The sequence below is a fragment of the Phenylobacterium immobile (ATCC 35973) genome (genome assembly GCF_001375595.1).
GTDB lineage: Bacteria > Pseudomonadota > Alphaproteobacteria > Caulobacterales > Caulobacteraceae > Phenylobacterium > Phenylobacterium immobile.
In genome coordinates, this window is sequence record NZ_CVJQ01000001.1 from 2,357,887 (window position 1) to 2,470,266 (window position 112,380).

102 protein-coding genes and 1 other annotated feature (2 of these 103 cut by a window edge) are annotated in these 112,380 nt (G+C 67.5%); of the genes, 50 read left to right on the forward strand and 52 right to left on the reverse strand.

The window, feature by feature from the left end; all coding sequences use genetic code 11:
- The 3 genes from BN1313_RS11575 to BN1313_RS11590 form a co-directional block, all read left to right on the forward strand.
- Positions 1 to 304: the end of a universal stress protein gene (locus BN1313_RS11575; protein ID WP_245620235.1), read on the forward strand. Its footprint begins 458 nt before the window's first position; the window shows 304 of its 762 coding nt (coding positions 459–762); the start codon falls outside the window, past its left edge; the stop codon is at positions 302 to 304.
- Positions 305 to 2,035: 1,731 nt separating this feature from the next.
- Positions 2,036 to 2,089, forward strand: a sequence feature (sul1 is cis-regulatory element that is thought to sense ions involved in sulfur or methionine metabolism; They are found in Alphaproteobacteria).
- A gap of 64 nt (positions 2,090 to 2,153) precedes the next feature.
- The gene (locus BN1313_RS11585; protein ID WP_091740654.1) at positions 2,154 to 3,638 is read left to right on the forward strand and encodes a SulP family inorganic anion transporter; all 1,485 of its coding nucleotides are present in this window, start codon (positions 2,154 to 2,156) and stop codon (positions 3,636 to 3,638) included.
- A 475-nt stretch (positions 3,639 to 4,113) separates the two neighbouring features.
- Complete coding sequence (locus BN1313_RS11590; protein ID WP_245620175.1) at positions 4,114 to 4,665, forward strand: hypothetical protein; 552 nt, start codon at positions 4,114 to 4,116, stop codon at positions 4,663 to 4,665.
- An 11-nt stretch (positions 4,666 to 4,676) separates the two neighbouring features.
- On the opposite strand, the gene BN1313_RS11595 is transcribed toward BN1313_RS11590, so the two are convergent.
- Entirely contained in the window at positions 4,677 to 5,429 is a 753-nt protein-coding gene (locus tag BN1313_RS11595) for a helix-turn-helix domain-containing protein (RefSeq protein ID WP_091740657.1), read from the reverse strand.
- A gap of 286 nt (positions 5,430 to 5,715) precedes the next feature.
- Between BN1313_RS11595 and BN1313_RS11600 the strand changes: the two genes are divergently transcribed.
- From BN1313_RS11600 to BN1313_RS16600, 3 genes are read left to right on the forward strand one after another with little or no spacing between them, the layout of a single operon-like run.
- Entirely contained in the window at positions 5,716 to 6,000 is a 285-nt protein-coding gene (locus tag BN1313_RS11600; protein WP_218054355.1) for an antitoxin Xre/MbcA/ParS toxin-binding domain-containing protein, read from the forward strand.
- The gene (locus BN1313_RS11605) at positions 5,997 to 6,515 is read left to right on the forward strand and encodes an RES family NAD+ phosphorylase (protein ID WP_091740660.1); all 519 of its coding nucleotides are present in this window, start codon (positions 5,997 to 5,999) and stop codon (positions 6,513 to 6,515) included. The genes BN1313_RS11600 and BN1313_RS11605 overlap by 4 nt, the downstream gene beginning before the upstream one ends.
- Positions 6,516 to 6,519: 4 nt before the next feature.
- The gene (locus BN1313_RS16600; RefSeq protein ID WP_176695982.1) at positions 6,520 to 6,687 is read left to right on the forward strand and encodes a hypothetical protein; all 168 of its coding nucleotides are present in this window, start codon (positions 6,520 to 6,522) and stop codon (positions 6,685 to 6,687) included.
- A 454-nt stretch (positions 6,688 to 7,141) separates the two neighbouring features.
- Here the strand turns inward: BN1313_RS16600 and BN1313_RS11610 are convergent, their stop codons facing one another.
- Positions 7,142 to 7,546: an OsmC family protein gene (locus BN1313_RS11610; protein WP_091740663.1), complete on the reverse strand. Its 405-nt coding sequence runs from the start codon at positions 7,544 to 7,546 to the stop codon at positions 7,142 to 7,144.
- Positions 7,547 to 7,651: 105 nt separating this feature from the next.
- Complete coding sequence (locus tag BN1313_RS11615; RefSeq protein ID WP_091740666.1) at positions 7,652 to 8,020, reverse strand: c-type cytochrome; 369 nt, start codon at positions 8,018 to 8,020, stop codon at positions 7,652 to 7,654.
- 231 nt (positions 8,021 to 8,251) lie between these two features.
- On the opposite strand from BN1313_RS11615, the gene BN1313_RS11620 reads away from it, so the two are divergent.
- Positions 8,252 to 8,689, forward strand: a complete 438-nt coding sequence (locus tag BN1313_RS11620) for a universal stress protein (protein WP_091740669.1) — start codon at positions 8,252 to 8,254, stop codon at positions 8,687 to 8,689.
- Positions 8,690 to 9,027: 338 nt separating this feature from the next.
- Entirely contained in the window at positions 9,028 to 9,240 is a 213-nt protein-coding gene (locus tag BN1313_RS17115) for a hypothetical protein (RefSeq protein ID WP_425415035.1), read from the forward strand.
- Between the two features lie 25 nt (positions 9,241 to 9,265).
- On the opposite strand, the gene BN1313_RS11630 is transcribed toward BN1313_RS17115, so the two are convergent.
- Positions 9,266 to 9,574 (reverse strand): hypothetical protein, encoded by a 309-nt coding sequence (locus BN1313_RS11630; RefSeq protein ID WP_091740675.1) that lies wholly within the window; start codon positions 9,572 to 9,574, stop codon positions 9,266 to 9,268.
- 182 nt (positions 9,575 to 9,756) lie between these two features.
- Between BN1313_RS11630 and BN1313_RS11635 the strand changes: the two genes are divergently transcribed.
- Together BN1313_RS11635 and BN1313_RS11640 are read left to right on the forward strand one after the other, a co-directional pair.
- Positions 9,757 to 10,014, forward strand: a complete 258-nt coding sequence (locus BN1313_RS11635) for a hypothetical protein (RefSeq protein WP_141653131.1) — start codon at positions 9,757 to 9,759, stop codon at positions 10,012 to 10,014.
- A gap of 58 nt (positions 10,015 to 10,072) precedes the next feature.
- Positions 10,073 to 11,035 (forward strand): type-X family DNA polymerase, encoded by a 963-nt coding sequence (locus BN1313_RS11640; RefSeq protein WP_176695984.1) that lies wholly within the window; start codon positions 10,073 to 10,075, stop codon positions 11,033 to 11,035.
- A 49-nt stretch (positions 11,036 to 11,084) separates the two neighbouring features.
- On the opposite strand, the gene BN1313_RS11645 is transcribed toward BN1313_RS11640, so the two are convergent.
- From BN1313_RS11645 to BN1313_RS11670, 6 genes are all read right to left on the reverse strand, one after another.
- Entirely contained in the window at positions 11,085 to 11,537 is a 453-nt protein-coding gene (locus BN1313_RS11645) for a pyridoxamine 5'-phosphate oxidase family protein (protein ID WP_091740682.1), read from the reverse strand.
- A 241-nt stretch (positions 11,538 to 11,778) separates the two neighbouring features.
- Positions 11,779 to 12,354: a nitroreductase family protein gene (locus tag BN1313_RS11650; protein ID WP_091740685.1), complete on the reverse strand. Its 576-nt coding sequence runs from the start codon at positions 12,352 to 12,354 to the stop codon at positions 11,779 to 11,781.
- Positions 12,355 to 12,444: 90 nt separating this feature from the next.
- Positions 12,445 to 12,915, reverse strand: coding sequence for an Hsp20/alpha crystallin family protein (locus tag BN1313_RS11655; protein WP_091740688.1), 471 nt, complete (start codon positions 12,913 to 12,915; stop codon positions 12,445 to 12,447).
- A gap of 148 nt (positions 12,916 to 13,063) precedes the next feature.
- Positions 13,064 to 14,083 carry a zinc-dependent alcohol dehydrogenase family protein gene (locus tag BN1313_RS11660; protein WP_245620177.1) on the reverse strand — a complete coding sequence of 340 codons (1,020 nt, stop codon included), beginning with the start codon at positions 14,081 to 14,083 and terminating at the stop codon, positions 13,064 to 13,066.
- A gap of 13 nt (positions 14,084 to 14,096) precedes the next feature.
- Positions 14,097 to 14,558 (reverse strand): host attachment protein, encoded by a 462-nt coding sequence (locus BN1313_RS11665; protein ID WP_091740695.1) that lies wholly within the window; start codon positions 14,556 to 14,558, stop codon positions 14,097 to 14,099.
- A gap of 16 nt (positions 14,559 to 14,574) precedes the next feature.
- On the reverse strand, positions 14,575 to 15,012 hold the full coding sequence (locus tag BN1313_RS11670; RefSeq protein ID WP_091740698.1) for a DUF2267 domain-containing protein: 438 nt from the start codon (positions 15,010 to 15,012) through the stop codon (positions 14,575 to 14,577).
- A 51-nt stretch (positions 15,013 to 15,063) separates the two neighbouring features.
- Here BN1313_RS11670 and BN1313_RS11675 point away from each other — a divergent pair, with 51 nt between their 5' ends.
- A complete protein-coding gene (locus BN1313_RS11675; RefSeq protein WP_091740701.1) occupies positions 15,064 to 15,243 on the forward strand; it encodes a hypothetical protein in 180 nt (59 codons plus the stop codon).
- Between the two features lie 372 nt (positions 15,244 to 15,615).
- Positions 15,616 to 16,263, forward strand: a complete 648-nt coding sequence (locus BN1313_RS11680) for a BON domain-containing protein (protein ID WP_091740704.1) — start codon at positions 15,616 to 15,618, stop codon at positions 16,261 to 16,263.
- Positions 16,264 to 16,909: 646 nt separating this feature from the next.
- On the opposite strand, the gene BN1313_RS11690 is transcribed toward BN1313_RS11680, so the two are convergent.
- From BN1313_RS11690 to BN1313_RS11740, 12 genes are all read right to left on the reverse strand, one after another.
- On the reverse strand, positions 16,910 to 18,124 hold the full coding sequence (locus tag BN1313_RS11690; RefSeq protein ID WP_176695985.1) for an efflux RND transporter periplasmic adaptor subunit: 1,215 nt from the start codon (positions 18,122 to 18,124) through the stop codon (positions 16,910 to 16,912).
- 4 nt (positions 18,125 to 18,128) lie between these two features.
- Positions 18,129 to 20,504 carry an ABC transporter permease gene (locus tag BN1313_RS11695; RefSeq protein WP_091740713.1) on the reverse strand — a complete coding sequence of 792 codons (2,376 nt, stop codon included), beginning with the start codon at positions 20,502 to 20,504 and terminating at the stop codon, positions 18,129 to 18,131.
- A gap of 5 nt (positions 20,505 to 20,509) precedes the next feature.
- Positions 20,510 to 21,301 carry an ABC transporter ATP-binding protein gene (locus tag BN1313_RS11700; protein WP_091740716.1) on the reverse strand — a complete coding sequence of 264 codons (792 nt, stop codon included), beginning with the start codon at positions 21,299 to 21,301 and terminating at the stop codon, positions 20,510 to 20,512.
- A 124-nt stretch (positions 21,302 to 21,425) separates the two neighbouring features.
- Positions 21,426 to 22,253: a zinc-binding dehydrogenase gene (locus tag BN1313_RS11705; protein WP_218054356.1), complete on the reverse strand. Its 828-nt coding sequence runs from the start codon at positions 22,251 to 22,253 to the stop codon at positions 21,426 to 21,428.
- Entirely contained in the window at positions 22,250 to 22,492 is a 243-nt protein-coding gene (locus tag BN1313_RS16760; protein WP_245620236.1) for an alcohol dehydrogenase catalytic domain-containing protein, read from the reverse strand. The genes BN1313_RS11705 and BN1313_RS16760 overlap by 4 nt, the downstream gene beginning before the upstream one ends.
- Before the next feature lie 55 nt (positions 22,493 to 22,547).
- A complete protein-coding gene (locus tag BN1313_RS11710) occupies positions 22,548 to 25,103 on the reverse strand; it encodes a cation-translocating P-type ATPase (protein WP_091740719.1) in 2,556 nt (851 codons plus the stop codon).
- Complete coding sequence (locus tag BN1313_RS11715; protein WP_091740722.1) at positions 25,076 to 25,402, reverse strand: universal stress protein; 327 nt, start codon at positions 25,400 to 25,402, stop codon at positions 25,076 to 25,078. Before BN1313_RS11715 ends, BN1313_RS11710 begins: the two co-directional genes overlap by 28 nt.
- Positions 25,403 to 25,704: 302 nt before the next feature.
- Entirely contained in the window at positions 25,705 to 26,262 is a 558-nt protein-coding gene (locus BN1313_RS11720) for a cytochrome b (RefSeq protein ID WP_091740725.1), read from the reverse strand.
- Between the two features lie 125 nt (positions 26,263 to 26,387).
- Positions 26,388 to 27,653, reverse strand: coding sequence for a TolC family outer membrane protein (locus tag BN1313_RS11725; RefSeq protein WP_245620178.1), 1,266 nt, complete (start codon positions 27,651 to 27,653; stop codon positions 26,388 to 26,390).
- Positions 27,650 to 27,853, reverse strand: a complete 204-nt coding sequence (locus BN1313_RS11730) for a YgaP family membrane protein (RefSeq protein WP_091740727.1) — start codon at positions 27,851 to 27,853, stop codon at positions 27,650 to 27,652. Before BN1313_RS11730 ends, BN1313_RS11725 begins: the two co-directional genes overlap by 4 nt.
- Positions 27,854 to 27,855: 2 nt before the next feature.
- Entirely contained in the window at positions 27,856 to 28,317 is a 462-nt protein-coding gene (locus BN1313_RS11735; RefSeq protein WP_091740730.1) for a thioredoxin domain-containing protein, read from the reverse strand.
- Between the two features lie 3 nt (positions 28,318 to 28,320).
- Positions 28,321 to 29,601, reverse strand: a complete 1,281-nt coding sequence (locus BN1313_RS11740; protein WP_091740733.1) for an NAD(P)/FAD-dependent oxidoreductase — start codon at positions 29,599 to 29,601, stop codon at positions 28,321 to 28,323.
- 159 nt (positions 29,602 to 29,760) lie between these two features.
- Between BN1313_RS11740 and BN1313_RS11745 the strand changes: the two genes are divergently transcribed.
- From BN1313_RS11745 to BN1313_RS11775, 7 genes are all read left to right on the forward strand, one after another.
- Positions 29,761 to 30,081, forward strand: a complete 321-nt coding sequence (locus BN1313_RS11745; protein WP_091740739.1) for an ArsR/SmtB family transcription factor — start codon at positions 29,761 to 29,763, stop codon at positions 30,079 to 30,081.
- Positions 30,082 to 30,093: 12 nt separating this feature from the next.
- Positions 30,094 to 30,423: a rhodanese-like domain-containing protein gene (locus tag BN1313_RS11750; RefSeq protein WP_091740744.1), complete on the forward strand. Its 330-nt coding sequence runs from the start codon at positions 30,094 to 30,096 to the stop codon at positions 30,421 to 30,423.
- Between the two features lie 35 nt (positions 30,424 to 30,458).
- The gene (locus BN1313_RS11755; RefSeq protein ID WP_091740747.1) at positions 30,459 to 31,490 is read left to right on the forward strand and encodes an efflux RND transporter periplasmic adaptor subunit; all 1,032 of its coding nucleotides are present in this window, start codon (positions 30,459 to 30,461) and stop codon (positions 31,488 to 31,490) included.
- Entirely contained in the window at positions 31,487 to 34,699 is a 3,213-nt protein-coding gene (locus BN1313_RS11760; RefSeq protein WP_091740750.1) for an efflux RND transporter permease subunit, read from the forward strand. Before BN1313_RS11755 ends, BN1313_RS11760 begins: the two co-directional genes overlap by 4 nt.
- 1 nt (position 34,700) lies before the next feature.
- On the forward strand, positions 34,701 to 35,180 hold the full coding sequence (locus BN1313_RS11765) for a Dps family protein (protein ID WP_218054358.1): 480 nt from the start codon (positions 34,701 to 34,703) through the stop codon (positions 35,178 to 35,180).
- Positions 35,181 to 35,378: 198 nt separating this feature from the next.
- Entirely contained in the window at positions 35,379 to 35,594 is a 216-nt protein-coding gene (locus BN1313_RS11770) for a carboxymuconolactone decarboxylase family protein (protein WP_245620179.1), read from the forward strand.
- A gap of 136 nt (positions 35,595 to 35,730) precedes the next feature.
- Positions 35,731 to 36,087 (forward strand): ArsR/SmtB family transcription factor, encoded by a 357-nt coding sequence (locus tag BN1313_RS11775; protein ID WP_091740753.1) that lies wholly within the window; start codon positions 35,731 to 35,733, stop codon positions 36,085 to 36,087.
- 67 nt (positions 36,088 to 36,154) lie between these two features.
- On the opposite strand, the gene cydX is transcribed toward BN1313_RS11775, so the two are convergent.
- From cydX to BN1313_RS11790, 3 genes are read right to left on the reverse strand one after another with little or no spacing between them, the layout of a single operon-like run.
- Complete coding sequence (gene cydX / locus BN1313_RS11780; RefSeq protein ID WP_091740756.1) at positions 36,155 to 36,274, reverse strand: cytochrome bd-I oxidase subunit CydX; 120 nt, start codon at positions 36,272 to 36,274, stop codon at positions 36,155 to 36,157.
- A gap of 12 nt (positions 36,275 to 36,286) precedes the next feature.
- Positions 36,287 to 37,435: a cytochrome d ubiquinol oxidase subunit II gene (gene cydB, locus BN1313_RS11785; RefSeq protein WP_091740759.1), complete on the reverse strand. Its 1,149-nt coding sequence runs from the start codon at positions 37,433 to 37,435 to the stop codon at positions 36,287 to 36,289.
- A gap of 11 nt (positions 37,436 to 37,446) precedes the next feature.
- Positions 37,447 to 39,009 (reverse strand): cytochrome ubiquinol oxidase subunit I, encoded by a 1,563-nt coding sequence (locus BN1313_RS11790; protein ID WP_091740763.1) that lies wholly within the window; start codon positions 39,007 to 39,009, stop codon positions 37,447 to 37,449.
- Positions 39,010 to 39,110: 101 nt separating this feature from the next.
- On the opposite strand from BN1313_RS11790, the gene cydD reads away from it, so the two are divergent.
- Together cydD and BN1313_RS11800 are read left to right on the forward strand one after the other, a co-directional pair.
- The gene (cydD, locus tag BN1313_RS11795; RefSeq protein ID WP_091740784.1) at positions 39,111 to 40,739 is read left to right on the forward strand and encodes a thiol reductant ABC exporter subunit CydD; all 1,629 of its coding nucleotides are present in this window, start codon (positions 39,111 to 39,113) and stop codon (positions 40,737 to 40,739) included.
- A complete protein-coding gene (locus tag BN1313_RS11800; protein ID WP_091740787.1) occupies positions 40,736 to 42,331 on the forward strand; it encodes an ATP-binding cassette domain-containing protein in 1,596 nt (531 codons plus the stop codon). Before cydD ends, BN1313_RS11800 begins: the two co-directional genes overlap by 4 nt.
- Here the strand turns inward: BN1313_RS11800 and BN1313_RS11805 are convergent.
- Positions 42,326 to 43,099 carry a sulfite exporter TauE/SafE family protein gene (locus tag BN1313_RS11805; RefSeq protein WP_091740789.1) on the reverse strand — a complete coding sequence of 258 codons (774 nt, stop codon included), beginning with the start codon at positions 43,097 to 43,099 and terminating at the stop codon, positions 42,326 to 42,328. The two genes, BN1313_RS11800 and BN1313_RS11805, sit on opposite strands and share 6 nt — an antisense overlap.
- An 82-nt stretch (positions 43,100 to 43,181) precedes the next feature.
- Between BN1313_RS11805 and BN1313_RS11810 the strand changes: the two genes are divergently transcribed.
- The 11 genes from BN1313_RS11810 (at position 43,182) to BN1313_RS11850 (ending at position 55,736) form a co-directional block, all read left to right on the forward strand.
- A complete protein-coding gene (locus tag BN1313_RS11810) occupies positions 43,182 to 44,126 on the forward strand; it encodes an MBL fold metallo-hydrolase (protein ID WP_245620180.1) in 945 nt (314 codons plus the stop codon).
- Positions 44,127 to 44,661: 535 nt separating this feature from the next.
- Positions 44,662 to 45,003, forward strand: a complete 342-nt coding sequence (locus BN1313_RS11815) for an SDR family oxidoreductase (RefSeq protein WP_091740796.1) — start codon at positions 44,662 to 44,664, stop codon at positions 45,001 to 45,003.
- An 11-nt stretch (positions 45,004 to 45,014) separates the two neighbouring features.
- Entirely contained in the window at positions 45,015 to 45,974 is a 960-nt protein-coding gene (locus BN1313_RS11820) for a bifunctional enoyl-CoA hydratase/phosphate acetyltransferase (protein ID WP_091740799.1), read from the forward strand.
- On the forward strand, positions 45,971 to 47,164 hold the full coding sequence (locus BN1313_RS11825) for an acetate/propionate family kinase (protein WP_091740802.1): 1,194 nt from the start codon (positions 45,971 to 45,973) through the stop codon (positions 47,162 to 47,164). The genes BN1313_RS11820 and BN1313_RS11825 overlap by 4 nt, the downstream gene beginning before the upstream one ends.
- A gap of 360 nt (positions 47,165 to 47,524) precedes the next feature.
- Positions 47,525 to 47,659, forward strand: a complete 135-nt coding sequence (locus BN1313_RS16985; RefSeq protein ID WP_281176479.1) for a hypothetical protein — start codon at positions 47,525 to 47,527, stop codon at positions 47,657 to 47,659.
- Between the two features lie 246 nt (positions 47,660 to 47,905).
- Entirely contained in the window at positions 47,906 to 47,992 is an 87-nt protein-coding gene (locus BN1313_RS17120) for a potassium-transporting ATPase subunit F (RefSeq protein WP_141653158.1), read from the forward strand.
- The gene (gene kdpA, locus BN1313_RS11830) at positions 47,992 to 49,701 is read left to right on the forward strand and encodes a potassium-transporting ATPase subunit KdpA (RefSeq protein WP_091740805.1); all 1,710 of its coding nucleotides are present in this window, start codon (positions 47,992 to 47,994) and stop codon (positions 49,699 to 49,701) included. Before BN1313_RS17120 ends, kdpA begins: the two co-directional genes overlap by 1 nt.
- 26 nt (positions 49,702 to 49,727) lie before the next feature.
- Positions 49,728 to 51,779: a potassium-transporting ATPase subunit KdpB gene (gene kdpB / locus BN1313_RS11835; protein WP_245620181.1), complete on the forward strand. Its 2,052-nt coding sequence runs from the start codon at positions 49,728 to 49,730 to the stop codon at positions 51,777 to 51,779.
- 8 nt (positions 51,780 to 51,787) lie between these two features.
- The gene (gene kdpC / locus BN1313_RS11840; protein ID WP_091740811.1) at positions 51,788 to 52,378 is read left to right on the forward strand and encodes a potassium-transporting ATPase subunit KdpC; all 591 of its coding nucleotides are present in this window, start codon (positions 51,788 to 51,790) and stop codon (positions 52,376 to 52,378) included.
- Positions 52,375 to 55,047, forward strand: coding sequence for a sensor histidine kinase (locus BN1313_RS11845; protein WP_091740814.1), 2,673 nt, complete (start codon positions 52,375 to 52,377; stop codon positions 55,045 to 55,047). Before kdpC ends, BN1313_RS11845 begins: the two co-directional genes overlap by 4 nt.
- Positions 55,044 to 55,736: a response regulator gene (locus BN1313_RS11850; RefSeq protein ID WP_091740817.1), complete on the forward strand. Its 693-nt coding sequence runs from the start codon at positions 55,044 to 55,046 to the stop codon at positions 55,734 to 55,736. Before BN1313_RS11845 ends, BN1313_RS11850 begins: the two co-directional genes overlap by 4 nt.
- Before the next feature lie 29 nt (positions 55,737 to 55,765).
- Here BN1313_RS11850 and BN1313_RS11855 read toward each other — a convergent pair whose 3' ends face one another.
- Entirely contained in the window at positions 55,766 to 56,437 is a 672-nt protein-coding gene (locus tag BN1313_RS11855) for an alpha/beta hydrolase (protein ID WP_091740820.1), read from the reverse strand.
- 61 nt (positions 56,438 to 56,498) lie between these two features.
- Positions 56,499 to 57,059 carry an ester cyclase gene (locus tag BN1313_RS11860; protein WP_218054359.1) on the reverse strand — a complete coding sequence of 187 codons (561 nt, stop codon included), beginning with the start codon at positions 57,057 to 57,059 and terminating at the stop codon, positions 56,499 to 56,501.
- Positions 57,060 to 57,186: 127 nt separating this feature from the next.
- On the opposite strand from BN1313_RS11860, the gene BN1313_RS11865 reads away from it, so the two are divergent.
- On the forward strand, positions 57,187 to 58,110 hold the full coding sequence (locus tag BN1313_RS11865) for a LysR family transcriptional regulator (RefSeq protein ID WP_176695986.1): 924 nt from the start codon (positions 57,187 to 57,189) through the stop codon (positions 58,108 to 58,110).
- On the opposite strand, the gene BN1313_RS11870 is transcribed toward BN1313_RS11865, so the two are convergent.
- Positions 58,107 to 59,006, reverse strand: coding sequence for a LysR family transcriptional regulator (locus tag BN1313_RS11870; protein ID WP_176695987.1), 900 nt, complete (start codon positions 59,004 to 59,006; stop codon positions 58,107 to 58,109). The two genes, BN1313_RS11865 and BN1313_RS11870, sit on opposite strands and share 4 nt — an antisense overlap.
- 172 nt (positions 59,007 to 59,178) lie before the next feature.
- Between BN1313_RS11870 and BN1313_RS11875 the strand changes: the two genes are divergently transcribed.
- The 5 genes from BN1313_RS11875 (at position 59,179) to BN1313_RS11895 (ending at position 66,067) form a co-directional block, all read left to right on the forward strand.
- Positions 59,179 to 60,324: an NAD(P)-dependent alcohol dehydrogenase gene (locus tag BN1313_RS11875; RefSeq protein WP_091740831.1), complete on the forward strand. Its 1,146-nt coding sequence runs from the start codon at positions 59,179 to 59,181 to the stop codon at positions 60,322 to 60,324.
- Between the two features lie 30 nt (positions 60,325 to 60,354).
- Positions 60,355 to 61,806, forward strand: a complete 1,452-nt coding sequence (locus BN1313_RS11880) for an aldehyde dehydrogenase (RefSeq protein WP_091740834.1) — start codon at positions 60,355 to 60,357, stop codon at positions 61,804 to 61,806.
- Between the two features lie 94 nt (positions 61,807 to 61,900).
- Complete coding sequence (locus tag BN1313_RS11885; RefSeq protein WP_176695988.1) at positions 61,901 to 63,346, forward strand: efflux transporter outer membrane subunit; 1,446 nt, start codon at positions 61,901 to 61,903, stop codon at positions 63,344 to 63,346.
- Between the two features lie 10 nt (positions 63,347 to 63,356).
- Positions 63,357 to 64,541, forward strand: a complete 1,185-nt coding sequence (locus tag BN1313_RS11890) for an HlyD/EmrA/EmrK family protein (RefSeq protein WP_091740840.1) — start codon at positions 63,357 to 63,359, stop codon at positions 64,539 to 64,541.
- The gene (locus BN1313_RS11895) at positions 64,538 to 66,067 is read left to right on the forward strand and encodes an MFS transporter (RefSeq protein WP_091740843.1); all 1,530 of its coding nucleotides are present in this window, start codon (positions 64,538 to 64,540) and stop codon (positions 66,065 to 66,067) included. Before BN1313_RS11890 ends, BN1313_RS11895 begins: the two co-directional genes overlap by 4 nt.
- Before the next feature lie 31 nt (positions 66,068 to 66,098).
- On the opposite strand, the gene BN1313_RS11900 is transcribed toward BN1313_RS11895, so the two are convergent.
- The 5 genes from BN1313_RS11900 to BN1313_RS11920 form a co-directional block, all read right to left on the reverse strand.
- On the reverse strand, positions 66,099 to 67,016 hold the full coding sequence (locus BN1313_RS11900; protein WP_091740846.1) for a copper resistance protein B: 918 nt from the start codon (positions 67,014 to 67,016) through the stop codon (positions 66,099 to 66,101).
- Positions 67,013 to 68,722 (reverse strand): copper resistance system multicopper oxidase, encoded by a 1,710-nt coding sequence (locus BN1313_RS11905; protein ID WP_091740849.1) that lies wholly within the window; start codon positions 68,720 to 68,722, stop codon positions 67,013 to 67,015. The genes BN1313_RS11900 and BN1313_RS11905 overlap by 4 nt, the downstream gene beginning before the upstream one ends.
- Positions 68,723 to 68,909: 187 nt before the next feature.
- Entirely contained in the window at positions 68,910 to 70,025 is a 1,116-nt protein-coding gene (locus BN1313_RS11910; RefSeq protein WP_091740853.1) for a glycerophosphodiester phosphodiesterase, read from the reverse strand.
- Positions 70,026 to 70,066: 41 nt separating this feature from the next.
- On the reverse strand, positions 70,067 to 70,657 hold the full coding sequence (locus tag BN1313_RS11915; protein WP_091740856.1) for a GNAT family N-acetyltransferase: 591 nt from the start codon (positions 70,655 to 70,657) through the stop codon (positions 70,067 to 70,069).
- Between the two features lie 45 nt (positions 70,658 to 70,702).
- The gene (locus BN1313_RS11920) at positions 70,703 to 71,113 is read right to left on the reverse strand and encodes a VOC family protein (RefSeq protein WP_091740859.1); all 411 of its coding nucleotides are present in this window, start codon (positions 71,111 to 71,113) and stop codon (positions 70,703 to 70,705) included.
- Between the two features lie 78 nt (positions 71,114 to 71,191).
- On the opposite strand from BN1313_RS11920, the gene BN1313_RS11925 reads away from it, so the two are divergent.
- Complete coding sequence (locus BN1313_RS11925) at positions 71,192 to 72,118, forward strand: LysR substrate-binding domain-containing protein (RefSeq protein ID WP_091740863.1); 927 nt, start codon at positions 71,192 to 71,194, stop codon at positions 72,116 to 72,118.
- Here BN1313_RS11925 and BN1313_RS11930 read toward each other — a convergent pair.
- The 3 genes from BN1313_RS11930 to BN1313_RS11940 all read right to left on the reverse strand — a co-directional run bounded on the left by BN1313_RS11930 (position 72,115) and on the right by BN1313_RS11940 (position 77,324).
- Positions 72,115 to 73,053, reverse strand: coding sequence for an IS481 family transposase (locus BN1313_RS11930; RefSeq protein WP_091737313.1), 939 nt, complete (start codon positions 73,051 to 73,053; stop codon positions 72,115 to 72,117). The genes BN1313_RS11925 and BN1313_RS11930 overlap by 4 nt on opposite strands.
- A gap of 87 nt (positions 73,054 to 73,140) precedes the next feature.
- Entirely contained in the window at positions 73,141 to 74,826 is a 1,686-nt protein-coding gene (locus tag BN1313_RS11935) for an alkaline phosphatase D family protein (protein ID WP_091740866.1), read from the reverse strand.
- 8 nt (positions 74,827 to 74,834) lie between these two features.
- Positions 74,835 to 77,324, reverse strand: coding sequence for a TonB-dependent receptor (locus BN1313_RS11940; protein ID WP_091740869.1), 2,490 nt, complete (start codon positions 77,322 to 77,324; stop codon positions 74,835 to 74,837).
- Positions 77,325 to 77,540: 216 nt separating this feature from the next.
- On the opposite strand from BN1313_RS11940, the gene BN1313_RS11945 reads away from it, so the two are divergent.
- The 3 genes from BN1313_RS11945 (at position 77,541) to BN1313_RS11955 (ending at position 82,592) form a co-directional block, all read left to right on the forward strand.
- Positions 77,541 to 80,114, forward strand: a complete 2,574-nt coding sequence (locus BN1313_RS11945; protein WP_141653134.1) for a GAF domain-containing protein — start codon at positions 77,541 to 77,543, stop codon at positions 80,112 to 80,114.
- 187 nt (positions 80,115 to 80,301) lie between these two features.
- A complete protein-coding gene (locus tag BN1313_RS11950) occupies positions 80,302 to 80,997 on the forward strand; it encodes a carbonic anhydrase (RefSeq protein ID WP_176695989.1) in 696 nt (231 codons plus the stop codon).
- Positions 80,994 to 82,592, forward strand: coding sequence for a SulP family inorganic anion transporter (locus BN1313_RS11955; RefSeq protein ID WP_245620182.1), 1,599 nt, complete (start codon positions 80,994 to 80,996; stop codon positions 82,590 to 82,592). The genes BN1313_RS11950 and BN1313_RS11955 overlap by 4 nt, the downstream gene beginning before the upstream one ends.
- 57 nt (positions 82,593 to 82,649) lie before the next feature.
- On the opposite strand, the gene BN1313_RS11960 is transcribed toward BN1313_RS11955, so the two are convergent.
- The 9 genes from BN1313_RS11960 to BN1313_RS12000 form a co-directional block, all read right to left on the reverse strand.
- Positions 82,650 to 83,987 (reverse strand): CitMHS family transporter, encoded by a 1,338-nt coding sequence (locus BN1313_RS11960; protein ID WP_091740875.1) that lies wholly within the window; start codon positions 83,985 to 83,987, stop codon positions 82,650 to 82,652.
- Between the two features lie 85 nt (positions 83,988 to 84,072).
- Positions 84,073 to 84,666 (reverse strand): TetR/AcrR family transcriptional regulator, encoded by a 594-nt coding sequence (locus BN1313_RS11965; RefSeq protein ID WP_091740878.1) that lies wholly within the window; start codon positions 84,664 to 84,666, stop codon positions 84,073 to 84,075.
- 6 nt (positions 84,667 to 84,672) lie between these two features.
- Complete coding sequence (locus BN1313_RS11970; protein ID WP_091740881.1) at positions 84,673 to 85,812, reverse strand: ABC transporter permease; 1,140 nt, start codon at positions 85,810 to 85,812, stop codon at positions 84,673 to 84,675.
- The gene (locus BN1313_RS11975) at positions 85,809 to 86,729 is read right to left on the reverse strand and encodes an ABC transporter ATP-binding protein (RefSeq protein ID WP_091740884.1); all 921 of its coding nucleotides are present in this window, start codon (positions 86,727 to 86,729) and stop codon (positions 85,809 to 85,811) included. The genes BN1313_RS11970 and BN1313_RS11975 overlap by 4 nt, the downstream gene beginning before the upstream one ends.
- A complete protein-coding gene (locus tag BN1313_RS11980) occupies positions 86,726 to 87,688 on the reverse strand; it encodes an HlyD family secretion protein (RefSeq protein ID WP_091740887.1) in 963 nt (320 codons plus the stop codon). The genes BN1313_RS11975 and BN1313_RS11980 overlap by 4 nt, the downstream gene beginning before the upstream one ends.
- Positions 87,685 to 89,106 (reverse strand): efflux transporter outer membrane subunit, encoded by a 1,422-nt coding sequence (locus BN1313_RS11985; protein ID WP_176695990.1) that lies wholly within the window; start codon positions 89,104 to 89,106, stop codon positions 87,685 to 87,687. Before BN1313_RS11985 ends, BN1313_RS11980 begins: the two co-directional genes overlap by 4 nt.
- A 103-nt stretch (positions 89,107 to 89,209) precedes the next feature.
- Entirely contained in the window at positions 89,210 to 90,421 is a 1,212-nt protein-coding gene (locus tag BN1313_RS11990) for a dipeptidase (protein ID WP_218054360.1), read from the reverse strand.
- A gap of 51 nt (positions 90,422 to 90,472) precedes the next feature.
- Positions 90,473 to 90,973: a GAF domain-containing protein gene (locus BN1313_RS11995; RefSeq protein WP_091740897.1), complete on the reverse strand. Its 501-nt coding sequence runs from the start codon at positions 90,971 to 90,973 to the stop codon at positions 90,473 to 90,475.
- A gap of 8 nt (positions 90,974 to 90,981) precedes the next feature.
- Positions 90,982 to 92,658 (reverse strand): acyl-CoA dehydrogenase family protein, encoded by a 1,677-nt coding sequence (locus BN1313_RS12000; protein ID WP_091740900.1) that lies wholly within the window; start codon positions 92,656 to 92,658, stop codon positions 90,982 to 90,984.
- Positions 92,659 to 92,846: 188 nt separating this feature from the next.
- On the opposite strand from BN1313_RS12000, the gene BN1313_RS12005 reads away from it, so the two are divergent.
- The 8 genes from BN1313_RS12005 to paoC all read left to right on the forward strand — a co-directional run bounded on the left by BN1313_RS12005 (position 92,847) and on the right by paoC (position 103,024).
- A complete protein-coding gene (locus tag BN1313_RS12005; protein ID WP_245620183.1) occupies positions 92,847 to 94,430 on the forward strand; it encodes a flavin monoamine oxidase family protein in 1,584 nt (527 codons plus the stop codon).
- Between the two features lie 12 nt (positions 94,431 to 94,442).
- Positions 94,443 to 94,838 (forward strand): c-type cytochrome, encoded by a 396-nt coding sequence (locus BN1313_RS12010; protein ID WP_091740903.1) that lies wholly within the window; start codon positions 94,443 to 94,445, stop codon positions 94,836 to 94,838.
- Positions 94,839 to 94,925: 87 nt separating this feature from the next.
- Positions 94,926 to 95,864 carry an IS481 family transposase gene (locus tag BN1313_RS12015; protein ID WP_091740906.1) on the forward strand — a complete coding sequence of 313 codons (939 nt, stop codon included), beginning with the start codon at positions 94,926 to 94,928 and terminating at the stop codon, positions 95,862 to 95,864.
- A 156-nt stretch (positions 95,865 to 96,020) separates the two neighbouring features.
- Positions 96,021 to 98,543 (forward strand): TonB-dependent receptor, encoded by a 2,523-nt coding sequence (locus tag BN1313_RS12020; protein WP_091740909.1) that lies wholly within the window; start codon positions 96,021 to 96,023, stop codon positions 98,541 to 98,543.
- Positions 98,544 to 98,567: 24 nt separating this feature from the next.
- On the forward strand, positions 98,568 to 99,152 hold the full coding sequence (locus BN1313_RS12025; protein ID WP_091740912.1) for a glutathione S-transferase N-terminal domain-containing protein: 585 nt from the start codon (positions 98,568 to 98,570) through the stop codon (positions 99,150 to 99,152).
- A 98-nt stretch (positions 99,153 to 99,250) separates the two neighbouring features.
- The gene (gene paoA, locus BN1313_RS12030) at positions 99,251 to 99,889 is read left to right on the forward strand and encodes an aldehyde dehydrogenase iron-sulfur subunit PaoA (RefSeq protein ID WP_091740915.1); all 639 of its coding nucleotides are present in this window, start codon (positions 99,251 to 99,253) and stop codon (positions 99,887 to 99,889) included.
- On the forward strand, positions 99,886 to 100,836 hold the full coding sequence (locus BN1313_RS12035) for an FAD binding domain-containing protein (RefSeq protein ID WP_091740918.1): 951 nt from the start codon (positions 99,886 to 99,888) through the stop codon (positions 100,834 to 100,836). The genes paoA and BN1313_RS12035 overlap by 4 nt, the downstream gene beginning before the upstream one ends.
- A 4-nt stretch (positions 100,837 to 100,840) precedes the next feature.
- Positions 100,841 to 103,024 carry an aldehyde oxidoreductase molybdenum-binding subunit PaoC gene (paoC, locus tag BN1313_RS12040; RefSeq protein WP_091740921.1) on the forward strand — a complete coding sequence of 728 codons (2,184 nt, stop codon included), beginning with the start codon at positions 100,841 to 100,843 and terminating at the stop codon, positions 103,022 to 103,024.
- Positions 103,025 to 103,089: 65 nt separating this feature from the next.
- On the opposite strand, the gene BN1313_RS12045 is transcribed toward paoC, so the two are convergent.
- The 6 genes from BN1313_RS12045 to BN1313_RS12070 form a co-directional block, all read right to left on the reverse strand.
- Positions 103,090 to 104,520, reverse strand: a complete 1,431-nt coding sequence (locus BN1313_RS12045; protein WP_091740924.1) for a TolC family protein — start codon at positions 104,518 to 104,520, stop codon at positions 103,090 to 103,092.
- Positions 104,517 to 105,581 carry an efflux RND transporter periplasmic adaptor subunit gene (locus tag BN1313_RS12050; RefSeq protein ID WP_091740928.1) on the reverse strand — a complete coding sequence of 355 codons (1,065 nt, stop codon included), beginning with the start codon at positions 105,579 to 105,581 and terminating at the stop codon, positions 104,517 to 104,519. The genes BN1313_RS12045 and BN1313_RS12050 overlap by 4 nt, the downstream gene beginning before the upstream one ends.
- Positions 105,565 to 107,259: an ABC transporter transmembrane domain-containing protein gene (locus tag BN1313_RS12055; RefSeq protein WP_091740931.1), complete on the reverse strand. Its 1,695-nt coding sequence runs from the start codon at positions 107,257 to 107,259 to the stop codon at positions 105,565 to 105,567. The genes BN1313_RS12050 and BN1313_RS12055 overlap by 17 nt, the downstream gene beginning before the upstream one ends.
- Positions 107,260 to 107,347: 88 nt before the next feature.
- A complete protein-coding gene (locus BN1313_RS12060) occupies positions 107,348 to 108,247 on the reverse strand; it encodes a hydrogen peroxide-inducible genes activator (protein WP_218054361.1) in 900 nt (299 codons plus the stop codon).
- Positions 108,248 to 108,450: 203 nt separating this feature from the next.
- Entirely contained in the window at positions 108,451 to 109,860 is a 1,410-nt protein-coding gene (locus tag BN1313_RS12065) for an FAD-binding oxidoreductase (RefSeq protein ID WP_091740934.1), read from the reverse strand.
- 27 nt (positions 109,861 to 109,887) lie between these two features.
- Positions 109,888 to 112,380, reverse strand: the 3' portion of a protein-coding gene (locus BN1313_RS12070; protein WP_141653135.1) for a TonB-dependent receptor. The gene runs 222 nt beyond the window's last position; the window shows 2,493 of its 2,715 coding nt (coding positions 223–2,715); the start codon falls outside the window, past its right edge; the stop codon is at positions 109,888 to 109,890.

Genomic DNA, 112,380 nt, shown 5'->3' on the forward strand with positions numbered 1-112,380 from the left:
ACTGGTGGCGACCCACAGGGGCCTGCACAGGCTTGCGATCGACCTCATCGTGACGGCGCGAGATGGCGAGGATCCAGCTCCAAAGATGGCGTGGGCCCGGCGTGCATTGGCCGCGCGCGATGCCGACGTCTTCGCCATGCAGGCGAACGGCCCCGATGATGCTGCGGCGCGCTACATCGGGGAGAAAGGAGCGGACCTGATCATCATCTCACGGGCCGTCCTGGCGCCGGATCCAGAGGCGCGCCTCGGGCGCATCGAGGAAGGAGCGGTCTGGGGCTGGCGGACGCCCGTCTTGGTCTGCTGAAGCGCTGGAACGCCCGTCTTGGTCTGCTGAAGCGCCGGAAAATGGGTCTGACGAAACCACGCTGCCGGAGGCCTCAAGGAGCGTCCGATAGCCTCCGGTTCCGATGAGGAGGCCTGGGCGCAGAACCGCAACGCTCACACCGTGCTTGTAGACGCCGTGGGCCGGGGCTGGTAACGCTCACTCCTGAGCAGTGCTTTGAAATGCGCTGCGCACTGCGGATGAGCACTGCGCGACTCGCATCGCTGGCGGGGCTCGCCGAAAGGACGGTCGTAAAGTTCGAGGGCCATGAGGTGTGTGCGAGACCCGGCACGATCATAGCCCTGCGTAAGGCCTTGCTGACCGCGGCGTGCGCGAATTCTGCCGCCGCCTAATACACCGACTGTTCTCCTGCGCGCGCCAAACCGCATAGCGCCCTAGCTTAGGTCGTCGAGCACCGCGCGGGCAAGACGTCCCTCCACAGGGGTTCTCCGGGGCGTCTCAAGGCTGTCTAGGCGCGTCCTGCGTCAGGTGTGAGCCAGCCTAAAACGCGATCACGCAATACGATCCAACAGCGTCGAAAAAGTATCCCAGTGTCGTCAATAAACGCTCTCCAGGATTCCCGAAGCCGGTCCATCGGGGAGGGAACTGGCGAAATGGACGCAGGAGGCGCGTCGTGCGCCGGCAGTGCTCCCGCCGCCTCGCTGATGTCGGTGGGCTCACCGCTGGTCATGAGGGAAACTGTCTCCGTGATGAAGTCGGCCTGGGTGACGTTTCCGATGGCCAACCGATCACCTTTGATCTTGATCTGCTGAGTGAGCAGCCCGGTTATCACGACCCTTTGCGGGCTATTCGCTCGGGCACGCGGGATCGAGATGTAGACCGGACCGCCTGAATTCCCCGCAAAAACGGAGAAGTCCAGCATGTAGGTCGGGTATTTGTCGGCGGGCGATAGCGGAAAAGACGCCACTTTGCCTGCGCGAAGGATAGGAAAGCCGGCAGCATTGGCTGCAAAGCCCCGTGGATATCCGAGAGCCACCGGCGGCGACGGCCAAATCTTCCTGAGAGCCCGGTCTGATGCCGCCGGTCTGATCAATCGGCGGGCGATCTTGAGAACTCTCTGAAGGGGCGTCTGCGGGCGCGCTCGGTTGGGGTGCTGCATATTTTGGTTTGCTGGCGCACGACGCGAGGCTGAGCGCAGCCAGGAGAGCTGCCCCGCAGGGGAGTGCAATGTTCTTCATGTGCTGTCCTTGGGAGGCGATCTTCGGTTTCCGGAGTTCGGTCGCCGAACATACCGCCCGCCAACAGGAGGCGCGGTTGTGTTCTCGTGTTCCCTGCTGCACGAGGCTACGCCCGTCACGCGGGGGACGCGCTACGCCTTCCTGCCGTTTCTCTATGACGACGAGGGAGCCCGGATCAGACAGGAAAACTTGCATTCCTTGGAACCCGCGCCCCCTGCGACGGACGCCGCCGAGGACTGACGCGTAGGTTGGTATTTCGTGGCCCCGTGAGCGGCTCCAGAAGTATGCTCCTGACGCCTACAGACCAAACACCTTCATGCTGGCGTCAAGCATGCCCTCATTCCATGAGGAATGTCGCCGGCTCGTCGGCCTGCCATGACGTGCCGGCGAAGGCGAGCAGAGGCGCGAGTGCCGCGCGGCCAATTGATCCAGACGCTGGCCAGCGCGCACCTGAGGGACGTTAGATGCCCCAACCGCTTGCTTTGCATCTCGTATTGCCAGATGAGGGAGCACGTTTGGACCTGCCGTGCGCGGGTGGCTATCCTGAGCGCCTATCCCTCGGGAAACCTCAGTTCGCTTATCGATCGCCGCCGAGCATCGGCAAGCGGCTGTTTTGATGTCTGTTTTCCGCAATGTCTGTCTTTGCTTCCGCGCGCCAGCAGTGGTTCGCCAATCCCCGCCGGGACTTGCTGGCGGGGACCGTCGTCGCCTTGGCGCTCATCCCTGAGGCCATCGCCTTCTCGATCATCGCTGGGGTTAATCCAGCGGTGGGCCTCTACGCCAGCTTCGTCATCGCCGTGACCATCGCCTTTGTCGGAGGCCGGCCTGCCATGATTTCGGCAGCCACCGGAGCAATGGCGCTTTTGATGGTTACCCTCGTGAAGGATCACGGGCTAGAATATCTGTTTGCCGCCTCGATCCTGTGCGGCCTCTTCCAGATCGCCATCGGCCTTCTGAAGCTTGGCCGCTACATAAAGTTCGTTTCGCGAAGCGTGATGACCGGTTTCGTGAATTCGCTGGCGATCCTGATTTTCCTGGCTCAGATGCCTGAGTTAATCGGAGCCAATTGGCAGACCTTCGCCATGGTGGGCACCGGCTTGGCGATCATCTACGGCTTCCCCCTGATCACCAGGGCGATCCCCTCGCCTCTCGTGGCCATCGTCACGCTCAGCGCTTTCGCCGTCCTAACCAAACTCGATGTGCGAACGGTCGGCGACATGGGCCAGATGCCATCGACGCTACCCATCTTCCACCTGCCGGCAGTGCCCCTGACCTGGGAGACGCTACGGATCATCGGCCCCATATCGGCGACGTTGGCATTCGTGGGCCTTCTGGAATCCCTGCTGACCGCCAACCTGCTCGACGACCTCACCGACACACCGTCGGACAAGGATCGCGAGACCCGCGGCCAGGGTATCGCCAACGTCCTGTCGCCGCTGTTTGGCGGTATGGCCGGCTGCGCCATGATCGGCCAGTCGATCATCAATGTGAGTTCCGGCGCGCGGGGCCGTCTATCAACGCTCTGGGCGGGCCTGTTCCTGCTCTTTCTGATTCTGGTGTTGCAGACCTGGGTGGCCCAGATCCCGATGGCCGCGCTGGTGGCGGTGATGATCATGGTCTCGGTCGGCACCTTCGATTGGTCTTCGATACTCAAGCTCCGCGCGACGCCGGCACAGTCGTCAATTGTGATGCTGGCGACGACCGCCACCGTGGTCGCGACCCACGATCTCTCCAAGGGCGTCATGCTGGGTGTAGTGCTGTCGGCGATCTTCTTCATGCGTCGGGTGGGCAAGACGCTGACCGTGGTGGAGTTGGAGACACCGGAAGACGGCCATCTGCGTTATCGCGTGACGGGGCAGCTGTTCTTCGCTTCCGCCGACCTGTTCGCCGCCAGCTTTGAGCACCACGGCCATCCTAAGCGCGTCGAAATCGATATGACCGGCGCGCACCTTTGGGACCTCACGGGTTCAGCCGCGGTAGACAAGGTGGTCTTCCGTTATCGTCGGCAAGGCGCGGAGGTTGACCTAGTCGGCATCAACGAAGCGAGCCGCACCCTGATCGACCGTGTCGGCCGGCACGACAAACAGCACCTCCCCGCGGGGGAGATCGCGCACTAGCCCGCTTCTCCCAAATTCGGTCTGGCCACGATCATGCGAAAAGAAAACGGCGGGATCGCGAGATCGGCAAGGCTAGCGAACCCCTGGCCTCAATAGGCGCTCAAAGGCAGCGCCGGCGGGCGGCGCAGGGCGAACGAAAGTGAACGAAAACGCGAACGCCGGTGCACTATTTTTGCACCCAACCCTCACTAACATATTGATTTAATTAATCAATCTGTCCAGTCCATCATAGGTGCAATAGACAATCTATGTGCTTGAGATTTAGTCACTTTTCCTGCAACTTCAATTCGGTAGATCGGCTTTGTGTACACCGATTTTACGATCCAATACGCCATTCCACGCCAGGGTTCTCCGCTTGACTGTACACATAGGGGACACGAATTTGGCCGCCTTCGTGAAGCTTCCATCTGGGTCCTGGCGGGCCGTCGTGCGGCTATATCAGCGAGACCTTCCGGCGCAAGGATGACGCCCGCGCGTGGGCCTTGGACGCCGAGCGCCAGATCGATCGCGGCGAGGCGCCCAGGCCTCGCGCACCGCCAAGCTGCGGACCCTCGGCGACCTGATCGACCTGCATATCGAGGACACGAAGGAAGTCGGCCGGGCGCCGGGCCGGTCCAAGGACGCCGCGCTCTCAATGCTTAAGCGCGAACTGGGCGGACGCAACATCGGCACGATCAAGCTGGTGCTGTCCCACGCCGCCGCCGTGCATGGCGTGGCCGTCCCCGTCGAGCCGGTGGACCTGGCGCGCATCGCGCTCAAGCGCCTCGGCCTCGTCGGCAAGGGCAACGCGCGCAACCGGGGCCCGACCGACGACGAGCTGGCCAGGCTGGTCGCCCACTTCGACGGCAACCCGCGCCAGATCATCCCCTTGGGCCGGTTCGCGGTGGCGACCGCCATGTTCGAGGCAGGCTTCGCCATCGAACAGGTTGCGCTCGTCGCCGGCCACAAGGACTGGAAGATGCTGCGGCGCTACACGCGCCTGAAGCCTGAGTCGCTGCACGCGCTGGCAGCGTCGAGGGCTGCGTGATCGATGGAGTCTTAGTCGCTGCCGAAATCGTCCGTCGATTTCTTGTTGATAACGGCATTTGATTTGAGAAAGCGGATCAACGATTGCTCAAGTTGATGCCGAAGCTCCTTATTGGAAACCTCAATATATGAGGCGTATTCGACCACTGGAGACTTGAACCAAAACTTTTCCTCGTGGACCTTCAGGCGTGTCGATATTTTCTCGCCCTTGCCCACGTAGATCGGTCGCTGGCTGATATCGTAAAGCACGTAGACGCCGGCACAGGTTGGCCAATCCTTCTTGTCGTGCGGCTGAAAGTCTGTGAGCGGGCCGAGACCGGCGACCTCTTGGCTTTCGACTGTTTCCGCAACCACCTGTTCCGGCACAGCCGTCTCGAGCGCCGCAGCGATCCTGTCGCGGGTTGCCGGTTGCGGATTCTGGATTTTCCCGCTCTCGATGTTGTAGATGGCCGGCGCGGAAACGCTTGCACGCTTTGCAAGCTCCGGAACCGACAGGCCATTTTGGACGCGCTGCTCACGAAGCCAAACTCCGAAGCTGGAAACCTCGTCAGTTTCTTCTTCCGATGGTTTGGAAGGCGCGCGAACTCGAGACCACCCAAGGATCACCTTGAGCTTCCTCTTATTCTCTTCGGTCGGAACGGTTCGGCCGCCTTCCCAGGCGGCTATCGCCCCTTGGGAAACACCAACCTTTTCAGCCAACGCAGTCTGCGAGAGACCCTCGCGTTGCCGGGAACGACGGATTCGCTGACCAATTTCTCCCGCCACGTCGCACCCCTCGATTCCACCCAACTCCTACGCTAGTGCGACGAGGCGGATTTGTCGCTCGGTTGCCTGCGGCCTACCGACTTCCCCTTGCGGGCCAAACCATTTCGACTATATTTTGACCTAGAATGCGGTCAACAGGGCGACGCAAATGGTCCACGCGGTCAAAAAGGAAACGCCTTCCGGCCATCGGCGCGTGCGCAGCAGGCCGGTCGGCCGCCTTTCGATCACGAGTCTTATGGACGAGAATGGCTCGCTCAACGTCGATGATGTAGCCGAGGCGTTCAGCATGTCTAAGGTGCAGCTCGCAGAGACAGCCGGCCTGGCCCGACAAGTCTTCCAAAAGTCCAGCCGCCGTGACGGACCCAAGGCGCAAAGCCGAATCCGCGAGATGCTGGAGATCATCAACCTCGTCCAGGGCTGGGCGGGCGGCGCGGCGCAGGCGATGGCCTGGTATCGAGCCGAACCCATCCCGGCGTTCGGGGGCCGCACGGCCGAGGCCCTGGTCAAGTCGGGGAATGCCACGGCTGTTCGGGACTATGTCGATCACCTGGCGACCGGCGGATACGCTTGAGGTTCAACGGCGAGTGCTTCCGGGCCCATGATCCCAACTGGGCTTGGAGCGCGCTGTCGGGCGCGGGGGCTGCGCTAAAGGGTTGGCGGTTCAACTGGCCGGGCCTGGAGACGCTCTATCTCTCACTGAGCTTCAACACCGTGTTCCGCGAAGTATCGGGCGGCTTCGCGCATCGCCTGACACCCTATGTGCTATGCAGCTACGGCGTGGACTGCGAGGATGTCGCCGATCTGCGGACCGACGCGGATCGAGCGGCGCTGGGCGTCGAGCTGAGCGATCTGGCTTGTGCGTGGGGCGACGCGCTCATCGGCGGGCGGGAACCGGAATCGTGGGCCGTGGTCAAGCGATTGATTGCAGACGGCCACGCCGGGGCTCTGGTCCCGAGCTTCGCCAGCGGCGCGACGGTGGATGACCAGAACCTTGTGCTGTGGCGGTGGGGACCTGATCTTCCACACAAGGTCATGGTGTATGATCCGACCGGGAAGCTCCCAAAGAACCAGCTATCTTGGACTTGAGGTCATGGCGAAACCGGGAAGCAAGCGCGGCATCCTCGGCGCGATCAACAAGACGGCCGCCGGCCTGCACAGCGCCGGCGTCATCGATAAGGCGACCATGCGTGAGTTTGACGCCCTGTGCCGGACGGTCATCCGGCCCAGCGTGAAGTTACCCGCAGAGCAGAATGAATGACCGACAAAGGGCGACCAAGCGAGCTGAGCCAAGCCATTCATCCTACGCTATTTCTCGACCCTTTTCGCCACGTTGCGACATCCCACTGCGCCGGATCTGCACCCAGAATGGCATCGATCCGAAAACAGAAATCCGGCGCCTGGCGCGTGTAGGTCCGCCGCAAGGGACGAACCGTCAGCGAGACGTTCGTTCGCTACGACGACGCCAAGAAATGGGGCGTCGACGCCGAGCGACAAATCGACCGCGGCGAGACCCCGACTCTTTCCAAGGTCGGCAAGCTACAGACGTTCGGCGATCTGATCGATCTGCACATCGACGACATGAGGGAAGTTGGCAAGCCGCCCGGGCGCTCAAAGGACGCCGCGCCGCCATGCTGAGGGCCGGCGGTCGCCGCATTGATGGAGATCATGTCGGCCTTCGCTTCCTCAGCCAGGTTGGCCATCTTGAACCGAGGTCAGCCCTTTCGTTTGATGACACCCTCGAGCTTCGTCGCCCGGGCTACGGTGTTGGAGATCGTGCCGTACTTGCGGACGTTGGTGTGCAGCAACTCCAGGCGCTGATCGCTTTCATCGGTGTCGACCGTGATCTCGTAATCGATCGAGATCATCATCGGGGGCGCGTCCTGGCGCACGCCGTGCAGCCGGACGTCAACTCCGCGCAAGTCGAACTGCAGCATCGGCGTCACCCGCTCGATGCCCTTGATCATGCAGGCCGCGATAGAGGCCAAGAACAGCTCGGCGGGATTGAAGGCGTCGGCTCGGCCATTCACGTCCGTATCCAGGGTGATCTCGGCCGCCTTGCACGCGGCGAGGCTTCCATGCCGGTCCTGCCTGTGCGCGGAAATTCGGTACTCAAGCATCAGGGACCTCAAGCTGTCAGGGAATGAAAGATTGGCGGCTCGTGCGTCGATTTCTCGCCGAGAGCCTTTGGCCAACGAGCTGAGCGCCGCCAAAGCTCGGTGAGGCTAAGGGACCGTCTCGAAGGTCCGAAGGTAGTTAGCGAGCGCCACCACCTCATCCTCCCTGAGGGGGAAGGCGGGCATGCGCGGGTGAACCAGGCGCTTGCCCGCCTGCAGCGGATGGGGTCGATCCTTGATCATCCCCTTCTCCAGGAGCTCGGCGAGCCCTCCTGCGCCATAACGATCTTTGAGGCTCGCAAAGGGCGGCGCGTCCCCCAGGGGACTTTCGCCGTCGGCGATGTGGTGACAGGTCGCGCAATAGCGTTGGGCGACGGCGCGGCCGGCAGAGACGTCCTGGGCCATCGCCATCCCGCTCATCGCCAGGGCGCCTAGCGCCGAAAGGACAGCGGCCAGCCCTATAGTTGTTGTCATCATCAGGCCTCTCGTCGCGATGCTAAATAGACACTTGGAGCTACTGGAAGAATTCCACGAGCTGGCGCCCCGCTTTGCGGAGAGCAGTACAACGAGACCACAATTTGCCACGTGGAGGCGCTCGGTCGTTGATCTCTATCAACGCTGGCCGGGGCCATTGCGATACGCATGGACAGGGTGCGCGATCCCTTCACGCAATGTCGCGCCTGACGAACGGCCAGAGAGGAAGAACCCATGTATCAGCATATTCTTATCTCCACCGATGGTTCGGAGGTCGCCCAGAAAGGCGTCGATCACGGGCTCACAATCGCCAAGGCGCTCGGCGCACAGGTGACCATTGTCACCGCGACTGAGTCGCTTCCGGCTTACGGCTTCGATGCCGGTTTCGACGCCATGACCTATGCCGACTACGGCGCCGACCAGAAGGAAGCGGCTGAAAAAGTGCTCGCCAGCGCAAAGGAGGCCGCGGATCGCCTCGGAGTTCCGGTCGAAACGGTCCTCCTTGAGGATGCCGTTCCCGCTGAAGCGATCATCGATACCGCCAAGGCGCGCAACTGCAGCCTGATCGCCATGGCCTCGCACGGCCGGCGCGGGCTCGGGCGTTTGCTTCTCGGCAGCGTCACCTCCGAAGTTCTCGCGCGCAGTCCCGTTCCAGTGCTCGTCGTTCGCTGACCTGTCGATCACCATCGCTTCCAGGCGGGGATCAATACGCCCCGGACGAGCCCCGCCCACGCGCCGCCAGATGGTCAGCACGAGCATGTCTTCGCCCAGTGAATCCTCCGTCAGAATAGAGCCGCCTGCCGCCACGGGGACGCAACTTCTGCGCCTCATGCCAATGGCGGAAGCGCACTTGCCGCTGCCGACCGCGGTCGTTCACCCTGTTGACGCGCTGCCCCTCACGGGCGCGCTCGAGGCGGCCCGGCGCGGGCTTATCGAACCCATTCTGATCGGGCCGCGTCGGAGAGAACGCCGCGGCGATCCACGTCAGGATTGCGGAGCGATGCGCCTGGCTGGGAGTGCGATTAGACCTCGGCGCCAACGGATCCGGGGCACGTCAAATCAGCCACCCCGACAGCGCCGTTAAAGCCCTGGTGATCCCAACCAACGAACAATGGCTGATCGCGCGCGGGGCGCCGGGCCTGGCGGGGCAGTGGGCGCCCGAGACGAAAGCGAGGGACGATGTGATCACGCCGCCCTCGCTCGCCCCAAATCCTTCCCACTGACTGGCCGTCAAAGCTCGACGAAATCCTAAGCGAGCTTTTTGCGGGCGACGCCAAGCACCGTGATGAGCGCGGCCGCCGCTGACAGAGCCGCCGCCGCTGTGGCGATCGGGTGCGCTTTGGCTTCGTCTGCCGCCTGCTGCGCGACGAGCCTGGCTTGGACGGGCGTCCTTTCGACGAGGTCGTGCGCGGCTTTTCGCAGAGCCAGGGCCGCGTCAGCGACCGCGTGTTCGGCGTCATCGCTCAGATTGTCCGCCGCGGCGCGGAGGGTCTTGGCGATCTCTTCGATCGCGTCCTGTACGTCGTCTTTGACTTCGCGTGTAAGCGACTTGGACATCGACTTCTCCTCGGATGTGAGAGGTCTTCATCGCCTGCCGTGGCGGGCTGCGCCTTGATGCCTATCAACTTCGGCCCGCTCAGAATGGAGCGCTCGCCCGAGATCCACGGTTGAGCCTCTTGACCAGGGTCAAGGGCGAACGCCGGCGGGCTGGCAATATGGACCTCTCATTGGAGGTTTGCATGTCTATGGATCCCGCCCCCGCACCGTCCCGCCCCAACGGTGGCGAAGGCTTTGTAGGCGAAGCAACCAGCGTTTGGACCTGCGCCTATGAAGCGTGGTCTGACTATCTTGGGCGCCTGTCGACGGCCGGCAGTCCGCTTGCGCTGTTCGCGGCTGGTGCGCAGCTGATGAATGACAGTCTCCAGATCAGCGGACGCGCAACGGCGAAGAGTCTTCAGGATGCGGGTTTGGCGAGCCCACTTCTGAACGACGCCTAATTCGATGCCGGACACGCCGGTTCCAGGGGTTGCAGCCATCGCGCCGGCGAATGCCGCCGTGGCGTCGCGTTTCCGCCGCTTGGCCGAACTTCTGGAGCTCGAAGGCGACAACCCTTTCCGGGTACAAGCCTACCGGCGGGCCGCAACCGCGGTCGCAGGCCTTTCGGAAGACGTGCTGCAGATCGTCTCGCAACCCGACGGTCTGGAGCGCCTCGACGCCCTGCCGGGCGTAGGCGAGGACTTGGCGGCGAAGATCGCCGAAGTTTGCCAAACTGGCCGGCTTGGATTGCTGGACGCCGTCCAGGCGCGCCTCCCGTCTTCCCTCGTGGCCCTTTCCGCGCTGCCCGGCCTGGGCCCAGACCGCATTCGGCGACTGCACCGGGAACTGGGCGTTCAATCCTGCGAGGATCTACGAGGCGCCGTCGAGGCTGGCCGGCTGCGCAGTCTTCCGGGCTTTGGGGCCGCGCTGGAGCGAAGGCTAGCCAGGGCTTTATCTCGCGCCCCGCTTCAACGGACGCCACGGCTTGAGGCCCAACCGGTCGCCGAGGCCCTCCGCCAATCTCTCCTCGCCGTCCCCGGCGTTGAGCGCGCGGACGTTGCGGGTAGCCTGCGCCGAGGTCGGTCCGATGTGGGCGACATCGATCTGGTCGCCGCGGCGTCGGGGGCGAACGTGACGGTGGCGTTCTCGGCCTTACCTCAAGTCGAGGAAGTCCTGTCCCGCGGTCCATCTCGCGCCACGGTGCGCCTCATCGGCGGTCTGCAGGCCGACCTGCTCGTCGCGCCGCCGGAAAGCTACGGCGCCGCCCTGCTCCACTTCACCGGCTCTAAAGCGCACAATATCGCCTTGCGTCGCCTGGCGCGGCGGCAGGGCCTGAAACTGAACGAATGGGGACTCTTCAAGGCCGAGCAGCGCATTGCTGGCAAGACGGAGGCGGACGTTTATGGCGCGCTCGGATTGACAGAACCGCCACCCTGGCAGCGCGAAACCGGCTCGCTCCCGCCTCCTCTCCCGACGCCTTGAGCATCCATGCCGCTGGTGCAGACGCCGCGAGATTTAGCGCTGCAGAACTCTAACAGGTCACCAACTCGGTGTGGCCAAAGCCCTTCGAGTAGTCGAGCACTGAGATGACGATCGGCTCCACGCGGAAAATCCGGACGTCGTCGGGCTTGGGAAGAGGGAGCTCCGGGCCTGCCTGTTGCGGATAGCGCGCCAGCAGCAGCGCGAGGGCTTTCTCGCCCTCGGCGCGCTCAGTGACCACCTCGGCCCGCCCGGCCATGGAGAGCCCCTTGATCTCCATCACCTGCGGCGTGTCGTGGTCGATCGTGAGTGAGACCCTGTTGTCCCGCGCCAGGTTCGACGCCTTCTGACTGTCGAGGCCGCATAGAAAATAGAGGGCGAGGTCGTCGTTCGCGTAGCCGACGGTGGTTACCTGCGGCCATCCATCGCCGCGAAGCGTCGCGATGGACATGATCCTATGCTCTTGGATCAACGACAGGATCTGAGCTCTGATTTCTGGGGTCATTGTCCGCCTCCTGGGGCGCGCGGTTGGCTAGGTGCGTTAGGGTCCTGGCCGAGCCCCATGCGGCCAGCGGGTCCCGATCCCTGCGCGCCCGCTGCAGCGGAGAGGCTCTGCTCTTGGAACGGCTGTCGCGGTGGAATTGGCCTCTTGCACCCCGCCAGCGGAATGCTCGCCAGCAAAGCGGCGGCGATCACGCGCACCAGGGGAGAAGGCCGCCCGGGGACGCCCGAGGGCTTGTGGGGCGTCACGACGCCGCTCTCAGACTCACGAAGCCGATTTCCGGAGCTTTGCGCGGAGGCGGGTCTCCTGCCACTTTCGGGCGACCGATCAGGATGGGGGCCACGGGGCGAAAGGCCTCGGGAACACCCAATTCGGCTTTGCCGGCAGGCGAATTCAACCAGGCTTCGGCGAAACCGATCCAGCATGTCCCAAGCCCCCGCGCCCAGGCCGCCAGCATCAAGGTCTGGGCCGCAAGACAGCAGTCCTTGGCCGCCATCTCGTCGGCCTCGCTCGCGCAGATGATGATCAGCGCGGGAGCGTTGTAGAAGATGTTGAACTCCTGTTGTTCGAGCATGCCGCGAACTGCAGCGATTTCTGGACGATGCTCTGCCTCAGCCAACATCAGCGCTTTGGCCTCGGCCGAGCAACGCGCGAGCGTGTTGCGCCCCTCGATCACGAAGAAGCGCCAAGGCTGTCGGTTCATGCCGCTGGGGGCCCAGATCGCATCACCGATCACGGCCTCGATCAGCTGCCGGTCGAGCGGCGCGTCGAGGTAGTCGCGGACAGCGCGACGGTGATGGATCGCTTCCAAAACATCCATGGCGGCCGCCTCTGATCGGCAGTGAGAAAGCGGGGCGCTCCGCGCCGCGAGCCCGGAGCACTCCCTCCAGTCCAACCTCGGGGGAGAGGCCTACTTCGCCGACTGGATCTTGATGGACTTGGCGGTGGCGCTGCCGTCTTTCGGCGCAACGACCTTCAGCACGCCATTCAACATCGTCGCCTGAATCTTGTCGGCGTCGACGCTGCGCGGCAGCGGGATGGAACGCGAGAAGGCGCCGTAGGAGCGCTCGGACACGCGAAGATCGCCGTCCTCGGTTTCCTTTTCCGACTTCTTCTCGCCGCTGATCGTCAGAACATCATCATCGACATCGATCTTGATGTCTTCCTGAGCGATGCCGGGCAGTTCGACCGTCACCTCGATGGCCTTCTTGGTGTCACGCACCTCGATGCGCGGCAGCATCTCGATTTCGGTGAAGGCGTTCCAGCCGCTGGAAAGCTCATCGAACAGGCGATTGAACTCGCGCTGCACCGGCAGGAACGCCGAGGTGGCCGAGCGCTGCAGGGCCGGAAGGAATTGCTTGGTGGCGGGGTGGGTGGTCATGGGGGTGCTCCGGGGGCTCTTGGGGAAAACTGACAGCTCCTTTCGAGCCCAGAAATCGCCGCCGATCCTTGACCACGCTCAAGATGGCGACCTCTTTTCACCGGATGAACGCCCCCGTCTCGCGCTCCTGAAGCGTGAGACCTTTGGCTTAACCTGGAGGCCCTGAAGAAGGGCCGTTCATCGCCAACACTGCCGCGCCGGCAAAGGCCCCACGGCGAAGATCATCAAGCGCTCGGTTGGCCTCCAGCAGCGGGTAGATCGTGACGTGTGGTCGGACTCCGGCCCTGGCGGCGCGTGGCAAGTATTCAGTGGCGTCGGCGCGGGTCAGGTTGGCGACTGAGACGAGCCGCCGCTCCTCCCAAAGATCCGCGTAGGGAAAGCTCGGAATGTCACTCATGTGGATTCCGCCGCACACCACCGTCCCGCCCTTGCGCACCGCGCGCAGAGCCAGCGGCACAAGATCGCCGACCGGGGCGAACAGGATGGCGGCGTCCAGCGGTTCGGGCGGAGTTTCCTGCGATGCGCCAGCCCAAATGCAACCCAACTCGCGCGCGAGATCCTGCGCCAAGCCGTCTCCACTTTGCGTGAAGGCATAGACATCTTGGCCTTCCGCGATCGCCAGCTGGGCCAGGAGGTGCGCCGCCGCGCCAAAGCCATAGAGCCCCAGACGCTGCACCGGCCGGACCTCGCAGGCCTTGCGCCAGGCGCGGTATCCGATGAGCCCCGCGCAGAGTAACGGTGCGGCCTCCACGTCGCTCAGACCCGCCGGCAGGGGAATGCAGAACCTGGAGTCGGCGACCGCCAGTTCGGCGTAGCCGCCATCACGGGTCCAGCCGGTGAACTCGGGACTATCACAGAGGTTCTCAGCGCCTTCGAGGCAGTAGCGGCACCGGCCGCAGGTCCGGCCAAGCCAAGGCACGCCCACCCGGTCGCCGACGGCCATGCCGGCGACCCCTGGCCCGAGCGCTTCGACGATCCCGACGATTTCATGTCCCGGGATGATCACGGCCTTCGCCGGCCGCAGGTCGCCATCAACAACGTGAAGGTCTGTTCGGCAGACGCCGCAGGCGCGCACGCGCAGCAGAACCTCGCCCACGCCTGGTTCCGGAACCGCGAGGGTCACGGCCTGGAGCCGACCGTCGGTTCCCGTCGTGGTCATAGCTAACATGCGGGCGGGGCTCTCAATGCATCGACCGGAGCCCGAAGGATGGTTCGGTCAGCCATTCCCGAAGTTCGTGATCCGGTATCTTCGTCAAATCCTTGCCCAAGGCGCCGGCGACCGGCGCCCGATTGGCGATCTGGCTACGGAGCGGGCCGGCCAGGCGGCGCGGCGACACTAGGAACACCCCTTCGAAGTCACCTCTCGCGCACAGGTGCGTGGCTCGCTCGGCCACCTCGACCATGAAAGCCTCCTTGGCGGCCCGGAGATCATCTTCCCTGCCGAGCTTGTGGCGATCAGGCGACAGCCGCTCGAAGCTACGCCCTGCCTGAGCGCCGCGTTGTTTGGCGCGCACCTTTAGGAGGGCGTGCGAGTGGTCGAGGGTGTCCACCGTGACGAAGTCTCTCTTGGCTGCGCGACGCTCAACGAAGCGTGCGCGACCGCCATCGGTCAGGACGAAGAGAAGCTTGCGCAATCTGGACATGATGGCCTCGTGAAGCTCAGGCCGCGCGATAGGCCGCCGGCCAGGTCGCCCGCAACGGGGCAGGCAGGTGTTGAATGATCTTGGTGATCTCGCCGGGATCGAGCCGGTTCGCCATGACGCTGAAGACCGCCTCGACCGCGCCCAGGGCTTCTCGCGGAAAATGCGGCGGCAATTGATTTGCGACAGCCTCGGCGAAAGCCTTTGGATCGCGCAGGTTCGTGGGGGGAAGAGCCTGCCATCCCTCCAGGAAAACGCCGCGAAGCAACAACGGCAGTTGAGAGGACAGTCCGAGCACCGCCTCCAGGGGCAGACGGTCGCGCAGAACATGCAGCACAGCTCTAAGCGCCCCATAGGCCTGCCGCCGGTCACAGGGAGGAAGCTCCGCCTCCAGCCGGCTCAGCCATTGGTTGGCTTCCTGAACCGTGGTGTCGAAGACCTCTAGACCAGTGCTCATGGGGGCGCTCCTTCAAAGTGAATTCTGCGCTCGGCGCGCCTGACCGCGTTGATGTCGATCAAGTCAGCTCATCGCCTTTTGGCCTCCGTCTCGACAGCGACCGCCGGCTGGCGCAGCTTGGCCGTCGCCGAACAGTCGGTGTGGTGTTTCTTCGCCGCGGCCGGGAGCATCGTTCTGCTTGGCCACTTCGCCTGGGCTCGCCGGCGACATCTGGTGGTGGCCGCGGCGTGACGGTCGCGCCGCCCGGTTAAGCGGTGGTGGGTGTTCGAAGGCTGTAGACGGGAAGGAATGCGCGACCGGACCTGCTGCACGGGCTACAGATCCGGTCTGATTTCTCACTCGGCCAGATCCTCGTGTCCTGGCTTGAGGCGGCGATTCAATCCCGAGGGACTGAGCCGACTTCAAGCTGTCTTTCGGCCGCTTGAAGCCTCATCAAAATAGTAAGCCCCGAAGTTGGAAGTTGACGTTGGTCAACTTGCCCACGTTTTCTTTCGACGGAGCAAAGTTCCTGGGCTGTTGACCGACGTCAACACGTGCTGGAGCCGCGCGAATCAGATGAGGGCTCGGCCGCGACAGTCGAGGCCGCAACCTGGAGCCAGAACCATGGATGACAAGGCCCTCAAGAAGAGTGTGACCGCCGAACTGGAATGGACACCAAGCATCGACGCTGCTGACATCGGCGTCACCGTCGAAAACGGCATCGTGCGCCTTACCGGCCACGTCGCCAATTACGCCCAGAAGATCGCCGCGGAAAACGCCGTGAAGCGGGTCAAGGGCGTCCGCGGCCTCGTCGAGGACCTGGAGATTCGCGCCTTCGTCGAAACCTATACCGACGAGGCCATCGCCGCCCGTGTCGCGAATATGCTCGATTGGGACGTCACGGTTCCGAAAGACACCGTGAAGGTGAAGGTCGAAAACGGCTTCGTGACGCTGACCGGGCAGGTCGACTGGCAATATCAGCGCTCCGCCGCCGAACAGGGCGTCCGGCGGCTGCAGGGCGTCCGTGGGTTCAGCAACCAGGTGCAGCTCAAGCCCCATGTCCAGGCCAGCGACGTCAAGCGCCGCATCGAAGCCGCGTTAGAGCGTCAGGCTGAAGTCGAAGCCGACAAGATCAGCATTTCGGTCGATGGCGGCAAGGTGCGTCTGGACGGCAAGGTGCGCGCCTGGTTCGAGCGTGACATCATCGAGCGGGCCGCCTGGGCCGCCCCCGGGGTAAGCGCGGTCGAAGACCGCGTCTCCATCGGCTACTAGCGGCGGGGCGCCGCCAAATGGCGGCGCTCCCCTCATACCTCAATGCTGCGAGCGCTGCAGGTCGACTCGGGTGGCGACTTCCGCGCTCCAGACGCGCAGGCAGGCTCGGGCGCAGACGATCGCTATCTCGTCACACCCGGCCATCGATAGCGACGTCAAAGGTTTCGACCCCTTCCGTAGCGCCGAACTCGGGCCGCGAGAGCGCTTCCGGATGGCGCAGGGTGACAACCGCATCCCGGTATCCGGCCGACCAGTGCTAGGTCCCTCGAATACTCTCTGCCCACAAGGGACACGGCCTGCCAGTGCTGCTGAGCAAGGCGGGCGGCATTGCCGTTGACTCCGATACAACTATGGCGCGCAATCTCCAAGCTTCGCACCCCTTCCGCATCGCTGACTCGGCTGGAGCTTGGCATGGAGGAACACGCGCATCGTAAGAACATTGAACGGTTCGAGCATGACTTGTTGCTCGAGACCGATCCGGCGAGGTGCGCTCTGCTCAAAGGCTTGCTCCGGAACGAACGAGGTCAACTCGAGAGGGTCGTCGCGGCGAAAGCAGCGGAGCTAAAGGCCGGAGCAAAGCCGTCCAACCTCCTCTGAAGGATGACAGCTAGCGCGAGCGGCCCCGACCGAATGGGGCCCGCATCAGCTAGGGAGTCGGCCGGGGTCGAACGCGCGCACCGTCCGCGAGCGACTGGTTCGGATGCAGCACGACCTGATCGCCCGGGTTCAGACCCGACCGGACCTCAGCCTGGTCGCCGTTGTTCTGCCCTATCTCGACGAACCGCAGCCGGGCGCGACCGCCTTCGACCTTGAACACCGCCCACCGCCCCTGACTGCGAAAAAGGGCGGCTACCGGTGTGCGAACAACCGTATCCGCCTGCCAAACCGTGACCGCGACCTCGACCCTGTAGCCATGACCGACCGTGCTCCAGGCGGCGGGAGGATCGATCGGATCGATGATGACATTAACCCGCTGCTCCTCGACTCCGAGCGCCGAGACCTTGAGAAACCCGTAGGGCTCGACCCGTCGAACCCTGCCGCGAAGCGCCGGCCCCTCCCCCCAGGCCTCGATCCTGGCCGCCGCACCAGCCGGTATCCGCGCCGCGTCGCCAGAGAGCAGTTCGGCCACGACCTCGAGATGGCCGGGATCGCCGATTTCCATGATCGGCGCGCCCTGGGCGATGACGCTTTCGCTCTGCTGCAATACCCGCAGGACGCGGCCTTCGACCGGCGCGCGGATCGTCACGGCCCGGGCGGTGACGCTCGCCGCGCGCGGCTCGATCAGACGGGCGCGGGCGGCTTCAAGCGCCGCCTCTTGCAAGGCGACGCCAGCGCGGGCGTTCGCAGTTGCCGCGCCCGCGGTGCGAACATCCAGGCGGGCGCGGTCCAAGGCGCTCTGCGACGCGACGGACGCCGCAGCCAAGGTCTCGATACGGGCGCCCTCCAGCTGCGCATGGGCCAGGCGAGCCTCCGCGCCCTCCAACTCCGCCCGGGCCAGGGCAAGGGCCGCTTCGGCCGAGCGGACCCCAGCCTCGACCTCCTGACGGGAACGCTCGTCGACAAAAGTCGGTGGAGCGGGTTGGATGGTTGCAATCACCGCCCCCGCCTGCACGCGCTCGCCCGCCCGGTCGCCGATCCGCAGCAGCCGGCCGGACACCGGCGCGGAGACCACATAGACCTCGCGGGCCCGCGTGCGCGCCTCGTCGCGAACAGCGACGGTGAGAGGACCACGGCTGACTTCGCCCACGTCCACCGAGACCGGCTGCGGTCGAAAGGCGAAGAGCAGCAATATCGCGAGCGCCAAGGCGGCGGTCGCCCAGAACACGGTCCGGAAGTTGAGGTGCAACCAGCTCGTCGTCACAGGCCTATTCTCCGGTCTTGAGGGCTGCAGCCAAGTCCAACCGGTCAATCTGGCCGCGCACCATCAGGCTCGAAACCGCGGTGATGGCGAGCACCAGGGCGGCCGTGACCCCAAAGGTCGCCGGGGAAACTGCGAAAGGGAGCCGAAACAGGTCCGAACTCATCGCACGCGACAGGTACCAGGCGAGCAGCGCGCCCGCCCCTGCGCCCAGGGGCAGGGCCAGCAGCGTCAGGAAGGCGACTTCGCCGAGCAGGATGTAGGAGACGTCCGCGCGAGAGAACCCGAGCACCCGTAGAGAGGCCAGTTCCCGCTGTCGTTCGGCGAACGAGATGCGCAGGCTGTTGTAGACGACCCCGATGGCGATCAGGCTCGCAAAGCCGAATAGGATGAGGATGGATCGGCCGAGGTTTTCGTCGACCATGGCGGCCAGGCGCCTGACCGCCTCCGCCTGCAGCCCCACGCCGGAGATGGCGGGAGCCTCCTTCAGGCGGGCATAGAGCTCCTCGGTCTCCGCTGCATCGACCGTGAGCCATGCCCCCGAGACCTGGCCGCCTTCGCCCAGCGCCCGGTTCAACTCCTCGATACGCATGCGCGCGCCGGAACCGACATAACTCGTGGTGACCGCCGAGACGGGGAGAACTAGCAAGGGGCGCCGGCCCGAAGTGACCTGCGCCTCGACGGTGTCGCCCGGCTCGACGTCGAGCTTGGCGGCCAAGTCTGCCGACAGGACCAGGCCGCCAGGGTGGGGCGACACCGGCCGGTCATCGGCATCGACCATCCTCGACAGGGCGCCGTCGAGCGGCGCGCCCGTAATCACCGCGCGTTCCTCGCGCGCGCCATTGCGGAGGCGGACGGGGACCACGCGGAAGGGCTCCGCCGTCAACACGCCGGCCTCGCCAGCGAGCGCGAACAGGGCGGCGCGCGGTCGAGGCTCGACGAAACTCACCGCCACGTCGTACGGGTTTGAGGCGTCGAAACTCGAGTCGATCATGACCTTGACGCCGTCCATCATCGACAGGGTGCCAATCAGGAGGGCGCCGGAGGCTACGATCCCGGCCACCGTCAGCGCCGCGCGCCCCGGCCAGCGGATGATCTGGCGCAGGATCATGCGCGACTGTTGATCGAGGAACCTGAGCCGGGTGATCCAGGAGCCCACGGCCTTCGAGTAGTCTGGGGGCGCCGAAGGCGTCATGGCTTCTGCCGGATTCAGCGCCGCGGCTCGCCGAACCGCGAGGGCGGCGCCGCCCATCACCGTCACCACTGCGACCCCGATGACGATCGCGTAGTCGGCCGGATTCGCCTCGAACAGCAGGAAGGGAAAGCGGTAGTATCGAATGTAGAGCTCGGCCGTCGCCTGACCGAGCCAGATCCCCGCCGCGCCGCCGATCAAAACGCCCGCCGCCACGATCGCGGCGACGAGCTTGAGGTAGTGGCCGATGATCTGGGAGTCGCGATAGCCGAACGCCTTCAACAGACCAATGCTGCCCCGCTGGACCGCGATCAGCCGCGAAACCACGACATTGACCAGGAACGCCGCCACGAGCAGGAAGACCGGGGGCAGGACCCGGCCCATCGTCGCCAACTGGTCGATCTCGCTGGACAGGAACGCGTCCGAAATCTGGTCGGCGCGAGCGTAGGCGCCGGGCGCTCCATAGGGCTCCAGAAGCCTATCCAGGCGGGCGATCACCGCCGGCGACGACGCGCCGCGGGACAGCCGCACGACCGCCTCGTTGAAGGCCTCATCCTGATTGACCGCCTGCGCCAGCGCGCTGCGCCGCATCCACAGCACCCCGAACATGCGGTCGTCGGGCACGAACTGGCCGGGCCCGATGGCGTAGACATGTTCCGGCGACAGGACGACGCCCACGACCTGGAGCTTTCTTCGACCGCCTCGCAAGGTCGCCGGGACAGCGTCGCCGATCTGCAGCCCGTGGGCGTCGGCAAAGGCCTGCAGGACCACGGCCTCGTCGCGCCGGCCCAGGTCGGGAAGGCGACCGCGCAGCAAATGAAGGCGATTGACCGCGGGCTCGCCCACGTCCGGCAGCGACAGAACCTCACCGGTCGCCGGGGCGCTCATGCCTTCCATTGCGAAAAGCGCCGGCATCCGAATGCGAGTCTCCGCGGCCTGGACGCCGTCGATGGCCATGATGTCGGCGATCAGGCGCTCTGGAGCGCGCACTGTCGGGGCCCAGATGTCGGCGAACTGATAGCGCTCGTAGTAGGCTTGGCGGGTTCCCTGCAGGGAACTCAGCATCCCCGCCGACAGAAGATGGACCGCGACGCCGCCTGCGATGACGAAGGCGATCGCGAGGGCCTGGGCCTTCATGCGCCACAGATCACGGACCAGCTTGCGGTCGAGCGAGCCCATCCAGTTCGGCATGGCGCTCACCAGGAAATGTCCCGGGGCTGGCGCCTGTCCCGATTCTCGCGGACCTCGCGCACCTGACCGTCGGCGAACAGCACGACGCGGTCGGCGATCGCCGCGATCGCGGCATTGTGGGTGATCAGCAGGGTCGTGGCGCGCAGGGTGTCGTTGACGGTCTTCAGCGCCTCCAGCACCCGCACGCCCGTCGCGGAATCCAGGGCGCCTGTCGGCTCGTCGCAAAGCAATACGGACGGCTGCTTGGCGACGGCGCGCGCGATGGCGACGCGCTGCTGCTCGCCGCCGGACAACTGGGCCGGAAAATGGTCTAGGCGGTTCTCGAGACCGACCATGGCGAGCGCCGTCTCGGGAGTCAGCGGCGCCTCGGCGATCTCGGTCACCAACGCCACGTTCTCGCGCGCGGTCAGGCTGGGCATCAGGTTGTAGAATTGGAAGACGAAGCCGACATGGCGACGGCGATACTCCGTGAGGCGCCGCTCATTCGCGTGACTGATGTCGTCGCCCCGGAACTGGATCTGGCCCGCCGTCGGCGTGTCCAGGCCGCCGAGGATGTTGAGAAACGTCGACTTGCCGCTGCCGGAGGCGCCGAGCACCACCACCATTTCGCCTTCAGGCAGGTCCAGGTCCACCCCGCGCAAGGCGGGCGCCGCCGCCGGCCCTGAGCCATAGACCTTGGTGACCCCTCGGGCGCGGAAGCACAGACCCGGCGCTGTCGGGCCCCCGTCGCTCGGCGCTGGGTCCGGTGGGCGGGTTTGACGCCTAGGCGCCCGGGTATGCTTGCTCAGCAGGGGCATAGGCAGCGGTGATCCGTGTCAGCCAGCCCGCACCCTAGCGGAGGGGGAATCGGAGACCCTGACTTGGATCAAGAGTTGCCGGTTGGAGCTCGTAGGCTTCTCCCGCGAGAGGCTCGCCCACCGCCTAGGGTGTGATGGCCACTTTCAGCACCCCGTCGCGCTGGTGTGAGAAGAGGTCGTAGGCCTCGACGATCTGGTCGAGGCTGAAGCGGTGCGTGACCAGCGGACGGGTGTCCAACCTCCCCGAAGCGATCGTGTCCATCAGCCGCCGCATGCGCTCTTTGCCTCCGGGACACAGCGTCGTCACGATCTTGTGGTCCCCGAGTCCGGCCATGAAGGCGTCAAGCGGGATCCTGAGGTCGCTGGAATAGACGCCGAGCGAAGACAGGGTCCCGCCCGGGCGAAGCACCCGCAGGGCGGCCTCAAAGGTCTCCTGGCGTCCCAGGGCCTCAATCGCCACATCGACCCCGCGGCCGTCCGTCAGCCGCATGATCTCGCCGACAACGTCCCCTTTCGTGAAGTCCACGATGTGGTCGGCGCCCATCCGGCGGGAGATGGCCATCCGCTCGGGCACGGATTCCACGCCGATGATGGTGGTGGCCCCCATCAAGCGCGCGCCGGCCGTGGCGCACAGCCCGATCGGACCCTGGGCGAAGACGGCGACCGTATCGCCGATGCGCACCTGTCCGCTTTCGGCCCCGGAAAACCCCGTCGACATGATGTCGGGGCACATGAGCACCTGCTCGTCGCTCAGTCCGTCCGGGATCAGCGCCAGATTGGTCATGGCGTCCGGGACCAGGAGGTACTCGGCCTGGGCGCCGTCTATCGTGTTGCCGAAGCGCCAGCCGCCCATCGGCTTGAAACCATGCTTGGTGCCGGCGCCGTCCTGGGAGTGATAGCCGCACAGGCAGGCGGCGCTATGACCGCTCGGGGTAATGGCGCCCGCGATCACCCGCTGCCCCTCTGTGTAGCCTGCACCGCGGACCCAAGCTTCTCGATGACACCGACCGGCTCATGGCCGATCGTCAGCCCCCGCGCCACCGGGTATTCGCCCTTCAGGATGTGGACATCCGTTCCGCAGATGGTGGTGGTGGTCACGCGGATCACGGCGTCGAGCGGCCCGGGCTCCGGGACGGGCTTATCCTCGAGCACGATCCGGTTCGGCTCGACGAACACGGCGGCTTTCATCATCTGAACCACGGTTCTTTTCCTCTGATGCAAGTTGAGCGGCCGCCGCGGCGCGGCGTCATTTCAGGGCGTGTGAATTCCCTCGGCGGCCACGTCGGTCGCTTCGGCTAAATCGGCTTCCGGCGATGACGCCCACGCTGGTCCAGCCGCCGCTGAGGGCGCCGGTCGCTAGCGCTGCCAGGAGCAGGTCACGCTGCGGCAGGGCGACATCGAAGAGGGTCGCGATGGCAGGGACGGTGAGAACCAAGGTCATCACGACCGCCACGGCGGCCACGATGATCCAATAGGTGCGGCGATGTGGGGCGAATAGCCGGCCCGATGACGCCGAGTCGGTCAGGGCGAGGACGAGGTTGCCGACCACCAGGGCGAGGAAAGCGGCGCCCCGGGCCGCGTCCTCTGCACCCGGGAAGGCGCTTAGCGCCCACCAGTACAGACCAAGGACACCCACCAGCACACCAGCGCCCTGCACGAGCGCCACAAGAATCTGCGTGGGCCCGAACAGCGCCTCCTCGGGACGCCGTGGAGGGCGCTTCATGGCGTCCGCTTCGCTCGGCTCCGCCTCGAACACCAGCGAGCAGGTCGGATCGATGACGAGTTCGAGCAGCACCACATGCATGGGGAACAGCAGGGGCGGCAATCCCAGTAGGATGGGACTGAGCGCGAGCCCGGCGATCGGGACGTGGATCGCTGTGATGTAGGTCAGGGCGCGTCGCAGATTGGAGAAGATGCGGCGGCCAAGCCGCACGCCGCCGACGATCGAGGCGAAGCTGTCATCCAGCAGGACCAGGTCGGCGGCTTCCCGGGCCACGTCGGTCCCCTTCCTGCCCATGGCCACGCCGATATGCGCAGCCTCAAGCGCAGGCGCGTCGTTGACGCCATCGCCCGTCATCGCCACCACTTCGCCGTCGGCCTTCAGGGCCTCGACGATGCGGAGTTTCTGCTCAGGGGTGATGCGCGCAAAGACCCGAACGCGCTTGAGCCTCTCGCAGAGCACCTCGAAGGAAAGAGACGCGACTTCCGTGCCCGTCAGCACGCCGGCCTCGGTATCGATTCCGGCTGCGCGGGCGATGGCCAGGGCCGTCGCCGGATGGTCGCCGGTGATCATCATCACCTTGATGCCGGCGCCCCGCGCCTCGTTCAGCGCCGCTGGGACCTCTGGCCGCAGCGGATCGAGAAATCCCACCAGCCCAGCGAACTCGAAGGCGACGTCCTGAGGGTCGGCGAACGCCTGCGTCGGTCGCGTAAACGCAACGCCTAGGACCCGCAGGCCGTCACGCGCATAGGACTCGATGATCCCTTGAAGGCGCGCCACCTCGGCGTCGGGCAGTCTGCACAGCCGGAAAATGGCTTCCGGCGCGCCCTTCGCGGCGGCGAGGCAAACCTCACCGGGTAATCGCCAGAGCTGGACGACGGCCAGCAGTTCCGGACGCAGGGGCCAAGTCCGCTCGGGCTCCTGTTCACCCTGCTGCTCTCCCGCGCCGGAGAGGTCCAAGGCCCGGACGGCCTTATCCATTGGGTCGACCGGGCGGACCGCAGAGGCAAGAGACGCATAGCGAAGAAGGTCGGCCGCTGCGCCGCTGGGCGCGCCGCTGGCGAGCGCGAATTCCCCGGCGGCCGTCCAGACCCGAGCGACCTGCATCCGGTTTTCGGTGAGGGTTCCGGTCTTGTCGACGCACAGGACCGTTGCGCCGCCGAGGGTCTCGATGACCGCGCTGCGGCGGGCGAGGACCTGATGATTGGCGAGCCGCCAGGCGCCCAGCGCCAGGAACACCGCCAACACCATCGGAAATTCTTCTGGAATGAGCGATATCGCCACGGTGACGCCCGCCAGCGCTCCGCCGATCCAATCGTCGCGCAAGAATCCATAGGCCATGGCGACAAGTCCGCAGAAGACGAGCGCCAGCAGACCCAGCAGCGCCACCAGACGTCCCGCAGTCTTCTGCAACGGCGTGGGCTCATGGCTGATCGCCGCCAGCGAACTGCCAATGCGTCCCAGGGCCGAGGCCGCTCCGGTGCGGCTCACGGCCACGACGCCTTGGCCGCGGACCACCAGCGTGCCACCGAACAAGAACGGCCCGGCCTCCGCGCCTGGAGCCGGCTCGACGGTGAGGTCCGGAACGCCGACCGCAGGTTGCTTGGTGACGGGCGCCGACTCGCCGGTGAGAGCGGATTCGTCGACGCTGAGCACGTCGCCGGCCATAAGGACGCCATCGGCGGGAAGCCTCTCCCCCTCACCAATCAACAGGATGTCGTCGGGCACCAGATCGCGGGCCGCAATCCGCGTTTCGACGCCGTTTCGCAGCACCCGCGCATGCGGCTGCGCCAGCTCGCGCAACGCGGCGAGCGCCCGCTCGCTCCGAGCCTCCTGGAAGATCACCAAGCCGATCGAGGCCGCGGCCCCGGCCACCAGAAACAGGCCCTCGGCGAGATCGCCAATGAATAGATAGAGCACCGCGGCCCCTATCAGGAGCAGAAACATCGGCTCGCGCAGGGTCTCCATGATGATTTGGCCGAGCGTGCGAGCGCCGCCGGCGGGCATCTCGTTGGGCCCGACGGCCTCGAAGCGCTGCGCCGCCTCGGCCGTTGTCAATCCGGCGATGCGCTGGATCTGCATGCCAGAAGACCTCGATTTAATGAGACAGGAACAGCGGCGTCTTGGGATCGTGCGGCACGTGTTCCGTCGCCCCCCCCGAGAATGAACTCCCGGACGCGTGATCGACCGTAGGCCCCCATCACCAGCAGATCGGAACCGCATTCGGTCACATAGTCGTCAAGCACCTCGCCGATCCGGCGGCCGGAGGCGATAGCCGCGGTAAACCTGGCCGCTTGTTCGATCGCCTCGGTTGAGGTCGCCTCGGTTGAGGTCGCCTCGGGATAGCTGTCGATCTGCAGCACTACGTCGCGGATGGGCATGACTTCGGTCCTCTTCGAACATGGACCATCATAGCTCCCGGCGAGGTCTGCTTTGACGCAAGTCAGGTCATGATGGCGCGACTCTGCGCGCCGGGCGCTGTTCCGACAAGTCGGGGGTTCAGCTTCAGCGTCTAATTGCGCCCTGTCCTGGCAAGGCGTCAGCGATCAGGCGCGCCACGCTGATGGCGTTCGACTGCGCGCGGCGCGTCGGTTGATACGACGCGCGTGACCGCTTCAGCCGGTCTTTGGAGGCATCGCCACGCTCGCCGCCCTTTCCACGACGGTGAGGCGGAAGGCGAGAGCTAAGCCTTGCGAGTTCGAACCCACAGCATCCGCTGAAGGGTCCCGTCCCGATCGACAACCAAGTGCTTCAGCGCCCCCGCGACGTGCAAGGCGATGAGCGGCCAGAAGAGCTTGGAGACCGCGCCATGGACCTTCTCGGCGATCTCGTGCAGCGCCGGTGCAGGGACCGGAAACGGTGACGGCATGGCGAACAGGTCGAACACCTCGATCGGCCGCCCCGTTGACCAGACCGAGAGTGGCCCGGTGACCAGGAGCACCGCGATCATGATCAGGAACAACACCTGCACCGCGGCAGCCGCTATCCGAAACAGCCGCCTGGCTTCCAGAGGCGAAGGCTTGGGCTGCGAAGCGCTCCACAACAAGCGGGCGGCCAGAAAGGTGAAAAGCAGAACGCCGACCGAGACGTGAAGATTTTGGGCCGCGATCTTGGCGGCGCGATCAGGCGCCTCCTCCATGCGTTCGCCGAGGAAATAGAGTGCGATCACCCCGACCGCACTGATCCAGTGCAGCGTAATGGCGCCCCAGCCGTATGCCTGACGGGTGTTGCTGAAGCTCATTCGGGTATGTTCGACCTAATCGCAGACCTTCGCCTTGATCGATCGCAATTCGGCTAGGTTTGGTCACCTCTCGTGAGGCCGCCCTCGCCGGCCAGGCAGCCGCCGTCCCGTCCTGAAGGGTCGGCTCACTCGCCGCGCAAAAGTGCGTTCAGGCGGTAGGCTGCGGCGACGGCTCCCCCCCGCGCGACGACGCCCGCGCTCTGCGCGGCCAGCGCCTCGCGTTCGGCGTCGAGCAAGTCGAGGGTCGGCTTTTGTCCGACCCGGACTTCGTGGCGCACGCTGTCGAGCGCGCTGGCCGCCGCAGCGCCCTGGTCGTCGGCGGCGGCCACAAGCGCACGGGAGGTTTGCACATCTTCCCAGGCGCCCGTGACGGCCTCGCGGACCCGGGCGCGGGCGCTATCGACCCCTGACTGAGCGCCACGCGCGCCGGCGCGGGCCTCGTTGATCTTGCCGTTGATCAGGCCGCCGGCGAAGAGGGTCCAGTGACCCTGGACGCCGACCGTCACGCCGTCGGCACGATAGCCAGGGAAGAACTGATCGCGCGCGCTGCTGGCCGTTGCGGTCAAGGCGAGGCTCGGAAGCCGATCGGCTTGGGCGTAGCGCACGCCCGCGTCGGCGGCGCGCGCCTGGGCCTGGGCGGCGACAAGCGCCGGGCTGGTCCGCAGGGCCGTGGCCATGGCGGCGTCGAGGGACCTCGGAATGGGTGGCGGCGCAGGGAGGGATTCCAGATTGTCCGGCTCCACCCCGAAGACGGTGACAAAGTGCGCGCGGGTGCGGGCGACATCGCCGCTGGCCCGGGCAAGACCGGCGCGGGCCTCGGCCAGTCGGGCCTGCGCTTGAGCCAGATCGGTGCGAGGGGTCTCGCCGCCCTTGAAGCGTAATTGGGCCTGGTCTGCGATCTCGCGCATCTGTCGGACCTGGGCTTCGTTCAAGGCCAGGATCTCCCGCGCGGCGAGGACGGCGACATAGGCTTCCGCCGCCTGGGCCGCGAGCAGCGCCTTGGCGCCGCCAGCCTGGGCGATGGCGGCGTCCCGTCCCTGGCGGGCGCGATCGATGGCGGCGCTGACCGCCCCGCCGGTGAACAGCGGCTGGCGCAGTTCCAGGGCGGCGACACGCGGCGAAACGTCGGCGCGGCCGAAGCCGAAGAAGCCGCCGAGATCCGTCGTCCCCTGCCCGGCCTGACCCGAGAGGGTCAGGGCCGGCAGTCTCCCGGCCTGGGCCTGGGCCAGGCGCGCCTCGGCTGCGTCCGTCTGCGCCGCGGATTGGGCGAGCGCGGGATTGGAGCGTTGAGCCAGCGCGATCGCTTCCTCCAGCGTCAGGGCGAAGGCGCTCTGCGGCGCGGCCAAGGCCGCCGCCAGACCGAGGGCCAGCAGCGCGCGGATTGAGCTCAACGGAATGCGACTCCCGGCTTGATCCCGAGCTTCTTGAAGATCTTGGCCGCCGGGCAGAAGCCGGTGAAGGCGGCCTGGATCATGTTGAGCCCGGCGAAGACGGTCAGAGCGATCCACAAGGGATTGACGTAGTGGGCGAGCGCAACGCCCAGCAGCACGACGCAGCCGGCAAAGACCAGAACCATACGATCGACAGTCATGATCAACTTCCTTGTGACGCCCTGGCATGAGCCTGGGTGAGTGCCTGGCGCGTCCAGGCGACGATTTGTTGGGTGCTCATTAAGCCGGCCGTCCGCGCGATCTCCTGGCCGTCACGGAAGAGCAGGAGGGCCGGGATGCCAGAGATCCTCAGCTCGGCCGACGCTTGGGGATCGGCTTCGGAGTCGAGCTTCAGAAGCCGGACATCGGGCTCGAGCATCTGGGCTGCGGCGGCGAAATTCGGCGCCATGGCGCGGCAAGGGCCGCACCACGCCGCCCAGACATCGACCAGCACCGCCGCACCCTTGGTGGATGCGCGATGCACGGCCAAAGACTTGGCGTCGACTGCCGCCGGATGGCCGTTGAACAGGGGCTCGCCGCAGCGGCCACACTTGGCCGAGAGCGGGTCCTTGGCGTCCGGCGCTCGATTGACGGCGCCGCAGGCCGGGCAGACGAACTGGCGCATGGCTCAGCCCTTGATCTTCCGCAGGCCCATCACTTCCAAGGCCAGCTTCTCGTAGAAGGGCTCGCTCACGCCGCTCTTGATCTTGCCGATGAAGTATTTCTCGAACCCGACCTTGGCCAGGTGGACCCAGCCGCCGCTGGCCGACCAGTTGACGTTGCGCGGCGGGATCTGCGGCTGGGCGATGAAGGCCACGCCGCCGTCGCCAAAATCGGCCAGGCAGAAGGCGTTCCAGGTCGCTTCGTGGGTCGGATCCTTGCCGTCGATGATCTCAGCCATGTTGTGGGCGATGGCCGTGACCATGCTCTCGATCATGAAGCCGGTCTTGGGTACGCCGACCGGGACGGGCGTCTTGCCGGTGGGGGCGATGGCGACGCAGACGCCGAGGCCAAAGACGTTCGGGAAGGTTGGATTGCGCTGGTGCTTGTCGATGACGATGAAGCCGCGCGGATTGGTCAGGCCTTCGATCCCACGGACGGCGGCGACGCCGCGGAACGCCGGCAGCATCATCGAATAGGCGAAAGGCAGATCGTGGGTCTGCTTTACCGAACCGTCGTCGGCGATCTCCTCGACGTGCATAACACCCGCTTCGACAGATGCGACCTTGGCGTTGGTCACCCACTTGATGTGGCGCTCGCGCATCTCGCTCTCGAGCAGACCCTTGGTGTCGCCCACGCCGTCGAGCCCGAGGTGCCCGACATAAGGCTCCGAAGTGATGAAGGTCATCGGGACCTTGTCGCGGATTTTCCGGCGCCGCAGTTCCGTGTCGAGGATCATCGCGAACTCGTAGGCCGGGCCGAAGCACGAGGCGCCCTGCACGGCGCCGACGACGATCGGACCGGGGTTCTCGACAAACTTGTCGAAGGCGGCGGCCGCAGTCTCGGCGTGATCGACGTGGCAGACCGATTGGGTGAAACCGCCATGCGGCCCGAGGCCCGGGATTTCGTCGAAGGCTAGGTCAGGGCCGGTGGCGATGACCAGGTAATCGTAGTCGATGGTCGTGCCGTCGTTGAGGTCCAGCTGGCTCTTGGCGGGTGAGACCGTCTTGGCGCCGACGCCGGTGAAGGCGACCCCTCGCTTCTTGAACACCGGCGGCAGCTTGACCTCGATGGCGTCGCGCTTGCGCCAGTGAACCGCGACCCAAGGGTTGGACGGGACGAAGTGGAAGGTGTCGCCTTGCGACACCACGCTCACTTCCGCCTTGTCGCCGACGGCGTCCTTGATTTCGAAGGCGGCGATGGCGCCGCCCAGTCCGGCTCCCAGGATGACAATGCGGGGCTTGGCCATAGTCCGTCTCCTCCAGTAGCCGGCTTTCGCCAGCGGCGAATGTCCGCCCCTTTTTCCAGAGGCGCTTTGATGCGGATCACGGCCGGGCCGGGTTCGCGGCCTTAAGAGTGAAGCTCATCCTGCTTGACCCAATATTGTAAACCGCGCATATGCGCAACTATGAAAGTAGATGCCGCCGCCATGATGCCTTCCGCCGGTGACGCCTGCGCCCTTCTGAAGGCGCTGGCGAACCCGCATCGGCTGATGATCGTCTGCACCCTGATCGACGGTGAGCAGTCGGTGGGCGCGCTCGCCCAGATGCTTGGCGTGCGCGAAACCCTGGCCTCGCAGCACCTGGGCCTGTTGCGCCGCGACGGCGTCGTCGCCGCACGACGCGACGGCCAGACCATCTACTACGGCCTGCAAAGCGGTCAGGCCCGCGCCCTGATCGAGACCCTGTCCCGCTTGTTCTGCGCGATTCCCGACCGCGCCCACCCTTAAGGAGCTTCCCCCATGTTCGGCGCCCCCAAGACCAAGGACCTTACCCCGCAACAGGTGAAGGCTGCCCTCGACGCCCGTGAAATCCTACTGATTGACGTGCGCGAACCGGACGAATTCGCCGCCGAGAAGATCGCCGGGGCGCTCAACATTCCCCTGTCGACCTTCGATCCGGCCGCCCTGCCCGCCGCGGCGGGTAAAGCGGTTGTCCTGCAGTGCGCCGGCGGCAAGCGATCGGCCATGGCCATCGACAGGTGCCGCAAGGCCAATCAGGCCGTTGAGATGCATCTGGCCGGCGGGCTCGCGGCCTGGAAGGCCGCCGGACTGCCGACAGTCACCGGCTAACCGACAGTATCAAGCGCAAACCGGGAGGGCGAACCATGGCGTCACGGCCGTATCTGATCAGCGCCCTGGGCGCGGCGCTACTGCTGGGGGCCTGCGGGGAGGCGAAGCCCCCGGCCCCTACCCAGCAGACCGCGCCGGCGGCTGGACGCCTGACGGTCCAAAACCAGACGATCGCCGAGCTGAAGCCCGTCCCGGCGACGCTCACCACCCGCGACATGGCCGAGGCCCGCGCGCGGATTTCCGGCGTGCTGGTCAGCCTCGCCGTAAAGGAAGGCGACATGGTCCATCAGGGCCAGGTCATCGGCCGTGTGAAGGACGACCGCCTCGCCCTGCAGACTGGGGCCTTCGACGCCCAGGTCACGGCCGCGGCGGCTGAAGCTGCTCGCGCCAACGCCGACCTGTCGCGCACCCGCGATCTTTTCTCCCACGGGGTCTATGCCCAAGCCCGCCTCGACCAGGTCGAGGCCCAGGCCAAGGCCGCCAACGCCAATCTCGGGGCGACCCGCGCCCAGCGCGGCGCCAGCGCCGAGCTTGGCGCCCAGGGGGCGATTCTGGCGCCCGCCGCCGGCCGCGTTCTGACCGCCGACGTGCCGGTTGGCTCCGTGGTGATGCCGGGCCAGGCCCTGGCCCAGATCACCGCCGGGCCAATGGTTGTGCGTATCGAATTGCCCGAAGGCCAGGCACGCGCGCTGAAGGCTGGCGATGTCGTCCAACTGGCGGCCGAGGACCTGCGCGGCCTAGCCGCACAAGGGACGATCACCCAGGTCTATCCGTCCGTGACCGGCGGCCAGGTCACCGCCGACGTCTCCGCGCCCGGCCTGCCGCAGGACCTGATCGGCCGGCGCGTGCGCGCCCAGATCAAGGTCGGGTCTCGCCCCGCCCTCATCGTGCCGCGTCGCTATATCGTCACCCGGTTCGGCATCGACTACGCGCGGCTCGTCCGCGCGGACAACACGGTCTCCGAGACCCCCGTCCAGACCACGGCCGGCCCTGCCGCGGACACGGTCGAAGTTCTGTCCGGCCTGCGCGTCGGGGACGTTCTTACCCCCGCCGGACCAGCTCGATGAACCTCGGCCTCTCCGGACGACTGACCAAGGCGACGATCCGCTCGCCCCTGACACCGCTGTTCCTACTGGCGGCGATCGCCGTGGGACTGCTAGCCCTGGTCTCGATCCCCCGCGAGGAAGAGCCGCAGATCAGCGTGCCCATGGTCGACATCATGGTCGCGGCGCCGGGCCTACGGGCGCCGGATGCCGTCGAGCTGGTCGGCAAGCCGCTGGAGACGATCGTCAAGAGCGTGACCGGCGTCGAGCACGTTTACACCTTCGCCGACGATAACCAGGTCATGGTCACCGCCCGCTTCGATGTCGGGACGGACCCGGACGCCGCGGCCGTGCGCATTCATGAGAAGATCCGCGCCAACTACGACCGCATTCCGGCGGGCATCGCCGAACCTCTGATCCAGACGCGCGGAATCAATGACGTTCCCAGCCTGGTCTTGACCCTGTCGCCAAAGCCAAGCCCAACCGGGCAGTGGACCGATCAGGCGCTCTACGAGCTTGCGGGCAAACTGCGGACCGAAGTCGCGAAGGTCGACAATGTCGGCCTGACCTTCATCGTCGGCGGCCGGCCTCAAGAAATCCGCGTCGAGCCCGATCCCGCCCGCCTCGCACAGCATGGGGTATCGCTCGGCGCCCTGATGGACACCATCCGCCAGGCCAACCGCACCTTCCCGGCTGGGCAGGTGCGCAACGGCGGCCAAGCCGTCGATATCACCGCCGGGCGGACGCTCGCCAGCGCCACCCAGATCGGCCTCTTGGCGCTGTCTTCCACTAAGGGCGAAAGCGTCTACGTGCGCGACGTCGCCGAGGTGATCGAGGGGCCGCGCGAAGACCAGGCCCGCGCCTGGCGCTATGCCCGCACCAGCCAGGGCTGGAGCGAGGCGCCGGCCGTCAGCCTGGCGATCGCCAAGCGCAAGGGCGCCAACGCCGTCATCGTCTCGCAGGCGGTCCTGGCCCGGGTCGACGCCCTGAAGGGCTCGCTCTTGCCCGACAGCCTGAGCGTGGCGACCACCCGCGACTATGGCGCGACCGCCAATGAGAAGGCCAACGAGCTCTTGTTCCACCTCGGGCTGGCGACGCTCTCCATTGTGGTCCTGATCGGCTTCGCCATCGGCTGGCGAGAAGCGGGCGTCACGGCCGTGGTCATCCCGACCACCATACTGCTGACCCTCTTCGCCTCGAACCTTCTGGGCTACACGATCAACCGGGTCAGTCTCTTCGCCCTGATCTTCTCCATCGGCATCCTGGTCGACGACGCCATCGTCATGATCGAGAACATCGCCCGGCACTGGGCGATGGCCGACGGCCGAAGCCGGATCGATGCGGCGGTCGACGCCGTGGCCGAGGTCGGCAACCCGACCGTGGTCGCCACCCTGACCGTGGTCACCGCCCTGCTGCCGATGCTCTTCGTCTCCGGCCTGATGGGGCCGTACATGGCCCCGATCCCGGTCAACGCCTCGGCGGCCATGGTCTTCTCGTTCTTCGTCGCCGTGGTCATCGCGCCCTGGCTGATGGTTCGCTTCGCCCGCAAGACCTTGTCGGCCGGCGGTGGACATCACGACGAAGGCACGCTCGGCGTGCTCTACCGCAAGGTCGCCACCCGGGTGATCGGCTCGCGAAGGTCCGCCTGGACCTTCCTGATCGGGGTAGGCCTCGCCACGCTGGTGGCCTGCGCCATGTTCGCCACCAAGACCGTGACGGTGAAGCTGCTCCCGTTCGACAACAAGTCAGAGCTGCAGGTTGTACTCGACATGCCGGAAGGGACCTCGCTGGAAGCCACGCAACGCGCGCTTGACGACGCGGCGATCATCACTCGCAGCCTGCCAGAAGTCGTCGCAATCGACGCCTATGCCGGGACCGCCTCGCCGTTCAACTTCAACGGCCTCGTCCGCCATTACTATCTGCGCAACAAGCCGGAGATGGGCGACCTGTCGGTTGCCTTGGCCGAAAAGGGCGAGCGGCATCGTTCCAGCCACGCCATCGCGCTCGATCTGCGCGAGAAGCTGGCCAAGGTCGCCTTGCCGGCCGGCGCGGCGATCAAGGTGGTCGAGGCCCCGCCCGGGCCGCCGGTGATGGCGACCCTTCTGGCCGAGGTCTATGGGCCCGATGCGGCGACCCGCCGCGCCGTCGCCGAGCGGGTGAAGGCCACCTTCCATTCGGTCCCCTACATCGTCGACATCGACGACAGCTACGGCCAACCGCGCCCCGGCCTGCGCCTGGTTCCCGACCGGGACCGGCTGGAGGCCCTGAAGGTCAGCGACCGCGATGTCTACGACTCCGTCGGCGCCGCCCTGGGCGGCCAGGTGGTTGGTTACGCTCATCGCGGCGAAGGCCGCGACCCGCTGGAGATCTCCGTTCGCCTGCCGCAATCGGCGCGCAGCTGGGGCGAAGGTCTGGCCGCCATGCCGGTGGCCGTGTCGCAAGGCCCGGACGGCGGTCGGCTGGTCTCGCTGGGCGAGGTCGCCACGGCCTCCAGCGAACCCGGCTCGACCCACATCTTCCGCCGCGACGGGCGTGACGTGGACATGATCATGGGTGAGCTCGCCGGCGTCTATGAAGCGCCCATCTACGGCATGATGGCGGTGGACAAGGCGCTGCGCGACGGGGATTGGGCAGCAGGTCAGAAACCCGACATCCGCATGCATGGCCAACCGGACGACGAGAGCCGGCCTACGGTTCTGTGGGATGGCGAATGGGAGATCACCTGGGTGACCTTCCGCGACATGGGCGCCGCCTTCGGGGTGGCGATCCTGGGCATCTATGTGCTGGTGGTCGCCCAGTTCAAAAGCTTCCGCCTGCCGCTGGTGATCCTGACCCCGATTCCTCTAACCCTGGTCGGGATCGTCATCGGCCACATCCTGTTCCGCGCGCCGTTCACCGCCACCTCGATGATCGGCTTCATCGCGCTCGCCGGCATCATCGTGCGAAACTCGATCCTGCTCGTGGACTTCATACGACACAGCCAGACCGAGGGCCGCGCCCTGCGCGAGGTTCTGCTGGAGGCCGGCGCGATCCGCTTCAAGCCCATCGTCCTGACCGCAGCCGCCGCAATGATCGGCGCGGCGGTGATTCTGACCGACCCGATCTTCCAGGGCCTGGCGATCTCGCTGCTGTTTGGCTTGGCTTCTTCGACCCTGCTGACCGTCCTGGTCATACCCGCCATCTACATCGTCCTGCGCGATGACGGTCGTCCGCTAACCCCTAAGGAAATCTGACATGAGCATGGAAATCGACATCGGTATTCCGACCGAAAAGCGGACGGCCATCGCCGAGGGCCTGTCGCGGCTGCTGGCCGACACCTACACCCTGTATTTGAAGACCCACAACTACCACTGGAACGTCACCGGTCCGATGTTCCAGACGCTGCACACCATGTTCATGACCCAGTACACAGAGCTGAGCCTGGCGGTGGACGAAGTGGCCGAACGGATTCGAGCCCTCGGCCATCCGGCGCCGGGGAGCTATGCGGCCTTCGCCCGCCTTTCCAGCATCGCCGAGGAAGAGGCCGTGCCGCCGTCGCGGGAGATGATCGCCAATCTGGTCAAGGGCCACGAGGCGGTGACCCGCACGGCCCGCCAGATCTTCCCCGTCGCCGAGTCGGCCAGCGATGAGCCGACCTGCGATCTGTTGACCCAGCGGATGCAGGTGTCTGAAAAGACGGCCTGGATGCTGCGCAGCCTGCTCGATCCAGCTTGATTTGAGGGAACCATGCGACGGCCGAGCGTCGTGGTGATCCCGCATCGACGTCCTTCTGCGCGACGACGGGCGCATCAAGGCGGCGACTGCCTCTGACATCATCAGGAAGGCCGATGACCGCGACGCACGAATGGCCTGACATGGCTGCAAGTCTGAATTCAGGCGCTCAAGCCGCTGCGCGGCGGTGGCCCCGACACCATGACGCCCTTCAGCGGACTGGCGCGCGCCGCGCTGGAGCCCAAGGCGTTCTTGGCCAAGACGAAGGAGCTTATCGCGCTCGGCATTTCGGTCGCCACCCGCTGCGATGGCTGTATCGCCTTTCACGCGGAGGCCGCGGTCAAGCAGGGCGCGACCCGGGACGAGGTGATGGAGACCATGGGCATGGCGATCTACATGGGCGCAGCCCTAGCGTGATGTACGCCGCCCAGGCGCTTGAAGCCTTCGACCAGTTCAGCGCCAGGGACGCCGCAAAATAGGCCAGGGGGCCATCGGCAATCTTACGGGTCGCCGGAACCCTTGATGCTCTGTGCGCATATAATAGGATACGCAGATGTCCAAAGCCCTTGTCCAGTCGCCCTCAGAGGGCTTGTCGGAACTCGAGCACAGCGCCCACGCGGCCGCGCGGATGCTGAAACTCCTGGCTAGCGAACAACGATTGCTGCTGCTCTGTCGTCTGGTGGAGGGCGAGGCGTCTGTCGGTGTCCTGGCCGAGCACGCGAAGCTCACCCAATCGGCCGCGTCGCAACATCTGGCCAAGATGCGGGCCGAGGGCCTGGTGGCCACCCGGCGGGAGGCCCAGACTATCTTCTATCGGCTGGACGATCCGGCCGCCCTGCGGGTGCTCGACACCCTGTGCGACATCTATCGCGGCGAGCTCACGGATCAGAGCAGGAAGGGCAGGCGCTAGGCTCGCTGATCGCCTCGCAGCCCGAGTTGTCTGGTCAGCCCAGCTTCTCAGCGGTTAGCCGCCGCCCTCACTCGTCGTCCTGGCCGTCGTCGCCCAAGTCCACGAGATGAAACTCGTGCCACATGCCGTTGAGGATGCCGAAGGCGACCGCTAGGCCCAGGCCCAGAACCCAGGTGAAATACCACATGCGCGTCGCTCCTTAGTAGAGGTCGGGATTGGTGGTCAGCGCGCCGACCGATGAGCGGCCGAACATCACCTTGTAGGCCCAGGCGGTGTAGGCGAGCACGATCGGCAGGAAGATCACGGTGACTACGAGCATGATGAACAGCGTCATGTGGCTGGACGAGGCGTTCCACACCGTAAGGCTCGACTTGGGGTCGATGCTGCTCGGCAGGATGAACGGGAACATCGACAGGCCGACAGTGGCGATGATGCCCAGCGCCGACAGCGACGAGCCTGCAAAAGCCGGAACCTCCTTGCCAGCCCGGATGCCGACCAGGGCCAGCACGGCGCCAGCGAAGCCCAGCACCGGCGCGATCCACATCCAGGGATAGCTGGCGAAGTTGGTCAGCCAGCCGCCTGGTGCGGCGAGACTCGCCGCGCGCAACGGATTGGAGGGGCCGGACGGGTCGATGACGCCATCGATCCGGAAGCCCAGTCCGCCAAAGGCGACGAAGGCGTAACCGACGGCGAAAAGGACGATGGCGGCGAGCGCTGCGATCTGGCCGAAGGTCCTGGCCCGGTCGCGGACGGCGCCGTGCTCGGCCTTGATGGTCAGCCAGGCCGCGCCATGGGTGACGAGCATGGCGACCGACAGCAGGCCGCAGACCAGGGTGAAGGGGGTGAAGAGGCCAAAGAACGTGCCGGTGTAGGTGGCGCGCAGGTCGCTATCGAGATGGAAGGGGATGCCCCGCAGCACGTTGCCGACTGCGACCCCGAACACCAGGGTCGGGGCGAAGCCGCCCACGAACAGCGCCCAGTCCCAGGCCGAGCGCCAGGTCTTCGACGGACGCTTGGAGCGATATTTGAAGCCAACAGGGCGCAGGATCAGCGAGGCCAGGACGGCGAACATCGCCAAGTAAAAGCCCGAGAAACTGACGGCGTAGACGAACGGCCAGGCCGCGAAGATCGCGCCGCCACCCAGGATGAACCACACCTGGTTGCCTTCCCAGGTCGCACTGATGGTGTTGATCACCATCCGCCGCTCGCCGTCATTGCGGGCGACAAAGGGCAGCAGCGCGGCCACGCCAAGGTCGAACCCGTCGGTCAGGGCGAACCCGATCAGTAGGACGCCCATCAGGCCCCACCAGATGACCCGCAGCGTCTCGTAGTCGAGAGGGATTTGCATGGTCAGGATCCTTATTCGGCCGGGGCCAAGCGGATCGGGGCCGCCTCGGCGTAGTTCGGCTGGTCGTGGTGGGCGTAGGGGCCTCGCTTGATGGTGCGAACGATCAGCCCGACCTCGACGACGGCCAAGGTCCCGTAGAGCAGGGTGAAGCCGATGATGGTCGTCCAGAGCTGGCCGACCGTCAGGCTGGAGACGCCCAGGAAGGTCGGCAGCACGCCTTCAACCGCCCAGGGTTGGCGGCCGATCTCGGCAAGAACCCAGCCGGACTCGGCGGCGATCCACGGCAGAGGCATTATCGCGACCGCCGTCCAGAGCATCCACTTAGTGTCGAACCTTCGCAGGGTGACGAGGATGAAGGCGGCGGCGAAGACAGCAACCTGCAGGAAGCCGATGCCGGCCATGATGCGGAACGCCCAGAACATCACCGGCACATTGGGCACGGTGTCCCAGGCGGCCTTCTGGATGGTCGCCTTGTCGGCGGTGCGCGGGTCGGCGACGTAGCGCTTGAGCAGTAATCCATAGCCGAGGTCGCGGCGATTGAGCTCGAAGTCCGCGCGGGCCTCTATATCTCTGGGATTGGCCTTGAGCCGCTCCAGGGCGTCATAGGCCTTCACCCCGCTCTCGACCCGTGTCTCCGCCACCGCCACCAGGGGCAGGATGCCGGCGACGGGCTTATCGAGGCTGCGGGTGGAGATCAGCCCCAGGACGTAGGGGATCTTGATCTCGGCATGGGTGGTGCGGCCCTTCAGATCAGGGATGCCGAAGGCCGTCAGTCCGGCCGGCGCGGGCTCGGTCTCCCACATGGCCTCAAGCGAGGCGAGCTTCATTTTCTGGTTGTCGGTCAGGGCATAACCGCTCTCGTCGCCGAGCACGACGACTGAAAGGGAGGCCGCCAGGCCGAACGAGGCGGCGACCGCGAAGGATCGCTTGGCCACGCGCGGCCACTTGTTGCTCAGCAGCATGACCGCCGAGACCCCAAGCACAAAGACAGAGGCAATGGTGTAGCCGGCGGCGACCGTGTGGACGAACTTGGCCTGGGCGACGGGATTGAACAGCACGTCGCGGAAACTGGTCACCTCCATGCGCATCGTGTCCGGGTTGAAGGCCGCCCCGACCGGATTCTGCATCCAACCGTTGGCGATCAGGATCCACAGGGCCGAGAGGTTGGAGCCCAGCGCCACCATGAAGGTGACGAAGAGATGCCCCTGCTTGGACAGCTTCTCCCAGCCGAAGAACATCAGGCCGACAAAGGTGGCTTCCAGGAAGAAGGCCATCAGGCCCTCGATGGCCAGCGGCGCGCCGAAGATGTCGCCGACGTAGTGCGAGTAGTAGGACCAGTTGGTCCCGAACTCGAACTCCATGGTCAGGCCGGTGGCGACGCCGAGCACGAAGTTGATGCCAAAGATTGTCGCCCAGAACCGGGTAATCGTCCGCCAGATCGGGCGACCGGTCATGACATAGATGCTCTCCATGATGACCAGCAGAAACGAAAGACCGAGCGTCAGCGGCACGAACAGGAAATGGTACATGGCCGTCAGGGCGAATTGCAGCCTGGAGAGTTCTACGACATCCATGGACTCGACCCGTGTTCCCAGTTCGCCGCAATCAACACCCAATGCGACCGCGTTGCAATATCTCTATATGCTAAGATGCGCAAATATGCATTTTTAGCCCGATGACCGTCGCCGATCCCGCCGCCAGCCGTTTCTTCCTGGAGCGACGTGGACGCGCCGCTCATGCGCCCACTTCTCCCCTGCTCGCCTTGACCTTCATCAATGCGGTCGGCGCGGCGGCCTTCGCCTTTTGCCTGACCGGAGCGTTGACCGGCCATGCCGCCCTCCCCGCCATCCTTGGGCTCGCTGCGGCGCTGACCTTACGGGCCCTGGCCGCCTGGGCGACGACGCGTCTGGCCGCGCGACACGCCCTGCGGGTGAAGACACAGATGCGGCGCGAGGCGCTGGGTGCGGTGCTGGGTCGCAGCCGTGGCGCCCCCGCCTCGCTAGGAGAAGCGGCAGCAGCCGTGGTGGATGAGATCGACGCCGTCGACGGCTACTTCACCCAGTTCCAGCCCGCCGGTCTCGAGGCGCGGGTCGGCCCATTGCTGATCGCCGTCGCCGTGGCGCTGGTCAGTCCGATCAGCGCCGCCATCCTCCTGGCCACCCTTGTCCCGTTCGCGGCGATCATGGCGCTGGCCGGCGGCGCGGCCAGCGCAGAGGCCACCCGCCAGTTCGAGGCCCTGGCGCGGCTCTCGGGTCACTTTGTGGATCGGGTCCGGGCGCTGCCGGTCATCCTGACCTACCAGGCCGAAGCGCAGGAGACCGCCCAGGTCGCCCGGGCCGCCGAGGCGGTCAGCGCCCGGACCCTGGGAGTACTGAGGATCGCCTTCATCTCCACGGCGGCGCTGGAGTTCTTCGCCGCCCTGGCCGTCGCCCTGGTCGCTGTCTATTGCGGGTTTTCGCTTCTGGGCCTGTTGCCGTTCAAGGTTCCTGAGACCCTGGACTTCCGCCGCGCCTTCTTCGCCCTGGCCCTGGCGCCGGAGTTCTATGCACCCTTGCGGAAGCTGGCGGGCGCCTATCACGAGAAGCAGTTGGGCGAGGCCGCTGCTGAACGCCTTCGCCCCTTCTTCGCCAATCCACCCCCAGAAACGCCGAACACCCTGGCGCTGATCACGGACACGGCGCCGGAGGTCCGACTGCGCGATCTCAGCCTGCGCTTCGGCGATCTCGTCATCGGACCTCTCGACGCCCTCGCCCCTGCCGGCCGGATCACGGCGATCGTCGGGCCCACGGGGTCAGGCAAGTCTTCGTTGCTCGCCGCGATCCTTGGCCTGACGCCGCTGGAAACCGGGTCCGTCGAGGTCGGCGGAGCGCGTTTAGCTGACACTGGAGGGTTTACCGGCCTGTCAGCCTGGGTCGGCCAGGCGCCCGCCTTCCTCCCCGGCTCGCTGCTCGACAACCTGATGGCGGCTTCACCCTTGGTCTCGCAAGACATGGCGCTGGCCATGGCGAATTCGGTCGGCCTTGGTCCAGCATTGGCCCGAAGGTCCGAGGGGGGAGATACGCCCTTGGATGAACGCGGCTCAGGCCTTTCAGGCGGAGAGCGTCGTCGCCTCGCCCTCGCCCGCGCCCTTCTGAAGCCCGCGCCCCTGCTCCTGCTGGATGAACCGACGTCCGATCTCGACGCCGTCGCCGAGGCCGAGATCATCGCCATGATCCGGGGAGCGGCAGGTGGGCGGACGGTGATCGTCGCCACCCACTCCGAGACCCTGGCCGCCGCCGCCGACCATGTCGTGCGCCTGTCATGAGCGCGCCCTCTCCGATCGGCGAGTTCCTGGCCCGTCAGGTGCGTTTGCGCCGTGGCGACCTGGTGGTCGCCGCTGCCGCCGGTGTGACGACCGCCGCAGCCACCACTCTTCTGCTCGGACTGTCCGGCTGGTTCCTGGCCGGTGCGGCCATTGCGGGGTCGGCCGGCGCAACCGCCGTGCGGGCTTTCAACTACCTGCTGCCGAGCGCCGCACTTCGCGGCCTGGCGATTGCGCGAACGGCGGGTCGCTACGGCGAGCGTCTCTTCAGCCATCGTGCCGCCTTTCGAGCGCTCGCCGCCTTGCGGCCGGCGCTCTTCGCCGGGCTGGCGGCAGCCCCGCCGGCCAATTCTCTGGCGCTGTCCTCCGGCGAGGCGTCCGCGCGCTTGGTCCAGGACGTCAACGTCCTGGAGACGGTCTTTGTGCGGCGCTCGGCGCCCTGGGCCGCCGCCGCGGCGGCTGGGTCGGCCTGCGCCGTGATCGCCCTTGGCTCGGTATGGGCCGCACTCGCCTTTCTCGTTGGCCTGGCGGCGCAGATCTTCATCGGTCGACGGATGGCCCAGCGTGTCACGGCCGAGCCCGGACGCGACCAACTGCGGGCCGCCGGCCGTCTGAAGGATGGTCTGGGGGCCTATCTGGCCGCCGCGCCCGAGTTGCACTGCTTCGCCCTGACCCCACGCGCCATCGACGCCCTGATGGCGCACGACGCCGCCCTTGGGATCGCCGGCCAGCAACGCAGCGACGCCGAGGCGATGCTGGCGCTGCTGCAGGCTGCGTTGAGCGGCGTCACGCTCGTGGTCGTCGCGGGCCTGGTCTCCCAGGCCAGCCTTCCACTCGCAGCGCTCGCTGTTCTGGCGGCTCTGGCCGGGATGGAGGGTGTGGCGGGGTTGCTGCGCGCGGCCCAGCAGCAGGGCGCCTATCGCGAGGCGGTGGCGCGGCTTGATGCGGTGCTGGTCAATCAAGGCTGGGCGCCGAGGGCTCCGCCGTCAGCGGCTTGGTTCGAAATCGACGGCCGGCTGCTGGGACCCGGAGGTCGGCTTGGCGTCAGCGGACCGTCCGGCTCCGGCAAGACCCGCACGCTTGAAGCGCTCGTCGGCCTCCGCATCGCGCCGGCCGGCCGGTTCCGGGTCGGGGAGACGCCTCTCGAGGCCGCGCCGCTGGGCTGGGCGCGACCGCTGTTCGCCTATGCCCCGCAGGATGCGCGCCTTGTGACCGGCACCGTCGCGGAGAACTTGCGCCTCGCTTCTCCGGGCGCGGATGACGCTGCCCTATGGGACGCCCTGGCCGACGCTCAGCTGGACGCACGAGTCAGGCGCCTACCGCAGGGATTGGCGACCTGGATCGGCGATGGCGGTGAAATGCTCTCCGGCGGGGAACGGCGGCGCCTCTCCCTGGCCCGGGCCTATCTGCGCGAGGCGCCTTGGTTGTTGCTGGATGAGCCGACGGAAGGTCTCGACCGAGGCATGGAGTCGGAGGTTGTCGCGGCCCTTGATCGGCGTTTAGCGCGCACGGGTCAGGGCGCGATCATTGTCAGCCATCGGCCCGCGCCCCTCGCGCTCTGTCGCGACATCCTGGATGTCTCGGGCCGCCTATAGGCCAAGCGCGCGCCACGCCACATAGGCGGCGACCAGCAGGACCAGCCCGGCGAACAGCCGGCGCCCTAGAACGACGTGGCCAGCCAGCAGTCCCGCCCCGCGGACACCCAATGCGCCGCCGCCCAGGCCCCCTAATATGAGGAGGAGGGCGATCGGCCAGTTCACTTGGCCGGAGGCGGCGTAGTTCAGCGATGTCGCCGCGCCGAACACGGACACCGACAGCAGCGACGAGGCCGCTGCATTGGCCAGGGTCATTCCGGTCGCCGCCATCAGGCCCGGGACAATCAGAAAGCCGCCGCCGATGCCGAAGAACCCCGCGGCCAGGCCGGTCAGCACGCCCAAGGGCGCCAGCTTCATCATCAAGGGCAAGTTGATGTGGACGTCGGGGTCGCCCACGGACTTGGGCCGTCGCAGCATGGAGAGGGCGATGGCCGCCATGGCGGCGGCGAAGAACAGCAAGAGCCTCTGACCATCGATCGCCTTGGCCAGGCTAGAGCCCAGGAACGAGCCGAGCAGGCCCGCGCCGGCGAACACTGTCGCGCAAGGCCATTTGACCCGGCCGCCCCGGCCATGGCCCAGGAGGTTGATCGCCGCGTTGACCGCCACGGCGGCGGCCGAGGTGCCGATCGCCACGTGCGGATCGCGGATACCAACAACGTAGAGCAGGAGCGGCGTCGCCAGCACCGAGCCGCCCCCGCCGAACAAGCCGAGCAGCGCGCCGACGACGGCGCCGCTCATCAGGGCCGAGACGATCATGAAGGCGGACATGGCGGCAAAGACCGATCAGGCTTGTATATGCGTATATTTGCATATATGTTCTTAGCCCTACGCGCAACCTGAGACTTCGACAATGTCCGACCCAATGGCCTCGTCCGATCCCGCCGCGACCCACGCATCTGCAGTCATCGCGCGGGCCTTCGCCGATCCGACCTTGCGACCTCAGGTCAAGGCCTTCTTCGACGAGGCCACCTTCACGGTCAGCTATGTGGTGAGAGACCCGGGCTCCAAGGCCTGCGCGATCATCGATAGCGTGCTCGATTATGACCCCGCTTCGGGCCGGACGTCGCATGGCTCGGCCGATGCCGTAATCGCCTATGTGCGGGACGAGGGCCTGGAGGTCGTGTGGCAGCTTGAGACCCACGCCCACGCCGACCACCTTTCGGCGGCGCCCTATCTTCAGGCCGCCCTGGGCGGACAGTTGGCGATCGGCGCCGAGATCGTCCATGTCCAGCAGACCTTCGGGACGCTGTTCAACGTCGGCTCTGACTTCGCCCGCGATGGTCGCCAGTTCGATCACCTGTTTGACGACGGTGAAGCCTTCGCGATTGGCGGGCTTCGTGCGCTGGCCCTCCACGTGCCCGGCCACACCCCCGCCTGCATGGCCTATGTGATCGGGGCCGCCGTCTTTGTCGGCGATACCCTGTTCATGCCCGACTACGGTACGGCGCGCTGCGACTTCCCCGGCGGCGACGCCGCAACCCTCTATCGCTCAATCCAGCGGCTGCTCGCCTTGCCAGAGGCCACGCAGGTCTTCCTGTGCCATGACTACAAGGCGCCGGAGCGGGCCGAGTTTGCGTGGGAGACAACGATAGGCGACGAGAAGCGGGACAATGTCCATGTCCATGCCGGGGTCAGCGAGGCCGCCTTTGTGGCGCTGCGCGAGGCGCGCGACAGGACGTTGGGCATGCCCCGGCTGATCCTGCCCTCGGTCCAGGTCAATATGCGCGGCGGCCATCTGCCGGAGCCGGAAGATAACGGGGTTCGCTATTTGAAGATTCCCCTCAACGCCGTTTGATGCGTTCGATGATCAAAGCCCTCCCCCTCATTCTCGCCGTTTCGCTCGCACTGCTGGCCCCGCCCGCCCTCGCCGAACCCACGCATGTGATGGTTCGGGCACAGGCCCAGGACGCCAAATTCATCGGCGATCACGTGGGTGGGTTCAGGTCACCCTCTCCGACGCGCGAACCGGCAAGGTGCTGGCGAAGGGGCTGATCCGCGGCGGCACGGGCGATACGCCCCGCATCATGAGAGCGCCGAGGGTTCGCGGCGCGCAGCTGGCGGACGCCGACGCGGCCGGGCTAGACGCTGTCGTGGATATCTCGGAGCCGACGCTGGTCCACATTGGAGCTGTTGGCCCTATTGGAAACCGACAGCCTCGGTCGAGGTCTCGTCAACCCTACGGGTTATCCCCGGCAGAGACATCGCTGGCGATGGCGTAACGTTGACCTTTCCCGGCCAGCGGAACCGGCCGACTTGCGCCAGGTCAAGACGGGGTCGCGATGGCGGGCCCATGAAGGCGGGTCAGACCGGGAGGCCAACGGGAGCACAACATGGGCCGCGCAGCCGTCGTGACGGGTGAGAGCCGAGGCCTAGCGATCTGCGAACGCTTGAAGAGCGACGCCCTTCGGGTCGCGGGCGCCTACTGCGGAGACGATGAAGCCGCGACGCGCCGCCGGCAGAATCTCGCCATCACGGTGCTGGTCGCTCCCGCGGCGCCGGACATCCTCGAGGCGATCAAGGCGCAATTCCCCGTCGGCCGGCTGGGCCGTCCCGAGGAGATCGCACGCGGCGTGGCCTTCCTGGTCGATGAAGCGCAGGGTTTCATCACGGGCTCGACGCTGAGCGCGAACGGCGGCCAGTATCTGGCCTTAGCGTCTGTACCGGCAACCTGAGGTCAATTCCCATGCATAGCTGCAACGCGGACTATCGAACCCATGGCTGGCGACAGGCGCTGATCGCGCGTTGCAAGGGCCTGTCGCCCGTCGAGACGGCCGTCGCCCATCCCTGTGACGCCACAGCCCTGGAGGCCGCGGTCCAGGCGGCCCGAAGGGGCTTGATCGTACCCATCCTTATCGGACCCGAAGCGAAGATTCGCGCCACGGCCGCCGCCGCGGGCGTCGATATCGCGGGATTCAGGCTCGAAAACACGCCCCACAGCCACGCGGCCGCCGCGCGGGCCGTGAGCCTCGTCCGCGCCGGCGAGGCTCGCCTCCTGATGAAGGGATCACTGCACACCGATGAGCTGATGCACGAAGTCCTGGCCGCCGATACCGGCCTGCGCACGGCGCGGCGGGTCAGCCACGTCTATCTCATGGATGTGCCCAGGTATCCGCGACCTCTGATGATCACCGACGCGGCGATCAACATCGCACCTACGCTCGATGACAAGCGAGACATCGTCCAGAACGCGATCGACCTGGCGCACATCCTTGGCATCGCTCAGCCGCGTGTCGCCATCCTGTCAGCCGTCGAGACGGTAACCTCCAAACTGCAGTCAACGTTGGATGCGGCGGCCCTCTGCAAGATGGCCGATCGCGGCCAGATCACTGGCGCCTTGCTCGATGGGCCGCTGGGCTTCGACAACGCGATCAGCCCCGAGGCGGCGGCGGAAAAGAACATCACCTCTGCGGTCGCGGGCTGCGCCGACATCCTGATCGTGCCTGACCTCGTAGCCGGTAACCTGCTGGCGAAGCAGCTGACGTTCCTGGCCGGCGCCGACGCGGCGGGCGTGGTGGTCGGCGCCCGAGCGCCGATCATCCTGACCAGCCGCGCCGATTCTGAGACCGCTCGCATCGGCTCGTGCGCGGTGGCGGTCCTGATGGCTCACGCCCAGGCGACGGCGATCCCGGTTGTTGGGGCATGACGCAGGCGATCCTCACCCTGAACGCCGGATCATCCAGCGTGAAATTCGCCCTCTATCGCATGAGCGAATGCGACCTTTCCCTCACCTGCCACGGCAAAATCGAGGGTATCGGGACTGCGCCGCACCTCATCGCGCGGGATGCGGCCGACCACGTCCTTGCCGACCGAAGGTGGGTCGACGGCGCAGCTCTGACCCATGAGGAGCTGCTCGGGCCTCTGTTGACCTTCGTTGATGTCCATCTGGGAGAGGACCGGCTCGCGGCCATTGGTCATCGGGTCGTCCATGGCGGCCTGCGCTACGCAGCGCCGGTGTTGATCGACGCTGCGGTGTTTACAGCTCTGGAGGAGCTATCTCCGCTCGCGCCGCTGCACCAGCCGCACAACCTCAAGGCGGTGCGGGCCGTGGGCGCCCTCAGGCCCGGCGCGATTCAGATCGCCTGTTTCGACACGGCCTTCCATCATGATCATGAGGCCGTGGTGACGCGGTTCGCCATACCCCGGATCTGGCACGAGCGGGGCGTGCGCCGCTACGGCTTCCACGGGCTGTCTTACGAGTTCATCGCCGAAAGGCTTCGCAGCCTCGATCCTGCCCTGGCTGGGGGTCGGTGCATCGTCGCCCATCTCGGCTCCGGCGCGAGTCTCTGCGCTCTGCGCGACGGCCGCAGCATCGACACGACCATGGGCTTCACCGCCCTGGACGGTTTGATGATGGGCACGCGCTGCGGCGCCATCGACCCAGGCGTGCTTCTCTATCTGCAGCGCGCGGGCATGATGACGCCGGACGCCGTCGAAACCCTGCTCTACGAACAGTCGGGTCTGCTCGGCGTCTCCGGGATTTCGAGCGACATGCGCGATCTGCTGGCCAGCCCTGACCCCCGCGCCCGAGAGGCGATCGATCTCTTCGCGTTTCGGGTCGCGCGCGAGGTCGGCGCGATGCTGGCCTCCCTAGGCGGCCTTGACGGATTCATCTTCACGGCGGGCATAGGCGAGAACGCGCCGCTGGTGCGCGCCGCGATCGCCGCCCGGCTTGGCTGGACCGGCCTGGAGCTTGATGCAGCCGCCAATCTGGCCGGCGCCGGACGGATCAGCACGGACGCCAGCCGGATCACGGCGTGGGTGATGGCGACCGACGAAGAAGCCATGATCGCGCATCATACAGCCACCTTCGTGACCGGGGCCCGCGGGTCGTGAGCCTCGGGCTCGCCGCCGCGCGCCCGCCGGTCCCCCCACCGGCCAGGCAGGCCCTCTGAGACCGAGGCTTTCAAAGCTGAATGGCGCCGCCTGCCTCAAGGCCTCGCTCAGCTGCCCATGGATGAACATCGGTCCAAATCCATGATGGCCCCTCCGGGGTGACGACGGGCCCGCCGGTCGATATCGACCGGCGCCTGGGCTGCAAGGGGATCATCTGCGCGCCAAGCCATCTGACCGTCGCCAATACTGAACCAACCGCCTCGCTACGTGCGCTGAGTTGACGCCAATCAAGTGGACGGGTGCGCCCAAGCCCACATTGCAGGGCGCGAATGGCGCAGGATGAGCGTTGGAGACCGTCCCATGGACGACAAAGCAATCCACCCAAATTACTGGGAGCCTGGCCTGGACGCCACGGAAACCGGCGTCACGGTCGAACCGGGCGTTGTCAGCCTCGCCGGCCGGTTCGACACCTGCGCCCAGAAGGTCGTCGCATGAGCTGCGGCCAAGCCTCGAGGTCAGCCCAGTCTCCGGCTGACCTCAGCCTCGACCTTTACGACTCCCTTATGCCGGCGGCCCGAAGCCCGTCTCGAACCCTGATCACGATTAGGAGGACGTTGCAGCCTGGCCGTGGCTCACCCACGGCGATCATGAGGCTGACATGCTCGATCTAATCTATCTGGCGCTGGGAGTCGGCGTCCTCACCGCCTTCGCCGGCTACGCCGCGGCCCTGAGGCGCATCTGATGCTGGAGAACCTGATCTGGGGCTTCGGCGCCCTCGTCATCGGCGGCTACATGGTGGTCGCCCTTCTCCGTCCGGAGAAGTTCTGATGGATCCCCGGGGCTGGGCGGAGATCGCCCTCACCATCATTATCACCATCGCCGTCGCGTGGCCGCTGGGGGCCTACCTGGCCCGTGTTTGGGCTGGCGAACGGACCTGGCTTGACCCGGTCTTGAGACCTGTCGAGCGGCTCCTCTACGGCGCCGCCGGCGTGAAGGCTGACAAGGGGCAAACTTGGCTGGGCTACGCCTTCAGCTTCCTGGCCTTCAGCATCGCCAGCTTCGTGACCCTGTTCCTGATCCTGCGGTTCCAGAATCTGTTGCCGCTGAATCCCCAAGGGTTCGCAGGGCTGTCGCCCGACCTGGCGTTCAACACGGCGATCAGCTTCGTCTCCAACACCAACTGGCAATCCTACGTGCCGGAAACCACGGTCTCGACCTTCAGCCAGATGGCGGGCCTGACGACCCATAACTTCCTGTCGGCGGCGGCCGGCATTGCGATCGCCTGCGCCGTCGCGCGCGCCTTCGTGGCGAACCGTGCGGAGACGCTGGGCGACTTCTGGGTCGATCTCACCCGGATCAGCCTCTACGTCTTGCTGCCGTTCTCGCTCCTGATCGCCGTCGCGCTGATGGCCCTGGGCCTGCCGCAGAGCCTCGACGCCAATGTCGTCGCGCACACCGTCGAGGGCGGAAAGCAGACCATCGCCCTTTTCCCCGCCGCCAGTCAGGAGGCCATCAAGCAATTGGGTACGAACGGCGGCGGCGTCTTCAACGCCAATTCAGCGCACCCTTTCGAAAATCCGAACGCGATCACCAATCTGATCGAGATCGTGGCGATGAACGCGCTGTCCCTCGCCTGCGTCTTCGCTTTCGGCCGTACCGTCCTGGCCCGTAAGGAAGCCCGCGCCATCGTCGCCGTCATGGTCATCCTGCTCAGCTGCGGCGCGGGCGTCATCTACGCCGCGGAGACCCAAGCTCCGCCGGCCCTGGCCGCCGCCCATGCCGACACCTCGGTGAACATGGAAGGCAAGGAAGTCCGCTTCGGCGCGGCGTCCACCGCGATGTTCGCCGCCGCCACCACCGGCGCGTCCGATGGCGCGGTCAACGGGATGCATGACAGCTTCATGCCGCTTGGCGGCGGCATGGCGCTCTTCCTGATCCAACTCGGCGAGATCCTGCCGGGCGGCGTCGGTTCAGGCCTCTATGGCATGGTGGTGATGGCGCTGATCGCGGTTTTCGTGGCGGGCCTGATGGTCGGCCGCACGCCGGAATACCTCGGCAAGAAGATCGAGGCCCGCGAGATCAAATACGCCATGCTGGCGGTTCTTGTCCTGCCGCTGGCGATCCTCAGCTTCACCAGCGTCGCCGCGGTCCTGCCCGTGGCGCTCAAGGGCCTGGCCAACCCCGGCGCCCACGGCCTGACCGAGATGCTCTACGCCTATTCCTCGGCGGCGGGGAACAATGGGTCGGCCTTCGCCGGCCTCAGCGCCAACAGCCCCTGGTGGAACACGACGCTCGGCGTCGCGATGCTGCTCGGACGCTTCGCCTATGTCCTGCCGGTGCTGGCTATCGCCGGATCCTTGGCGGCGAAGCCGAAGCTGGGCGCCACCACCGGCACCTTCCCCACGGACGGACCGTTGTTCATCGGCCTGTTGATCGGCGTGATTCTGATCATGGGCGGTCTGCAGTTCTTCCCCGCCCTCGCCCTTGGCCCGATCGTCGAGCACTTCCAAGCGCTCCAGACGATCGCGGCCCACTGAACCTGAATCGGGCAACCGCAATGACCATGACCTCAACCGTTCCCGGCCGCACCGCCGGCCTGGGGGGCGGCTTCTCCGCCGCCATGCTTGGGCGCGCCGCCGGCGACGCCTTCGTAAAGCTCAATCCGCGCAAGCTGCTGGGCAATCCAGTGATCTTCGCCACCGAGATCGTCGCCGTCCTGGCGACCATCTCGACCGTGATCGCATTCCAGAAGCATGGCGCCTGGGGCTTCGCCTTGCAGATCTCGATGTGGCTTTGGGCCACCGTGCTGTTCGCCAACTTCGCCGAAAGCGTCGCTGAAGGTCGGGGCAAGGCCGCCGCGGACAGTCTGCGGGCCACCCGCGTTACGACCAAGGCGAAGCTCATCATCGACGAGAGGACCGGCACGATCGTTCCGACGCCCGCTCACGAGCTCGGCGTCGGCCAGGTCGTCCTGGTGGAAGCCGGCGACGTCATCCCGTCCGACGGCGAAATCATCGAAGGCGTCGCATCCGTGAACGAGGCCGCCATCACGGGCGAGAGCGCACCGGTCATCCGGGAGAGCGGGGGCGACCGATCAGCCGTGACCGGCGGCACCACGGTCGTCTCCGACTGGCTGAAGATTCGCATCACCTCCGAGGCGGGATCCACGTTCCTCGACCGGATGATCGCCATGGTCGAGGGCGCCGACCGTCGGAAGACTCCCAACGAGATCGCGCTCGCCGTCCTGCTGGCCGGCCTGACCCTGATCTTCCTGATCGCGGTGGTGACCCTGCTGGGCCTGGGCGCCTACTCGGGCGTGAAGCTTGATCCCATGATCCTGGGCGCGCTGTTCATCTGCCTCATCCCCACCACGATCGGCGGCCTGTTGTCAGCCGTCGGCATCGCCGGGATGGATCGTCTGCTCAAGGTCAATGTGCTGGCGACCTCCGGCCGCGCGGTCGAGGCGGCCGGCGACGTCGACACGCTGCTCCTGGACAAGACCGGCACCATCACCTTCGGCAACCGCATGGCCACCGAACTCGTCCCCGTGGGCGGGGTTCGGCCCGACATGCTCCTTCGCGCGACCCTGCTGGCGTCGCTGGGCGACGAGACCCCGGAAGGACGCTCGATCGTCGAACTGGCCCGCAACCAGGGCCTCACCCTGGAAACGCCGGCTGACGCCAAGGTCATTCCGTTCAGCGCCACCACCCGGCAGTCGGGCCTCGACTCCGGCGGCCATAGCTGGCGCAAGGGCGCCGTCGATGCGGTGCTGAAAGAATCGGGTCTTGAGCCCCGCCAGGCCCCGGCGGAGTTCAACGCCGCGGTGGACCGGATCGCCCGTTCCGGCGGCACGCCGCTGGCGGTCAGCGAGAACGGCGTCCTGTTCGGCGTCATCCACCTCAAGGACGTGGTGAAGCCCAACGTGAAGGCGCGGTTCGCCGACCTCCGTCGCATGGGCCTGCGCACCGTGATGATCACCGGCGACAACCCCGTCACCGCCGCCGCCATCGCTTCAGAGGCTGGCGTGGACGACTTCCTCGCCGAGGCGACGCCGGAGGACAAGCTGCGGCTGATCCGCGAAGAACAGGGCAAGGGCCGCCTGGTCGCGATGTGCGGAGACGGCGCCAACGACGCCCCGGCCCTCGCTCAGTCCGACGTCGGCGTGGCCATGCAGACCGGCGCCCAGGCCGCCCGCGAGGCCGGCAACATGGTCGATCTGGACAGCGACCCCACCAAGGTCATCGAGATCGTCGAGGTCGGCAAACAGATGCTGATCACGCGCGGCGCACTGACCACCTTCTCCATCGCCAACGATGTCGCCAAGTATTTCGCGATTATCCCGGCTCTGTTCGTGGCGACCCTGCCCGCCTTGGGAGCCATGAACGTCATGGGGCTTTCCAGTCCGGAAAGCGCCATCCTGTCGGCCGTGATCTTCAATGCGCTGGTAATCATCGCCCTGATCCCGCTCGCCCTTCGGGGCGTGAAGTACCGCGCGGTCGGGGCCGGCAAGCTCCTGCAGCGCAATCTGCTCATCTATGGCCTCGGCGGCGTCATCGCCCCCTTCGTCGGCATCAAGCTCATCGACCTGATCGTCTCAGGCCTGGGCCTCGCGTGAGGACTCCCATGCTCGCTCAAATCCGCCCCGCTCTGGTGGTCACCCTGGTCTTCACCCTGTTGCTGGGGGTCGCCTACCCTCTCGCCGTCACCGGCGTCGGCAAACTTGCCTTCCCCGCCCAGGCGGGCGGCAGCCTGATCCACGACCAGGCCGGCCAGGTGATCGGCTCAGCCCTGCTCGGCCAGAACTTCTCGGACGCGAAATACCTCCACCCTCGGCCCTCAGCGGCCGGATCGGACGGCTATGACGCCTCAGCCTCCTCGGGGTCCAATCTGGGGCCCCTGAACCCCGCGTTGATCGAACGGATCGGCAAATCCGCAAGCGATCTCGCCGGGGAGGGCGCGAACCCGATCCCCGCGGATGCTCTGACGACGTCGGGCTCCGGCCTGGACCCTGACGTCTCGCCGGCCAACGCAGCCCGGCAGGCCGCGCGCATAGCCGCCGCCCGTGGCGTCTCGCCCGCTGAGGTCGATCGGGTGCTCAAGGGGGCGACCACCAGCCCCTGGCTGGGTGTGTTCGGTCAGGCCCGGGTGACGGTCCTGAAGGCCAACCTCGCCCTCGACGCGGCCTTCCCCGCGGCGCAACCTCCGGCGCAATGACCGAACCTCGCAGGCCAGATCCCGACGCCCTGCTGGCGGCCGCCGCCAAGCCGGGTCGGGGCCGCCTGAAGGTCTTCCTCGGCATGTCGCCGGGGGTGGGCAAGACTTATGAGATGCTGCGCGCCGCCCGCCGCCGAAAGGCCGAGGGCGGCGACGTGGTTGTCGGCGTCGTCGAAACCCATGGCCGAAAAGACACCCAGAGCCTGTTGCGCGGGCTGGAGGTCATCCCCCGCAAGCCGATCCCCCACCGCGAACGCACCTTGCTCGAGTTCGACATCGACGCGGCGATCGCCCGTAAGCCGGACCTCCTGCTCGTTGACGAATACGCCCATTCCAATGCGCCGGGCTCACGCCATCCCAAGCGCTGGCAGGACGTCGAGGAGTTGCTGGCCGCTGGGCTCGACGTCTGGACGACGCTGAACGTCCAGCACCTGGAGAGTCTGGTCGACGTGGTCTGGAAGATCACGGGCGTCCGTCAGCGCGAAACGGTCCCGGATGGCGCGCTCTCCCGCGCCGACGAGATCGAGTTGATCGACATTACGCCGGCCGAACTTCGCCAACGGATGGCCGAAGGCAAGGTCTACCTGCCCGACACCGCACGCACGGCGGCGGACCGCTTCTTCAAGATCGAGAACCTCACGGCGTTGCGCGAGATGGCGCTGCGCCGCGCCGCCCAGACCGTGGACGACCAGCTGATCCACGCCATGAAGGTGGCCGGCGTCGAAGGCCCATGGGCGGCGGGCGAGCGCATTCTCGTCCTGGTGGGCCCCGACGCCATGGCGGCGTCGCTCGTCCGGGCCGGTCGGCGACTGTCGGACATGATGATGGACGCGCCCTGGACGGTGGCCCACGTCGAGCGGCCGAACCTGGCGCCGCCGGCGCCCGCCGCCGCGCAGAAACTGCGTGAGGCGCTCAAGCTCGCCGAACAACTCGGCGGATCAACCGTCGCCTTGAGCGGCGACGATCTGGTGGCGACCGTTCTGGACTACGCCAGCCGCAACAACCTCACCCAGATCGTCGTGGGCAAGTCGCACCGGCCCCGTTGGCGTCCGTTCGGGCGGGACTTGATCAGCGCCTTGCTCGGAGAGACCCGCGGCGCCGCCGTCCATGTGATCACGGAGACGGCGGACGGCGGCGGCGTTCAGCCGCCGCCTCGCCCGGCGCCCCGCTCAATACCGTGGGTCGGTCATCTCGGCGCCTTGGCCTGCGTCGCCGTCGCCGGCGGCGTCGCCCACTTCGTCGACCAGTCGATCGAGAGCGCCAACCTCGCCATGGTCTTCATGCTGAGTGTCTTGATCGCCGGCCTGGCGTTCGGCCTGTGGCCGGCGGTCACCGCCGCCGCCACGGCGGCCTTCGTCTACAACTTCTTCTTCCTGTCGCCCCGTCTCACCCTGGCGATCGGCCATCCGGCGGACGTGCTGACCTTTGCGGTGTTCTTTGCGGTCGCCATGACCACCGGCTGGCTCACCGGGCGGGTGCGCGACCAGGCCCGCGCCGTATCCCGGCGCGCCGCCGGAATATCCGCCGTCCTCCTGGCCACCCGCAGACTGTCCGCAGCCGCCCAGGCGGCGGACGCGGCCACGGCGCTGGCCGAACAACTGGCCGCCGCCACCAGCAGCGGCGCCGTGGTTCTCACGCCCGCCGGCGAAGACATCGCCATCGCCGCCGCCTCCCCGCCCCTCGCCGCCCTGTCGGCTGGCGACATGGCCGCTGCGCGCTGGAGCTGGGAGAAGGGAGAGCCCACCGGCGCCGGCACCGGCACCCTGCCCAACGCCTCCTGGACCTTCCGGCCGCTGCAGGGGGTGAAGTCGAGGGCGGGCGTGGTCGGCGTCGAGCCTAAAGCCGTCGCCACAGAGGACGGCGAGCGGTTTGTGAGCGCCCTCCTCGACCAGGGCGCCGTAGCCCTGGAACGGGCCGAGTTCGCCGCCGCGGCCGCTGGCGCGGAGGCCTTGCGGCGCAGCGACCGGCTTCGCTCGGCGCTGTTCAACTCCATCAGCCACGATCTGCGCACGCCGCTCTCAACCGTGCTGGGCTCGGCCACCACCCTCATCGACTTTGGCGCATCCCTGACCGCTAAGGTTCGCGCGGACCTGCTGCTGTCGATCCGCGAAGAAGCTGAACGGCTCAATCGCTACGTCGGCGACCTGCTGGACATGACTCGCCTTGAGGGCGGCGCGCTGACCACCCGGCGCGAATGGATCGACATCCGTGACGTCCTACGCGCCGCCGTCGAGCGGGTTCAGCGCCGGCTGGAGGGTCGGAAGGTCGATCAGGACTTCCCAGAGAGCCTGTCGCTGGTGATGGCCGACGCTTCACTTCTGGAGCAGGCCCTGGTGAACATCCTGGAAAACGCCATCGCCTACAGCCCGGACAAGACCACCATCGAGGTCGCGGCCTATGAGGATCGCGGGAATGTCGTCATCAGCATCGAGGACGAGGGCCGCGGCATCCCAACCCCGGAGCTTGAGCGGGTCTTCGAACGGTTCCGGCGCATGGAGGAAGCCACCGACCGCGGCAAGGGCGCCGGCCTGGGCCTTGCGATCTCCAAGGGTTTCGTGGAAGCCATGGGCGGCCGGATCGCCGCCGCGAGCCCGATCCACGGCGCGCTCGGCACGCGCATCCTGATCAGCTTGCCCAAGGAGCGAGCTACGCCTGAAGGCCTGCTTTGAGCGCACATAAGCCCCGTATCCTCGTCATCGACGACGAGCCTCAGATCCACCGCTTCCTTGGTCCCGCACTGGATGCCAGCGGCTATGAGCATGTGCGCGCCGAGACCGCCGCAGACGGCCTGCGCGAGATCGCCCGCAAGGCGCCGGACGTTGTGGTGCTCGACCTCGGTCTGCCGGACATGGACGGCAAGCAGACGTTGGAAAGGGCGCGCGCCTTCTACAAGGGGCCGATCATCATTCTGTCGGCCCGCGACCGAGAAACCGAGAAGATCGACGCCCTGGACCTCGGCGCGAACGACTACGTCGAGAAGCCCTTTGGCGTGGGCGAACTCCTGGCCCGAATTCGCGCCGCCCTGCGCAGCCAGGTTCAGGATCGCGGCGCTGAACCGGTCGTCGCTGTCGGGGATCTGACCATTGACCTCGTAAAGCGCCTGGTGACGCGACACGGAACGCCGATACGTCTGTCCCCTCGCGAATACGATTTGCTGGCGCAACTGGTCGAGGGCGGCGGCAAGGTCGTGACCCATCGGCAACTGTTGACCGCCGTCTGGGGACCCGCCCACGAACAGGACGTGCAATACCTTCGTGTCTTCGTAGGCCAGCTTCGGCAGAAAATAGAACCAAACCCGGCTCAGCCCACCCTGATCCTCACTGAAGCCGGCGTGGGCTACCGATGGCTCGGGCGATAGGTGCGAAAGATGGAGGTCGGCGATCGGCCTCACGGCTCAGGGCGATCTCCAAAGCACGGCGCCGAGGATAGCCATCGCTGGACAGTTTCGACCTGCTCGCCTGAGATTTGGTGCCCCAGCCCGTCGACCGACTGAAATCTTGCGTCGAAGCCGGCCGCCGCCAAGCGCTGCTGAGCGTCCTGACCTTCGGCCCACGGGATCACCCGGTCTGCGGTCCCGTGACTGATGAACAGTCGCGGCGAACCGTCGTGCGCCGTCTCTACGGAATTCGCCAGCCGGCCCGCGAGCGCCACGCCCGAGCCAAAACTGTGGCCCGAGGCGGCTAGACCCAGTGTGAGGATCGCGCCCTGGCTGAAGCCGAGCAGCGTCAGGGATCGCCACGAGAGGTTTTCGGCGGCCAGCAGGGCCTCCAATCGTCCGACCAGCCGCGGCAGTGCGCGGGTCACGCGCTCCGCCCGGTTGTCAGGGGTCACACCCCGCACGGAAAACCACTGCCGGCCGTCTCCGCCGCCATCGAACGGCTCAGGCCCATCGAGCAGCACGCAGATGCGACGCGGGTCGGCGGCGCAGAGGGCCTGCGCGATGGGCGACAAGTCGGCGCCCGAAGCGCCGACGCCATGCAGCAGCACGATGAGAGTTTCGCCTTTCGGCGGGCCAAGACGCAGGCCGAGGCCATCAGCGGGATGAGGTTCAAAGGTCATTGCGGGCTCCGAAAACTGTTGCGCCGCCCAGGCGCGGGCCTGGGCTGACGCTGGTCGCTCGTTATTTGCCGAGGCCAAGCTGGGTCATGTAGGTCTGGTTGTCCCAGAACAGATATTCCTCATCCATGGTCCCGTTGGTCCAATGGCTGACCGTGGCCATGGGCAGTTTGAAGGTCTTGCCCGTCGGCGCGATCGGACCGTCTGGCGTGGGCATCGGCGCGGTGAACGTGCCCTCCATCACACCCGTCACCGACGTCCACTCCCCCTGAGCCAGGCGAACCGGGTGCTGCTTGATGCGCGTGTCGGGCGCGTAGACGAACATCGCCTTCAGGTCGGCGATGTGGCGGTCGATCCCGGTTGTGACGTGGCCATCAGGCCAATGCACCGCCACATTCGCCGCGTGGCTCTCCTTCAGCCGCTCCCACTTCTGGTTCGAGAACACATCGAAATCGAGGGTGTCGAAGGTTTTCAGGTGCGCCTCGCCAATGGCTTCGGCGGCCTTGTAGCGGGCCAGCGCCGCCGCATCGGAGGCGGGGGTTTGGGCCAAAACGGGACCAGCGATCGCCAGGGCGGCGAGCCCGGCGATCAAGGCGCTCAGGCGCAGGTTTTCAAGACTCTTCACGGCGGTTGTCCTTGGGGTCTGCATAGGCCGGCGTGGCCGTGCTGCGATGAGCGCAAGATGCCGCCATTGCCGCCCATTCGAAATTGACCAATGTTGCAGCACCGCTATGCGAAAACGGAGAGGCGACATGGATTGGGAAGACCTCAAGACCTTCCTCGCCGTCGCCCGCCACGGCAGTCTGTCGGCCGGCGCTCGGGCGCTTGCGGTCAGTCAGGCGACCATGGGCCGGCGCCTCGACGCCTTGCACGCCCGGATCGGCGCCAAGCTTTTGCAGCGGACACCCTCGGGCTTCGCGCTGACGCCGGCCGGCGAACGCATCCTGGCCTCGGTCGAACGCATGGAGTTCGAAGCGAACAGCGTCGAACGCACCATTGGCGGCGAGGACGTCAGGCTCGAGGGCTTGGTGCGGGTCACGACCGTAGAGACCTTCGGCGCACGGATCGTGGTCCCCGCGCTGGCGGGCTTGCAGACCTCCCACCCCGGCATTGTCGTCGAGTTGATCACCGACACACGGTCCCTGAGCCTGGCGCGGCGCGAGGCGGACATCGCCATTCGCCTCGCGCCCTTTGAGCAGCACGCCGCGGTCGTCAGCCACATCGCCGACATGGCCTTTGGCCTCTATGCGGCGGATGCCTACCTGGCGGCGCACGGCACGCCCGATCTCGCCGTCGAGGGCGGCGCCGGCCATCGGCTGATCAACTTTCAGGATGATCTCAGCGGCCTGGCCGAGGCGACCTGGATCAGACGCATCGCGCCCAAGGCGACGCCGGCGCTTAAGGCCAACAGCCGCGATGTGCAGCTGAACGCCTGTGTCGCCGGCTTCGGATTGGCGGCCTTGCCTCGTTATCTGGCTGACGCTGTCGTGGGATTGCGCCTCTTGCCCACCGCCGTCACGCCACCCGTGCGAGAAGTCTGGCTGGGCGTGCACAAGGACATGCGGGCGACGCCGAGAATCCGCGCGGTGTTGGAGGCCGTCACAACCGGCATCCGCGCACAGGCCCGTGCGCTGTCACCTCGGGCAGGCGCGCACGATCAGGGGCAAGGCCGCTAGGCGGGAAGTCTTTCCGCGTCGCGCACGACCGAATGGGCGACATCGACGAAGATTTCCAGCGCAGCGCTTTGATCGCCGACCCGTGAGCTCAGAATCAGGGGTGAGGAGACCCGCTCGACAAGCGCTCGGAAGGTGACGTCGGGATGGGTGAAGTAGCGCGCGCCGTCAGGCGCAAGGCTGACCGCTTCTCCCGCCGCCACCAGCGTCATGGCGGTCTGCAGATCGCGAACCTCGATGAGCGCGCTGGGCGCCAATCCATGGTCCGCCAGAACGGTCAGCATCGTGCCGCCGAAGCTCGGCCTCGTATCGTTTGGGAAAATGGCGAAGGGCTCACGCGCAAGGTCCGCAAGCGACACCGCCGGCAGGGTGGCCAGGCGATGGCGCGTGGGCACGGCGGCCAGCAAGGGCTCTTCGCGCAGGACCACCCGATGGACCGCGGCGTCATCGATCCGCACTCGACCAAAGCCGACATCGATCAATCCGGCCTTCAAGGCGCCGATCTGCTCGAGACTGTTGAGCTCAATCAGAGACACCCGCGCCTGGGGTAAGACTTCCCTGAAGCGCCGAAGGATGGACGGCAACGGCGAGGGTATCGCCGAGGGCGGCGCCGCCACGCGGACGAACGGTCGCTCAATCTGGGTAAGCTCCTTCATCGCCAGTTCGAGGCCCTCGACACGGGCCAAGATCATGCGCGCCTGTTCGAGCAGGAACTTTCCCGCCTGAGTCAGGGCCAGGGGCCGCGCCCCGCGATCGATCAGCGAGACGCCAAGCTCAGTCTCCAGTTCGTGGACGCGCCGACTGAGCGGCGGTTGCGACATGTTCAGCTGCTGGGCCGCTCGCGTGAAGCCGCCAGCGTCCGCGACAGCGACAAAATACCGAAGTCGCTTCAGATCCATCAGCCCCCCAGAGTCCCGAGCTTCATACCAAAACGGCATGATGGCTACGACCGAAACAGTGTTTCACCCGAGCTTCTGCCTGGGTCTACCATCGTCGCGACCGCCGCCCGCAAGACGACGCGCCGCCCGCTAAACGCTCCGGGCATCACGAGCGCTAAAGGGAAAACGCTTCATGTCGAACCCAGCACACAGCGCTCAAACGGCGCATACGCACAAGGTTCTCGCGGCGATCGCCCGCGAACCCCGTGCCCCGCTTGTGGTTGAGGAAGGCCGGATCGAGGATCCTCGCGCCGACGAGATTCTCGTGCGCGTGGTCGCCACCGGCGTATGCCATACGGATATTGTGGTCCGAAATCAGGACTTTTCAGCGCCACTTCCGATGGTGCTCGGCCACGAAGGCGCCGGCGTCGTCGAGGCCGTCGGCGCTGCAGTCACCGAGGTTGTCCCAGGCGACCATGTGGTGATGACTTACATGTGGTGCGGGCACTGCCACACCTGCGCGTCGGGGCATCCCGCGCATTGCGAGAACATGGGCCCGCTCAACTTCGGCGGCGGCCGCCTCGACGGATCGACAGCGACGACTGACGTCGCGGGCAAGCCCCTTCACGATCACTTCTTCGGCCAATCCTCTTTCGCCACCCTGGCGCTGGCCAATGAGAAGAACATCGTCAAGGTCGATAAGGATGCGCCGCTCGAGCTGCTTGGGCCTCTTGGGTGCGGCATCCAGACGGGCGCCGGCGCGGTGCTCCAGGCGCTCGACGTCAAGGCCGGAACAAGCTTCGCCGCCTTTGGCGCAGGGGCCGTTGGCTTGGCTGCGGTCATGGCGGCCCGGGTCGCGGGCGCGACGACAATTATCGCCGTCGACGTGACGCCTAGCCGGCTCGAACTGGCCAAGACGCTCGGCGCGACCCACGTCATCAACAGCCGCGAGGCCGATCCCGTCGCAGCCATCCGTGAGATCACAGGCAACGGCGCCGACTACACCTTGGAATGCAGCGGCCGCGCCGCAGTGCTCCGCCAGGCGATCGACGCGCTCGGCTCCATGGGCGCTTGCGGCATCGTCGGGGCCACCAAGGAAGGCACCGAGGTGGCCTTCAACGTCAACGATGTGATGATCCCCGGTCGCCGCATCATCGGCATCGTCCAGGGCGACGTGATCTCCAAGACCTTCATTCCGAAGCTGATCGCCCTGCATGCGCAAGGTCGTTTCCCCTTCGACAAGCTTGTCCGCTTTTACGACTTCGCCCAGGTCAACGAGGCCATCGCCGATTCCGAAAGCGGCGTGACCATCAAGCCGATCTTGCGGATGCCCGCCTGACCGTCCGCCCCCTTTTATGAGTATCCCGTCATGGAAACCCAACTGATCATCGACAATGTCGGCCGGCCCGCGTCGTCGGCGAAGACCTTTGAGCGTCGTGGCGCGGTGTCGGGCGCGCTCGTCACCACCGCGGCCGCGGCGACCGTTCAGGACGCCCGCGACGCTGCCGCGTCTGCGGCTGCCGCCTTCAAGACCTGGTCACGCACCGGGCCGACGGAGCGGCGGCGAATTCTGCTCAAGGCCGCGGACATCTTGGAAGGAAAGGTCGATGCCTTTCGTGTCGCCATGGCCGAGGAAATTGGGTCGGCCGACGCCTGGGCGTTCTTCAACGTGATGGGCTCGGCCGCGCTGCTTCGCGAGGCGGCCGGCCTGACCACGCAGATTCAGGGCGAGACCATTCCGACGGACAAGCCGGGCGTTCTGTCGATGACGCTGCGCCAGCCCGTCGGGGTTATCCTCAGCATCGTGCCGTGGAACGGCCCGGTCCTCCTGGCCGCGCGCGCCATCGCCTACCCTATCGCCTGCGGAAACACCGTCGTTTTCAAGGCATCCGAGAGCAGCCCCAAGACCCACGCCCTGCTCGCCGAGGCCTTCTATGAGGCCGGCCTGCCGCCCGGCGTGCTCAACTTCCTGACCAATGCTCCGGAAGACGCCGCCGACATCATCGACGTCCTGATCGCACACACGGCTGTGCGTCGTATCAACTTCACCGGCTCGACCCGCGTCGGCCGCATCATCGCCGAAAAGGCGGCCGCGCAGCTGAAGCCATGCCTGCTCGAACTGGGCGGCAAGGCGCCGTTCGTGGTTCTGGACGACGCCGACATCGACGGCGCCGTATCGGCCGCGATTTTTGGGTCGTTCCTCTATCAAGGCCAGATTTGCATGTCGACGGAACGGTTCGTCGTCGATGCGTCGGTCGCCGACGCCTTCGTCGCCCGTTTCGCCGAGCGTGCGGCGGCGCTGCCGGTGGGTGACCCCGCCAGTGGGGCCGCCAGCATCATCGGACCCGTCATCTCGAAAGCCTCCGGGTCGCGGATCAACGGCCTGATCGACGATGCCCTTACCAAGGGCGCGGTGTTGGCGACTGGCGGCAGGGCCGACGGCGCCCTCATGCCGGCGACGATCCTCGACCACGTCACCTCGGGCATGACGGTCTATGACGAGGAGACCTTTGGTCCGGTCACGACGGTTGTCCGCGTCAATGGGGTCGAAGAGGCCGTGCGTGTGGCCAACGACACCCTCTACGGCCTGTCGGCGGCGGTCTTTGGCCGCGATGTCACGCGCGCCCTGGATGTCGCCTCGCGGATCGAGTCCGGCTCGGTCCACATCAATGGCGCCACCGTGCAGAACGAACCGCAGGCGCCCTACGGCGGCATGAAACAGAGCGGCTATGGCCGCTTCGACGGCCGCGCAGTGATCGATCAATTTACCGAGGTGAAATGGGTGACCATCGAGCCTTCCAACCAGCCCTACCCGTTCTAGCGGCGAAGCGCGCGTCACCACGGCGCGCCCTGCCCCCTACCCTCCGATGAGCCGTCAACGGCGGCTTGATCAGGCTCCCCCAAGGACTGTTCTGATGATACCCGCACGCCTCCGCAACACGCTGCCGTCGCTGGCCGCGGTGCTCGTCGTCGCAGCGTCCGCCAGCGGCTGCGCGAGCTTCGGCGGTGCGTCAGCGCCGCGGGCGGCGTTGGTCGACCCGGTTCGCCTGTCCGCGCCCGCCACCCTCGGCGGCGCGGCGCTGTCCCCCGCCGCCTGGCCTAAAACGGACTGGTGGCGTCGCTACGGCGACCCTCAGTTGGACGCGCTGGTCGCCGAAGTCTTGACTGACAATCCCAGCCTTGGCGTCGCCCGGGCGCGATTAGATCAGGCTATCGCTTTCAGCGCCGCCAGCCGGGACTCGCAGAGCATTCAGGTCGGGTTCGCCGCCAAGGCCACGCAGCAACGCTTCAGCGCCCACGCGACAACACCGCATCCTTTGGCTGGGACCTGGGACTGGCTCGGCGAGGCTACAGCCACGGCGGGCTACGACCTCGACTTCTGGGGAAAGAACCGCAGTCTGGTCGAAGCCTCCGTCGATCGCCTCCATGCCGCGGAAATCGACAGGCAGGCCGCGCGGCTGATGCTGGCCCACGCCACGATCCAAACCTACTTCCGGCTCGCCCAGGCGCATGACCAGCTCGCCCTCTCCCTAATCGTCCTGGACGAGCGCCAGCAGGCGCGCGCCCTGGTCGGTCAGAGAGTGGCCGCGGGACTGGATTCCGAGGTCGATCGCGCGCAGGCGGAGGCGACCCTGCCGCCGGCGCGCCAGCAGGTCCTGGTCTGGCGGGAGACGATCGATCTCCTGCATTCGCAGCTGGCGGCGCTGGCCGGCAAGAGCCCGGACCGCGGACGCACGATCGCTCAGCCGACCCTGTCCTTAAGTCAGGCCGTCGCCCTGCCGTCTGCGGTCCCGGCGGAACTTCTCGGCCGCCGTCCCGACGTGGTGGCGCAGCGCTGGCGGGTCGAGGCCAGCCTGAAGGACATCAAGGCCGCTAAGGCCCAATTCTATCCGAACGTCAGCCTCAACGCCTACGTGGGTTATCAGGCCCTGGGCCTCGACAACTTGCTCCTGGGAGGCAGCCGGATCGCCGGAATCGGCCCCGCCGTCAGCCTGCCGCTGTTCGACGGCGGTCGCCTGCGCGCCGGCCTCAGCGCGCGCAACGCCGAGCATGATCTGGCCGTCGAGCAGTACAATCAGACCCTGATCGAGGCGATGCGCGAGGTTGTCGATCAGATCACCGCCCAACAATGGTTCGCACAGCAGAAGGCGCAACAGCTGGAAGCCGCGCAGACCGCAGAGGCGGCCTATGACCTGGCCCTGCAACGCTACGGCCAGGGGCTGACGCCATTTCTTCAGGTGCTGACCGCGCACAGTCAGGCCCTGGCGCAGAAAAAGCTGCTGATCGACCTCGAGGTCCGGGCGCTGCAACTGGACGCCAGCCTGGCGCACGCCCTCGGCGGCGGCGTCCTCGAAGGCTGATCGGAAGACCATGACCCAGACCCCATGTTCCGGCCGCGTCGCCACGCCGATATCCTCGTTCCTGTCTCGACACCGCGCCGCCGTCGTGCTGGCCGCTGTGCTCGTCGCGGCGTTAGCCTACTTCGCCTGTCGGGCCCTGATCTGGGATCGTGGCCTGGTGATCACGGAGGACGCCTACGTTGAAGGCAACCTCGTTCAGGTCACCCCGCAGGCCGCCGGCACGGTCATCGCAATCGGCGCCGACAACACCGACATCGTTCAGGCCGGCCAGCTCCTGGTCCGCCTCAACCCGCTTGATGCGGACCTCGCGCTCGATCGCGCGGAGGCGCAATTGGCGCGCGCCGTGCGGCAGGTTCGCGGTCAGTTCGCCGTGGCCGGCCAGATGCGGGCGGCGATTGACCAGAGACGCGTCGATCTTGCCCGCGCGCAGACCGATTACGAGCGGCGCGCGCCGCTCGGCAGGACGGGCGCCGTCTCCCAGGAGGACATCAAGCACGCCGAGGAAACCCTGCGCGCCGCCCAAGCTGCGCTGATGGCCGCCCAGCAGCAGGCCGCGGCCAATGAGGCGCTCGTCGACGGCATGAGCTTGGAAGCCCACCCTGACGTCGCGGTCGCCGCCGCCCAGGTGCGGGACGCCTATATCGCCGTTCACCGGTCCGATCTGCTGGCCCCGGTCACCGGCATGGTCACGAAGCGGGCGGTCCAGGTGGGCCAGCGCGTTACGCCCGGCGCGGCGCTGATGACGATCGCCCCGCTCGACCAGGTCTGGGTCACGGCCAACTTCAAGGAATCACAACTCGCCCATCTGCGGATCGGTCAACCGGTCCGTCTCACAGCCGACCTCTATGGGAGCGCCGTGGCCTACACGGGCCGCGTCGTCGGATTGGACGCAGGAACCGGCGCGGCCTTCGCCCTGTTGCCCGCCCAGAACGCCACGGGCAACTGGATCAAGACCGTGCAGCGCGTCCCGGTTCGCATCGCGCTGGATCGCGGGCGCCTGAGCGCCCACCCTCTCCGCATCGGTCTGTCGATGCGCGTCGCCGTCGACACCCATGCGCCCTCGCCGGCTAACCGGCCCGCGCCAGTCGTCGCCCAGACCTACAGCACAGCGGTCTTCGACCATGAAGACGCCGGGGCCCGTGATCGCGTCCGCCAGATCATTGCGCGCAACCTGGCGGCGTCAGCCCGGTCATGACCCAGGCGCGGGTCTCTCCCCTCGCGCTCAGGGCGACGATTCTGCTGCTCTCGGGCCTTGAGTTCCTGCACGCCGGGGCGATCGCCTTCGCTGCTGGACCGATCATGGGCGAGATCGCAGCGTCGCCGGAAGAATTCAGCATGACCACAGCGGGCTACGCCGCCGTGGCGGTGCTGACGATCGCCAAGCAGCGCTGGCTGGTCGAGCGGCTGGGCTGGCGGCGCTACGTCCAGCTTTCCTTGGTGGTCTTCTCTGTCGGCGCCGTGATCTGCGCCAACAGCCGCGACTTTGGAGAGTTCCTGCTCGGACGGTGCGTGATGGGACTTGGCGGCGCGGCGTTCATGACTTCTGCCCGGGTCATGGTGCAGCACATTGCGCCAGGACCCGGGCGCTTCGGCGGCATCAAGTTCTTCGCCAGCGGCCTGGCCGCGGGCATCGCTCTCGCCCCCGGCCTGGCGGCGCTCGCCGTCGCCCACGACTCCTGGAACGCGATCTTCTACGTCCTGGCCGCATTGGCGATGATCGCCGCCCTGCTCGCGTCCTTCGCCTTGCCGACGGAAACCGTAGCGCTCCACGAACGCTCCCAGTCGCATCCCGTCCTCGCGGCCGCCCTCGCCGGAGGCAGCTTCCTGCTGCTGTTCGTGCTTCAACGCCTGCAATACGACATCTACGCCAACCTCTGGCTGCTCCTATTGGGGCTCGGCGCCGCGACACTGCTCCTTGGACACGCCTTCCGCGCGATGCGCCGCCACCAGCGCCCTTTGCTGGCGCTGAGCGCGCTGGCCCAATCACGGTATCTGACCGGCGTGGCCATCTATTTCGTCTGTTACGTCACCCTGGGCGCCAACAACTACATGCTCCCGGTCCTCATGCAGCGGACGCTGGGCTTTGCCTGGCAAGTGGTGGGCGGCGTCCAGAGCCTCGGCTTGGCCGCGGCGCTGGCGACCTGGTTCATCCTCAGCCAGACTTTTCCACGTTGGCCGAAGCCGAAGAAGTACTTCGTCATCGGCTTTCTGGCGCTCGCGGGCTTCGGCTGGCGGCTGTCGACCCTCACGCTGGAGGCGGACCTATCGACCCAGGTGCTTCCCGCCCTGGCGCTGAACGGCGCCTTCCTCATGCTGCTGATGGCCACCACCGCTGCGCAGACCTTTCGCGACTTCCAGCATGACGAGGCGATCATGACCAACGCCCAGCAGTTGAAGAACATGGTGGGCCAACTGGGAACCGCGGTCGGGGTCGCGTTCGCGACCCTGCTTCTGCAATGGCGCACCGCAGAGCACTACACGGCGCTGAACAACCGTTTCAGCCTCGCCTCGACGGCCTACAATGAGGCGAACCAGGCCCTGGCCAACGCCATGGCGCCGCATCTGGCCGCCGGCCAGGCGAGCGCGGCCGCCCTCGCGATGCTGGCGCAGCAGCTGGCTCAACAGGCCGGCTTGATGGCCTGTCTCGACTATTTCGCTCTCATCGCCGTCGTCGGAGTTGTCGGCGCGGCGGTCATGGGCCTGCAACGGGTCATGGAATAGCGCGCAGCCCGCCGACCCGCGGCGGATGGTTTCAGAACCACGCCCTCAGGCCCGCGACGAACCGCGTCTCCCCGACGCCGTCGCCCTTGGCGCGGGCAAGGTCGGCGGTCGCGCCGAAGGCGCGTTCGTAGGAGACGCCGACGTACGGCGCGAACGTCCGGCGGATCTCATAGCGCAGGCGCAGACCGAACTCGCCGCTCGAGAGGCCCGAGCCGATCGCCAGATCCGCGATGTCCTGGGCGGCGAAGGTGACCTCGGCCCGCGGTTGCAAAACCAGCCGTTGCGCCAGCCGGAAGTCATAGCTGCCGGTGGCCCGGGCCAGAAGGTCGCCCCGGTCGGAGAGGAACACCGCGCCCTCGGCCTCGAACCAGTAGGGCAGCATGGCGTCGACCCCTGCCACGAGGTAGGCCCGCGACCGGGGCTCCACGTCATAACGGACGCCGACCTGCGCGTCGGCGTAGCGGGCGACGGCGCGGGAATAGAGGGCCTGGACCGCCGCGGCCCGAAGGCCCTGGCGCGACCCGCCCTCGCCTTCGGTCTTCACCACCAGGCGATTCAGGTCGCCGCCGAACCAGGCCTCCACGTCCCAGCGATAGCCCTCGCCTTGCGGCGCCCATTCGAGCAGGTCGGCCTGGACCTTGGAGACCCGGGCGCCTCCGTGTTCGCGGGCGAGCGTCGCACGGGCGGCGTCCATCGCCGTCCGGCCATGGATCGCATCGGCCAGCGCGTCGGTGATTGGCGCCGCCGCCGGGGCGTCTCCAACCGCGAGACTTGCGCCCGTCCGGGCGGCCGGCGCTGCGGTCATCGCATGACCGGCGTGCGGATCGGCGGGCGCAGCGTGCCCAGCGTGCGGGTCCGCAGGCATGACATGCCCGGCATGCGGGTCGACCTGGGCGGCCGCGGCGCCGGCCGAGCCTGCCAGAACCATCGTCAGCAAGAACCTGCTCATGCCGATGCGCCGTCCTGCGGCCGCACCTTGACCACCTGAAACATGCCGGCGTGCATGTGGTAGAGCATGTGGCAGTGAAAGGCCCAGTCGCCCGTCTCGGCGGTGAAGTCGAAGGCGACCTTGCCGCCCGGCGCCACGTTCACCGTGTGCTTGCGCGGCATATGTCCGACGGGACCATGCACGAGTTCGAAGAAGTGGCCGTGCAGGTGGATCGGGTGGGTCATCATGGAGTCATTGATCAGCGTCACCCGCACCCGCTCGCCCGCCCGGAAGGAATAGGGCGGCGGGTTCTCACTGAACTTCCAGCCATCGAAACCCCACCAGAACCGCTCCATATTGCCGGTCAGGTGGATTTCCATCGCCCGGTCCGGCGGCCGGACGTCCGGGTTCGCCTCCAGGGCGATCAGGTCCTGGTAGACCAGCACCCGGTGGCCTGCGTCGGCCAGGCCAAGGCCGGGCTCACCGGTGCGGTCCATCGGCATGGGCGCAATCATCTGCACGCCCGGACCCCGCTTGATCTGCGGCGCCCTGGACCAGTCCAGCATGTCCATCGACATCGCCCCCATGTCCGCATGGCCTGACATGTCCATGCCCATGTCGCGCATGGTAAGGACCGGTCGCGGGCGACGCTCCGGAACGGCCGCGCTCATCCCCGCGCGCGGCGCCAAGGTGGCGCGGCCCATGCCGGAGCGGTCGATCGCCTCCGCCACCAGGGTGTAGGCCTTGTCCTCGGTTGGCTGGACGATGACGTCATAGGTTTCGGCGTTGCCGATCTGGAACTCGTCCACCGTCACGGGACGGACGTTCTGACCGTCCGCGGCGACGACGGTCAGCGTTAGGCCGGGAATGCGGACGTTGAAGATCATCTGGGCGGCCGCGTTGATGAACCGCAGCCGCACGCGCTCGCCGGGGGTGAACAGCGCGGTCCAGTTGTCCTGCGGCCCATGGCCATTGACCAGGAAGGTCTGGACCGCGCCCGTGACGTCGGAGATGTCGGTCGCGTCCATCATCATCTGCGCCCACTCAAGGCGCTCAGCCAGGGTCTGGTCCTTGCCCGCCAGCAGCCCGCCGATCGTCTGGCGCTGATAGTTGAAGGCGCCGGGCTGCTGCTTCAGCCGCTTGAAGATCAGGTGCGGGTGCATGGCGCTGTGATCGGACAGGACGACCACATGCTCGCGGTCGAAGGCGACGGGATCGGCGGCCATCGGCGCAATCACGATCGGCGCGTAGAGGCCCTCGGCCTCCTGCAGGCCGGAATGGCTGTGGTACCAGTAGGTCCCGGACTGGATCACGGGGAAGTCGTAGACGAAGGTCTCGCCGGGCGGGATTCCCGGAAAGCTGAGCCCCGGCACCCCATCCATCGCAGAGGGCACGAGCAGGCCGTGCCAGTGGATGGAGCTTGCTTCCTCCAGGGTGTTCGTCACCGAGATGCGCGCGCGCTGGCCTTGCGTCAGGCGTAGCAAGGGGCCAGGGACCGCGCCATTGACGCTCACCGCGTGGCGGGCCTTTCCGTCGATGTGGATCATCGCGTGGCCGATGACGAGCTTGATGTCCTCCCCGGAAAGGGTCGACGGCGCAGTCGCAGCCCCAGTCGACGCTGTCATCGCCCAGCCCGGCGACCACGCCGCCATCGCCGCGCCGCTGCTCAGCAGGCCTACGCCCCGCAGGATGTCGCGGCGATCGGGGGCGAGGCGGCGTGGAGGCATCACAAGTCCTGGATGATCAGTCGCGCGAACGCTCGCGGTTCGCCTGGCCCTTTCAAATCGGGTTGCGAACGGCGCCGTCAAGTCTCGCCGCGCGCTGAGGCCTCACCAGCGCCAATTCTGCGCCACGCGGCTAACGGCTCCTCGAAGCGGAGGGGGCGCGCCATCGTCCGGCAAAGCAATTGCGACATTACCGAGCGACCGCCTTGGCTTTCGCCAGCCACTCGGCGCGGGCGGCGACGGCGAGGCCCGGAAAGTCGCTGAAAACACCATCGACCCCGGCGTCGAAGGCCCGGAAAAGCTCGGTCCGCAGGTCGCCGGCCGCCGCCAGGCTGGCCGGATCCTCGCCCGTCGCGCTACGCAGGTCCACGGGCAGAAAAACGTTCTCCCGGCGGAACGTGTAGGGGTGGACGAAGAGGCCCATCGCATGGGCGTCGCGCACCAGGCTGGAGACCGGCGCGGAGCGACCCGCCGCGTCGCGAGGCAGGACCATGATCTTGTCGGGACCAATCCCGTCGGCGTAGCGCGCCACCGCCGCCAGACCGCCGGGGGTCGCCAGCTGGGCGTATGTGGGACCATTCGGACCGGAGTCGGCCGGCGCGCCCATAGGCGACATCAGGAGCACCTGGCGCACGGCGATCCGCGCACGGACCTTGCGCAGCGCCCCGGGCTCGAAGCTCTGCAGGATGAAGGGCCCAGCGGGGTCGTCGAGGCGGAACGCGCGAACGGCGGCCGCAAGCTTGGCCTCCATCGGCAGGCCGAGGTCGTCAAAATAACTCGGGTGCTTCAGCTCGGCGTAGACTCCGACCACGCGGCCGCGCCTGGCCCCCTCGGTCCGCGCCAGGTCCAGCACCTCTGCGAACGTCAGGATGGGATCGACCCCGTCGAAGGCCGCGCTGGCTGGCCGCAGCTGCGGCAGCAGCTCCCGCGCTCGCAGCGTCTTCAACTCATCCAGGGTGAAGTCTTCGGTGAACCAGCCCTCGATCCGCTGGCCGTCCACCGTTTTGACGGTCTTGCGGCCGACGAATTCCCGGTGGGCGGCGACGTCGGTCGTGCCGCCGATCTCATTCTCGTGGCGATCGACCAGCACCCCGTCGCGAGTCATCACCAGGTCGGGCTCGATGAAGTCCGCGCCCTGCGCGATCGCCAGGCGATAGCTGGAGGCGGTATGCTCGGGGCGCTCGCCGGAGGCGCCGCGATGGCCGATGATGATCGGCTCGCGCCCCATCGGCGTCTGCGCACTCGCCGCGCCGACGCAGGCGAGCACAAGGCTCGCGCCGAGGATCAATGTCTTCAGTATCCGCATGGCCGGCGCTCCGTTCCTAGGCGCGCTAGCCTGGAGTTGTGTCAAACCTGTGAGAAGCGCGCCAGACGCGCCTCCAGCCCGTCGCGGACCGCGGGCCATTCCTCGGCCAGGATCGAGAAGACAACGGTGTCGCGCACCCGCCCAGTCCAGCAGACTCGGTCCTGCCGCAGGATGCCCTCCTGCGTTGCGCCAAGCTTCAGCACCGCGGCGCGAGACCGCGCATTGATCGCATCGACGTTCAGCCGCACCCGGCGCGCGCCGGCCGCGAACGCCGAGTCCAGCAACAGACGCTTGGCCGCCGGATTGACCGGGCCGCCACGCACCTCGGGACGATAGTAGGTGCCGCCGATCTCCACAGACCCGTTCGCAGGCGACAGTTGCATGAAGCAGGTCAGGCCGACACAGCGCCCCTCAGCGACCACGGCGTAGTTCATCGACTGGCCAGAGGCCTGGGTTGCGGCGAAGGCGGCCCAGGTCGCGTCGAAATGATCTGGATCCCAGGAAATTGGATAGAGGGTCTTCCAGACCTCGTCGTCAGCCGAGCAGGCTTCGTACAGATCGTCACGATGCTGCTCACCCAGGGCCTCAAGGCGCACGAACGCGTCCTCCAGCACCTGTTGCTCAAGTTGCATGACGCCTCCCCCGACAGTCGGACGGCGGCCTGGCGACGGCCGCGCCTACTTTGCGAAGATGGCTTTGTCGTCGCCGAAGGCCTTGAACTCAAGGGCGTTTCCCGAAGGATCCAGGAAGAACATCGTCGCCTGTTCGCCGGCCTGGCCTTTGAAGCGGACGTAGGGTTCGATGACAAAGGCCGTGCCCGCCGCCTTCAGGCGCTCGGCCAGGGCCTCCCAGTCGACGAAGTCAAGGATGACGCCGAAGTGCGGCACCGGCACGTCGTGCTCGTCCACGGAATTGGCGTGCGTCGGTCCGGCGTGCGGGCTCAGGTGGGCGACGATCTGATGGCCATAGAGGTTGAAATCCACCCATTCGTCAGCACTGCGGCCCTCCGGACAGCCCAGGGTCTCGCCGTAGAACTGCCGGGCGACGGCGATGTCATGCACGGGAAAGGCGATATGGAAGGGACGCATCAGCGGGCTCCGGCAGGTGACAGCGTCAAATTTACCTGATCCTGATGCTACGAATAGCGGGTGGTTGAGCAAGTTCACATGCGTACTAGTCATGAAAACCCAAATGGCGCGGCGCACATTCTGGCGGCATTGCCGGCCTTCGAGGCCGCCGCGCGCCTGGTCAGCTTCACCCGCGCCGCCCGTGAGCTGGGCCTCACTCAAAGCGGCCTGTCGCGCCGGATCAGCACCCTGGAACGTTGGCTGGGCGCACCGCTCTTCACCCGTCGCGGGCGCGCCATTGCGCTCACCGAGGACGGCCTGCGTTTCGCCGCCACGGCGGGTGAGACCATCCGTCAGCTGGAGCAGGCCCGGGCCGCTTTCGGCGCCGGCCTGCAAGGTGCGGTGCGGGTCGGCGCCCTGCCGTCCATCGGCGGGCTCTGGCTCGCGCCCCGTCTCCCGCGGTTCCTGGCCGTCGAACCCGAGGTCACGGTCTCCGTCGTGACCATCGGCGCCGACTTCTCCGATGCGCCCAAGGACCCGGTGACCTGGGATCCCTCCGCCGTCGACGTGGCGCTGACCTGGGGCCGGGGCGGATGGCGGCCCTTGCAGACGCGCGCGCTCCTGGCCGAGCGGATGACGCCGGTTTGCGCGCCAGGGGTGTTGGCGGGCCTGCCGGGCGCGACCCTGGCCGACCTCGCTGCTGCGCCGCGCCTGGGTCACTCCAGCCGACAGGACGCGTGGGCCGGCTACTTCGCCAGCCAGGGCGCGCCCGCGCCGCCCAGCACGCCGCGGGTCGATCTCGAACATTTCTTCATGCTGCGCGAAGCCGCCCGCGCCGGCGCCGGCGTCAGCCTGATGCCGCTGCTCTTCGCCGAGGACGACCTGGCCGCTGGCCGGCTGGTCGCCGCCTGGCCGGTCTGGACCACGGGCGGCGGCTACGCTGTCGTCGGCAGCGCTGCGGCCCTCTCACGCCCAGCTGTGGCGGCCTTCGTGCGATGGCTGGAGGCCGAGGCCGGGGACGCCTAGATGTCGTTTCCAAGAAGGTTGTTCACCCTTGTCCAGGGTGAGAGTCCGCCGATGCCGGCGTGAGGTCGGCTGAGGTTGTAGGCGTCGATCCAGGGTCCGATGGCTTGGGCGCGTTCAGCCGATGAGCTGTAGGGCTTGGCGTAGGCCCACTCCCTGAGGCTGGTCTGGATGAAGCGCTCGGCCTTGCCGTTGGTCCTGGGCGTGTACGGCCGGGTGCGGACGTGGCGGGCGCCGGCGGCCTGCAGGGCGTTGGCGAAGAGCTTGGAACGGTAGGCCGAGCCGTTGTCGGTCATCACCCGCTCGACGCGGACGCCGCAACGGCCGAGCCAGGCCAGGGCGCGTTCGAGGAAGCCGGTGGTGTCGAGTTGGCCTTCCGAAGACAGGATCTCGGTGTAGGCCAGGCGCGAAGCGTCATCGACGCAGACGTGCAGGAAGTCCCAGCCAGCGCGGCGCGAGCGGCCGAGCTGGCGGTCGCCGGTGACGCGGTGGCCGGCGACGTCGAAGCGGCCGAGCTTCTTGATATCCAGATGGATCATCGCGCCCGGTCGGCTGTGCTCGTAGCGGATCACCGGCGGCTTCGGATCGAGCGCGGCCAGCTTGCCCAGCCCCTGCCGGCGCAGGATAGCCCCCACCGTCGAGCGGGCCATGCCCAGCGTCCGGGCGATCGCCGGACCGGTCATCCGCTGACGCCGCAGTTGCTCGATCTCAGCCACACGAGCCGCAGCCACCTTGCGCGGACATCGTCGCGGCGCCGAGCTGCGGTCGTGATGCCTTCGCTCGCCGCCGCGACGATGCCGGGCGATCCATTTGCGCGCTGTCCGCAGCGACACCCCTGCCGCCTCCGCCGCCGCCTTCGCCGTCCAGCCTTGCGACACGCGCCGCGCCAGCAGCGCTCGACCCCCAGGCGTCAGACGGGCATTCTGGTGGACGTTCATCCGGGACCTTCCGGGTTAGGAGTTGGAGCTTTGCAACCCCAGCCTCTCAGCCCTGTCCCGGGTGAACAACCTTCATAGCTTCGACACCTAGAGCGCCTCGACGCCTGAAACGCCGGGCTGGGCGGCGGAGACGCGGTAGGTCTTCAGAACCTTGATGGCGAAGGGTTTGCTCCGGATCGTCGAGACCTCCACCAGCTCGGCCACAGCGTCGACGTGGGTCAAGGTCAGTCGGATGAAACCCTTCGCCCGTTGGTCGTTGAACAGGACCTCCGGGTTCTGCAGGGCGATCAGCGCGCCCAAGTCGAAGCTCGGCACATCGTCGCCCCAGCCGGGGCTGGTGATCGAAGTCGTGCCGAACTCGGCCGCCACCAGCTTGCCGGCGTCGTCGTGCAACTCATTGACCCAGAAGGCGTGGCTATCGCCCGACAGGACGAGCGGCCGTGCGTTCGCCGCCGTCATCAGCCCGTAGAGCCGTTCACGGGCGGCGGGGTATCCGTCCCAACTGTCGAGATTGAACGGCAGGTCACGGGTGAACAGCTTCGCCACCCTCTCGACCCGCGGCCGCAGATCCGGAGCCAGGCTGGCCAACGCCATCTTCTGCTGCAGCGGGCTCAGAGCCTCCGTGAGGTTCGGACCACGCACCCTCGCCATCACCACCTGGTTGCCCAGCACCTGCCAGGCCTGACCCATGGCCACCGAACGCTTCAGCGCCCCGCCCAGCCAGGCCTCCTGGGCCCGTCCCAGCAGTTGGCGGCCTGGATCAGCGCGCTTGGCGAGGAAGGCCGCGAAATCCGGGACGGGCGCGCCGTCCGGCCCAACGGCGACGGGCAGGTCGGCCGGATCTTCGTAGGAGAGTTGCTTGTTGCGCCCCTGCAGCCGCGTCTCGACCATGATCAGGCTGGCCAGGTCGCCGAAGCTGAAGGCGCGGTTCACCGCCTCGAAGGCCTGACCCGCCAGCGGATCGCGGATCGGCATCCACTCGTAATAGGCCTGTAGCGCGCGGCCCTTGCGCGCGTTCCAGTCGCCCTCGGCGGCCGGCGTGTGCGCCTCAGCACCGCCGCTCCAGGAATCGTTGGCCGTCTCATGGTCGTCCCAGACGCAGATCCACGGCGCGCGGGCGTGAGCCGCCTGCAGATCGGGGTCGGTCTTGTACTGGGCGTGGCGCTGACGGTAGTCAGCGAGGCTTTCGATCTCGTGCGCCGGCAAATGGCCACGACCCAGCGGCGCGCCGGTCTTGCCGCCATAGTCTTGGGGCGCTGCGCCCGCTTCGTAGATGTAGTCGCCCAGGTGCGTGACCACGTCGAGCCGGTCGGACATGGCCAGCGCCTGGTAGGCGTTGAACAGGCCGCCCTGGTAGAGCGAGCAGGACACGACCCCCATCACCACCTTGTCCGTGGGCCCTAGCGGCAAGGTCCGCGTACGGCCGATCCCGGAGACCGCGCCACCGGCTTCGAAGCGGTACCAATAGTCCTGGCCCGCCTGCAGCCCCTCGGCGACAACCTTCACCGTGAAGTCGCGAGCCGCGTCCGTAACGGTCTCGCCCTTCGCGACAACCTGGCTCAGCGTGGCGTCCGTCCATAGCGCCCAACGCACCGCGATCCGCGCAGCCGGATCGCCAGGCGTCACGCGGGTCCACAACAGCACGCTGTCAGCGGCGGGGTCGCCGGAGGCGACGCCATGGGCGAACGACGCCTGGATCCGCGCCTGCGCGCCGGCCGGCGCAGCGGCGGCGACGCCAAGGAGCGCGAGCGCGTCGCGGCGATTGAGTTTCATCGGAGACCTCAGCGGCGGAAAGTAACCGACAGGCCCCAGAATCGGGGCTCGCCGGCGATGAATGTCGGGATGCCAAAGGTGTCGCCGGTGTTGCCCGCGTCCTTCAGGTACGTCTTGTCGAACAGGTTGGTCACGAAGGCCTCCACGCTCCACGTCGCGTCATGGGCCGTGTAGCCGACCCGCAAATTAGCCAGGCCGTAGCTCGCCTGCAGCTCATCCTGGGCGGCGTCGGGGACCAGATTGTCGCGTTGCAGGGCGGCGATGTCATTGTCGTCGTCAAAGAAGACCTTCGATTGCCAGGTGTAGAGCGGCCGCACGCTGAACTCGCCGCCACGGACCGGGATGCGCCAGTCCGCGCCGAGCGAGGCGGTGTGATCAGGCGACAGGCGGAAGCGGTTGTCCTCGAACAGGCCGTTGCCGAACCGCGAGTGGTTGTAGGCGTAGGTGGCGTTGACCGTCAGATGGTCGGCCGCCTGCAGGGTCGCCTGTCCCTCGAAGCCGTAGGCCTTGGCCTCGCCAGCGTTGGCGGTGACCAGCTGGGCGTTCTGCTGGATCGTTGTCTGGAAGTTATTGTAATCGTAGTGATAAAGCGCGCCATCCAGGGCCAGGCGGCCGCCGATGAAGCGACCCTTGGCGCCGAGCTCGAAGGAGTCGACCGTCTCGGCGGCGACCTCGGTGAAGCGCGCCGCGCCGCCGGGCGCGGCGGGCGCGGCGGGCGACATCACCTTGGGCCGGCGGCCACGGGCGTAGGTCGCATAGAGGTTGGCGTTGGGCGACAGCGCCTGCTTGGCCGAAACCCGCCAGGTGAAGCCCTCGTCCGTGAAGTCGCTGGTCTGCAGCGCGCCGGCGCCCGCGCTGGGTTGCGAGAACAGGCCAAACATCGGAACGGGAAACTGCGCCGAGGTCGGGATCAGCGCCGCGCCCGGCGCGCTGAGGCCCGCGAGCAGGGCCGCCCGCACCGCCGCCGGTTGCGAGAGCGCGCCGATGAAGCCGCCCAGCACGCTTCGGCCGCCCGACACCGTGGACGCGTAGCCGGCGCTACGGTCATCGCGCGTGTAGCGCAGGCCGCCGGTCAGCTCGAGGCTGCCCGTCGCCTTGAAGGTGACGTCGCCATAGATGTCCCAGGCGTCGGTGTCGCCGCTGTTGATGTAGCTCTCGCGGTGGTCCGTCCGCAGATTGGCGGCGATCGCCTGGGCCTGGGCGCTGGACACGGCCACGCCGCTGGCGGCGGCCAAGCCCTGCAGTAGCGCGCCTGCGAAGGCGTTCGAGCCGGTCACGGCGGACGGCTGCGGGTTCGGCCGCGACAGCTGACCGGTCAGCAGCGCAAGGGCGGTGCGCTCGTCGAACTGCAGCGGCACGCGCTGCGAACCATCCTCATGGAAGTAGTTCACTCCGACGAAGCCGCTCCAACGGCCGCCGGCGTTGTAGTTCAGCCGGATTTCCTGACTCGCCTGGCGTCCGCGGGCGTCCTCGCCGAAGACGAACAAGGGCGCCGAGAAGCCATCTGCGTCGAAGATCTCCAGCGCATCGAACCGGCGATAGGCGCTGACCGAATTCAGAGTGAGCGCGTCCGTCAGGTCGAAGCTCAGCAGGCCGGTCACGCTCCACAGCTCGCGATCCAGACCGAGCGGCCGCCCGCCCTCGAACCCGGCCGTTGTTGAAAGCGCGGCCGGGCTCTCGGCGGGGCGGTCGCCCAGCACCATTCCAGTGAGCGGATCGGTCGGGTTGAAGGTCATCGACTTGAACGACGTGCCGGACGGATCGTCCTTCTGGTAGTTCAGCAGCAGGTCGGCGTTGAACCGCTCGCCGTGCGCATTGAGCGCGACCCGATAGGCCTGGGTGTCGACGCTGTTGAAGTCCGTGGCCCCCAGGGCGTTCTCGACGTAGCCGTCGCGGGCCTTCTGCCGGCCGGAGATGCGGAGGGCGGCGTTGTCGCCCAGCGGCGCGTTCAGCATCCCCTCGAAGAGCGTGTAGCCATAATTGCCGACGCTGGCCCGGGCCGTGGCCTCCCAGTCCGATCGCGCCTTGGCCTGGATGACATTCACCGCGCCGATCAGGGCGCCCCGGCCGAACAGCGTCGACTGCGGCCCTTTGGCGATCTCGACCCGCTCGATGTCGAACAGCTCGACGTAGGACCCCCGCGAGCGCGAGATCGAGACGCCATCCTGGTAAACCGACACCCGCGGCTCGGCTGTCGCGTCGCCGGAGTCGGAGGTGATGCCGCGCATCACCAGAGCCGGGTTGTTCGGCGACTGGTTCTGGACCTCGAAGCCCGGGACGATCTGCGCCAACTCCTCGAACTCCTGAACGCCCAGTCGGTCGATGTCAGCGGCCCCATAGGCGGTGAGCGCGAAGGGCACGTCCAGCGCGCGCTGGTCGCGCTTTTGGGCGGTGACGACAAGTTCCTGGACATCGCCGGGGGCGGTCTCGGCGAGCGAGCGCCCGGCGCTCAGCGCCGTGATGCTGGCGGCGGCGATCAGAAGCGCGCGGGTGTTCATGCGGGAATCATCCTCAAGGGGCCTGGCCGCTGCCTAGCGCCCCGCCGTGTCGCTTCGGCCAAGGATAGATGACAGAACGATATCGCACCCAGCGCTTGCGGATGAAGGCGACCGAGCGCTAGCCTGCAGTCTGGTGCGGTCCGTTCGGGCCTTAGCGTTCTGGGAGGGGCGCCAGCGATCATCTAAGGCGATGGCGCGGGTCGAAGACAAGGACAGGTGGCGAGTCAGGACGCAGCTCTGGCGACAGACCGTGGGCGGACGGATGCGCTTCTGAAGCAGCGCGCCGCCCGGCGGCCTGATCGCGCCATGGAGGCCGCAGTCTTGCAGCGCCTGTCCGCATCTCTGACCGAGCGCCCAGGCGAAATTCTTCAGATCCTCGCCGACGAGGCCCTGGCCTTCTGCGACGCCGGCTCGGCTGGCGTCAGCTTGATCAGGCGGGACGGCGACGGCTTCTACTGGCCCGCTATCGCCGGGGCCTGGGCTGGCTTCACCGGCGGCGGCATGCCGCGCGACGGCAGTCCCAGCGCGCGGGTGTTCCGCGAGAACGCGTCCTTGATCTTCCTGAAGCCGGTCGAGATCTTTCCCGCCATCAACGGCGCCGAGCCGCTCATCCGCGAGATGCTGCTCGCGCCCTTCTACGTCGACGGAAGGGCGATCGGCACGGTCTGGCTGCTGGCCCACGAGGGCGGACACCTCTTTGACCGCGAGGACCTGCGTCGGCTCGAGAGCCTCGCGCGGTTCGCTGCATCAGCCTATCTCCCTTACGTCAACGTCGCAGAGCCGCCGCACGCCAGGACTGGACGCCACGAGGTGGAGCGGCTGCGGGCGCTCTACGCCTACGACATTCTCGATACGCCTCCGGAACCCGAGTTCGATGGGCTGGTCCGCCTGGCCACCCACATCTTCGGCACGCGGGTCGCGGTGCTCAGCTTTGTCGATGCGGATCGCCAGTGGTTCAAGGCGCGCGTCGGATTCGATCGCACCAGCGGTTCGCGGTTCGGCTCGGTTGGCGCGGTCGCCGCCGAGGGCGACGAGGATATCGTCGTCATCCCGGACCTGGCTGCCGACCCCCGGACGCAGGACAAGCCTCTGGTCGTCGATGGTCCCGCCCTGCGCTTCTATGCCGGCGCGGTGCTGAAGTCGCCGGCCGGCCACCGGCTGGGCGCGCTCAGCGTGATCGATTCCAAACCGCGGCCCGAGGGTTTGACGGAGGACCAGACCAAGGCGTTAGCCCTGCTCGTGCGGCAGATCATGGCCCTGCTTGAACTCCGCCGGGCGTCGCGCGCCGGCGACGCCACGGTCGTCGAGCAGCCGCGCGCCGACGCCAATGTGACCGAACGCATGCGGGCGGCGGAGTCGCGCCTGCGATCCGCCCAGTCCGCGGCGCGGCTGGGGGCCTTTGAACTGCAAGTGGGCGGCGAGGACGTTTACGCGACGCCCGAGTTCGCCCGCGTGTTCGGTCTCGACGTCCAGGAGACCTTCAAGGCCGAGTTCATCCGTAGCCTGGTGCTGCCGCAGGATCGCGCCATCGCTTCAACGGACAGCTCCCTGGCTAGTGGCTCAGCAGCGACGGACGTTGAGTACCGGATCCGCCGGGCCAGCGACGGCGCCATGCGCTGGGTGCTCAGGCGCGGGGCGTTTGAGACGGACGAGGCCGGCCGGCCGCTGCGTCTGGTGGGCGTGGTCGAAGACGTCACCGACCGAAAGCTCGCCGAGGCGCGGGTCGCGGCCCTCGTAGCGCTCGGCGACGCCCTGCGCGACGCGGAAACTGCGGTCGAGGCGGTCGCCGCAGCCGCCCGGCTGGCCGGCGAGACCCTGGCGGCTGATCGCGCCGGCTACGCGCGCGTCGATGCGGCGGCGGAGCTGTTCAACATTCAAGGCGGCTGGTCGGCCAGGGCCGGTGACAAGGTGCTGGGCAAATTCCCCTTCGCCATGTTCCCGCGCACCGCCGCACGCCTGATAAGCGGGCTGCCGGTGATCGCCTACCGCATCCCTCTCGACTGGTCGCCGATTGAACAGTCGGCCTATCGCGACATCGGCGTGGGCGCGATGATCACCCTTCCGCTCTTGGGCAAGGGCATGCTCGAGGGGGTCCTGTTCATCCACGCCGCGGCGCCCCGTGCGTGGGAACCGGCCGAGATCGCCTTCGTCCAGGCCGTGGCCGACCGGGTGCATGCTTCGGTGGCCAAGCTGCAGGCCGAAAACGAACAGCGCCTGCTCAACCTCGAGCTCAGCCATCGCATGAAGAACACCATGGCGGTGGTGCAGTCGATCGCTCAGATGACCTTGAAGCGCGCGGCTGCGCCCGAGGCCTTGAAAGCCTTCGACGATCGGCTGTCGGCGCTCGCGACCGCCCATGACGTGCTGCTGGGCCAGAACTGGGTGACCGCCCGCATTCGCGCCGTCTGCGAGGCCGCGTTCGCCGCCCACGGCCTCGATCGGGTGTCGATGCAGGGTCCCGAGCTCAACCTCAACGCCCGTAGCGCCCTGAACCTGGCCATGATGCTGCACGAGCTGGTCACCAACGCCAGCAAGTACGGCGCCCTTTCGAACGCCCAGGGGCGCATCGACCTGATCTGGTGCATCGCCGGCTCCGGCCCCGCCGCGCAACTCGCCCTGGCCTGGCGTGAATCCGGCGGCCCGGCCGTGCCTGCGCCGCAGCGCAGCGGCTTCGGCGCGCGGTTGCTCAAGGTTGGTTTCGGCGGCGACAGCGAAAGCCTCGTCGCCTATGCGCCAGAGGGGCTTACGGCGGAATTCACCGTTCCGCTCGCCCAGGTCCTGGAAAGCTAGACCGTCCCGGCCACGCGGCGCCGGCGCGCAACACGGTCATTATTTGTCACGTAAATGCTGCGCAGCAGCAAACCATGCCCCCGACATTGGAGGCTGCGGCGACGGCCCTGCTCCCGACTCCAAGGCCGCCCACGCCTGACGGTTTGTTTGGTCGTCGCCGCGACCTTCCAGTCAACCGGAGGCCAAATTGGAACATCTGCTCGAACGCGCCGCGCTCTTCCGCGAACACGTCTTCCCGGAACAGCGCGCCCTCTACGCCAGGCTCGCCAGTGACGGTCAGAGCCCGAAGGCGCTGATGATCTCCTGCGCCGACAGCCGCGTGATCCCCGAACTGATCATGCAGGCCGAGCCCGGCGAGCTCTTCGTTTGCCGTAACGCCGGCAACATCGTCCCGCCCTTCAGCCAGGCTAACGGCGGGGTCTCCTCCGCCGTCGAATACGCCGTCGTCGCCCTGGGCGTGCGCGACATCATCGTCTGCGGCCACTCCGACTGCGGGGCGATGAAGGCCTTCTCCAACCCTGAAGCCCTGGAGAAGATGCCCAACGTCGCCGCCTGGCTGCGCCACGCCCACGCCGCCCATAGCGTCGTCTGCTCGGCCTACCACGACCTCGACGGCAGGGAGGCGACCCACGCCCTCTCTCTCGAGAACGTCGTCGTCCAGATCAACCACCTGCGCACCCACCCCTCGGTCGCCTCGGCGATCGCCCGCGGCGACCTGACCCTTCACGGCTGGTTCTTCGACATTGAGACCGGCGAGATCCTCGCCCTCGACGGCGACACCGGCCAGTTCGTCCACGTCCGCGAGAGCGCGACCCTGCCGGTCGCGCTTCCCGCCCGGCCGCGCCTCGCCGCCGCCCAATCTCCCCGCATCGAGGCCGCATGAGCTCTGATAACGTCAACGATGGACCGATGACCGCCGCCGAGGCGCCGGATCCGGCCACCGTCAAGATCGCGCCGGCCCCGGACGCCCGCGCCGAGAAGACGCTGACGCGCGACCTTGTCTCCTCGGTCGTCGTCTTCCTGGTCGCCCTGCCGCTGTGCATGGGCATCGCCGTCGCCTCCGGCGTGCCGGCCGAAAAGGGCCTGATCACCGGGATCATCGGCGGCATTGTCGTCGGCGCTCTGGCCGGCTCGCCCCTTCAGGTCAGCGGCCCCGCCGCGGGCCTGGCCGTCATCGTCTTCGAACTGGTCCAGCGCTTCGGCCTGGGCATGCTGGGGCCGATCCTGGTCCTCGCCGGCATGATCCAGCTGGCCGCCGGCGCGCTCCGGCTTGGTCAATGGTTCCGCGCCATTTCGCCGGCCGTCGTGCACGGCATGCTGGCCGGGATCGGCATCCTGATCGTCGCGGGCCAGGCCCACGTCCTCTTCGGCAATGGCCCTGGCCCGCACGGCCTCGACAACCTGCTGGCGATCCCCGCGGCGTTCGGCACCCTGAACCTGGGCGACCTCGGCGCGACTGAAGCCGCCTTCGGGGTAGGCCTCGTCACCATCATCGGCATGCTGGCCTGGGAGAAGCTGCGCCCGGCCAGGCTCAAGGTCGTTCCGGGCGCCTTGCTGGGCGTCCTGGCCGCGACCATCCTGACCCAGGCGTTCAACCTGCCGGTCAAGCTGGTCGAAGTGCCGGCCTCCATCGCCGCCGCGGTCCAGGTGCCGACGCTCGCGAACTTCGCGCGCCTGGCCGAACCGACGATCTTCATCACCGCCATCGCCATCGCCTTCATCGCCTCGGCCGAGACCCTGCTCTCGGCCGCCGCCGTGGATCGCATGCACACCGGCCCGCGCACCAAGTACAACAAGGAGCTCGGCGCCCAGGGCATCGGCAACATGCTCTGCGGCCTGGCCGGCGCCCTGCCGATGACCGGCGTGATCGTGCGCTCCTCGGCCAACGTCCAGGCCGGCGCGCGGACCCGCATGTCGGCCATTTTCCACGGTGTGTGGATTCTCGGCCTCGTCGCCCTGCTGCCCTGGCTCCTGCGGTTGATCCCGGCCCCGGCGCTGGCCGGCGTGCTGGTGGTCACGGGCTGGCGCCTGGTCAGCTTCGACCACGCCAAGCACCTGTTCGCCCGCCACGGCCTGTTGCCCACCATCACCTGGGCCGTGACCCTGGTCATGGTGGTCGCCACCGACCTCCTGACCGGCGTGCTGATCGGCATGGCCCTGACCGTGGTCGAGCTGATCCCCTCGATCCGCCGCATGGGCCTGCGCATCAGGGACCAGGCCGCCGGCGAACATCACCGCGAGGTCAGCCTCGAAGGCTCGGCGACCTTCCTGCACCTGCCGCGTCTGGCCAAGGTGCTGGAAGCCGCGCCCAACAGCAGCCCGATCCGGCTGAACCTGGAGCGCGTCGGCATGCTCGACCACACCATGGCCGAGATGCTCACCGAGTGGCTGAAAGGCCGCAGGCGCGTCTCTGCGCCGGTCGAGGTCATGGCCGACGAGCCCATGCGCCGCCGCCTGGCGCTGGAAGGCGAGCACTAGGTCTCGACTTCAGCAGATCGCGAGAGGGCCGGGCGGCGACGCCCGGCCCTTTTCGCATCAGCCCGCCATCAGCGGGAAGGCGCCCGTCGCCATGGCCGCGACCAGCATCACGGCGCACGCCGCCAGGGCCCAGGGGAAGGTGAAGCGCTGGTGCTCGCCCAGTTCGATGCCGCTCAGGCCGACCAGCAGATAGGTCGAGGCCACCAGCGGGCTCAGCAGGTGGATCTGCTGGCCGACCAGCGAGGCCCGCGCCACCGCCTCGACCGGCACGCCATAGGTCGCCGCCGCCTGGGCCAGCGTCGGCAGGACGCCGAAATAGAAGGCGTCGTTCGAGATCAGGAAGGTGAAGGGCATGCTCACCAGGGCGGTGATCGGCGCCATGAACGGCCCCAGCTGCGGCGGGATCGCGCCGGAGACGGCGTTCGCCATGGCCTCGCCCATGCCAGTCCCCGACAGCACGCCCATGAAACAGCCCGCCGCGAAGATCAGGCTGACCACGGCCACGGCGTTGCCGGCGTTGGCGGCGATCCGTCGGCGCTGCTCGCCCAGGGCCGGATAGTTGATCATCAGGGCCGCGGCGAAGGCCAGGATGAACAGGATCGGCAGCGGCATCAGCCCCATCACCAGGGCCGCCATCAGCGCGGCGGTCAACGCGAAGTTCACCCACACCAGCCGCGGGCGCAGCGTCGAGGGATCGCGAGTGCGGTCCGCCTCCAGGATCGCCGCCGTCGCCTCCTCAACCGTATCGGCGTCGGCCAGGACGGTCTCCTCGGCGCCCAGCCGGGCCAGCCGCGCCTTCTCCTGGCGGCCGAAGACATAGGCCGTGAACAGCACCCAGGCGGCGCAGGCCGCCATGGCCGGGATCAGCGGGGTGAACACCACCGCCGGGTCGAGCTTCAGCGCGCTCGCCGCCCGCGCGGTCGGTCCGCCCCACGGCAGGAGGTTGGTCACCGCGGCGGCCATGATGATCACGCAGGCCATCTTGCGCATGTCGAGCCTGAGGCTGCGGTAGAGCGGCGCCATGGCGGCGGCCGTGATCATATAGGTCGTCGCCCCATCGCCATCGATCGACACGATGAGCGCCAGCGCAGCCGTGCCCACCAGGATCTTCACCGGGTCGTCGCCCACGATCCGGACGATCCGCGCCACCAGGGGGTCGAACAGGCCGGCGTCGATCATGATCCCGAAATAGAGGATGGCGAACAACAGCATGATGCCGGTGGGCGCGAGATCCTTGACGCCTTCCAGCATCATCGGTCCCAGGCCCGCCGCATGGCCGGCGATCACCCCGAAGGCGGCCGGCACCAGGATCAGCGCCGCCAGCGCCGACAGCCGCTTGGTCATGATCATCGCCATGAAGACGAAGACCATCGCAAAGGCGAGCAAGGCCAGCATTGGAACCCCCCAGGATTATCGCCCCGTTCGAAAGGTTGAGCCCGGTTCTGTCAACCTTGCCTGCTCGGCTTCGCAACGGGGAAACTCAGACGAACACCGTGTCGAGATGGGCCTTGATCATGGCGGGCAGGTCGACGCTCGCCGTGGTCGGCAGGAGATCGCGCGCCAGCGCCGAGAGCAGCACCGGCGCGATCAGCAGCTGCGGGAACTGCGCGGTCTCCGCGACGCGCAACTCGCCGCGATCGGCCGCACGCCGCATCAGGGCGACCAGCTTGGCCGCCGTCGGGACCACGACCTCGTCGCGATAGAACTGGGTCAGCTCCGGAAACCGGATCGTCTCGGCCAGGATCAGCCGCACCACATCGCCCTTCCGCGTCGTCATCGCCTGCCGCGCCATGGCCAGCATCACGCTTTCGACCGCCGTCCTCGGCGGAATCTGCGCGTCGTCGATCATCGCGCCGATCGTCTGCGCCAAGGGGCCCATCTCCGCGCGGATCGCCTCGGCGAACAACTCGGCCTTGTCGCGGAACCCCAGATAGACCGTGCCCTTGGCGACGCCGGCGCGGGCCGCCACATCCTCGATCCGGGCGGCCGCAAAGCCCTTGGCGATGAACGCCTCGATCGCCGCCTCCAACACCGCCTGGCGCCGGGCCAGGGCCATCTGCTCGCGCTTGTTCACCTTCAGTCAGTCCAGGGTCGTGCGCGAACGGGCGATGGTGAGCGTCCCCACCGCCAGCAGGAAGACGCAGAGCGCCAGAAGGTCCGGCCCCATGTCGCCCAACACCTGGCCCTTCAGCAGCGACCCACGGATCACCCGCAGGAAGTGGGTCGTCGGCAGGCACTCGCCGAGCAGCCGCGCCCAACCCGGCAGGCCGAAGAAAGGGAACATGAATCCGGAAAAGAACAGCGACGGCAGCATGTAGAAGACCGACATCTGCATCGCCTGCAGCTGGCTGCGCGCGAGCGTCGAGATCAGGTAGCCCAGCGCCAGGTTGGCGGTGATGAACAGCACCACGCCCACGCCCAGGGCGAACCAGCCGGCCACGGTCTGGGCCAGGGGCACGCCGAACAACAGCTTGGCCAGGCTCAGCACCACGAAGGCCTGCACGAGGCCCACGAGCACATAGGGCGCAAGCTTGCCGATCATCACCTCCAACGGGGTGGCCGGCGTCGACAGCAGGGTCTCCTGGGTGCCGCGCTCGACCTCGCGGGTCACCGCCATGGCGGTCATCATCACCAGCGTCATCGACAGGATGATCGCCAGGAGGCCCGGCACGATGTTGTAGGCGCTGATCCCGGCGGGGTTGTAGAGCCGGTGGACCACCACCTCGAAGGCGGGCTTGGCGGGCGTCCTCGCCAGCGGGCCCTTCAGGTCGTGCCGCAAGGCCTCCGCAGGCAGGGACGCCACCGCTGCGGCGACCCCCGCCGCGGCCTGCGGATCAGCGGCGTCGATCTCCGCCAGGATCTGCGCGCCATCGCTCTTGATCACCCGTTGCGAGAAGTCCGGGGGGATGGTCAGGCCCAACAGCACCCGGCCTTGCCGCATCAACCGGTCCATCTCCGCCTCCGACGTCGGCAGATGGCGCACGTCGACATAGCCCGTGCGCTCCAGGCTTGCGACCACGGCGTCGGCCAGCCGGCCATGATCGTGGCTGACCACAGCGGCCGGCAGGTGCTTGGGATCGGTGTTGATGGCGTAGCCGAACAACAACAGCTGCATTAGCGGCAGCACCAGGATCATGGCGTAGGTCACCCGGTCGCGACGCAGCTGGGTGAACTCCTTCACCATGACCGCGAAGATGCGAAGCGCCGACAGCCCCTTCATGCCGCGTACCGATCGTCGGCCTCGCTGGACATCAGCTGGATGAACACGTCCTCCAGCGACGGGGCGACCTCGCTCCAGGTGAAGGCGTCACGGTAGGGCGCGATCGCCCGCTCCAAAGCGGCCTTGTCCGTCCCGCTCACATGCACCGCCGCCCCGAAGGCCGAGGCGCTCAGCACCCCGGGCTGCTGCTCCAGCGTCCGCGCCACGCGATCGACGCCCGCGCCTTCGCCGTTGAAGGTCACCAAATGTGAGGCGCCGATGATCTCGGCGGCCGTCCCCCGCGCGATCAGACGACCGTAAAGAATGTAGCCGATGTCATGGCAGCGCTCGGCCTCGTCCATGTAGTGGGTCGAGACCAGGACCGTCAGACCCTCCGCCGCCATGGCATGGATCTCGTCCCAGAACTCGCGGCGCGCCTTGGGATCGACACCGGCCGTAGGCTCGTCCAGCAGCAGCAGGCGGGGCTCATGCAAGGTGGCGGCCGCCAGCGCCAGCCGCTGTTTCCAGCCGCCCGATAAAGCGCCGGCCAGCTGCTTGCGCCGATCGGCGAGGCCCAGCCGCTCCAGCACCGCCCACACCCGCTCGCGCCGCCGATCCAGGCTGTGGACACGGGCGACGAAGGCGAGATTCTCCTCGATCGTCATGTCCTCGTAGAGCGAGAACTTCTGGGTCATGTAGCCGGTCTGGCGCTTGATCGCCTCCTGGTCCTTGCGGAAGTCCAGCCCCAGCACCTCGCCCTCGCCGCTATCGGGCGTCAGCAGGCCGCAGAGCAGCCGCAGGGTCGTCGTCTTTCCGGAGCCATTGGGCCCGAGAAACCCGGTGATCCGTCCTTCCTCCACGGCGATCGTGACGTCGCGCACCACATGCTTATCGCCGAAGCTCTTGTTCAGCCCGCGCACGTCTATGGCGGCGGTCATGGAAGGAGGCTCACATTCAGCGGCTGGCCGGGCGTGAACGCGCGCGAGCTATCCGGCGCCGCCTCGACCATGAAGACCAGCTTGTCGCGGACATCGAGGCTGTAGATCACGGGCGGGGTGTATTCCGGCCGCGCGGCCACGAACTCCACCGTGGCCGTCAGCCCGGCGGCGCAGCCGTCGCAGGCCACAGCGACCTTGGTCCCCGGCCGCACCTCGGCGACGCGGCGCTCAGGCGCATAGAAGCGGATCTTCACCTCGTCGTCGGGCGTGATGGCGATCACGGCGGCGTTCGCGGCGATGCTCTCGCCGGGGCGGTACATGATGTCGATCACCCGGCCGGCCTTGGGCGCCCTCGGCGCAAGGTCCCCCAGCTCCCGTGTCGCACCGGCCAGGCCCGCCCGCGCTTGCGCGACGCCGGCCTTCGCCGCGTCGATGCCGGCCCGCGCGCCCGTGGCTTCGGTCTGCGCCGCGTCGCGTCGACCGATCGCCTGGGCCGCCGCAGCGCGGGCGCGCTCGATCTCGATCGCAGCCACGGCCGAGGCGTTATCTCCCCTCGCGGCGAGCAGCCGCGCCAACTCCGCCTGGGCGCGAACGGCGTCGGCTTGCGCGGCCGCCAGGTTCGCACTCGCGCGGCCCAGCGCGGCCTGCTGCTGCGCGGCCTGCGCCTCGCTGGCGCTGACGCCGGCGCGGGCCCGGTCGGCGGCGGCGGCCCGAACCGTCGGGTCGATGCTGAACAGCGGCTGGCCCGCCGCCACGCGCTGCCCACGACGCACCGCGATCTCGCCCACCGTCCCGGCCACCGGCGAGGTCATGTAGAGATCGTCGGAAACGACATAGCCGGTGAAATCACCCGTCGCCCGCTCATGGCGCGGCCACAACAGGAAGGCGACGACGGCGACCACTGCGACGCCCGCGCCGAGGGCGATGCGCTTCGCCGGACTGTTCTTCAGGTCGATCATCGCTCAGCTTCCCATCCGCCCCCGAGGGCCTTCACCAGCGCCGTCGTGTCTTCGGCTTGCTGGGCCTGCGCCTGGATCTCGGCGTCGTGCGCCTGCAAGGCCGCGAGCCTGGCCTCCAAGCTCTCCGTGGCGCCGATCAGACCATTGGCCTCGCGGGTCCGGCTTGCCTGTGCGACCTTCTCGGCGGCCGTCGCCGCGCTGGCCAACCGCTCCCGCCGCATCGCGTCGGCCTCGAGCCGACTGAGCGCATCTTCCGTCTCCTTCAGCGCCGTCAGCAACTGACCCCGCCACGCGGCGTCGGCCTCATCGGCCGCCGCGCGGCGACCGGCCAGGGTCGCGCGGCGGCGCCCGCCATCCAGCAGCGGCAGGCTGGCGCGCACCGCCCCCGTCGCCTGCAGACTGTCGGCGGACAACAGGCTCGACAGCGCGATCGACGCCAACTGCGCCGTCCCGCTGAGCGTGAGTTTCGGATAGAGATCGGCGCGCGCCGCAGCCGCATCCGCATCCGCCGCCGCCAACCGCAACTCCGCAGCGCGCAGGTCCGGCCGCCGCCGCAACAGGTCTGCTGGCAGACCCGCAGGAATTTGCGGCGCGTCGGGCGCGGTCGCGGTCGTGGCCACCATCAAAGCCAGGGGCGGCTGGCCGGTCAGGGCCGCCAGCGCATGCAAGCGCGCCTGCGCCTCCGCTGCGAGCAAAGCCCGCGCCGCCGCAGCCTGATCGCGCGCCGCGGTTCGCCGACCCGTATCCCGCGCATCGATCAAGCCATGTCGCGCCCGCGCCTCGCTGGCCGCCAGCATCGTCCCGTGCGCGGCCAGGATCTCGTCGGCGACCGCGAGCCGCCGCTTCAGGGCGCCATATTGAAAGTATGTCCGCGCCACCTCTGCCGAAAGGCGGACGCGGGCGTCCCGGGCCGTCCAGACCGCCGCCTCGGCGCGCGCCCGCGCAGCGCCTTGGCCTGCACGCCGGAGGCCGAAAAGATCCAGCTCCCAGGCCGCATCGAATCCCGTCTGGTAGGTGGTGAAGGCCTCGCCCGGCAATCCCAGGCCGCCGCTGTTTCCGCCATCGCCGCCGGTCAGCCGCGTCAGCCCCGGCGGCAGAGCGTTCTCGCTAAGCTGAGTGGTCGTCGCGCCCGCGCCCAGGTTCAGGCTCGGACCCAGCGCCGCTTGGGCCACCCGCGCCTCAGCGCGTGCCTGGGCGATCCGCGCCTGGGCGATCGCCATGTCCGGATTGTCCGCCAGGGCGCGATCGATCAGCTGCGTCAGCTGAGGATCGTCGAACGCCCGCCACCAAAGCGCCAGCTGCGCCTCCTCGGCCGCGGCGCTCGTACTGAATGCCGCCGGGGCGACCGGCGCGGATCGCTCCAGCGGCGCGCTCGCGCAACCCGCGATCATGGCCAGCAGCGAGACGGAAACGAACATCCTCATCCCGCAAACATAATTTGAATGACTGGTCAGTCAATAAAATAGAAGCATCATCCCGGGCTCGTCGCGGTAATGACGTCCGGGGAAAAACGGCGCGCGCCTACTTCGCCTTCGCCGCTTCCACAGCGCGCATCACCCGCAGGACATTGCCGCTCCAGACCTTGGCGCAATCGGCCGGGGAATAGCCGTCATTCAGCAGGCGCTCGGTGATCTTCCAGTTCATCGAGACATCCTCGAGGCCCGCCACGCCGCCGCCGCCGTCCATGTCGAGACCCACGCCCACATGGTCGATGCCGGCGACTTTGATGGCGTGCTCCAGATGCGCCATGAAAGTTTCGAAGCTGGCCTGGGGCACGGGATATTGCGCCTCTATCGCCGCGCGACGGACCTGGAAGGCCTTACGCCGCTCAGGCGTCATCCGGCGCGGCGAGCCGGCTTCGCGGAACAGCGCGCCCAGCGCCGCGTCCCTTTCGGGGATCTTCGGCTGATCGACCATATAGGCCGAAAACGCCAGGATCTGGATCACGCCGCCCTTGGCCGCCAACGCTTTCAGCCGCGCGTCGTCAAGATTGCGCGGGTGGTCATGCACGCCCTTCACGCCTGAATGAGACAGCACGATCGGCGTGGTCGACAGCGCCAGCATCTGGTCGAACACCGCATCCGAGGAATGACTGGCGTCGAGGATGATCCCCAGGCGGTTGGCCTCGGCCACGAAGGCCCTGCCCTTGTCGCTCAGACCGTTCCACTTGGCCGCGTCGGTGGCGGAGTCCGCCAGGTCGTTGGTCTTGAAATGCGCCGGGCCCATCATCCGCACGCCCAGGTCATAGAAGGTCTTCATCAGCGACAGGTCGGCCTCGACCGGCTGGCTGTTCTCCATGCTGATGTAGACGATGCGCTTGCCTTCGGCGGCGATCCGCGCGGCGTCGTCAGCCTCGGTCGCCAGGGCGAACCTTTCGCCATGCTTGGCGACCATCTCATGGATCTCCGTGGCCCGGATGATCGCCATGTCGCGCGCCGCCCGGTCGCCCGCCGGCGTGACGGGCTGGGCCGAGGTGAAGACCGCGAAGAAGCCGCCGTCCAGTCCGCCTTCGACCATCCGCGGATAGTCGACCTGGGTGCCGTCATCGGCCTGCCGGTGGCGGTCCATGATGTCCCAGCCGGGCATGGAGAAGCTGGCCGGTGTGTCCAGGTGCGTGTCCAGCGCGATCAGCTTCTCGTGGATCCGCCGCGCGGCGCGGGGGCTCTGGGCCTCCGCTGCGCCCGCCGTCAGCGCCAGAACCGCTGCGCCCATCACCACCCAAGCCCGCCGCATCATCCGCTCCCTGTCCGAAGCGGCCACTCTAAGCGCAACCTTGGGCGGCCGTCAGGCCTTCGCGAACACCGCGCCGAGAATCCGTTCCAGCCACTCAGCGTCGATCGCGTCGAAGGCGGCAGGCTCCGTCGAGTCCACATCAAAGACGGCGATCAAGGCGCCGGCCGCGTCAAACACGGGCACGACGATCTCGCTGGCCGACCGACTGTCGCAGGCGATGTGCCCTGGAAAGGCGTGCACATCCTCAACCACCTGGGTCGTCCGCGTCTGCGCCGCCGTCCCGCAGACGCCGCGACCGAAAGCGATCCGCAGGCAGCCCAGCGTTCCCTGGTAGGGGCCGACCACCATCTCATCGCCCTTCGCCGGGTCGACCACATAGAAGCCCGTCCAGAAATAAGGGTCGAAGCTCGAGGCCAGCATGGAGGCGACGGTCGCCATCCGCGCGGTGATGTTCGTCTCGCCGTCCAGCACCGAAGCGATCTCTTCGGCCACGGTCCGATACCGTTCGGCCTTGGCTTGCGGCAGGCTCAGTTCGTTGAAGGCTTCGGCCATGTTCGCTCCTAGTCTCCGCTCCAGGCGGTGAGATCGCCTGCGCCCTGCATGACTTTCGCGGCCAGACCTGCAGCGCCGCTGAGCACCTGGCCGTTGTAGAAACGGGCCAGCGTCGCGCAGTCCTCTGATCCGGCCAGCTGCGCTTCACGCGCCAGCGCCCAGCCGCCTATCACATCGCCGGCGAGCTGCAGATAGGCCGTCGCACCCGCCAGGGCATCCGCCCCCGGATGTGCGAGCGCCCATTCCGTCGCCGCGCTCAGCGCCGAAAGCCCTTCGGCGAGGCCCGGCGCGTCGGCCTGCGCCATCTCGGCGATCAGCGCCCGCATCGCCGCGCCCTCGTCGAGCCGCAGCTTGCGACCGATCAGATCGATCGCCTGAACGCCGTTGGTCCCCTCATAGATCGGCGTGATCCGCGCATCCCGGTAGAGCTGCGCCGCGCCCGTCTCCTCGATGAACCCCATCCCGCCATGGACCTGAAGGCCCAGCGACGCGGCCTCGACGCCGACATCCGTCGACCAGGCCTTGGCGATCGGGACCAGCAGCATTTGCCGTGCGGCGGCCTGCGCCGCCTCCTCGCCCTCGGCTTGCTCAGCCAGGTCCGCCAGCACTGCGGTCATCAGGCAGATTCCCCGCGCCGCTCGCGTCTTGGCGGTGATCAGCATGAGGTTCCGCCGCACGTCCGGGTGGTCGAATATCGGCCCGTCGCCGCTGCCCAGCACGGTCGCGCCCTGCCGCCGGTCGCGGGCGTAGCCCAGCGCCAGCTGCCGCGCGGCCTCGGCCACGCCGACGCCCTGGACGCCGACCTGCAATCGCGCGGCGTTCATCATGACGAACATCGCCGCCAGCCCCTTGTGCGGCTCGCCGACCAGCTCCGCGGCGCAGCCGTCGTAGGCCATGACGCAGGTGGGTGAACCGTGGATGCCCAGCTTGTGCTCCAGCGACACCACCGAGAAACTGTTGCGTTCGCCCAGCGACCCGTCGGCGCCGATCAGGTGCTTCGAGGCCAGGAACAGGCTGATGCCCCGCACGCCCGCCGGGGCGTCAGGCAGGCGCGCCAGCACCATGTGGCAGATGTTGTCGGTCGCGTCGTGGTCGCCGAAGGTGATGAAGATCTTCTGGCCCGTCAGCCGGTATCCGCCCGGCCCGTCCGGCTCGGCGCGGCAGGTGAGCGCAGCAAGGTCCGTGCCGGCCTGGGGCTCGGTCAAACACATGGCGCCGGTCCATTCGCCGCTGACCAGCTTGGGAAGGACCAGCGTCTTCTGCCGCTCATTCCCCAGCAGGCTCAACGCTTCGATCGCACCTGCGGTCAGCATCGGGCAGAGGCTGAAGGACAGGTTGGCGCCGGCCAGCATTTCCGACAGCGCTGAGGCCAGCCCCCGGGTCAGTCCCTGCCCGCCGTGGGCCTCAGGCGCCGCCAGGGAATTCCAGCCGCCCGCCACAAAAGCCTGGTAGGCCGCGGCGAATCCGTCGGCCAGCACCACGCCGTCTGACGTCAACCGCGCGCCTTGCCGGTCGCCGGACCTGTTCAGGGGAGCCACCTGTTCGTCGACAAAGACCGCCGCGGCGTCCAGCACGGCGGCCACCGTGGAGGCGTCCAGTTCGGGGAAAAAGCGTTCGCGCAGGGCGTCATGGCCCGCCGCCGAGAGCGACAGCGCCAAGTCCGCGACAGGAGCCGAATAGGTCATGGCCGAAGCCTAAATCGCATCCGGTGAAAGTGTGAGCGCTTTCGCCACTCGCCATGAAGCAGCGGCGCCCAAAGCTTTGGCGCCCACGGCCTTGCGACCGCTCCAGCGTCTCCCGGCCATGGCTCAACGGTGAACGCAGTGCATCAGAGTGTGACGGCTCCGCGTCGAGCCCGCTGATGGAGTTTCGTATGTCCAGGATTCCGATGACCCGCCGCGCCTTGATCGAACGCCTCGCCATGGTCGGCGGGGTCAGCCTGATGATGACGGGGATGCAGGCGCTGGGTTACGGCATCGCCTCCGCCGCAGAGGGACCGCCAGCCTTGCCCGGCTCTGGCGCCGGCAAGTCGGTGGTGATCCTCGGCGCTGGAGTCGCGGGCCTGGCGGCGGCCATGGAGCTGTCCAAGGCCGGCTACGATGTGAAGGTGTTGGAGGCGCGCAGCTTCGCCGGCGGCCGCGCCCAGACGGCGCGTAAGGGCTTCACCCTGACCGAGCTCGGCGGCGATCCGCAGGCCTGCGACTTCGACGACGGCCACTACATCAACCACGGCCCGTGGCGGATCCCGTACCATCACTACTCCACCCTGCACTACGCCAAGTCGCTGAAGGTGCCGATGGAGCTGTTCAACAACGATAACGACGCCTCCTATCTCTACTTCGAGAAGGGTACGGGTCCGCTCGCCGGCAAGCCGATCCGCAAAGGTCAGGTCGCCGCCGACGCCCGCGGTTACGCCGCCGAGATCCTGGCCAAGGTCGCCACCCGAGGCGGCATGGACGACCTGGTCACCGCCGCCGACAAGGAAAAGCTGATCGCCTACATGATCGCCGAAGGCTTCCTGTCGCCGACGGACCTCGCCTACCACGGCGCCGACGGCCGCGGCTTCGAGGTTGATCCCGGCGCCGGCGTCGATCCTGGTCCCGGCAAGCCCTCCAAACCCTTCGCCTTCACCGATGTCCTGAACTCGGGCCTCTGGCGCGTCCTGTCCTCGGTCGCCCACTGGGACCAGCAGCGCACCATGTTCCAGCCGGTCGGCGGCATGGACCAGATCGCGCTCGCCATGGCCAAGACCCTGGACGGCAAGATCAGCTTCTCCACCGTCGTCGAGAAGGTCCGCCAGGGCGCCAAGGGCGTCGAGGTCTCGGTGACCACCAATGGCCAGCGCTCGACCGTCAAGGCCGACTACTGCATCTGCACCATTCCGCTGTCGGTTCTGCGCTCCGTCGACCTGCAGGTGACGCCGGCCTTCAAGGCCGCGATCAACGCCCCGGCCTATGCGCCCGTCGGCAAGATCGGCCTGCAGATGAAGTCGCGCTTCTGGGAGGAGAAGCACGCGATCTACGGCGGCCACGTCTACACCGACGACTCCACCATCAACTCCATCGCGTTCCCGTCGAGCGATTGGTTCGCGCAGAAGGGCGTCCTGCTCGGCTACTACAACTTCGGCGCCGACGCGGCCAAGATCAGCGGCCTCACCCCGGACGAACGCGCCGCCCACGCCGTCGCCTTCGGCCAGAAGGTGATGCCGGAGTACGCGGCGAACTACGAGAAGTCCTTCTCCGTCGCCTGGCACCGGGTGCAGTACAACCTCGGTGGCTGGGTCGAGTGGAGCGAAGACGCCCGCAAGGAGGCCTATCCGATCCTGTGCGAACCCGATGGCCGGATCTATCTGGCCGGCGAGCACATGAGTTACATCAACGGCTGGCAAGCCGGCGCCATCGAGAGCGCCTGGCAGCAGGTCGAAAAGCTCCACCGCCGCGTGCAGGCCGCCGCCTGAGTCCCAAGAACCATGACCCTGAAAACCCGCACCGCCCTCATCGCCGCCGCCCTCGCCGTGGCGCTCCCCTCCGCCGGCTGGGCCGCGCCGTCCGGCCTGCAGCTGTTCGGCGACAACTGCGCCGCCTGCCACATGCGCACCGGCGTCGGCATCCCCGGCGCCTTCCCGGCGCTGAAGGCCAGCAAGTTCGTCAACGGCGACCCCAAGGCCGTCAGTCAGACCGTGCTGAACGGCCGCGGCGGCATGCCCGCGTTCAAGACCTCGTTGAACGACGCCGACATGGCCACCGTCCTGACCTTCATCCGGTCCTCGTGGGGCAACAAGGGCGCCGCAATCACCCCCGCCCAGATCGCCGCCGCAAGAAAGGCCCCATACAAGCCCGCCGCCTCGGCGCTCCAGGCGCACTAGGTGTCGAAGCTATGAAGGTTGTTCACCCGGGACAGGGCTGAGAGGCTGGGGTTGCAAAGCTCCAACTCCTAACCCGGAAGGTCCCGGATGAACGTCCACCAGAATGCCCGTCTGACGCCTGGGGGTCGAGCGCTGCTGGCGCGGCGCGTGTCGCAAGGCTGGACGGCGAAGGCGGCGGCGGAGGCGGCAGGGGTGTCGCTGCGGACAGCGCGCAAATGGATCGCCCGGCATCGTCGCGGCGGCGAGCGAAGGCATCACGACCGCAGCTCGGCGCCGCGACGATGTCCGCGCAAGGTGGCTGCGGCTCGTGTGGCTGAGATCGAGCAACTGCGGCGTCAGCGGATGACCGGTCCGGCGATCGCCCGGACGCTGGGCATGGCCCGCTCGACGGTGGGGGCTATCCTGCGCCGGCAGGGGCTGGGCAAGCTGGCCGCGCTCGATCCGAAGCCGCCGGTGATCCGCTACGAGCACAGCCGACCGGGCGCGATGATCCATCTGGATATCAAGAAGCTCGGCCGCTTCGACGTCGCCGGCCACCGCGTCACCGGCGACCGCCAGCTCGGCCGCTCGCGCCGCGCTGGCTGGGACTTCCTGCACGTCTGCGTCGATGACGCTTCGCGCCTGGCCTACACCGAGATCCTGTCTTCGGAAGGCCAACTCGACACCACCGGCTTCCTCGAACGCGCCCTGGCCTGGCTCGGCCGTTGCGGCGTCCGCGTCGAGCGGGTGATGACCGACAACGGCTCGGCCTACCGTTCCAAGCTCTTCGCCAACGCCCTGCAGGCCGCCGGCGCCCGCCACGTCCGCACCCGGCCGTACACGCCCAGGACCAACGGCAAGGCCGAGCGCTTCATCCAGACCAGCCTCAGGGAGTGGGCCTACGCCAAGCCCTACAGCTCATCGGCTGAACGCGCCCAAGCCATCGGACCCTGGATCGACGCCTACAACCTCAGCCGACCTCACGCCGGCATCGGCGGACTCTCACCCTGGACAAGGGTGAACAACCTTCTTGGAAACGACAACTAGGCGAAGCCTTATTAACGCTCACGATCCCGTTCATTTATTGAACCACTAGGTTGACGCCCGTCACGGTTCAGCCGCACGTTCACCCTTCAGACGACGCAAGGTCCGCCTTGCGAGCGCGCGCCGCGGACAACGCAGCGCGATACGAAGGGATCGGACATGCGCTCAACCCAGACACTTCGCGCCGCGGCCTCCATCGCGGTGCTCGCCGCGCTGTCCATCGGCGCGAACGCCCAGGCGCAAACGACCGCTGAGACCGGCGTCCAGGCCGACAGCGCCGACCTGACCGTCGACGCCCTGATCGTCACCGCCCAGAAGCGCGAGCAGAACCTGCAGGACGTGCCGGTCGTCGTGACCTCCTTGCCGGAGAAGCTCCTGCAGAATTCGGGCGTGCGCGACATCAAGGACCTGACCTTGCTGACCGCCGGCATGATCGTCACCTCGACGACGTCGGAGGCCTCGACCACGGCGCGCATTCGCGGCGTCGGCACGGTCGGCGACAACCCGGGCCTCGAATCTTCCGTGGGCGTCGTCATCGACGGCGTCTACCGGCCGCGCAACGGCGTCAGCTTCGGCGACCTCGGCGAGATGCAGCGCATCGAGGTTCTGAAAGGCCCGCAAGGCAGCCTGTTCGGCAAGAACACCTCGGCCGGCGTCATCAACGTCCTCACCAAGGGCCCCGAGTGGACCTTCGGCGGCCAGGCTGAGGCCACCTATGGAAACTACGACGCCCGCGGCGCCTCGGTCTCGGTGACCGGCCCGATCATCCCCGACAAGCTCGCCGGCCGCCTCTATGTCGTCGGCCGCGAGCGCGACGGCTTCAACGACGTCGTGGTCGGCAAGGGCCCGAACACCGTCACCCAGGACGCCGACCAGGAATTCTGGTCGGTCCGCGCCCAGGCCCTGTTCACCCCGGCCGAAGACGCGACCTTCCGCTTCATCGCCGACTACACCAACCGCTCTGAAAACTGCTGCGGCGCCGTGCAGATCCGCACCGGCCCCACGGCCAGCGTGATCAACGCCCTGGCCGCGCCGTTCAAGGGCGTGTCCAACCCGGCCGATCCCTACGATCGCGTCGTCTATTCGAACCGCGGCGCCCCGCAGGACTTCATCGACATGGGCCTGTCGATGCAGGCCGACTTCGACATCGGCTGGGCCGACATCACGGCGATCACCGCGCTGCGCAACTGGAAGACCGACCAGGGCCAGGACTCGGATTTCTCCACCGCCGACATCGCCTACCGCGCCAAGGACGGCACGAACTTCGTGAAGTTCAACACCTTCAGCCAGGAAGTGCGGATCGCTGGGACGAGCGGCAAGCTGGACTGGCTGGCCGGCATGTTCTTCGCCGACGAGCGCCTGGTGAACGACAGCAATTTCCTCTTCGGCGCTGACTATGAGCGCTACTTCGGCCTGCTGCTGTCCAACGGCGCCAGCGCCAACTTCGTCGCCGCGCTCACTGGCCGCCCGCCGGGCTCCAACTTCCCGCAAGGCGCCGGCCAACGCGACCACTACAACCAGCGCGCCACCACCCTGGCCGGCTTCACCAACAACACCTTCCACGTGACCGACGCCTTCGATGTGACGGTCGGCCTGCGCTATAGCTGGGACACCAAGAAGGTCGACACCTACCAGGCCAACTCCGGCTCCAGCATCGCCTGCGCCGCGGCCCTTGGCCGGCAGGCCCAGATCGCCGGCGTGGTCGGCGCCGCCCAGACGCCGACCATCATCGGAAACCTCTGCCTGCCGTGGGCCAACCCCTTCTTCAACGGCCTGACCTACACCCAGTACGACGATGACAAGCAGTGGTCGGGCACCGTCAAGGCCTCCTACCGCTTCTCGCCGGGGGCGTTCGCCTACGCCTCCTACGCCCGCGGCTACAAGGCCGGCGGCTACAACCTCGACCGCTCGCAGTCCTCCAACGGCCTGCAGAGCGGCGGCCCGGGTGTCGTGCCGGTCACCAACACCTTCTTCGCGCCCGAGACGGTCGACAGCTACGAAGTCGGCGCCAAGACGACCCTGCTGAACCGCTCCCTGCTGCTGAACGGCTCGCTGTTCCACCAGCAGTTCGACAACTTCCAGCTGAACACCTTCCTCGGGACCTCCTTCGTGGTGCGCTCTATCCCCACCGTGAAGTCCAAGGGCGTCGACCTCGACCTCCTGTGGTTCGCGCCCGTGCGGGGGCTCTCGGTCCAGGCCGGCTACACCTATGCGCTCACCAAATATGGCGATGAGGCCGTGCCGAACGATCCGACCAACGCGCTTGTCCTTCTCCCCGGTTCGCGGCTGTCGCTCGCCCCGAAGCACTCCGCCTCGGCCGCCGTCACCTATGAGACCCCGGTGGGAACCAGCCTCAAGGCGCTCTTCAACCTCGGCGGCAAGTACGTCTCGGCCTACAACACCGGCTCCGACCTGTTCCCGCCGAAGAACCAGAGGGGCTTCACCGTGTTCAACGGCCGCGTCGGCTTCGGCTCTGACGACGAGCGCTGGATGTTCGAGTTCTGGGGCCAGAACCTGTTCAACAAAAAGTACGTGCAAGTGGCCTTCAACGGCGTGCTGCAAGGCCAGTCTGGCCTTTCCGCCACAAACCGCATCTACAATCCGGCCCTCGACACCATCACCTACGACGCCTTCCTCGGCGCGCCGCGCACCTACGGTGTGACGCTGCGGTCGAAGTTCTGAACCTCGCCAACCTCGGAGACTTTCATGATCCTCTACTACTCCCCCGGCGCCTGCAGCATGGCCGACCACATCGCGCTCAATGAGGCTGGCCTGGCCCACGACCTGGTCAAGGTCGACCTGCGCGCCAAGCAGACAGCGGGAGGCGACGACTTCTGGCAGATCAATCCCAAGGGCTATGTTCCGGCGCTGGCCCTCGATAGCGGCGAGCTCCTCACCGAGAACGTCGCCATCATGACCTGGATCGCCAGCCAGGCGCCGGGCGTGGCGGCCAAGGGCGAGCTGGCGCAGATCCGCACGATCGAGACCCTGACCTACATCTCGACCGAACTGCACAAGCAGTTCGGCGTCCTGTTCCAGGGCGGAACGGACGAGGCCAAGGCCACGGCCCGCGAACGCATCACCAAGCGGCTGTCGCTGCTCGCCCCGCGCGTGCAGGACGGCTACCTCTTCGGTCCGGAGTTCACGGTCGCCGACGCCTATCTCTTCACGGTGCTCAGCTGGTGCAAGAAGGTCGGCGTTGACCTGGCCGACCCCTTCCCCGCCTACTACGACCGCATGGCGGCCCGCGACGCGGTGAAGCGTTCGTTGCAGGAAGAAGGCCTTGCTTAAGCTTTGATCAAGAACGCCGGCGTCGTCCCGGGGATGGGACGACGCCGGCGCCTTTCGGCGGCTTCGCGCGTTGAGGCCGAACATGAGTGGGAGCGACGATGCAACCGGAAGACCTACCCGTCTCGCGGCGGGGACTGCTTGTCGGCGCAGCCGCCACCGGCGCCCTGTCCACCGCAACCCCCGCCCTGGCCCAGACCATGACAGCCGCGCCTGAAGCGCCGCCGGCGGCCACGCCGGTCACCCTGAAGATCAACGGCGAGTCGGCGACCTTCACCCTCGACAACCGCACCACGCTCTTGGACGCCCTGCGCGAGCACGCGCGGCTGACGGGCGTGAAAAAGGGCTGCGACCACGGCCAGTGCGGCGCCTGCACGGTCCACATCGACGGTCGGCGCATCAACAGCTGCCTGACGCTGGCGGTCATGCACGAGGGCGACGAGATCGTCACCATCGAGGGCCTGGGCCAGCCGGAGCATCTCCACGCCATGCAGGCCGCCTTTGTGAAGCACGACGGCTACCAGTGCGGCTACTGCACCCCGGGCCAGATCTGCTCGGCCGTCGCGGTCCTCGAAGAACTCAAGGCCGGCATCCCCAGCCACGTCACCGCCGATATCGCCGGCGCGCCGGTCGCCAGCCTCGAAGAGCTGCGCGAGCGGATGAGCGGCAACATCTGCCGCTGCGGCGCCTACTCGAACATCATCGACGCGATCGCTGAAGTCGGGGGGATCAAGGCGTGAAAACTTTCACCTATCAGCGCGCCGCGACTCCCGCCGAGGCCGCCAGGGCCGCGGCCGCCAACCCGCGCGCGAAATTCATCGCCGGCGGCACCAATCTGCTCGACCTGATGAAGCTCGAGATCGAGGCGCCCGCCCACCTGATCGACGTCAACCGCCTGGGACTCGACAGGATCGAGGACACCGCCGACGGCGGCCTGCGCATCGGGGCCCTGGTGCGCAACACCGACCTGGCCGCCGACGCCCGCGTCCGCCGCGACTATGGCGTCCTCAGCCGCGCGCTCGTGGCCGGCGCCTCGGGCCAACTTCGCAACAAGGCCACTACTGGTGGCAACCTGCTGCAGCGGACCCGCTGCCCCTACTTCTACGACACCACCCAGCCCTGCAATAAGCGCAAGCCCGGCTCCGGCTGCTCGGCGATCGAGGGCTTCAGCCGCAGCCTGGGAATCCTGGGCGTCAGCGACGCCTGCATCGCCACCTATCCCGGCGACATGGCCGTAGCGCTGCGCGCGCTCGACGCCAAGGTCGAGACGGTTCACGGCGACGGCAAGGCCCGCGTCATCCCGATCGGCGAGTTCCATCGCCTGCCGGGCGCGACGCCCAATGTCGAGACCGCTCTGACGCCGGGCGAGCTGATCACCGCCGTCACTCTGCCGCGGCCGGTGGCGGGCAAGCACATCTATCGCAAGGTGCGCGACCGGGCGTCCTACGCCTTCGCGCTCGTCTCGGTGGCGGCGATCCTGCCCAAGGACGGCGCGCCCCGCCTGGCTTTCGGCGGCGTGGCCCCGCGGCCCTGGCGGATCGAGGCGGCCGAAGCCCAAGCCGCCCACGGCGCGGACGCCGTGGCGGAAGCGGTCCTCGCCGGCGCCAAGACCACCCCCGAGAACGCCTTCAAGGTCACGCTGCTGCGGCGCACCCTGAACGGCGTGTTCGATCAAGCGAAGGCATAAGGCGATGAAGTTCGACACGCCCGCCACCACCAACCCGATCGACCGGCTGAAGATCATCGGCCAGCCGATCGACCGCATCGACGGCAAGCTCAAGACGACGGGCATGGCGCCGTACGCCTACGAGCGCCATGACGCAGCCCCGAACGCCGCCTACGGCTACATCCTGGGCTCGTCCATCGCCAAGGGCCGCATCGACTCGATCGACGTCGCCGCCGCGAAACGCGCGCCCGGCGTCCTCGCCGTGGTCACCTGGCAGAACGCCGGGCCGTTGACCAAGGCCGGCGCCCACACCGCCAGGCTGCTGGCCGGGCCCGAGGTCGAGCACTTCGACCAGGCCGTCGCCGTGGTCGTCGCCGAGACCTTCGAACAGGCCCGCGACGCCTCGCGACGCATCAAGGTGCGCTACACTGAGATCCAGGGAAGCTTCGACCTCGCCGCCGCCAAGGACAGCGCCGTCAAGCCCACCGAAGGCCAGCCCGACACCGCCGTCGGCGATTTCGCCGGCGCCTTTGCAACAGCGCCGGTCAAGCTGGACGAGACCTACACGACCCCCGACCAGTGCCACGCCATGATGGAGCCGCACGCCACCACCGCGGCATGGAACGGCGACAAGCTGACGCTGTGGACCTCGAACCAGATGATCGCCTGGGCGATCCGCGACGTCGCCGCGACGCTCAACCTGCCCAAGGAGAACATCCGCGTCGTCTCGCCCTATGTCGGCGGCGGCTTCGGCTCCAAGCTGTGGATCCGCGCCGACGTGATCATGGCCGCCCTGGGCGCCAAGGCCGCCGGCCGGCCGGTGAAGCTGGCGCTGGCCCGCGGCCAGGTGTTCAACAACACCACCCACCGCCCCGCCACCATCCAGCGCATCCGTATCGGCGCGGGCTCCGACGGCAAGATCACCGCCATCGCCCATGAAAGCTGGTCCGGCGACCTGCCCGGCGGCGGGCCCGAGACCGCGGCCAACCAGACGCGCATGCTCTACGGCGGCGCCAACCGCATGACCGCCCACCGTCTGGCGGTGCTGGATCTGCCCGAGGGCAACGCCATGCGCGCGCCTGGCGAGGCGCCAGGCCTTCACGCCCTGGAAGTCGCCATGGACGAACTGGCCGAGCGCATCGGCATGGACCCGGTCCAGCTGCGCATCATCAACGACGTCCAGTACGATCCGGAAGCCGGTCCCAAGCGCCCCTTCTCGCACCGCGACCTGATCGGCTGCCTGACGCTGGGCGCCGAGAAGTTCGGCTGGTCCAAGCGCGACCCGAAACCCGGCCGCCTGCGCGACGGCCGCTGGCAAGTGGGCCTTGGCATGGCGGCGGCGTTCCGCGGCAACCTGACCATGAAGTCGGCCGCCCGGATCGTCCTCGATTCCAAGGGCCATGTGACGGTTCTCACCGACATGACCGACATCGGCACCGGCAGCTACACGGTCATCGCCCAGACGGCGGCTGAGATGCTGGGGACGAGCGTCGCCAACGTCAGCGTCCAGTTGGGCGACTCCGCCTTCCCGGTCTCCTCCGGCTCAGGCGGCCAGTGGGGCGGCAACAGCGCCACCGCGGGCGTCTACGCCGCCTGCATGAAGCTGCGCGCGATGATCGCCGCCAAGCACGGCTTCGAAGACGCGTCCGCCGTCTACGACGGCGACGAACTGCGCGCGGGCAACCACCGCATGACGCTGGCCGAGGCCGCGGGCCCCGAAGGCCTGATCGCCGAAGACGCCATGGAATACGGCGACCTGCGCAAGACCTACGCCCAGGCCACCTTCGGCGCCCACTTCGCCGAGGTCGCCGTCGACGCCTACACCGGCGAAGTCCGCGTCCGCCGGATGCTCGCCGTCTGCGCCGCCGGCCGCATCCTCAACCCGAAGTCGGCCCGCAGCCAGGTGATCGGCGCGATGGTCATGGGCACGGGCGCAGCGCTGATGGAGCACGCCGTCGTCGACAAGCGCATGGGCGGCTTCATCAACCACGACATGGCCGAGTACCAGGTGCCCGTCCACGCCGACATCCCGCACCAGGAGGTCATCTTCCTGGACGAGGTCGACGACAAGTCCTCGCCCATGAAGGCCAAGGGCGTCGGCGAACTGGGCATCTGCGGCGTCGCCGCCGCCGTCTCCAACGCCGTCTACAACGCCACCGGCGTGCGCGTCCGCGATTTTCCGATCACCTTGGACAAGCTGCTGGTCTGAGCCAAGCCTGGGCTCCTGATCTCCAGGCATAGCCGGGTTGAGACGATCAGGGCGGCGAGGAAATTTCAGCCGGATGTCGGCTCGAGGGCCAAGCTACGCCGGTCGAAGGTGGCGGCCAGGAGCTCGGTTCGGGCGCCGGCCCGGCGCAATTCAGCATCGACTAAGCGTAGCCGGGCGTCGGCGGCCTGTTCCTCGCGCAGGTTGACCAGGATGAAGTCGCTAGCCCCAAGCGCAAACCGCCGGCGCTCGGCCTCGGCGAGACGAGCGGTCAGTGCGACCTCCTCCGAGGTCAGGGCGACGATGCGGTCGTTGGCCTCGAGTTGGAGACCGATGTTCCGGATCTCGACCATGATCTGGTCCTCCAGCCATTGGCGGCGACGACGAAGCCCGTCGATCTCGGCCGCCACCTCAGCAAGCCTGCCGCGCGCTTGACGCTGCTGCAGCGGAAGGCTGAGCCGAAGGCCGACGAGGGTTTCCGACGGGATTCGTGTCGCGCCGCCCAACCCCACCGCGCCGATGTCCTTCGACACCTCGGCGCGCAGGTCGAGTCGGGGGGCCAAATCATTCTCGGCCTGGCGACGCCGCACGTCGGACTGTTCGAGCCGCACCAAGATGGCTTCGAGGTCCGGTCGCTCGAAAGCCATGGCCCCGGCCGCCTCGGCACTGGGCACCGCCAGGCTCGGCAGGCTCGGAGGCAGCCGATCGGGGCTGGGCGAAACGGGCTCTCCCTCCTCATTGCGCAGAAAGAGCGAAAGGTCGTTGGCGGCCTTGGCCAAGTCCTGTTCGGCCCGGGCCAGCAAGGCGCGCCGTCGAAGAATGTTCTGCCGGTTCTCCACCGCAAGAATCTCGGCTCGGCCGCCGAGCGCGACCTGGCGCTGAATGGACTGCTGCCGGGCGTCAGCCAACTCTAGAAGGTCGCGATAGACCGCAACGCGCAGCCCAGCCGCGACCCAGGCTTGATACCCCTCGATCGCTCGCCGTTGAACGCCCACCTCGACGATTTGCCGCTCCAGCCGGGCGACCTGCATGTCGGAGTAGGCAAGGTCGAGACGCGTGCGCCGCTCGTCGACCAGCCGGTCGCGCCACAGGGCGAAGACCGCGCCAACCTTCGCTTCGCCCAGCCGGTTAGTGTAGCCGCGCGCGTCGTAGGTCGGCAGGGTTCCTGTGGAGATGCGGTAGGCCGCATAGATCGAGCCGCCGTTGCGTGTGAAGGGCGTGGTCGCCTTGGCCTCGGCCACGGCGCCGTCGTAATAGCCGCTCGGACGCGCGCCTGCGTCGACCTCGAACACCGTGTCGAAGGCGCCCTCCGCGGCGACGCGGCGGCCGGCGGCCTGGCGCTCGCGCGCCATGGCGTCGAGAATCTGCGGTGTGTGCCGGGCGGAGGCGGTGAGCACCTCTTCCAAGGTCAGCGCCGCGGCCACGCCCGGCGCCGGGACGGCGATCAGCAGGGCGGCGATGAGTGACGGGAAGGCGGCGACGAACCGAATGCGGATCATTTCTTGATCTCTACGGCCGCCTTTGGGCCATACCCCTCAGCCTCGGCCTCCTTGGCGGGGCTGCGGAACTTGAGCGGGAAGTCGTTGAGTTGGCGCCACAGCTCATAGCCCACGCTCACCGTCTCCATCTGGACCCAGCCGCGCGCCTTGCCGCCGATACGCAGGAAGTTTGCGTCCGGCCACGGGCTGGAAGTCGACGATGGCTCGACCAGCACCCGGAAGAGGCCGCTCGCCTGGGGTGTGGGGTCGATCGAGCGCACCTGCCCGTCGAAAAGACCCCGGGCGACAGAAGGCCATCCGCTGAACTGGATTACGGGCCACCCCTCGAACGCCAGCCTGACCCTCTGGCCCGGCCGCACAAGGACAACGTCGCGGCCATCCAGCATCAGCTCAACGACACGCACCGCCCTTTCCGGAGCCAGGGTGGCCAGCACCGTCCCGGCTGAAACATAAGACCCGCCAGCTGCGCCATTGATCGCCTGGATGCGGCCGTCGCGCGGCGCCGTAACCACCTGCGCGGCCTGGCGACTCAGCGACACGTCGATGCGGTTCAGCTTTGAGCGGCTCTCAGCCAGCTTGGCCCGGAGGTCGGCGACGCGGATCTGCGTGCCTTCCAGGTCACGCCGGGCGGCCAGGCCTTCCGCATGCAGACTGCGGTAGCGGTCGACATCCAGCAGGGCGACATCGACCGCCGCCTGGGCGGCCGAGATCTCGGCCAGCACCTGGCCACGCTCTGCGCCCAGACGGGCCAAGAGGTCGGGGTCGTTATCGACGATGCGGGCGATGGGCTCGCCCTCGGCGACCTGCTGGCCATCGGTGACATACCAGGCCTCGACCCGCCCAGACACCATGGCGGTCAGCTCCTGGACCCGATCACGCGGGTCGAGCGCGACCACCTGACCAACGCCCGGCGCGGTCTGCACCCATGGGGCCGCGAACATCAGAGCGGCCACAAGGACGAAGCCGATCAGGATCATGGCGGCAAGGACGCGCATGACGCGCGGGGGATTGAGCGACGCCAGCGTCTGGAAATGCGCGATGTGTTCAGGCCGAAAGGGCATGGGCCGTTCCCTGGTCCGATTGCAGCGCCACCAGATCGTCGGGGCCGTCGCACCGATGCTGCTCCCGCGCGCCCATCCACAACCAGCCTTCGAGGCTCAGGGCACGGGGGTGGGAGGTGAAGCGCAGCACCGTCGTGCCCGCCGCACGCAGCAGCGCCAGAGCGGGGGCGATCCGCTGCGCCGGCAGGAGGTCGAACAGCGAAGAAAGCATAAGCACTCGCGGGGCGACGAGGACCCCGGCAGCCAGTTTCAGGGCGATCATTTCGTCCAGGGCCAGGGGCCAGCCAGAGCTAGAAAGCTGCGTGTCGAGTCCCTTGGGCAAGCGGCCGATCCGCGCGGTCAGACCGACGCAGTCCAGCGCCTGCAGGATGCGTTCTGACGAACCGGGAGCGGCGAGGGTCAGGTACTCACGGATGGTCATCTCGACGATGGTCGGTCGGTCGATGACGAAGACGTCCGATCGCAAGCGGTACATGTCGAAGGCGCCGATGTCCGCGCCGCCGATGATCGCCATGCCGTGCTCTGGAGCGCTGTGGCGTTTGAGGAGCAGCGCCAGCGTGCGGTCGACGCCAGGCTCGGCGACCACCACCAGCTGTTCGCCGCTCGCAACAGTGAAGTCGAAGCGGTGATCGCCGATCTCTACGCCCTGCATGCGGATCTCGCCGTTGGCCGGCCCGACCGCTGCGCGGCTGCGGTTGTTTTCCTGGGGAATAGCCCAGAAGAGGGACAATTCCTCGAGGCTGGCGGCGAACTCGTAGAAGACGTCCAGATAGCCGCCGAGCTGGGCGATGCCGTAGAAGACGCCCGACAGGATCAGTTCGGCGGCCACGAGCTGGCCAATCGAAAGCTCCTCCTGAATGATCAGCCACCCGCCGAGCGTCAGCAGCGCTGCGCTCGCCATCGCATAGATGAGGAGCAGGGCGACCGTCTGGCTGAAACTGTAGCGGAAGTGGCGGTCGTGGGCGGTGACGTAAGCCTTGGTCACGGCCTCCGATCGGTCCATCGCAAAGTCGAGATGGCGGCCGGACTGGTAGAAGCCGTTGGAACCGCCCACGCTCTCCAGCCAGTGGGCGGCGGCGTGCTTGGCGTGGCTGACCTCCACGGCCGTGCGCACCGCCCCGTCGGCCCACAGCCGCCAAACGAGAAACAGGACGAGGACCAGGGTGACGTTAAAGGCGATGAAGAACGGATGGTAGAAGCTGGTGACCGTCAGGCCCACGATCCCCTGCAAGAGAATGGTGAAAGCCCCGATCAACAGGCTCGGCATCGCCTTCTGGACCGCCATCAGGTCGAAGAACCGGTTGAACAGGTCGCCCTTTTGCGTATCGCCGAAGAAGGGGTTCTGAGCATGGACGGCGCGAAGGGTGATTTCCGCGACGATGCGGGCGAACACCCGCCGTTCGAACAGCGCCATCAGGTGGGCGCGCGCAGCGCTGAGCAAACCGGCCACCACCAGCAGCAGGAACAGCACCGCAGACAGAGTGAATAGCGGCGCCGGCAAGGCGAGGCTGGCCACCGAATTGATGAGTAGCTGCACGGAGATCGGAGTGGCCAGCGACAGGAGCGAAATGGCCAGGCCATAGACAACAGCTAGCCGGACATAGGCCGCGTCCGGCGCCAGCACCTGGCGAATCCAGCCGCCCAGAGCCCTGATGCCAAAATCTTCAGTCGCCGCCATTCCGATATCCCGTGCCTTCGTCGAGGCATCTGGGCGCCGCGCAATATTCGATCAACCTTGATTACAATTTGAAATCCATAGGTTTATCCTATGTCCTTGCGGCGTCGCGGATCATGGTGGCCAAGGCTGAGAAGCCTGGTCGCCGTCCAGCGCCGCGTCGCCACGCCAAGCCAACCTCGCGAAACAGGCGTCCTCCTGCGAAGGGCTTGATCACGACGTCGTCCGTCCCCCGCACCTCCTGGCGCACGTAAAGTTCAGGTAATAGCGCCAGCCCCATGCCCATGCCGGCCATCTGCCGTATGGCGCCCAGACTCGCGCCCTCATAGTCGCCAAGGACGAAGGCGCCGGCCTGCTCGGCCAGGGCCGCCACCTGGATGCTCATCCGGTACTGTGGCTGCAGGGTGAGCAGTCCGCGGCCTCGCAGATGCTCCAATTCAATCGCTTCGACGCCGGCCAGCGGATCGTCAGCGGCCATGGCGACGTGGACGGCGTCGCGAAGGAGCAACTCGACGTGAAAGCGCTCCTCATCGACCGGCAATTGCAGCAGGACGACATCATGAGCGCCCTCGGCGAGCTCTTCGGTCAGCATCGAGGGAAGGCCCTCGCGCACGTGAAGCCTGAGAGTCGGACTCTCGGAATGAAGCCGGGCGACAAGCCTGGGCAGCAGATAGGGACCCAGTGTCGGCGACACCCCGAGCCGGATCATGCCGGTCAAACCCCGCCCGCCGGCCAAGGCGGTGAAAGCCTGAACTTCGGCGAGCGCTCTGCGGGCGACGACGACCGCCTCGCGGCCCAGTGGCGTCAGCGCCGCCTTGCGACCTCGCTCAGCCACCGGCCCGCCGAGCAGGGCCTCGAGGTGAAGGATCTGTTGCGAGAAGGACGGCTGCGAGACGCCCACCGCCGCCGCCGCCCTCGTAAAGCTGTCCTGCTCGCCTAGCGCGATCAGATATAGGAGCTGGCGGACGGTGGGCATGCCGTTCTGGTTCATGGACGGGCTCTGACATGAGCGAACGGCGGGCGCGCCGGATCTTTAGCTTAAACCTTGTGGCGAAGCTGAGCCCAGGCCTTGGCGGTGCGACGCAACGCTCTCCCCCGGAAGCCTTGGATCAAGCGTCGCTCTCAGCGACTAGCTCTAGAGGTGCAGACCATCGCCCCCTCATCCTGGCGCAAGCCGGAACGAGCGGGCTATTCCTAGAACAACACCCGCGGGTTCATGATCCGCTTCGGGTCCAGCGCCAGCCGGATCGCCGCCATGGCCGCGACCTCGACGGGGCTCTTATAGCGCCGCGCCTCCTCGGTCTTCATCGAGCCCAGGCCGTGTTCGGCCGAGATCGAGCCGTCCAGCGCCATCACCACATCATGCACGGCGTGCGCGCCGGCGTCGCGCAAGGCGTCGAAGGCCGCCTCATCGCCGCCCGCCGGCCGAACGATGTTGAAGTGGATATTGCCATCGCCAACGTGTCCAAAGGCGGCGACCCGGGCCTGGGGCGCCAGGGCCAGCACCGCCCGGCTGCCCGCCTCGATCATCTCGGCCACCCGGCTGACCGGCACCGCCACATCGTGCTTCCAGCCCGCGCCTTCCGGCTTCTGCGCCGCTGAAAGACTCTCGCGGATACGCCAGAAGGCCGCCGCCTGACTTTCCGTCTGCGCGATCACCGCATCGCTGATCAATGCGCGCTCCAGCCCTTCGGCCAGACAACGCTCCATCGCCGCCTCGGCTGAGCCGGGCTCGGCGGCGCTGAATTCGGCCAGGACGTACCAGGGCGATGCCGCAGCCAGCGGGTCGCGCACGCCAGGGATGTGGCGAATGGCCAGCTCAAGGACCTCGCGGTTCATCAGCTCGAAGGCCTCGATCGCCCCGCCGGCCTTGTCCTTGGCGAGGTTCAGAAGCTCCACAGCCGCCTGCGGCGTCGCCACGGCGCAGATCGCCACGCCACGCGATGCATAGACCGGATGAAGCTTCAGCGCCGCCGCCGTCACCACCCCCAGCGTGCCCTCGCCGCCAATCAGCAACTGCTTGAGGTCGTAGCCGGTGTTGTCCTTGCGCAGTCGCTTCAGCCCGTTCCAGATCTCGCCATTGGGCAGCACCGCCTCCAGGCCCAGCACCAGATTCCGGGTCGAGCCATAGCGCAGCACCTGTGTCCCGCCGGCGTTGGTCGAGACGAAGCCCCCGACCGTCGCCGAACCCTCGGACGCGAGACCCAGCGGAAACCGCCGTCCCACCGCCGCGGCCGCCTCATGCACAGCCGCCAGGGTCACGCCGGCCTCGGCCACCAGCACGTCGTCAAAGGTGTCTGTCAGGCGGACCGCGCGCATCCGCTCCGTCGACAGCAGGATCTCGCCCATGGGAATCTGGCCGCCCACCAGGCCGGTGTTGCCGCCCTGTGGGGTGATCGCGACGCCCGCTTCGAAACAGATGCCGACGATCGCCGAGACCTCGTCCGCCGATTTCGGCAGCACGAGCAGCGGCGTATGCCCGCTCCAACGGTCGCGCCACTCCACAAGTTTCGGCGCGAGGCGGTCGGGATCGGTGCTCCACCCCTCCGGGCCAAGCACCGATTTCAGACGCGAGACGACATCAGCGGGGACGAGAGCGGTCATGCCGCCAAGTTTACACCTCCGCGCGGATCAGAAGAACAGCTTGCGGAAGCTCACCTTCACGGTACGGCCCAAGGGATCGAGGAAGTCGGGCTGGTAGTTCACCGGCGTCACGCCATCAGGGGTTGTCACTTTCAGCTTCTGGTCGAACACATTGTCTAACGACAGCGACACCCGCGCCCCGCGCAGCCACGGGTTGCCCCGCGCCCAGGGCTGCTGGCCCAGGTCGGCGAACAGCCGCAGATCAACCGTCGTCAGGTCGGAGAACCGCAGATCGTCTCCGCCGGTCAGGCCGCCGTCCACCCGCGTCGCCGCCTGCCAGTCCGCGGTCATGCGCAAGCCCAGCCCGTTCTTCGACGCCCCGGCCTGGACCTGGATCTCATGTTGCGGCTGCCCGCCGCCCTGGCCGCCGGCCGAGCCATTGAGGAAGTCGAGCTTCGGCACGCCGTTGCGGATCAGGATATCGTCGCGGAAATGCACCGTATGGAAGATGGCGAACTGCAGGTTGCCGCCCCGGCCGCGCGCGCCGCCAAAGCCGCCAGGCCCACGGAACCCGCCGCCGCCCGGCCCGCCGCCGCCCGCGCGGGAGCCGCCGCCTGGGGGCGGACCGCCGCCTTCCGGCGGCGGCCCGAAAGCCTGGGCCGCGCCGGGCGGGCCCGCCGGCCGCTGCGGCCCCAACGACTTTGAGAAGTTGAAGCCCCACTTCAGCTGCGCCTGATCTTGCCGGGCGAAGTTCACCGGCCGGCTGTCGATGCTGATCAGGCGACCATCGGCGTCGCGCTGGAATCGTTCGGGGAACGCCGACTCGATCTCCGCGGTCGCCGTCGGGAAGGCGGCGATCACATCGTTGATCCGGCTCTTCACGTAGTCGGCGCGCAGGGTGAAGTTCTGGCTCTTGAACGGCTTGAACGAGCCGCCGAACTTGATGACCTCGCGGTTGTCCGACGACAGCAGGGGGTTGCCGCCGCTCAGGCGGTTGATCAGCACGGTCTCGCCGCGCGTGAAGTCAAAGACCCGGACGCCTTCCGTCACCAACTCCGGGTCGCCCAGCTGGGCGATGGTCGGCGCGCCCTCCTCATGGGTGAAGCTGGCGATCAGGCGCAGGCCCTCGATCGGCCCCCAGTTGGCGCCAAAGCCCGTGGTCGTCAGCGTCCCGAAATCCGACAGCTGGTCGGCCGCCAGGTTCAGGTTCACCGACAGGTCGCCGACGCCATCCAGCACGCCTGAGCGACGACTGGCGATAGGGAAGTCGAAACTGCCCTGCAGGTGGCCCGCCGTCCGCGACAGCTCGGTCTCCCGGGTCACGCCGGAGCGGAACGAGCGGTTGTCCACGCGGGTGGTGTCGGCGCCGACGGTGAAGGCCGCGTTCACGCCGCCGGCCGGCAGGTCGAACAGCCGGCCGTTGACCAGCATCTCGGCGTTGGCCGCGTTGCTGACCGACCGCGCCCGATCCGACGACAGCCGCTCCAACGCCGCCAGCGAGCTTGAGCTGAAGGGATTGACCGTGGGGTCGCCCGCGTTCAGCGCCGCCTGTAGCCGCGCCACGTCGTAGCCGCGGTCGGTCACGGTGTCGGATTCGTTGCGGTCCGCGCCCCCGGTGAACGACCAGCGCCAGCCGGAATAGGCGCCATTCACCGCCACGCCCAGATGGCCGGCCAGGGTGTCCGCCTCGCGGGTGAGCGGACTGGCGTAGCGTTGCAGGTCCACCGCGCTCGAGAACGGCGAGAACGGATTGCCCGCCGGCACGGTGAGGGTGGTCTCCGACAGGCCCAGCAGGCTCTGGCTGTTGGTCAGGTCCAGCGTCGCGTTCAAGGTCGCCGAGACGCCATTCCCAAGGCTCTTGGCCATCAGGCCGTTCATCGACAGGCCCCGCGTCAACGGGCGCAGCGTCCGGTAGTCGCCGGTCTGGGTCACATTGGGCGTGGTCGCAAACTGCGTGAGGGTCGGCGCGCCCACCAGGCCGGCTGGCGCGCCGGCGACGGCGCCCAGGGTCGGGTCCGCCAGCGCGCCGGAGTCATAGGGCGAGGCGGTGACATTGCCGATCAGGTCGAAGGGCGCGCCGCCGGTCGTGCGGCTCACCACATTGCGGTCGCTCTCCAGCAGCCGCTGCGCGCCGGTGACCTCGGCCGTCAGCTGCATCCGGTCGTCCTGGCGGATGCGCACGCCCGTCATCTCCAGCTCGCCGCTCAACGGCTCGCCATCGGTCGGCGCGCTGCCGCTGACCTCCGTGGTCAGGGCCCGGAAACGCGGCCGCAGGATGAAGTTCACCACCCGCTGGTCGGCCCGATAGCCGTACTTCAGCGCCAGCTCCTCCGGGAAGATCTGCACGCGCACGATCGCCTCGGTCGGCAGGTCGCGGATTTCGGCGAAGCTGGAGATCCGCATGCCGTTCACCAGCACCACGGGCATGCCGCCGCCGCGGCCGCGCGCGCTCTCGGTCTGCGGCGCGAGCGCTTCGAGAAGTTCGGCGACGTTGCTCACGCCGTAGCCTCGGATCTCACGGGCGTCGACCTCGATCTCCGG

What these genes read in the sequence shown, in the direction of transcription:
- BN1313_RS11585 (WP_091740654.1), top strand. Translation starts at nt 2,154, where the DNA reads ATGTCTGTCTTTGCTTCCGCGCGCCAGCAGTGGTTCGCCAATCCCCGC.
- BN1313_RS11600 (WP_218054355.1), top strand. Translation starts at nt 5,716, where the DNA reads ATGTCTAAGGTGCAGCTCGCAGAGACAGCCGGCCTGGCCCGACAAGTC.
- BN1313_RS16600 (WP_176695982.1), top strand. Translation starts at nt 6,520, where the DNA reads ATGGCGAAACCGGGAAGCAAGCGCGGCATCCTCGGCGCGATCAACAAG.
- BN1313_RS11610 (WP_091740663.1), bottom strand. Translation starts at nt 7,546, where the DNA reads ATGCTTGAGTACCGAATTTCCGCGCACAGGCAGGACCGGCATGGAAGC.
- BN1313_RS11615 (WP_091740666.1), bottom strand. Translation starts at nt 8,020, where the DNA reads ATGATGACAACAACTATAGGGCTGGCCGCTGTCCTTTCGGCGCTAGGC.
- BN1313_RS11620 (WP_091740669.1), top strand. Translation starts at nt 8,252, where the DNA reads ATGTATCAGCATATTCTTATCTCCACCGATGGTTCGGAGGTCGCCCAG.
- BN1313_RS11630 (WP_091740675.1), bottom strand. Translation starts at nt 9,574, where the DNA reads ATGTCCAAGTCGCTTACACGCGAAGTCAAAGACGACGTACAGGACGCG.
- BN1313_RS11635 (WP_141653131.1), top strand. Translation starts at nt 9,757, where the DNA reads ATGTCTATGGATCCCGCCCCCGCACCGTCCCGCCCCAACGGTGGCGAA.
- BN1313_RS11645 (WP_091740682.1), bottom strand. Translation starts at nt 11,537, where the DNA reads ATGACCCCAGAAATCAGAGCTCAGATCCTGTCGTTGATCCAAGAGCAT.
- BN1313_RS11650 (WP_091740685.1), bottom strand. Translation starts at nt 12,354, where the DNA reads ATGGATGTTTTGGAAGCGATCCATCACCGTCGCGCTGTCCGCGACTAC.
- BN1313_RS11655 (WP_091740688.1), bottom strand. Translation starts at nt 12,915, where the DNA reads ATGACCACCCACCCCGCCACCAAGCAATTCCTTCCGGCCCTGCAGCGC.
- BN1313_RS11660 (WP_245620177.1), bottom strand. Translation starts at nt 14,083, where the DNA reads ATGTTAGCTATGACCACGACGGGAACCGACGGTCGGCTCCAGGCCGTG.
- BN1313_RS11665 (WP_091740695.1), bottom strand. Translation starts at nt 14,558, where the DNA reads ATGTCCAGATTGCGCAAGCTTCTCTTCGTCCTGACCGATGGCGGTCGC.
- BN1313_RS11670 (WP_091740698.1), bottom strand. Translation starts at nt 15,012, where the DNA reads ATGAGCACTGGTCTAGAGGTCTTCGACACCACGGTTCAGGAAGCCAAC.
- BN1313_RS11675 (WP_091740701.1), top strand. Translation starts at nt 15,064, where the DNA reads ATGTCGATCAAGTCAGCTCATCGCCTTTTGGCCTCCGTCTCGACAGCG.
- BN1313_RS11680 (WP_091740704.1), top strand. Translation starts at nt 15,616, where the DNA reads ATGGATGACAAGGCCCTCAAGAAGAGTGTGACCGCCGAACTGGAATGG.
- BN1313_RS11695 (WP_091740713.1), bottom strand. Translation starts at nt 20,504, where the DNA reads ATGCCGAACTGGATGGGCTCGCTCGACCGCAAGCTGGTCCGTGATCTG.
- BN1313_RS11700 (WP_091740716.1), bottom strand. Translation starts at nt 21,301, where the DNA reads ATGCCCCTGCTGAGCAAGCATACCCGGGCGCCTAGGCGTCAAACCCGC.
- BN1313_RS16760 (WP_245620236.1), bottom strand. Translation starts at nt 22,492, where the DNA reads ATGATGAAAGCCGCCGTGTTCGTCGAGCCGAACCGGATCGTGCTCGAG.
- BN1313_RS11710 (WP_091740719.1), bottom strand. Translation starts at nt 25,103, where the DNA reads ATGCAGATCCAGCGCATCGCCGGATTGACAACGGCCGAGGCGGCGCAG.
- BN1313_RS11715 (WP_091740722.1), bottom strand. Translation starts at nt 25,402, where the DNA reads ATGCCCATCCGCGACGTAGTGCTGCAGATCGACAGCTATCCCGAGGCG.
- BN1313_RS11720 (WP_091740725.1), bottom strand. Translation starts at nt 26,262, where the DNA reads ATGAGCTTCAGCAACACCCGTCAGGCATACGGCTGGGGCGCCATTACG.
- BN1313_RS11730 (WP_091740727.1), bottom strand. Translation starts at nt 27,853, where the DNA reads ATGACTGTCGATCGTATGGTTCTGGTCTTTGCCGGCTGCGTCGTGCTG.
- BN1313_RS11735 (WP_091740730.1), bottom strand. Translation starts at nt 28,317, where the DNA reads ATGCGCCAGTTCGTCTGCCCGGCCTGCGGCGCCGTCAATCGAGCGCCG.
- BN1313_RS11740 (WP_091740733.1), bottom strand. Translation starts at nt 29,601, where the DNA reads ATGGCCAAGCCCCGCATTGTCATCCTGGGAGCCGGACTGGGCGGCGCC.
- BN1313_RS11745 (WP_091740739.1), top strand. Translation starts at nt 29,761, where the DNA reads ATGAAAGTAGATGCCGCCGCCATGATGCCTTCCGCCGGTGACGCCTGC.
- BN1313_RS11750 (WP_091740744.1), top strand. Translation starts at nt 30,094, where the DNA reads ATGTTCGGCGCCCCCAAGACCAAGGACCTTACCCCGCAACAGGTGAAG.
- BN1313_RS11755 (WP_091740747.1), top strand. Translation starts at nt 30,459, where the DNA reads ATGGCGTCACGGCCGTATCTGATCAGCGCCCTGGGCGCGGCGCTACTG.
- BN1313_RS11760 (WP_091740750.1), top strand. Translation starts at nt 31,487, where the DNA reads ATGAACCTCGGCCTCTCCGGACGACTGACCAAGGCGACGATCCGCTCG.
- BN1313_RS11765 (WP_218054358.1), top strand. Translation starts at nt 34,701, where the DNA reads ATGAGCATGGAAATCGACATCGGTATTCCGACCGAAAAGCGGACGGCC.
- BN1313_RS11770 (WP_245620179.1), top strand. Translation starts at nt 35,379, where the DNA reads ATGACGCCCTTCAGCGGACTGGCGCGCGCCGCGCTGGAGCCCAAGGCG.
- BN1313_RS11775 (WP_091740753.1), top strand. Translation starts at nt 35,731, where the DNA reads ATGTCCAAAGCCCTTGTCCAGTCGCCCTCAGAGGGCTTGTCGGAACTC.
- cydX (WP_091740756.1), bottom strand. Translation starts at nt 36,274, where the DNA reads ATGTGGTATTTCACCTGGGTTCTGGGCCTGGGCCTAGCGGTCGCCTTC.
- cydB (WP_091740759.1), bottom strand. Translation starts at nt 37,435, where the DNA reads ATGCAAATCCCTCTCGACTACGAGACGCTGCGGGTCATCTGGTGGGGC.
- BN1313_RS11790 (WP_091740763.1), bottom strand. Translation starts at nt 39,009, where the DNA reads ATGGATGTCGTAGAACTCTCCAGGCTGCAATTCGCCCTGACGGCCATG.
- cydD (WP_091740784.1), top strand. Translation starts at nt 39,111, where the DNA reads ATGACCGTCGCCGATCCCGCCGCCAGCCGTTTCTTCCTGGAGCGACGT.
- BN1313_RS11800 (WP_091740787.1), top strand. Translation starts at nt 40,736, where the DNA reads ATGAGCGCGCCCTCTCCGATCGGCGAGTTCCTGGCCCGTCAGGTGCGT.
- BN1313_RS11805 (WP_091740789.1), bottom strand. Translation starts at nt 43,099, where the DNA reads ATGTCCGCCTTCATGATCGTCTCGGCCCTGATGAGCGGCGCCGTCGTC.
- BN1313_RS11810 (WP_245620180.1), top strand. Translation starts at nt 43,182, where the DNA reads ATGTCCGACCCAATGGCCTCGTCCGATCCCGCCGCGACCCACGCATCT.
- BN1313_RS11815 (WP_091740796.1), top strand. Translation starts at nt 44,662, where the DNA reads ATGGGCCGCGCAGCCGTCGTGACGGGTGAGAGCCGAGGCCTAGCGATC.
- BN1313_RS11820 (WP_091740799.1), top strand. Translation starts at nt 45,015, where the DNA reads ATGCATAGCTGCAACGCGGACTATCGAACCCATGGCTGGCGACAGGCG.
- BN1313_RS11825 (WP_091740802.1), top strand. Translation starts at nt 45,971, where the DNA reads ATGACGCAGGCGATCCTCACCCTGAACGCCGGATCATCCAGCGTGAAA.
- BN1313_RS16985 (WP_281176479.1), top strand. Translation starts at nt 47,525, where the DNA reads ATGGACGACAAAGCAATCCACCCAAATTACTGGGAGCCTGGCCTGGAC.
- BN1313_RS17120 (WP_141653158.1), top strand. Translation starts at nt 47,906, where the DNA reads ATGCTGGAGAACCTGATCTGGGGCTTCGGCGCCCTCGTCATCGGCGGC.
- kdpA (WP_091740805.1), top strand. Translation starts at nt 47,992, where the DNA reads ATGGATCCCCGGGGCTGGGCGGAGATCGCCCTCACCATCATTATCACC.
- kdpB (WP_245620181.1), top strand. Translation starts at nt 49,728, where the DNA reads ATGACCTCAACCGTTCCCGGCCGCACCGCCGGCCTGGGGGGCGGCTTC.
- kdpC (WP_091740811.1), top strand. Translation starts at nt 51,788, where the DNA reads ATGCTCGCTCAAATCCGCCCCGCTCTGGTGGTCACCCTGGTCTTCACC.
- BN1313_RS11845 (WP_091740814.1), top strand. Translation starts at nt 52,375, where the DNA reads ATGACCGAACCTCGCAGGCCAGATCCCGACGCCCTGCTGGCGGCCGCC.
- BN1313_RS11855 (WP_091740820.1), bottom strand. Translation starts at nt 56,437, where the DNA reads ATGACCTTTGAACCTCATCCCGCTGATGGCCTCGGCCTGCGTCTTGGC.
- BN1313_RS11865 (WP_176695986.1), top strand. Translation starts at nt 57,187, where the DNA reads ATGGATTGGGAAGACCTCAAGACCTTCCTCGCCGTCGCCCGCCACGGC.
- BN1313_RS11870 (WP_176695987.1), bottom strand. Translation starts at nt 59,006, where the DNA reads ATGGATCTGAAGCGACTTCGGTATTTTGTCGCTGTCGCGGACGCTGGC.
- BN1313_RS11875 (WP_091740831.1), top strand. Translation starts at nt 59,179, where the DNA reads ATGTCGAACCCAGCACACAGCGCTCAAACGGCGCATACGCACAAGGTT.
- BN1313_RS11880 (WP_091740834.1), top strand. Translation starts at nt 60,355, where the DNA reads ATGGAAACCCAACTGATCATCGACAATGTCGGCCGGCCCGCGTCGTCG.
- BN1313_RS11885 (WP_176695988.1), top strand. Translation starts at nt 61,901, where the DNA reads ATGATACCCGCACGCCTCCGCAACACGCTGCCGTCGCTGGCCGCGGTG.
- BN1313_RS11890 (WP_091740840.1), top strand. Translation starts at nt 63,357, where the DNA reads ATGACCCAGACCCCATGTTCCGGCCGCGTCGCCACGCCGATATCCTCG.
- BN1313_RS11895 (WP_091740843.1), top strand. Translation starts at nt 64,538, where the DNA reads ATGACCCAGGCGCGGGTCTCTCCCCTCGCGCTCAGGGCGACGATTCTG.
- BN1313_RS11900 (WP_091740846.1), bottom strand. Translation starts at nt 67,016, where the DNA reads ATGAGCAGGTTCTTGCTGACGATGGTTCTGGCAGGCTCGGCCGGCGCC.
- BN1313_RS11905 (WP_091740849.1), bottom strand. Translation starts at nt 68,722, where the DNA reads ATGCCTCCACGCCGCCTCGCCCCCGATCGCCGCGACATCCTGCGGGGC.
- BN1313_RS11910 (WP_091740853.1), bottom strand. Translation starts at nt 70,025, where the DNA reads ATGCGGATACTGAAGACATTGATCCTCGGCGCGAGCCTTGTGCTCGCC.
- BN1313_RS11915 (WP_091740856.1), bottom strand. Translation starts at nt 70,657, where the DNA reads ATGCAACTTGAGCAACAGGTGCTGGAGGACGCGTTCGTGCGCCTTGAG.
- BN1313_RS11920 (WP_091740859.1), bottom strand. Translation starts at nt 71,113, where the DNA reads ATGCGTCCCTTCCATATCGCCTTTCCCGTGCATGACATCGCCGTCGCC.
- BN1313_RS11925 (WP_091740863.1), top strand. Translation starts at nt 71,192, where the DNA reads ATGCGTACTAGTCATGAAAACCCAAATGGCGCGGCGCACATTCTGGCG.
- BN1313_RS11930 (WP_091737313.1), bottom strand. Translation starts at nt 73,053, where the DNA reads ATGAACGTCCACCAGAATGCCCGTCTGACGCCTGGGGGTCGAGCGCTG.
- BN1313_RS11935 (WP_091740866.1), bottom strand. Translation starts at nt 74,826, where the DNA reads ATGAAACTCAATCGCCGCGACGCGCTCGCGCTCCTTGGCGTCGCCGCC.
- BN1313_RS11940 (WP_091740869.1), bottom strand. Translation starts at nt 77,324, where the DNA reads ATGAACACCCGCGCGCTTCTGATCGCCGCCGCCAGCATCACGGCGCTG.
- BN1313_RS11955 (WP_245620182.1), top strand. Translation starts at nt 80,994, where the DNA reads ATGAGCTCTGATAACGTCAACGATGGACCGATGACCGCCGCCGAGGCG.
- BN1313_RS11960 (WP_091740875.1), bottom strand. Translation starts at nt 83,987, where the DNA reads ATGCTGGCCTTGCTCGCCTTTGCGATGGTCTTCGTCTTCATGGCGATG.
- BN1313_RS11970 (WP_091740881.1), bottom strand. Translation starts at nt 85,812, where the DNA reads ATGAAGGGGCTGTCGGCGCTTCGCATCTTCGCGGTCATGGTGAAGGAG.
- BN1313_RS11975 (WP_091740884.1), bottom strand. Translation starts at nt 86,729, where the DNA reads ATGACCGCCGCCATAGACGTGCGCGGGCTGAACAAGAGCTTCGGCGAT.
- BN1313_RS11980 (WP_091740887.1), bottom strand. Translation starts at nt 87,688, where the DNA reads ATGATCGACCTGAAGAACAGTCCGGCGAAGCGCATCGCCCTCGGCGCG.
- BN1313_RS11985 (WP_176695990.1), bottom strand. Translation starts at nt 89,106, where the DNA reads ATGTTCGTTTCCGTCTCGCTGCTGGCCATGATCGCGGGTTGCGCGAGC.
- BN1313_RS11990 (WP_218054360.1), bottom strand. Translation starts at nt 90,421, where the DNA reads ATGCGGCGGGCTTGGGTGGTGATGGGCGCAGCGGTTCTGGCGCTGACG.
- BN1313_RS11995 (WP_091740897.1), bottom strand. Translation starts at nt 90,973, where the DNA reads ATGGCCGAAGCCTTCAACGAACTGAGCCTGCCGCAAGCCAAGGCCGAA.
- BN1313_RS12000 (WP_091740900.1), bottom strand. Translation starts at nt 92,658, where the DNA reads ATGACCTATTCGGCTCCTGTCGCGGACTTGGCGCTGTCGCTCTCGGCG.
- BN1313_RS12005 (WP_245620183.1), top strand. Translation starts at nt 92,847, where the DNA reads ATGTCCAGGATTCCGATGACCCGCCGCGCCTTGATCGAACGCCTCGCC.
- BN1313_RS12010 (WP_091740903.1), top strand. Translation starts at nt 94,443, where the DNA reads ATGACCCTGAAAACCCGCACCGCCCTCATCGCCGCCGCCCTCGCCGTG.
- BN1313_RS12015 (WP_091740906.1), top strand. Translation starts at nt 94,926, where the DNA reads ATGAACGTCCACCAGAATGCCCGTCTGACGCCTGGGGGTCGAGCGCTG.
- BN1313_RS12020 (WP_091740909.1), top strand. Translation starts at nt 96,021, where the DNA reads ATGCGCTCAACCCAGACACTTCGCGCCGCGGCCTCCATCGCGGTGCTC.
- BN1313_RS12025 (WP_091740912.1), top strand. Translation starts at nt 98,568, where the DNA reads ATGATCCTCTACTACTCCCCCGGCGCCTGCAGCATGGCCGACCACATC.
- paoA (WP_091740915.1), top strand. Translation starts at nt 99,251, where the DNA reads ATGCAACCGGAAGACCTACCCGTCTCGCGGCGGGGACTGCTTGTCGGC.
- paoC (WP_091740921.1), top strand. Translation starts at nt 100,841, where the DNA reads ATGAAGTTCGACACGCCCGCCACCACCAACCCGATCGACCGGCTGAAG.
- BN1313_RS12045 (WP_091740924.1), bottom strand. Translation starts at nt 104,520, where the DNA reads ATGATCCGCATTCGGTTCGTCGCCGCCTTCCCGTCACTCATCGCCGCC.
- BN1313_RS12050 (WP_091740928.1), bottom strand. Translation starts at nt 105,581, where the DNA reads ATGCCCTTTCGGCCTGAACACATCGCGCATTTCCAGACGCTGGCGTCG.
- BN1313_RS12055 (WP_091740931.1), bottom strand. Translation starts at nt 107,259, where the DNA reads ATGGCGGCGACTGAAGATTTTGGCATCAGGGCTCTGGGCGGCTGGATT.
- BN1313_RS12060 (WP_218054361.1), bottom strand. Translation starts at nt 108,247, where the DNA reads ATGAACCAGAACGGCATGCCCACCGTCCGCCAGCTCCTATATCTGATC.
- BN1313_RS12065 (WP_091740934.1), bottom strand. Translation starts at nt 109,860, where the DNA reads ATGACCGCTCTCGTCCCCGCTGATGTCGTCTCGCGTCTGAAATCGGTG.